Below are 114,520 nucleotides of genomic sequence, written 5' to 3'. Positions count from 1 at the left end.
ATATTTTTAAAATAGACCCGACTCTGCATGTCGTGGGCCTGAAGGGCGATAGTGCCCCCGTTGAGCTCCTCATCGCTCAACTCATATTTATTGACCACTTCATCATTGATTTTGATGGTTACCGTATTGTCTTTTACGATTATGTGCTGGGTAAACCATTGCATATCCTTTACAAAAGTGTTTCTGGTTTTGTCCTCATGGCTTTTGCCATTGGCACGGTTGATACACTTGGAGGCCTCATTGACATGGATCTCATAGCCTTTTTCAGGATAGCCTTTATCCGTATATTCAGTGTGGATGAAAATTCCCGAACTGGCTTTTGGAAAAGTCATAATATCAGCCTTAAGTTCAAAATCCTTCAAATCCTGCCCAATCTCATTTCCATCATAAAACAGGTGTGCTCGCGGTCCGTGGGAAACCAACATTCCCCCAAAAATCTGAAAAGCCCTTGGGTTTTCATTCACCGTCCATCCCTCTAGGCTAGTTCCATCAAACAGGCTGATCCAGCCCTCTTCATCCTCGTTGTTGAATCCAAATCCACTTAAGGAGACCCAAATCACTCCGACTAAACCTAAAATTCTCAGTATCTTCATTTTGCTAAAAGTTAGTGTTAAAGTCAGGTAGTTTGCAATAACCTTTCCAAAAATCCTGGACACTGGGCGGAATGTGCTCAAAAAAATAAATTTAACTTAGAAGTTAGTAAAAAGCTGCTTAATCAGCTATAAACTGGCGATATCCTTCTTCTTTTTTATATCTCTAATAATGGATTCCGCATGGGCAATCGAGTTTTCTATAAAAAATTCCCTGGTATTCAGCCCTCCGCATACTACGCCTGCCAAATACACTCCCGGAATGTTAGACTCTTGGTTGGTCTCATCATAGCAGGGCTGCCGGTGTTCATCCAAATTTAGACTCACTCCAATTTGTTCGAGAAGCTCAAAATTTGGCTTATAGCCAGTCATCGCCAGCACAAAGTCATTTTCCAAAATCACATCGCCCTCCGGGGTATTAAGCACGGCCGTAGATGGAGTGATTTCCTGGATCGTGGAATTAAAATAGGCTTTGATACTTCCTTCCTTGATTCTGTTTTCGATATCAGGCAGCACCCAATACTTTACGTTTCTATCTACTGTGTTTTCTTTCAACACCATCGTGACTTCCGCTCCTTTCCTCCAGGTTTCCAAAGCCACATCCACGGCCGAGTTCCCCCCTCCTACTACGATTACCTTTTGGCCAATGTAAGGCCAAGGCTCTTTATAATAGTGGCTGACTTTGGGAAGATCCTCTCCCGGCACATCCATGAGATTGGGAAGGTCATAAAATCCAGTGGAAATAATAATATGACGGGCATGGTAAACAGCCTTGGAGGATTTGACTTCAAAGCCGTCTTCCACCTTGCTAATCTTTTCTGCTTTTTCGTAAAGTTTAACCTTTAGGTTGTAATGTTTTTGAACCCTCCTGTAATACTCTAATGCCTCCGTCCGGGTAGGTTTATTGGCCAATGACATGAACGGGACACCCCCCATCTCCAGTTTTTCGGAGGTTGAGAAAAAAGTCATGTTGACCGGATAGTTGAATAAAGAATTGGTGAGTGTTCCTTTTTCAAGGATTACATAGGTGAGGTTGGCTTTAGTCGCTTCGATCCCGCAGGCCAAGCCTATGGGGCCACCCCCGATTATCAAGACATCAATAGTGTTCATCTAAAAAGGTGATTTAATTCTTTTCAGTAGACAAACCCATTTTCAGATAGAGAGTTCAAATAAATTCGAATCATTTGGTTCGGAAAGTGATGGTGTTGTTTTCCGCTTCTTCCTTTCCTACATAAAACTTTTCAGAAATCAACCCACTCCCATCGTGCCCCCAAAGAATGGCAGTCGTGTTAACTGTACCATAATAATCTTCGAGACGAACAAATTGGGCGGACAGGGCGCGCTCCTGAATGAGGGTGACGCCGGTATCTGGCAGCTTTTCATCGGGAATGATCTCCTCGCTTTTGAGGATATCCAGCATCTCGGTCGGATGAAGCTTGTCCAGTAGGATGAGTTCCTGCAAATCTTCTTGAGCCAACTGTTCTTTCGGCCAGTCAGAATTGAGCAATTCGTTGCTAAGAGTGTGAAGTCCCGGCTCAATCTCAATGATATCTTCCCCATAATTGCTCAGGTAATACATCTTCTCGGTATCTGCTACGAGCAAATTAAAACCATCGTATTTATCCATCTTGGTGGAAATTTCCGTCAGGTAGTCAAATGGGGACATGCTGCCCTCCAAAAAGTTTTTGACCAAAAACCCGCGGCTTACAGGGTTTTCTTTGAGGTTGTAAAAATCCCTGTAGTTGGTAATAGCGGCAAACCTTCCCTCAGGGGATATCCCCATCCAGGCTCCTCCACTCTTCAGATCCTTGCCGCCAAAGAAACCGGAATCCCACTGGTGGATGGGTTTGGAAGGCCTATCGAAGACCTCATCTCTATTTCCTACTAATATCAATCTGTACTCAGGGTGAGCAAGCCAATTAAACGTCAGTAAACACATAAACTCTACGCTTTAAAAAGCCAAATATATTATATCTTACCTATATCCAGCCGATAAGTAAAGGGAATTACTAAAAAAATAATTCCCAACTCCAGGTTTATTTCAACTTTTCGAACTTAATCAAACCAAGGGCCAAATTGATTTTTAGAGTTTTTAACACAAATCCCAAACGTGACTCTTGTATCTACGACAAAAATCGTATAACTTTGATACGATAAATATCGTACCAATAAAAATGAACCTAAAACCCACAGAATCAGAAATTGAAATCCTAGGCCTATTATGGGAAACGGGCGAAGCTAGCGTGCGCGAAGTCCATGAAAAGCTTAGTGTGAGCAAAGATACCGGTTACACCACTACGCTGAAACAGATGCAGGTAATGCACGCCAAAGGTCTGCTCGACAGATATGGGGAGGGTCGGGGTCACATCTATAAACCCGCCATCAGCCAAAAGGAAACCCAGACTTCCCTAGTCAAGAATTTCATGTCTTTGGCCTTTGGGGGATCGGCCAAAAAGCTGGTGATGCAGGCTCTAGGCCAAAGTGAACCCTCCAAAGAGGAAATTGCCGAGATAAGAGCATTTTTGAACAAGTTGGAAAATGACAAATAATGGAAACGCTTGATTTTATACTTCCAGAAACCTTCAGAATAGCACTGGGTTGGACCCTGATGCATTCCTTATGGCAGATTTTGATCATTACGCTGGCCTATTACGGCCTGACAAAGATCTGGCACGCCAAATCAGCTGCATTCAAATATAATGCAGGGCTAATAGCACTGGGGGCAATGTTGGTGGCCTCAGGTGCCACAATGGGCTATTATTACCTTCAGGTAGCCCAAACTGAGCACATGGTAATGATCCTTTCGGAAAATGGCTGGCAATATGCATCTCCAACCGGAAATACCGACATTATACTTTCCCTAAAGTCATTGATTGCATCCAACCTCCCTTATATAGTTAACATTTGGCTGTTGGGTGCTGCAATGTTTTCTATTCGGCTTTTGGGAAACCTAGCAGCCTTACAAAATCTTAAGAAGGAAATACAATATACCTTGTCTGATAAATGGATTGATTTTGCCAAAAGACAGACCAGCCAAATGGGCATTCAGCAAAGCGTTCGCTTTGGGATCTCCAAAAAAGGCTCTTCCCCCATTACTTTCGGCTTTCTAAAACCAATTGTGGTCATCCCTGCAAGTTTGCTTTTACAACTTCAACCTGCTCAGTTGGAGGCCATTATCACACATGAATTGGCCCATATCAAAAGGAATGACTACTTCTTCAATGTTTGCCAATCCATCTTGGAAGTCATCTTTTTCTACCACCCTTGCTTCTGGTGGGTCAATGCCGAAATAAGAGAACATCGCGAGAAAGCAGCCGACCAACTGGCAATCTCCAGCGGAGTGGCCCCGGAAGATTTGGCCTATGCCCTGGCAGAAGTTCTCAACCATAGCGTGGAAAACAACCCAGAAGTGGCATTGGCAGCAGGTAAAAACAAAAACACAACCCTGGAAAGGATTAAACTTATCCTGGGATATTCAGATACAAAACCCAAATTTCCATCCATAATTTCATACACTATGATTACTACATTGATTCTAAGTGCGACTCTGGCACTCGCCTCCAGCACAAATTCACAAAACGATCTACTGACTAAGGTTTCTGACAACATCACTCTTGACCTACCCAAATATGAAAAGGTCCTTGATACCATCCCCGAAAAGAAAAAAGTGATGGAATTTGAAGTTATAGAAGAAGTGAATGGTGATAAAGAGAAAGGAGAGGATGAAAAAGTCATCAAGAGAATGGTCATTATCAATGGAGACACCCAAATCACAAAATCTCCCAAAATAGTAATGCGCAAGCATATGCTGGACAGTCTTCCGCACAAACTCGACACATCAGTTTCTAAAAAGAAGGATTGGGAAAGAATTGAGAAGCTATTGGAAGAAAATGCCCATAAAATGGAAATCGCAGGTGAGGACTTGCAAAAGCGCATAATGATCTGGACTCAGGAGAATGGACCTCGTCTCGAGGAGTTACAAAACAAGCTCAAAGATAAAGAAGTAGTGATAGTGGAGAGAAACAAGCAGATCACTGCTGAACTAGAGCCAAAACTGAAGGAACTTGAAGCCAAAATGGAAGAATGGCAAAAGGAATTTGCTCCAAAAATGGAAGAGTTTCAGCAAAAAATGGAAGAGTGGCAGAAGAAAAACGACCACCACTTTAAAGAACTGGAAAAGTTGCTTAAAGACGCTTTCAAAGAAGAAAAGCCGGTTAACAAAGAGTCTTAATCGTCATTTTCTTTTTGTTTACCAAAACTTCATCCCCCGTGGTTTTCCCTAATAAAGATTGGGCCACGGGGCTTTTTATGGACACGGCAAACACCTGTTCTCCCTCCAGGTCGAGCTTTCCAAAAGGAACACTTATAATAAGTGTCATCCCATCGAGCTCCACAAGCACACCCAGTTCCACTTTTTCTTTTTGCGATTCCAGTGAAATACTGTTTACCACCTGAAGTTGAGAAGTCAAATCCTGCAACACTTGGGAAAACTTGGTCCTTTCCTGATTGATCATCTCCCTGGAAGTTTCATACTTGTCACCTGCGCTACTTTTAGTCTCCCCTTCCCCCGAGTCATCCAAGGCCTGTAGAGATGATTTGACTTCACTGACTTTCGATTCCAAAGTCGATTTCAGGGCTGCTAATATTGCCTGTTTCTTGTTTTGCATGGTTTGGTGATTAAATGGCGCCTATTTGACACTTTTTAAAAATGTATTTTAAAATATCTCCGCAAAATAGCCTTTGTATCCCTTCATAAAAACTTTGGGGCCTTTGTGGCCAATTACTTTCTTTATAGGGAGGGGGCAAAAATTAAAGGAAAAGAGACTTCTATTGAAGCCTCTTTATTACTTTTGCAGCATGTCAATCAAAACCGGTTTTATTGCGGGAATTGTTGTATTTCTCGCTTTCATATTGTTCAAAAACACAATTCAGGATGATACTGGCCAGATGGTGTTTGCCATTGCCTTTGTTTTAGCCGAACTCCTTATCATAGGGTTGGTTTACCGCAACTACCGCTGATTAACGACAGCCTACTTTTCTTCGGGTGTCCATCACATAAGTGATTTTCCAATCTCCATTCTCTTTGATCAACTGAAATGAATTCACCCCACAGTGGGAAAAGGAATCATTGACATAAAACTCATAGGGAGTCCAGGCAGAAGCCATCTCACCATCCACTCGAATGTGGTACTCCAGAATCCGCTCATCCAATCGCGTCTCGGCCGGAGTAACGGCAATCCTGTTGACAAAATCACGTACAGAATTTTCGCCCAAAGCAGCCTGCTCGCCGTTTTCGGTCACGGTGTGCATGATAGCTTTTTCATGAAAGACAGCCTCAAGCGCTGCCTGATCCTTATCTCTCATGCCGTCAAAAAGTTTGGCGATCGTATTCTCGACCGCCTTTTCTGAATTTTCCTGGCCAATTGACAATCCGCTGATCATCATCATGGCAATTACCAAAACTGTCCTGATCATTTCTTTTGGCTAAATGACCCCGCTGTATTTTCTTTCACTTCCAACTGCCTGGGATCACCATGGTAAATGATCTTTGCCCCAGTCGCAGCGCTACCTTTTAAAGATTCTTTGACCACAAACTCAGCTTTTCCAGCTGTATTGGCAAAAACCTCCGCATGCTGCACTTCCAAGTCCTTGGCATTGATATCACCGCTTGTCACCGAACGAAGATCCAGATTCTCAGCTGTTCCTCTTACGTAAATCTTCGCATTCGAAGCAGCATCCAATTTCAAGTACTGGGCATTTACCCGTGCTTCTACATAGCTACTGGTGGCTGCCGTGATCCGGATATTTTTGGCATCCATGGGATCTTTTACAAATACTCTTGAACTGGAACTAGCTTCCACCTGGTCAAGGTCCGTGTAAGTGATCTTCACTTTTACAGAAGTGGATCTAAAATTTCCTCTTCCTAGCTTAACTTCCAAGGTCCGGTCAGAAACATTAGTTTCCACCTTATCCAAATCCACTCCACTGGCTAGGATGTGGATTTCGTTTCGATCGCCTTTTTCGAGTTCAGCCTCAATGGCGTTGGAAATTTTCACACTGTTAAATCCCTGCAACTTGCGGGTGTCCTCACTGGTTTGTGCCATCGCCTGCACGGAGGCCAGGATTGCACAAAAGAGCAATAAAGTGATTTTTTTCATAGATAGTAGGTATTAATTAAACTCCTCCATAGAGTTTGAAGGTCATATTTCTCAAAGCCTTATTAGTAGCCGCATAATGCATCGCTTCGGCAATGTCATAAGCGCTCACCCATTCCTCAAAATCCCCATCGGGCATCGCCTCACGGTTTTGGGGAGTGTCGATGATACTTGGCACAAACACGTGAGACCTTACTTTTAGGTCACGGCATTCTTGGGCTACCAAGTCGGCCAGCTGAATCACCAACCCTTTACTCAAAGCATATGCCACCACATCCTTTCCATCTTCAGGCTGAAGGGCCGGCCTTGCTCCAACGAAAAGGAAGTTGCCTTGGTTGGCTTTTTTCATGCTTGGGAGAAAATATTTAACCATATTAAAGGCACTGAAAAAATTCAGCTTGATCATGCTTTCCACATCTGCCTGGGAGGTGCTTTCAAAACCGCCAAAAGCAAAACCACCCACCAGCATGGCGATGGTGTTGATTTCTCCATATTGAAGGCTAATTTCCTTTGAAAAATCCAGCATTGCAGACTCGTCTGTCACGTCCACTTCATAAATATCATCCACTACCTCCTCCAGCTCATGCTCGCTGTCAGGCTCCACTACTGCGATTACCTTAAAGCCCTCTCTCTTGAATTTTTCAACTACTGATTTGCCCAAATTGCCCGCTGCTCCGGAAATGATAATATTTCTGTCCATCTTTTATTTGTATGATTTAAAAATCTGCCGTAAAGTTTTGAAACAGCAGTATCCATTATTCAAATTTACAAAACTTACCGACAATTGAACCACAATACCCGCAAAGTTCAATTTCCAATTATTAAAGATCATCCTTTATCTTTGTGCCAAATACAACCTATCTAAACTGAATGGAGAATCAGAAGTCCCAAATCCAAGTACGGGAAAAACATAAGCGCAGGGTATTTTTGGTCAAAGTACTAATATATGTGCTTTTATTTGTGTACGGGGAGTTTTTTGCACGCATTATCAATTTCCCCACTGAGGAAATCAAAGGGACTGTTCACAGAATATATGAGGCTGCCACCTTCTTTTTGGCCAGTAACATCCTGATTTCACTGGGCCGGATGGTTTTGGTGCGCTTCTACCTGAGAAAACACCACCTCCAAAGCCTCCACACCAACTTTGTACTTGGAGTCAACCGAATAGCCAGCATTCTCAATGGGATCATTTTCCTGATATCGCTGATGCTGCTTTTCGGGATCAACCCTTTTACCTTCTTCACCAGCATCACCATTGTGGCGGCGGCGATCGCCCTTCTTTCCAAAGATTACATCACCAACATGATCAACGGTCTGATCATCATGTTTTCTGACCAATTGACTCTTGGGGATAACGTGAAGATCGGCGACCAAAAGGGCAAAATCCTCGACGTCACCCTTATCAACCTGGTATTGCTCAACGAGGATGATGACGTGGTAATGATCCCAAACAATACGGTACTGACCAGCCAGGTGATCAACCATAGCAGACAGTATATCAAAAAATTGAGCTTTGAATTTGAGGTAAAGCCGGGGAAACTGAATCTGGATCACTTTGAGCAGGAGCTGCGCGAAACCCTGAATCAATTTGAAGAGGAGGTTACGGCAAATTCTTTTAGCATGAAAACTGTACATATCCAAAAAGACGCAGTAAAGCTCAAATGCCAGTTTTTGCTCAACAACAACGAAAAGCAGACCGAGCGGATCATAAAGAGGAAGGTCAACCAAAAGATAATCGAGCTAAGCAATGAAATCCAATAAGGAAAACCTTTACGCCAATATCTATGAACTGGTCCGGCTGATTCCGGAAGGCCGGGTGACCACTTACGGATCCATAGCCAAAGCACTCGGGCTGGGGAGCGGAGCAAGAGTAGTGGGCTACGCCATGAATGCCTCCCACACGGAAAACGTGCCCGCCCATCGGGTAGTCAACAGAAATGGGCAACTAACAGGAAAGCATCATTTTCCCACCCCAACTGCTATGGAAACATTACTGAAAGCAGAGGGTGTAAATGTGGAAAATGATCAAATTGTAGACTTTGAGAAACATTTTTGGGACCCCGCTTCTCTAGAGGGCGAAATATGATCCAGAGACAAGTCTTGAGGCCGTATTTAAAGTAGAATTATGAAAGTTTATTTTACATTTACCTATAAAAACTCTGCAAATACAAAAATTTAGTAAAAATTTCTTCATATCATAGCTTTTTAAGTATGGTTTTTGTTTATGTGTCTAATAAGTCAAAATCTATAGAAAACATGGAAAAAGAACTTAAGAGCCATATAGCAGAGAACCTACGAAAACACAGAGTTTTAAGAGGTTACACCCAGGAATACATCGCGGAATTTTTGGGCAAGAAGGATTATACTGCCTATTCTAGGTACGAACAGGGTCGTTCCAACCTCAAAATGGAAGACGCCATCAAGCTAGCAGAACTTTATCAAGTAGATGTGCAAGACCTCATCTCCGTATCCCCCACAATTGCGGGCAATGTGGAAGGCGGCAGCTCCAACGGACACCACATTTCGGTACTTGTCGAACTTGACGGCAGCAATGAAAAGCTGGAAAATAATATCAAAAGACTCAAAAAGATCAACGAATTGATGAGTAAGGAGGAGCTTTAAACCTTTACCTTTTTACTCTTCTTTCTTGCCGCCATCAGGCCGGCAAACATCAGCAATCCGTTAAGGATTAATATTTCAAATCCGAACTTGTAACCTGCAAGCCAAGCTTCGGAGTTCATACTGATAATAAAGGCTAGGGATGGGGCTGCCACTGCAAGGTATGGCACCATCTTATCATTGACCTGCCATTTGGTAAACAAACCAAATGCATACAGTCCCAACAACGGCCCATAGGTATAGCCAGCGATGGTAAATACTGCATTGATTACGCTTTGATCATTGATCCATCTGAAGATCAAAATCACCAAAAACATCAGGCCCGTAAAGGCAAGATGGACCTTCTTTCTGATAGTGTATTGCTTTTCCTTTTCATAGTTCTTCTCTATTTCTAAAAAGTCATAGCAGAAGGAAGTAGTAAGGGCCGTCAGTGTGGAATCAGCACTGGAATAGGCGGCTGCCGTGATACCCAGCACGAAGATAATCCCTGCAAAAGCAGTGAAATGCTGGGTGGCAAGGAATGGATAGAGATCATCTGACCTCAATGGCATCTCTATGCCGTTCGTTTCTGTGTAAAGGTAAAGCAATACGCCCAGAACCAAAATCATCAAATTGACAAAAACCAGGATAATGGTAAACCAGAACATGTTCTTCTGGGCATCCCCGAGGTTTCGGCAGGTGAGGTTTTTCTGCATCATGTCCTGATCCAGGCCCGTCATCACGATGGTGATAAATGCACCCGCCAAAAACTGCTTGAAAAAATTAGTGCCGGCCTGCCAGTCCCAATTGAAAATCTCAGAACGCCGGTCGGTCCCCACCCTATCCACCAGGTCGCCTAAACCAGAAATATTTAGATCCTTTGCTACCAGGTAAATACTCACCCCAATAGCTGCCAGCATAAAAAAGGTCTGTAACGTATCAGTCCACACCACTGTTTTGATCCCCCCTTTGTGGGTATAAAGCCAAATCAAGCCAACCGTAATCAATACCGAAACCCAAAACGGTATCCCCCAGTTGTCAAACAAGATTAATTGCAAAACTCCTGCAACCAAAAACACCCTAATGGAGGAGCCCAAAGTCCTGGACAGTATGAAGAAAAACGCCCCAGTTTTATAAGACCAAAAGCCGAACCTTTGCTCCAAATAGGCATAAATAGAAACCAGATTGAGCTTATAATACAAGGGCAGCAAAACAAGGGCAATCACTGCATAGCCCAGTGTATAACCCAAAACTACTTGAAAATAGTAGAAGTTGGTATTCCCCACCTCTCCTGGAACAGAAATAAAAGTCACCCCGGACAAGGAAGCGCCAATCATCCCAAAAGCCACCAAAAACCACGGAGACTGCCTGTCCCCAGTAAAAAAGGTATCGGCGGTGACCTTTCTGCTGGTAAACCAGGAGATAAGGAACAAGAGGAAAAAATATGCGGTTATGACTATTAGAACTGAAGTGGAATCCATACTGTAATATTATAAACAGCGTTAAAATTGTCTATAATTATTAACTTTGCAAAACTCAATAGTGATCAATGGGAAATGATTAATCCTAAAGCCCACAAAATCACTGAAAATGGGGAGAACTGCCCGATTTTTGCAACGTAAATATGGAGCACCAGAAAAACCCTAACAATTGATATGAAACCTTTAGAACATACCTTAGAAGAAGAAGTAGAAGTCTTGATAGAAGACTTAGTGGACAAAGAGGAGTATGACCTTGTGGTATTCAATGATGACGTGAACACCTTTGAGCATGTTTCGAAGGTTTTGATCAAAGTCTGCAAGCATTCACAAGAGCAAGCAGAGCAATGTACCCTAATCATTCATTACAAAGGGCAATGCGCCGTGAAGAAAGGCAGCCGTTCCAAATTGAAGCCCATGTGCGAATCAATCCTGGATGCCGGCATTCAGGCGGCCATAGTATAACATCAACCGAGTGAACTTCCCGTCCAAACTTATCGAAGATGCAGTCAGCGAAATAAGCCGCCTACCTGGCATCGGCAAAAAGACAGCCCTTCGCCTGACTTTGCATATTCTCAAACAACCCGAATCCTTTTCTCAATCCCTGACTGCAGCCATTTCAAAGCTTCGCACAGAGATCGATTATTGTAAAAAGTGCCACAACATAGCGGATCAGGAAATCTGCTCCATTTGCTTGGGCACCCGAAGGGATAGATCAACGATTTGCGTGGTGGAAGATATCCCGGATGTCTTAGCCATTGAAAACACCTCCCAATACAACGGGCTATACCATGTCCTTGGAGGAGTGATAAGTCCAATTCAAGGAATCGGACCAGAGGAGTTGAAAATAGATTCATTATTAAATAGGATCGATGAGCAACTTGGCTCAGAACCGGTTCAGGAAGTGATCTTGGCCCTAAGTGCTACGATGGAAGGTGACACCACTTCCTTTTTCATCACCAGGAAGTTAAAAGAGAAAGGCATCAAGGTCAGCACCATAGCCCGAGGCATCCCTATTGGAGGCGAACTCGAATACACGGACGAAGTAACCTTGGGGCGGAGTATTCTCACGAGAGTGAATTACAATCTTGAATAATTTCTAAAAAACTTAGCCCAATTCCTTTGTGGAATTGATCACAGTCTCTATATTTGCACTCACAAAACGGGGGATTAGCTCAGTTGGCTAGAGCGCTACACTGGCAGTGTAGAGGCCATCGGTTCGAATCCGTTATCCTCCACTTCAATAGCTTGTCATTTGACAAGCTATTTTTTTTCGTCTACCCCAAAAACCTATCCACTTATTTACCAAATACTTACACTCATATTTGGAAATAGTAAAAAAATCAAACTATTTTGCACGCTATGTATGTTAAGGGGGTGACCAGCTTCCACCAAACCACTATCTAATGAATATCAGAGCCATCTGCACAGATATCGACGGCACTTTATTGAATAAAGACAGAGAAATTTCCCAACGAACAATCCAGGCCATCCAAAGCCTTCCGAAAGATTTCCCAATCATATTAGCATCCTCACGCATGCCCTCGGCCATGATCCACCTTCAAAAGGTACTGGACAGAATCGAGAACCCACTCATTTGTTACAATGGTGGATATGTGGTACATTACCTTTCTGCTGACAGGCAGATATTGGGGGATGTCTGCATCCCATTGGACATCTGCGAAAAAATCCAAAACCTTTCAAAAGGCACTGCCATCCATGTCAGTCTGTATGGCCGAGATGACTGGTTTGCCCCAAGAATGGATTTTTGGACTAAAAGGGAAATCCGAAACACAAAAGTTTCTCCTTCCATCCAACCATTTACTTCCGTTATTGACCATTGGAATGACAAAGGATGTGGCGCCCACAAAGTCATGTGCATGGGGCCAGCGGAAGAGATCCAGGCCCTATTTGACCAACTTACCGACACCATTAGCCAAGAGGTGCATCTTTATAGATCCAAGGATACCTATATAGAGATTGCTCCCAAGAAAATATCCAAAGCTTCTGCGCTTAAAGATGTTTTAAGCTTCAATTACGACATAGATATGTCAGAAGTCATGGCTTTTGGAGACAATTATAACGATATGGATTTGCTTCAGGCTGTCGGCCATGGCGTGGCAGTTGGCAACGCCAGACCCGAAGTGAAGGCCGTCGCAAATGAAATCACAACTCCCAGCATTGAAGATGGTGTGGCGGAAATGATTGAAAAATACTGTCTTAGCTAAAGCAAAAGCCCATCCCCACTTTCCGCATCATCTGTGGCCCTATATAGAAAATCCATATAGGGCTGCATTTTGGTGAAAGTATCCAAGGCAATTTTCACCGTAGTGCCTTTTTCGATTTCCTGATCAGGAATCCGTGTGATCACCTCAAAGCTTTTATACCTTAAAAGGTCAATATGCTGATGATCCTGATCATAATCTCTTGGAGAGGTCTTTAGCTTTTCGCCATATAAGCCGCCAAATGTTTTTTTAAATTCAGGTTCATCCATGATTGCCTTTAGTTCATTGCCTGAATAATCTATCTCCTGCCTCACCTGTTTCAGCAATGGGGCCGGCGGGTGATACAGCCCTCCCCCGACAAAACTCCCTTCCGGCTCAAGGTGTAAATAATATCCTGGCCCTACCGACTTTTTTCCCCCTCGGGAAAAATAGGCTGCCATGTTAATCTTGTAAGGCATTTTATTAGGACTGAATCGTATATCCCTATTTTGCCGAAACACGCAGTCCTTTGGGTTAAGACTTTCCAAACCCGGATCGAGTCTTTTCAGACCTGTTAGCAAATCCCCAACTTTCTCCAAAAACTCTTCTTTCACCTCTAAGAACCAGTCCCGATTTTCATCCATCCAGCCCTTTTCATTATTTTGGGCAAGGGTATTCAAAAACTTCAGCGTGTTTGCAGTCATAGCTAAATAAAATCCACCAGGGTTTCCATTTTCATCCCACGGCTTCCTTTGATCAAAATAAGGTAATCCTCCAAAGCCATGTCCTTCAGCCAGTTTCTCAAAGAGAAAGGGTCAGGGAAATACAAGGCATCCGGCGCCTGCTTAAGTGCTGCTTTTGTCAACTCTCCGGCAAAGCACACTTTATCAAAATGGTATTCCTTGACTAGCTGGCCCAATTTTTCATGCTCCTCTTCGCTTTGCTCACCAAGTTCATACATATCGCCGAGAATTACCATCTTATGCTTTTTGCCAGTCATCGCCCCGAAGGTTTTGATGGCACCTTCCATACTAGTTGGATTGGCATTGTAAGCATCCAGCACGATGAGATTGCTTCTTTTCTCCACGAGTTGGGACCGCATATTTGAAGGGGTGTAATTGCATACTGCCTCCACGGCCCTCTCTTCCTCTACCCCGAAAAAATTACCTACCGCCAATGCTGTGGCTATATTTTCAAAGTTATAGCCTCCCAGCATTTTAGTCTCACACACATTGCCATTTGAGGTCTTGAACTTCACAAAGGGATCGGCACTTACAAAATATGTATGATAGTTGTCAAGGGATTGAGGATAGAGAAAAGGGTCCTTCATTCTTTTGACCATATTCATCAAGATGGGATTGGTACTGTTGACGAAAATCTTGCCGTTGTTTTCAATGAGGTAGTGGTACATCTCCGTCTTGGCCCTGAGCACGCCATCAAACCCTCCAAAACCCTCCAAGTGGGCTTTACCAATATTGGTAATCAAGCCATGGGTAGGCTCGGCGATCGCGCAAAGCTCTGCAATATCACCCACTTTGTTGGCACCCATTTCCACAATGCCCAGTTCAACCTTTTTGCCCATTGCCAATAGGGTCAGAGGTACTCCAATGTGATTATTCAGGTTGCCTTTTGTAGCATAGGTTTTAAATTTTGTGCTCAAAACAGCGTTGAGCAACTCCTTTGTAGTTGTCTTACCGTTGGTGCCGGTGATTGCCAGAATTGGGATATTGAGCTGCTTCCTATGATGATTAGCCAGCCGCTGAAGTGCAGTAAGGGCATCATCCACCAAAATGTAGCTGTCATCCTTTTTATTCGGAAGGTATTCTTCATCATCAATTACCGCCACTGAAGCGCCGTTTTTCAAAGCTGTGGCAGCAAATTCATTGGCATTGAAACTTGGGCCTTTCAGGGCAAAAAACATATTTCCCGGCTGTATATTGCGGGTATCGGTGCTGATGCCCGAAGCATCTTTGTAGGCTAGGTAAAGCTTCTGGAGGTTCATGATTTACAAAAGTTGCGTTTCACTCCCAAAATAAATCAATGCTGGACATCTTCGCATCAATTCTTCCGTTTATTTTAAGTAATTTTAGTATCTATTCTTGCTAAACCGATGAAGTACCCGCTTGTTTTCATTTTTCTCCTACTGAGCCTACCTGCTTTTTCCCAAAGGGTTTTTGAATACAATACTTCCAAAAATTTCGAGATTGACGGCACACCACTCCTGAATCCCTTTGCCGGAGGAATCAACGCCGCCCAATTCCAGACCCTGGATGTGACGGGGGATGGAAATGAGGAATTGATAGTTTGGGATAGGAATACAAGAAACCTGCTGGTGTTTGAAAATAGGAATGGACAGCATGTTCACCGCCCTGACCTTGCCTATACATTTCCTCCCGACATTAGCGGATACCTTATATTAGCAGATTTTGACGGCAACGGCCGGAAAGATTTATTTACCAGTAGTCCATTTGGGATAAAAGCCTATAAAAACACAAGTACCCCGGGGTCAGCTCCATCGTGGGAGGTGGCCATGGAGTTTTTGCGGCTAGAGAACAATTCCAACCTCCAAGCCAACAACTTGGACATCCCAGTTATCATCGATTTGGATGGAGATGGAGACTTGGATATTCTCACATTTAATTTTGCCTCTGGCGACTACTTAGAATACTTTAAAAATACCAGCATGGAAAGGACTGGTCAGCCCGGCATTGACGGCTTTGTGCGGGAAAAAATCCGCTGGGGAAATTTTGAATTTTGCGGCTGCGAGCATTTTGCGTTTGGGTTTACCTGCGGGGGAAATCCCATCCAGGATGTCCAAACGGGAGAAAACCTTCGGACCGAGCATATTGGGGGACACAGTTTGCTTTTGCACGATTTCACGGGAAATGGCGTTTTGGACATGCTTTTGGGACAGGACCAGTGCAATACGCTATATTTTCTTCCAAACACCGGCACCAACACCGAGCCCATATTCACCTCATTTTCCACCGCTCTAACCAACATGGGTGAATTGCCGGAATTCCCCATTTTCCATGTGGCTAGTCTCTACAGAAACGATATGTTGATTTCCACCAATGCCTCCAGCCAGGCACAGGAGTATGGGATTGACTTCTCGACCAGCATCAAGCGGTTTATTGGGGACAGCAATGGCTGGAGTTCACAAGGCCAACCCTTTCTGCAGCAGGACATGGTCGACTTAGGAGAAAATGCCAGACCCTTTTTCCAAGGCAATCAACAGGATGGTGAACTACTGGTAAGCAGCAACCAAATCGTGCAAGGTGAAGTAGTCGGTTCGATTACAAAATTTTCGCTTGACCAAAATGGGTTTTCACTTTTGGAAAGAGACTACCTTAATTTCTCCCAATTGGGATTTACTGACCTGCAATTGCTGGAGGTTGATGGATACCATTTTTTTGCAGGGGTACAAATAATCAATTTCAATCCAGTGAGAAAACTTTTCTGGTCCCGAAACGGCTTCCAGCATGTTGCCCAAAATGAAATCAGCCTTCCGGAAATCACCCTGAGAGGCAATGACCATCTTGAGCTTTTCAAAGAAGGGTCGGACATCTTCTTGCTGGTTGCCAGACAGACCGGTGAATTGATTTTGTATCAAGCTAACCTTAATGACAGCCCATCCTTTACACTTCTGGAGAGAAATTACCTGGGATTTGGGGACAATCCAGTTAACCGCAACCGAGCTGTGAAGGTTGTAGGCGGCGATTTGTATATGATTGATCAAAGGGGGATTTTGGGTCACTATCCGGATTTCAGGCAAGGATCAAATGGCCAGGATAACCTTTTGGAGATTAACGGAACGACCACCACCACGCGCTTGGGAAGAAATAGCTGGATTAGCTCCATACCTTCAGCATTGGGCGGAAATGATGATTTGTTGCTGGGCACAGGAGCTGGTGGGTTGATTTACCTTACTTCCAAAGATGTGGCGACTGATGGGCAATCTTCCAACCTGCAACTGAAAATCTACCCCAACCCCACAAATGATGTAGCTCAGGTGATCACCAACTTCACCGGTGAGCTGCAATTAATCAACCCATTGGGCCAGGTTTTGCAGGAGGGGGTGGCCATCCAAAGTCAATCTTTGACACAAATTGACCTGAGAAACTTTCCTAAAGGGGTTTATATAATTAGAGTGTTGGGAACTGACGGGGGAAGGATCAGCAAAAAGATAATCAAACTTTAACATCAAACTTGTCGGCATCTTCCAAAGCAGGAAACTTTTTACGGAAGGCCAGGAGTGGTTCTTTTTCCAAAGTAATGATGGAAATTTCTTCCCTGTCATCCAAAAAGCAAATCGGCTCACCTTTGAAGGTATATGCGCCGGTATGGCCAACATAAGGCACATCGTTGCCATCTATGCCGATCCGATTGACACCAAAGGAATAGCAGACATTTTCCATTGCCCTTGCCTGTAGGAGCACATCCCAGGCATTCACCCGCGGCGCTGGCCATGAGGCAATGAAAAAGATCACGTCAAAGGCGGGCTTCCCACCAACAAGGTAATTGCGGTTCCAAACGGGGAATCGTAAATCATAACAGATTTGCGGCAAGAATTTCCAGCCTTTGAGCTCCACTATGATGTTTTCCTTTCCCGCACTGAAATGCTCGTCCTCCCCTGCCATTCCAAAGAGGTGTCTCTTATCGTATTGACTAATTACTCCTTCCGGCGTCACCCAAAGCAACCTATTATAATAGTTACCATTGTCTTTGATGATCACACTTCCAGTGATTACTGCTTTGGTTTGGGCGGCCATCTGTTTCATCCATTTGGTGGCCTGCAGATTCATCGGTTCGCCAAGCTCCACTGCATCCATGGAAAAACCTGTGGTAAACATTTCCGGCAAAACTATGAGATCCACATCCTCCTGAATTGACCAAATTTTTTCTTCAAACATGGCCATGTTGGCGGCTTTGTTTTTCCAATATAAGTCAGATTGAATAAGGGCAATTTTCAGGTTGTCGTTCATAGTTAATTATAAAGAGATAACCGCGGAGGCACAGAGCGCACAAAGGAAATATTTCTCTGCGACCTTTGCGTCTCTGCGGTTAGATTATCGTGATTCTTATCTTAATGGGTAAACCATACGGTAATCGGTGGCAACTTTACCTTTGCTCACGTCGATCAGTTTGCTTTTGATCAGTCTTTTCTTCAAGCCCTTGACATAATCGACAAAAAGAATCCCTTCCAAGTGATCATATTCATGCTGGATCACGCGGGCGGTCATTCCGGAAAATTCCTCCTCCTGAAGATTCCAGTTTTCGTCGAAATATTCAATGGTCAGTTTTTCGGGGCGGATGATTTCAGCCCTCACATCGGGGATACTCAGGCAACCTTCCTCAAACCCGAAATGGTCACCGTATTCGTCCAAAATGATCGGGTTGATAAACGCACGGCGTATGCCTTTCTCTTCTTCCTCCTCATCCAGCATCAAGGAACTGTCAATTACGAAAAGGCGGATCCCTTTGTTGATTTGGGGGGCAGCAAGACCAACGCCAGAGGCATGGCCCATGGTATCAAACATATCGGAGATCAATCCGGAGACATCATCTCCCTCCTTGATTTCTTCAGCTTCTTTTTTAAGTATAGGGTTTCCGTAAGCAACGATCGGATAAATCATAATTGATCTAGGTAGGTTTGTAATATGATGGCAGCGCTGACTTTGTCCAGGTTGCCGGCTTTTTCTTTTCTGTCTTTTTTCTTGCTTCCCATGGCGATCATGGATTGCATGGCCATTTTGGAAGTAAATCTTTCGTCTACTAACACGACCTTTTTATCGGGGTATTTGTTTGCCAGCCTGCCTTTAAGATTGATGGCTGGCTGGGTCATCTGGGTATCGGTACCGTCCAGTGACTTGGGATGGCCCACTACAATGGTGTCCACATCCTCTTTGGAAATATAGGCCTCCAGATAGGGAAGCAGGTTTTTGGTTTCTATGGTCTCCAAGGGATTTGCTGTAATCTTCAGCATATCGGTAACGGCCAAGCCGGTCCTTTTTGTTCCCAGATCTATGGCTATAACTCTACCCATCAGTTGGATTGGATTTTAATTTGCACTTTTCTTCTCACTTCCTTTTCCAGCTCCAAAGCTTTGGGAAACAACAGGTCGTTTTCAATTTTGGCATGAACGGCCAGCTCGGCTTCAAAGTTCTGCAGGTGATAATACAGCACTTTCAGTTCCATCGGCGCATTGGCCTCCAGTTGGTAATCATTGGTCAGCTTGCGGATCCCTTCCATTTCATCATCATGCACCTCGTGGGCATGCGCCAAATGGGTTATGCTTTTGGCCTCCAAAAACCTCAAGGCATCAACCAGGTTATAATCCCCTTCCTCCAGATGGTGCAACAAAGCGATTCTTTTGAACAGGGTATCCTCCTCCTCGTGAATGTGGTGCACGAAATCATCCACAAACAAGGGAAACATCAGCCCCATATCAGCAAGCAACTCCTTGTACTTTCCCTCCACACGAATTCCCGCGATCATGTTGGAAAGGAATGGAAGCTGCTGGCATACAAAGTCGTAATGCTTTTTCCGGAGGTATTCCACCAACACTTCGATGGGGTGAAGATAGAGTTCTTCGGATGAGGGTTCTTTCTGACCAGCCCATTTTTCAAGCTCGGCCATCACTTGGGCGGCTTTTACGCGGAATTTGCGGCAGACATCCTCGAGAGATTTTTCCTTATATTGGAAAAAGCTGATACCGAAATAATGCAGAACCGCCGCAAAGACGTAATTATCTTTGACAAGATCTGCAATGGAGGGATTAGAACTGTCTTTAGCATTCGGCATACAATTACAAAAGTAAAATTTTTTGATGTAAAAAGAGGTTAAAATGGTCACCGAAATTGATTTTCTTACGTTTATAAAAACGAAATAGGGTAAAACCTTGTTAAGTTGTATATTTGGAAATATGCTTATTCCATCCTTTTTTAATTTATTAGCCTAAAGATACTGTGAGCGAAGAAAGAAATAAAACCAACCACGAAGACGTGAATCAAAAGAAAAACACCTCAGCTCAAATCCGTTTGCCGATTATTTTGGCCTTGGCCATTTCTGCTGGTATTTGGATCGGAGCGACATTTGCCGAACCGAAATCAGACCGTAATGATCTGAAAGCGGCCCTTTATAAAATCCAAGAAATCATCACTTATATCAACAGGGATTATGTGGACAGTGTCAACACTAATGAACTTGTCGAGCATGGTATAGAAAAGATGTTGGAAAAACTGGATCCGCACTCCGCTTATATTCCAGCCAAAGATGCCCAGCTTGCCAAATCCCAATTGGACGGTGAGTTTGACGGTATCGGTATCGAGTTTGGTGTATTGAGGGACACGATTTATGTGGTGGCCCCACTTACCGGTGGACCATCCGAGAAAGTAGGCCTGCAGTCCGGTGACCAGATCATCAAGGTTGACGGGGAAACAGTGGCGGGCACTGGGGTGACCAATAGAGATGTGTTTGACCTACTGAGAGGACCAAAAGGCAGCAAGGTAGAGCTTACCGTTAAGAGAAAAAACAACAGGGACCTTCTGGATTACTCTATCACCAGAGATAAAATCCCTCAATACAGTGTCAATGCCACCTACATGGTAAACAATGACATTGGTTACATTAAAGTAACCAGATTTGCCGCCACTACTTATGATGAATTTAAGGCTGCGGTGGAAGAATTGAAGGAAAAAGGCATGAGCAAGCTTATCCTCGATCTGCAAGGCAACCCTGGAGGCTATATGGGAGCAGCTATCAATATGGCTGATGAGATTTTGGGTGAAAACGCCATGATCGTATCCCAACAAGGCAAATTGAACAGATACAACCAGAAAGCCTTTGCTGTGAAGCCTGGCATATTTGAAGACGGCTCCGTGATTGTTTTGATCAACGAAGGCAGTGCTTCTGCCTCTGAAATTGTGGCAGGTGCCATTCAGGACAATGACCGTGGGCTGATTGTGGGTAGAAGGTCATTCGGGAAAGGGCTTGTTCAAATGCCAATTGACCTTTCTGATGGTGCAGAGCTAAGATTGACTATTGCCAGATACTATACACCTTCCGGTAGGTCTATCCAGAAGCCATATGGTGAGGGTGAAGATTATAGTAAAGACTGGATAAACCGCTTAGAGCATGGTGAATTTTTCTCTGCTGACAGCATCAAATTTGACGACAGCTTGAGATACGAGACCAAGGGAGGAAGAGCCGTATATGGCGGTGGTGGCATCATGCCGGATTACTTTGTCCCGTGGGACACCACTATGAACAGTCCATATGTTGGCAAACTTTTCAGCACTGATTCGGCAAGGGAATTCATTCTAGGTTACGTTGACAAGAACAAAGGCAAATTTGACAACATGTCCTTTGAGGAATATTACAACAACTTTGAGGTGTCTGAATCCATGCTACAGGAGTTGATCAAAATTGGTGAAGAAAACAAAGTCAAGTTTGACGAGAAGGATTACAAGAAATCTAAAGACTATTTGAAGATTCTTGTCAAAGCGCATATGAGTAGAAATATTTATGATGATAATGCCTTCTATAAGATTGTCAACGACATCAACGAAGTTTATCAGCAGGCCTTGAATCTATTTGATGAAGCCGCTAAACTGGCTTTTCAAGACAACAGATAAATATTGATATGAAAAACAAAGCGGGTAGATTATTCTATCCGCTTTTTTATTGCCCAATCTTTTAACCTACAAAAATGAAAAAGTTAATTTTCAGCTTTTGCTTCTTTACAACTTTAATTATGAACGCAACCGCCCAAGATCTCCAGGTTAGGCTTAACCACATTGCCCTTCAGGTAAAGGAACTAGAGACCAGCCGAGACTTTTACAAAAATGTAATAGGCCTGCCTCAAATCCAAGATCCATTCAATGATGATATCCACGCATGGCTCGACATGGGAGGCAGCCAGCTCCACCTCATCGAAGGAGGCATTGATGAGGGCGAGAAGGACAAAAACAACCACTTGTGCTTCAGTGTAAATGACATGGAAGCTTTTATTCAACAATTAAAAAAACATAACGTCACCTTTTCCGATTGGCCTGGCGAAGAAGGTGCCATCACCGTCCGCCCCGACGGGATCAGGCAGATATACTTCAAAGATCCCGATGGCCATTGGATTGAAGTGAATGATGATCACGGTTCTAATAAATAAATCCGAACAAGAAACCGATGGATACTATCAATTCTATCAGGTAATTTGGAGAAAGAAAGCTATTGGTAAATAATAACTTCTTGAATTATTTTAATAGAAAATCTTTAACGATTAAATAGCCGTTATTACTTGGAGAACAAACTGAAATAACCATGGGAATCAAAGAGAAAATAATCGAAAAAGTCCAAAACATAGAGGATGAAGACACATTAGAACATCTACTGGAAATCATAAATGCTGAACTAGGTTTAGAGGAGGAAGTGTATCAACTCAGCCAGGAAGAGAGAGCTTCAATCTTAGAAGGAGAGCAAGATATAAAAGAAGGAAGAACGCATACCCAGGAAGAAGTCCGCAAAATTACCGACGAATGGTTCAAAAAGAGGTAATATGGTCTTCTAAGGCCGTTTTGGACAAAATTAAAATCCAGAACAGATCTTCCAAAAGTCAGAGTTAAAATTGTCAATCACTACCTGATGTTCTATAAAATAGAAACTCAATTCATCGAATTATTGCGAATCAGGGATTCAAGAAGAAAACCAATAGGGTAAAGCTAGCACTAAAGAAAAACAAAATCCCCGTGCAAAGTAATGGGGCTAATCGTAAGATAGGATAAATTAATCATTATGCTAGCCCACTCATAAACAAAGGCTACCCAATCAAGGGTAGCCTTTTATCATTCTATCATATACTATTAAGCTGCAACTATGGTCAATTTAATAGCAATCCAAATCCGCTCCACTATCCCAATACCCCTAGTGGACCCGACGAGGACCCGACGAGGAGGCGAAGAGGAGGCGAAGAGGAGGCGACTTGGAAGTAAGTTTCCCTTCAGATTACGGTAAACTTACTCATTGCATTAACTTAGTCTTCGTTATTGTATAAATCGCTAGGCCATCTATCATTGCTACTGTTGATATCTGGCAGCACGCGGTCAGGATCGATCTGAATAGAGGTGATTTTCTTGTCGGTTTGGATCATGTGGTTCCAACTGTCCCCTCTTTGCCAAATTTCCACTGGAAGCGTTTTTCGCTCTTTGGAGCCATCATCAAAAGTGATCTCCATCAACACCGGCATGGGAATGTCTCCACGGTTTGAGATGGCCACCACATAATTTCCAGGGCCATAAGGGTAAACACCGTCAATGGCCAAATCAATGTTTTCAGTCCCATAGAACCAACCATTCCAGAACCAAGACAGGTTTTCACCGGCAACGTTCTCCATGTGGTTGAAGAAGTCATTTGGTTGTGGATGCTTGAATGCCCAAGTTTTGATATACGACTTAAAGGCATTGTCGAAGCGCTCCTCTCCCAGGATGTATTCTCTCAACATGATCAAGCCCATGGCCGGCTTCATGTAGGCGATCATTCCCAGGTTACGGGTATTGGCCACGTCAGGATACGTATCTATGCCTTCTCTGTCTTTGCTGGTCAGCCAGTTGGTGAACCTTCTCGTCTGGTTCAAGGTAGAGCTGTATTCTCCTTCATTAAAATCAAGGGTGCTGTAGTGATTGATGAATGTATTGAAACCTTCATCCATCCAGGCATATCTTCTTTCGTTGGTACCCACAATCATTGGGAACCAGTTGTGTCCAAACTCGTGGTCGGTCACTCCCCAAAGCGATTCGCCGGTAGACTCATAGCCGCAGAAGTTCAAACCAGGATACTCCATCCCTCCTATATCAGCCGCCACGTTTACGGCAGCAGGGTAAGGATATTCATACCATTTTTCCGAATAATGCTCAATCGAGGCTTTGCTATACTCGGTGGACCTGCTCCAGGCATCTTCCCCATCGCTCTCCTTAGGGTAGGCTGACTGGGCGATTATCTTTTTGCCGCTAGGCAAATTGATTTTGGCGGCATCCCAAATAAAGGCCTTGGATGATGCAAAAGCAACATCTCTGGAATTGTTGATCTTGAAATGCCAAGTTACCTTGCCATCCTGACGGGGACGGGTAAGGCTTGTATTCCCCACCTCATCTGGACTGATGATATAAACGGTGGAATCACTATCGGCAGCTCTGCTTAACCTGTTTTGCAGCTCTCTCGGCACTACCTGATTGGTATTTTGAAGAGCACCTGACCCTACCACAATATGGTCATAAGGCACCGTCACTTTGTAATCAAAATCCCCATAACCTAGATAAAACTCTCCTGCGCCAAGATATGGCTCTACGTTCCAACCTGTCACATCATCAAATACAGCTACTTTGGGATACCATTGGGCCAAAGCGTAGATCACACCATCTTCAACTTCCAATCTTCCCATTCGGTCCATTCCCTGAACAGGGATTTTGAATTTGAAATCCATGGAGATGGTAGCCTGTCCACCATTGGCAGAAATTGGCTCTTCCAAGAAAACCTGCATTCTGGTGTCATCGATTAAATAACGATTGGAGGCGGCTCCTCTCCTTCCCACTCTTGCACTTACATTTTGGATTTCAAACCCACCATCAGTATCGCCAGAGTAGCGGTTGCCTTGAATGGGGGTTGTTAATGTCCCCCTGCTGTCTTCTTTGAATCTGTTTTGCTCCAAATGAAGCCAAACGAAATCCAGGTCCATGGGACTATTGTTGTGATAGGTGATCGTCACCGTCCCGGCCAAGGTATGCTCATCCTCATCCAGTTCTACCTCCATGGCGTAATCAGCGCCATTTTGCCAGTATTGAGGCCCCGGTGTACCCATTGCCGTACGGTATGGGGATCCTTGTCTATAGGTAAATTCATTGAATTTCTCCTGCTGGGTGGTGTTGGCTTGCTGCGCATCCACTGCGGTCAACATCCCCACAAGAGAACAGGAAAGAAAAATTTTCCGCCAAACGTTCTTCATGATGTATATGGAATTTTTGTTATCCTGCTAAAATAGGAAAAATTTATCAGGCTACAGGCCATATAGCCCCTCAACTGAAGAAAATGCAAAAAAATTGCATTTAGCATTTTGACATTTCCCTACCTTTGTAGGCTTAACCAACCCTTATTATCTCAATATGCGCAAAGTTTTACTTAGCATGATTTCACTGAGCATGGCTTTCGGAGCTAAGGCCCAGCAAGATACCACTACGGTTGAGTTATCGGAAGTGGTGATCAAGGAAAACAGGATGGAGATCCCTTTTAACAAAACCTCCCGAAACGTCAGCATCATAGCGCGGAAGGCTATTGAAACCACCCCCGCCAGAAGCTTGCAGGAAGTGCTTTCTTTCACCCCTGGGGTGGATGTGCGGCAGCGAGGCATCAGCGGGGTACAGGCCAGTGTGGGTATCCGCGGCGGTAGTTTTGAGCAAACGCTCATGCTGCTCAATGGAATCAAGCTTACCGACCCACAGACCAACAACCATATGATGAACATTCCCCTACCCCTTCAGGGAATCGATCGGGTGGAAGTATTAAAAGGTCCCGGCTCAAGGATATATGGGCAAAATGCCTTTGCGGGGGCGATCAATGTCGTGACTACTTTACCTGAAACAAAAAGCCTAAACTTCCAAGCCTATGGAGGCGGATTCGGATCAAGGGGCGCAAGTTTGGTTACCGCATTGCCATTGGCGGGTGGAAAATATAAGCAAACCTTGAGCTTCAGCCACGACGCATCGGATGGTCACTGGCACAATTCAGACTTTAAGGTCAGCAACCTATTTTACGAAGGAGGCCTAGACCTAAACCAAAACAACGAACTGAAGGTAATGGCAGCCATCAGTGACCGTACCTTTGGCGCCAATGGATTTTATACAGACGCCTTCCCGGACCAATGGGAAAGCTTGCAGACCGGTTTGGCTGCGCTAAGTCATACCTATCAAAAAGATGCCGTATGGGTACAAACAAGAGCATACTGGAGGAGAAACTACGATGAATTTAGACTCAGAAGGTTTGAACCGGATTTTTTCACAAACAACCATGTATCGGATGTATTTGCCCTGGAAGCCAATGGCCGCTACGAGCATAGCCTAGGCACCACCGGTTTCGGTGTGGAAGGGCGGAAAGAAATGATCGACAGCAACAATCTTGGGCAAAGGGAACGGGATTTCCTGGGCGTGTTTGCTGAGCATAGAATAGAGTTTCTTGAAAAATTTGATTTTAGGGCAGGCCTTTACTCCAATTACTTCGACGAGTATGGATGGAAGCATTTCCCCGGTGCGGAATTGGGCTTTCAGCTAAGCAACAGTTCAAGGTTTTACACCAACTATGGCATCAGCTTTAGAATCCCCTCCTTTACCGAGTTGTATTATGAGGACCCAAGCAACCTGAGTAATCCAGACCTGCAACCTGAGCAGGCCAGAAGTTTTGAAATAGGCTATATTTTCACCAAAGAAGGCTTCAGGTTTGAAACCGTTTATTTTAACCGATTTTCCGACAACTTAATTGACTGGAACAGGGCTCCAAGCGATGAGGCCGTAAATCCGAACCGCTGGACACCTAGAAACATCAGCGAGGTGAAATTTAACGGTTTTGAATCATCCATAGCCTATGCCCCCAATTGGGGTGGCACCAATGCCATGCTAAAGGAAGTTTCATTGTCTTATAACTTTATTGATGCCACATTGAGCCAGGCCGAGGGGGTAGAAAGCCGCTATGCGTTGAATGCCTTGAGAAACCAGTTTATTGCTGGTCTACAGGCACAATTCACCGAGAGGGTTGAACTTACCCTGAAAGGCCGATACATTGAAAGAATGGCGCTTGACCCCTATTTTGTAATGGATGCAAGAATGGATTTTAACCGTATGAGGACCTTTGGTTTTTTTGCGGAGGTATCCAACATCACGGACACGGAATACATCGAGGCGGGATTCGTACAAATGCCGGGCCGTTGGGGCCGGGCAGGAATTACGGTAAACCTCTATTAAATTAAAAGCTCCCATCTGGCCAGATGGGAGCTTTTTTTACCTTGGGTATTGGGCAAAAGTTCTGGGGTTAGAAATTAAGCCTTTCGCATGAAGGTCTTTTCCCAAATTACTGGCAAATCTATCCATGACATTCATACTGCTGTGAATGGGAGCTCCATGGGCCCCTATTTGGGCTAGATAGACGTTTGACAGGTTATTTTTATCAATCAGGAAGCATTGAAATTCCATATTGGATCTAAATACAGAGTCCCCGTCGATGAACACCTCATCCTGATAAATTGCCCGGGCATTTACCACCAAGATACCGTCTACATCAATTTCGCTCAGCTTATTCATGAAATCCTGATAGCTCACAGGCCTGTGAATGGCAAAAAACTGGTCAGCACTGAATATCCTTGTGCCTGCTAGGTTTCGGGAAATGGACTGTCCCAGATCTCTTCTGAATTTTTCCTGTGCCAGGCTGTTAAATTTGCCATATAGCACATAGTTGTAATTCTCCTCATCCCAATCATAGAACATCTCCTCAGAGTCAGAGTAGAGCAACAATATTCTTTGATACTTCATCCCCTGGCTGTCTGGGTCTAGTAAATGGCTGTTAAGGTTGACGGTGGCGCAACTGGCAAATATTAATGAAATCAAAGATAATAAGAGAGCTTTAACCATAAAAAAAGAATTAGTTTCCAATTAGTTAAACTCCCTAAAACCAACGTAGGTTACGTCCTTATCAATATTTACTGGTAAAAAACCATAAATACATATTGAAAAAATAATAAAAAAAGCCTCTAAAAGAGGCTTAAATGTGGGAGTTGAGGGATTCGAACCCCCGACTCTCCCGCCCCGTAGGGTCGGGATGCTCTGAATCAACTGAGTTAGGTTTTTGTGTGAATTAGCTTATTAATTCTATCCTTGCTTTTCCATTTTTTTATTTCTAATTCCCGCTGGTAGGCTAGAGACTTCTCTGAAAAAAATTCTACGTGCACAACTTCCCAATCTTTTGCTTTTGAGGTAAACCCTGAATGCCCCGCTAAGTGTTTGCGTAATCTTTCCTCTAAAAGTTCAGTGGTATGTCCAATATAAAATTTAGAAAGTTTTTTGGAAAAAAGTATGTATAGCGTAGCATCCATAAAAAAAATTAAAAACCAAAAAAGCCCCATAAAATGAGGCTAAAATGTGGGAGTTGAGGGATTCGAACCCCCGACCCTCTGCTTGTAAGGCAGATGCTCTGAACCAACTGAGCTAAACTCCCAAAATGTTTCTGCTTAACAATTCTACCTGAAATTTGAGTTGAGGGATACGAACTCCCGACTCTCCCGCCCCGTAGGGTCGGGATGCTCTGAACCAACTGAGCTAAACTCCCAAGAAATGTAATTTTATTTTAAAATCTCACCATCTGTAAGATTCAATGGTGGGAGTTGAGGGATTCGAACCCCCGACCCTCTGCTTGTAAGGCAGATGCTCTGAACCAACTGAGCTAAACTCCCAATAAATCTAATTTTATTTTAAAATCTCACCATCAGTAAGATTCAATGGTGGGAGGTGAGGGATTCGAACCCCCGACCCACTGCTTGTAAGGCAGATGCTCTGAACCAACTGAGCTAAACTCCCGTTTTTTTTGCTTCATTACCGTTGTAATGGGATTGCAAAGGTAGCTGTAAATTTGATTGCTGCAAATTTATAAAGCTAAAATCTCAAGGTTTGTTTTTAAGTTATTGATAATGAACTGAAAAATTTACCAACAAATCCTAACTATTCCCAGCTGTTATAAATAGGGTCAGTATTGTGATAGAGCGTATACCCTTTTAAGCTTGACAAGGTGTACTGGGAATTAGCCCAATTCCCTTGGTGGGTTTTTCTCAAGACCATACTTCTATGATGTCCGGGAAAGAAGATTTCCGCTTTTGTATTATCCGTATTGAAAATCAGGTAGGCAGGCTCTTGACCTTGCTTGTTTATGGGCCTTAATTTAGTCTCAACTTGCTCAGGTGTGTATAGCGCTAAATTAACTTGAGAGTACAGTTCATTGGATTCACCAGTACCGGTCATAACTGGAGAAAAACAATCCGTTTTCTTTAATGTAGGTGAGGAGGAATAATCCAGTTGATTTACATTTCTAAATGTTTTTCCATCAGAACTCAAGATTCCAAACCCTTCCTTTAACTCACCCTGCTCATATCGAAAGGCAACCTGTCGTACCCTCTCTTTCCCTTCCACACGAAAGGTATAAGTCCCTATTAGCATATCACCTTCAATATGGCCTTCAAAATATCCCGTATTCCGACCTTTACCTACTCTGTCATAGCTCAGGCTACCTTCCACTCTTGAATAGTTCTTCTTTACTTCAAAAGCGATCGTGCTGCCATCACCACTAAAACTGTAACAGCCAGGTGTAAACTCCGAATTCCATAAACTCAACTTCTCTTGGCTGCCTGGTTGACAAGATGCAATTGTCAATAAGCAAGCTAACATCATCACGTATTTCATCAAGGGCTTGTTTATTCTATAGTCTGAAAAACGTGAAAAAAAAGAAAGAAGCCAAGACATTGATCTTAAAATATCTAAAACAAGCAAAAATTATATTTATCTAAAAATAATACATGAAAATATGAGTAAAAAATATAATTATACAACGCTTTCTAGAAGACGTCAGCATATTCATATTATCAATATCTCCATCTTCACATCACATCTCTCATACTTTCCACATTCCTTTTCCACCTCTACAAAACCGGCCTTTTTATATAATCTCAAAGCCGACTGAAGCTTGGAACTGCTATAAAGGATTACTTTCCTTGCACCTTTTTCTTTAGCCTTTTGAATGATAGCTTCCAAAAGTGCCAAACCCACACCTTTGCCTTGGCTGGCAGGAAGTACCCCCATTTTGATAATCTCATACACCCTATCTTCATCCGTTTTTACCAGAGCGACAGTGCCTACCACTTTATTACTTACTTCGGCAAACAGCACCTCCCCACCCCTATCGATTATATATCCCTGAGGATCCTCAAGCTGGGCGATATCAAAAGGCTCGAGGGAAAAATACTGCTCTACCCATTCTTTGTTGATGCTTGTAAAATAAGAGGCTAGCTGGGGCCTGAAAGTGATGATTTCTACTCCTTTCATACATTCAAAATAGTTTGCAAATTTGAAGATCGAATTTCTTATCTCAAATTTAACCATAAAAAAGCTCCCAATTCACATTGAAATGGGAGCTTTTGTTAAGTTACAAGTTTGGAATGTTGACTAGATATCAAATTTGATCCCCTGGGCCAATGGCAGCTCAGTGGTGTAATTGATCGTATTGGTCTGTCTTCTCATGTAGGCTTTCCAGGCATCGGAGCCGGATTCCCTGCCTCCACCAGTTTCTTTCTCACCTCCAAAGGCACCACCGATTTCGGCTCCTGAGGTCCCGATATTGACATTGGCTATACCACAGTCAGAACCGGCCACAGAGAGGAACAATTCAGCTTCACGCATATTGGTAGTCATGATGGCAGAGGACAAGCCCTGAGGCACACCATTGTGCTTTTGGATGGCTTCTTCCAATTGCGAGTATTTCATGATGTAAAGGATAGGCGCAAACGTCTCATGCTGCACGATCTGGAAATGGTTTTCCGCTTCATATATGCATGGCTTGACATAGCAACCCGACTCGTAGCCTTCTCCTTCCAGTACACCTCCTGCGACCACCTCTTTGCCACCTTCGGCTTTTACTTTTTCGATTGCCCCAAGATAACCCTCCACAGCATCCTTGTCGATCAATGGACCCACATGGTTCTTTTCGTCAAGCGGGTTACCTATTACCAACTTGGTATAGGCAGAAGCCAATCGGTTTTTTACCTCATCATACACACTTTCATGGATAATCAATCGACGGGTAGATGTACAACGCTGCCCGCAAGTCCCCACAGCGCCAAATAAGGCCCCACGGATGGCAATATCCAAATCTGCATTTTCAGTTATGATAATAGCATTGTTTCCTCCTAACTCCAGTAGAGACCTACCCAATCTTGCACCAACGGCCTCGCCAACTAATTTACCCATACGGGTAGAACCTGTAGCCGAAACCAAAGGCACTCTTGGGTCATGGGAAAGATATTCGCCAACTTTGTAATCCCCTATAATCAAAGAAGAAATCCCTTCCGGCAGATCATTGGCTTTGAAAACAGAGGCAGCAATATGCTGGCAGGCAAGGGCGGAAATCGGCGCTTTCTCTGATGGTTTCCAAACGCAAACATCACCACAAACCCAAGCTAACATGGTGTTCCAAGACCACACCGCCACCGGAAAATTGAAAGCGGAGATAATCCCTACAATCCCCAAAGCATGCCACTGCTCGTACATTCTATGGCCAGGACGCTCTGAATGCATGGTAAGTCCATAAAGCTGTCTGGAAAGACCTACCGCAAAGTCACAGATATCGATCATCTCCTGCACTTCGCCCAGCCCTTCTTGATAGGATTTGCCCATTTCGTAAGAAACCAGCTTTCCAAGATCCTCTTTTCTTTCTCTTAAAGCATTTCCGATTTGTCTTACTATTTCACCACGCTGAGGAGCTGGCATCTTTCTCCATACCTTGAACGCATCTTCAGCTTTGGAAATGGTTTGCTCATAAGCTTCCCTGCTGGAAACTTGCACTTTTGCAATCACCGCTCCGTCTGCAGGAGACGATGACGTAATGTATTCCCCATTGGTATCAATCCAATCGTTGCCGGTGGAAGTACCCAAGTTTTCATCTTTGATCTGAAGCCTCTGCAAGGCTTCCTTTATTCCAAAATTGTCTGCCATGAATTTAAGATTACATGTTTATCAAATAGTACTATTTCAAATCTACTACATTACGTCTCGAAGCCCAAGCAAACCTCCGCAAAAAACAACCGATTGAAATGACATATTTGAAAACCCTTTGCCCAAAACATAAAAAAGGCCGCCCAAAATGGACGGCCCTTTCATCTAACATAAACCAACTAAACACTACCAATAATATTATTTATCCAACTCGACTTCGAAGTATGCCTGCTGTCCACTAGAGTAGACCCCAAGGATCATGACTTCTTCACCTTTGTTCTTTTTCAATACTTCGACCAGGTGCTCGGCATTCTTGATTTTGGTTCTGCCAATTTGTGTGATGACAAATCCTTCTCTTACACCGGTCTCTTTCCACTTCTCATTATTTAGAGATGTAATCACGGCGCCGCCCTCAATGTTTAGACGATCTTTGATATTTCCCCGCACATCTTCGAAGCCCACGCTTTCAAACTCAGAAGTTTTAGGCATTTCACGTTTCACAATCTTGGTATCGCCGCTGAAGTTTTTCAAGGTCGCCATGGTGGTTTCCTCTTTTCCATCTCGGATATATTTGAGCTCTACTTTATCACCAGGTCTTTTCCGAGCTACCATCTCCTGGAGCTTGGAGGTGGTATAAGTAGTCACGCCGTCCACTCCGATGATTACATCACCTGATTTCAACCCAGCTTCAGCTCCACCGCTACCTTCATTCACTTCAATTACATAAACACCGCGGTTTTCCTTAATCTCTTTGCCCAAGTATTCGGCAAGTTCCGGACTAACATCATTAATCTGTACACCTAGAAGGCCTCTTTGAACAGTACCATACTCAAGCAAGTCGTCCATTACTTTTTGGACAATTGAACTTGGAACTGCGAAGGAATATCCGCTAAATCCACCGGTACGGGAAGCAATGGCAGTGTTGATCCCGATAATTTCACCGGCAAGGTTTACAAGTGGACCTCCAGAATTACCTGGATTCACCGCTGCATCTGTTTGAATAAATGCTTCTACTTGCAAATTGTTTTCGTCACGAAGAATTCTGATGTTTCTGGCCTTGGCACTGATAATGCCAGCAGTTACGGTGGAAGTTAGGTCCATTGGGTTACCAACGGCTAGTACCCACTCACCAACTTTTGCAGCATCGGAGTTACCAAACCTGATAAATGGTAGGCCTGTATCTTCAATTTTTAGCAAAGCTAGGTCTGTAGTTGGGTCTGTCCCGATTACCTTGGCGGTATATCTTCTGTTGTCCTCCAGGGTCACTTCTACCCGGTTGGCATTTTCGATCACGTGATTATTGGTCACAATATAGCCATCTTGGGAAATGATGGCGCCAGAACCGGAGCTTCTTGCCTCCCTACTGGGACCCTCACGGGGCTCAGGGGATTTGAATCCAAAGAACTCTTCAAAAGGGCTAAACCCTCTTCCCTGCTGTCCCACCGTAACGGTGCTTCTCACGTGCACCACAGCCGGGGTCACCATTTCTGCGGACGCCACGAAATTGATCCCATCCGGAACGTTAAATCGCTCATCGCTTAGCCAATTGACCAAGCTGGTATTGTTGTCGTTGCCGAAATTTGTGGTGGCTGGCTGCTGGTTAGCAAAATAGCTGGCCCCGGCCAAAGCCACTATACCACCTATCAAGGATGCCAACACTATTCCTAGAAAAAACTGGCCTCTATTCATATTTTTTAATTTTTGCTTTATTCTACTTCAATACACGAAATTTACAGGATTGGGTTCCTATTGGTCAAGCACTATAACTAGTATTTAACACCATTTAACCCCTATTTGAGTTTGTTAGCATTCTTGTTATATACTTAACCAAAAAACAATAAGTGGGTTTTGCCCACTTACTGTTTATTTTACCTCAATTTTATATTTTTTAGTTGCATGTTCCAATTTGGGAAGGCTAAGCTTCAATAGCCCGTCTTCATAAACCGCCGAAACCTTTTCCTGATCCACATCATCGGGTAAGAAAAAAGACCTGGAAAAACTTCCGTATTGGGTTTCAATAGTGTGAAAATTCTTGCCTTCTTTTTTATCTTCCATTTTTCTCTCTCCGGAGATGGTCAATTTGCCATCTATTAGGTCAATATGAAAGTCATTTTTCTTCAAGCCGGGTACGGCCACCTGAATTTGATATTTATCCGCTTCTTCCGAAACGTCCACGGCTGGAGAAAACTGTTTCAGCGTGGTCCCCACATTTTCATTAAAGAATTTATCCAAAAGTCCGCTAAACGTGCTTGGATAATTCTGCTCCAATTGATTGTATTTCATCAGTGTCATAACGGTTAATATTTTGGTTAATGATTATTGCATCCATTCACCAGTTATCTACACAATTCTATACCAATACTAAATACTGCAAATATTAATGTCATTTTGACTATTTTTACCATACATTGTTCCTTATTAAAGTAATAATGTCAGCCAAAATTCAAAATACTGACAATTTATCGGAATACTAATTGCTGCAAATCCAAAAAAGGGCTTTCCCGCAATTGGTTGCCCTACCGAACTCGCTTACTGAACTATGAAAAGGTTTTTGCTAACAGCGCTATTTCTAACCGCATTCCTTCAGCCTTTCCTGAGTCATTCGCAGGAACCCGTTATATCGGACACCTTTTTGACTCCAACAGATACAGCTCAAGCTGTTGAGAAAAAGTCCATTTCCCTGGAGGAATTGATCAGGAAAAACGAGACCTACACAATCGCCTTAAACCATATCAATGCTGGCCTGGCCCGCAAAATCGACACCCTGGCGCTATATGAGGAGCTGCCTCGGATCGAGCAGGTAATCGAAACTGTAGGCGAAAGACTGCAATACAGAGAATCCAGCCTCAACCTCCGTTACCTTGGTGCTCTAGAAAACCTGGTGGTCAATTTTAAGACACAAGTAGACGCCTGGCAGCAAACAATCACAGAAAGAAACAAATCACTCAATTCCATAGGGGCAGAAATCTCTGCCATCAAAGATGATGAAGACCTCAGGTTTGCGCTTAGGGACACCACCCTGCTGCCGGAATACCAAAAACAGGCCGAACTGCTCCGCAACAGATTAAACAAGGTAGACAGCTCATATCATGCCCAAAGGCTGAAATTGGCCCGAGCCCAGAGCCGCGTCTCCTCCACTATCATCACGCTGAATGATTTTGAAGAGGAAATTGACGAAAGGCAGAGACAGCTTGAGAGAAGGCTTTTTGCAAAGGAAAACAATTTTATTTGGGAAAGCCCGGATTACCTGGAACAGAAGCGGGTGCGCTACCTGATGAAGGAATCCATCGCGCTCAACGAACTAATATTGTCAAAATATCTTCGTGACAACGCCTATAGACACTTCATCATAAGCATATTTGCCTTAGGATTTTTTATTTGGTTCACCGTGCTTCTCAACAGGATCAAAAAAGAAAAGGATTTTGCTGCCATTATTTTGGAGCGGGTTTCTTTCATCCCCACCAGCCCCATCCTGAGCACCCTGCTCGCGATTCTTCCGCTGGCCCCGTTCTTCTACCTCAATCCCCCCACAGTATTTGTCCAGCTAATCCTGACAGCCACAGCCGGTGTGGCCTCTTTATTGATCTTCAAATCACTTGACAGAAAAGCCCTTTATTTTTGGATTGGGTTACTGGGCATTTTCCTATGTTATTCCTTTAGCAACCTATATGTGGAAATTGCCTTTAAGGAACGGTGGTTTTTGCTTTTCCTGAACCTGGCGGGCATATCACTGGCATATTTGGCAATACGGGTGCTTGAATCCAAGCCCGAAAAGTACCCCAAATACATCAACTTCTTCATCTACCTGTATTTCAGCATGCAAGTAATCTCCTTTTTGGCAAACATTCTCGGGAGATACAGCTTATCCAAGATGTTGGGGGTGGCATCTACCAACAGCCTAGTGCAGGCAATCACCTTGTATGCGTTTGTGACCATCATATTGGAAGCAATCTACCTGCAATTGGAACTTGGGAAAAACAACCAGAAGGAGTTTGCATCTTATTTCGACTTCAAAAGCATCCGGAAAAGGCTGAAAAACTTCCTGGTAGGCATTTCGTCCATCATCTGGGTGTACTATTTCACCAGTAACCTCAACATATACGAATACCTATCCCTCCAGATTGGGGAAGTCCTGACTACAGAAAGGCACTTGGGTTCATTCAGCTTTACCCTGGGAAGTATTCTAGTGTTTATCGTCCTAATATGGGCATCCTCACTACTGGCCCGAAATATTGCCTATTTTGCCGAAATGAAGGATGAAGCCAAGGCAAGTTCACGCACCCAGAGGTTGGGGTCCTCCATTCTCTTGATCCGTCTGGCGGTATTGACAGCCGGCTTTCTTCTTGCCATCACGGCTTCGGGTATTTCACTGGAAAAGGCAGCCATAGTCTTGGGAGCGCTCAGTGTGGGGATTGGTTTCGGGTTGCAGACCATCGTCAACAACCTGGTGAGTGGAGTGATATTGGCTTTTGAAAGACCCATTCAGATTGGAGACATGATTGAAATAGGAAATCGAGGTGGCACTGTAAAAGAGATTGGAATCCGGGCCAGTAAAATCAAGGCCTATGACGGCTCGGAGGTAATCATCCCCAATGGTGACCTTCTTTCAGAACACCTGATCAACTGGACTCTTTCTGACAAAACCCGCCGGGTAGAACTGTTTATAGGGGTAGCCTACGGGTCGGACTCCGACAAAGTGACGGATATACTGGAAAAAGTAATGGAACATGAAGGAATTCTCACCGTGCCCAAACCTGCTGTTTACCTGCAGACCTTTGCCGATAGCGCAGTGGAATTCAGGATGCTTTTTTGGGTGGGGGACATCAGCACCTGGATTGCCATTCGAAGTCAGATCATGACCGCTATTTACAAAGCGTTTGCGGAGCACAAAATTGAAATTCCGTTCCCCCAGAGGGACTTGCACATCAAGTCATACCCCAAAGAGGATTTTTTGCGTAAAGAATTAATAAGAGGAAAGCCAACTGAAGGAAAAGACGATGGTTGAAAATTATTTTATTATTGGTGACGTCCACGGTTGCTTCTTTACTTTTGAGGAACTGATCTCCCACTGGGACAGAGAAAAGGAAATCCTCATCCAAGTCGGAGACCTCATCGACCGTGGAGCCCACTCTCCCAAAGTCGTATCCTATTGCCGGCAGCTTGACAAAACTTTTCCCGACAAAGTCCATTTCCTTAAAGGAAACCATGAGCAGATGATGCTCAATTACTTCAATGAAAAAAGCAGCAACTGGCTTTACAATGGCGGAATGGATACCTTTCAGCAATTTGAATCCCAGCAGCATGATTTGGTGTCTGTATTGTCATGGATGGAGGACCTGCCTTTGTTTTTCGAAACCGATAAATTAATGGTTTCCCATGCAGGGATTACCGATCATGCCGAATATTTGAACCCAGATCACCCTTCCGGTATTCTATGGAACAGAGGCCGTCTGAAGCCTTTGGGAAAAATCCAAGTCATAGGCCACACCCCCCTATCAACCGGCAGACCTGCCTACAACCCATATTCACAGGCTTGGAACATTGACACTGGCGCTTATAAGGGAATTTGCCTGACCGGAATTAAGCTGGATAGGAACGGGACCTTTTTGCAAAAAATCAGTATACCTACTAGAGAGGAAGATTTAAACGACCTGAACTATTAAATCAAAAGCTGGGCTTCCGACCTTCAATAAAATTCATTGCGGCCTCAAAGCTCAGGTCAACCACGCGAAGCCCGGGGGCATCATCAATGATCAAATCAAGATCAAGGCAATTTTCAAGCGGTTCAATGGACAAAATAAAATCATCGTTAACATATGAATATTCCTCGCCTTTATAAAACACGATAAAATTACTCATATCACACAGTAACAGTTGGAGAAAATGGGCAGCGCAAACCGTATCCGGCAACTCCGGACTAATCATGATCTTCCCACCGGACCTATTTTGCAACGTAATAAAACAAGGAGAACTCATAAACACATTAAAGACTAAACAAAAGCAGGAGGCAATTACCCTGTCACCTATCTGAGAAACGCCGTCTCTATCGGCTTATTTTGGCAGGAATACTTTTTTAAAAAAATTAGTTTATTGTGAAAAGTAAAGAAAATATTTTCAACCTCTTGGGTTCGATAACAAGTCTCGGGCAAATGCGAACCAAGGACCCTTCCCGCTTAAGGCGGGATCAGATGCTCTAACCAGCTGAGCTACTCTAAAACGCAAAAAAGCCCTGCATCTCTGCAAGGCTTTTGCTCCTCCTCTTGGGCTCGAACCAAGGACCCTTCCCGCTTAAGGCGGGATCAGATGCTCTAACCAGCTGAGCTACTCTAAAACGCAAAAAAGCCCTGCATCTCTGCAAGGCTTGTGCTCCTCCTCTTGGGCTCGAACCAAGGACCCTCTGATTAACAGTCATGAAGAGGGTTTTTTAATCTTTTCCCATACCTTTCAAAATATAGCTAAACAAGCGGTTTTAAGCATTTTAAGTAGTATTTACTTTTTTATATTTTTCAGAATATGTGGGGTTTCGTATGCAAATTTTATGCAAATCCATATATTTGCATAAACCCCTTAGCAAAATGAGAGATTCCAAATCCAGTTCAGTTACGGCGAAAGCAGAGGTATCTACCTACCTTGACACTCGGAGAGCGAAAAAGGACGGTAAATTTCCATTAAAAATCAGAATTTACGACCCTCTAACAAAGAAAACCAGGCTGTACAAAACATCCCATTCATTCACTCCGGGAGAATACCAGAGAATTTCTCACAAAGCAGAAAATATACGGTTGAACAAGTTTGAAAGGGAGATAAAAGGGGCAATAGAGGCTCTTCAGCAACTATACAAGGTAAAAGCTGAAAGCCTGCCGATCTTCACCTTTGATTCACTTGAGGCGTCCTTACTTATTACCAAGGGGGATAACCTCAATTTATTTTTTCATTTTGAGCAAGAGATCCAGTCTTTAAAACAAGAACGCAGAATCTCAACAGCATCCAGCCATAGCCTTACCGTGAAATCCCTTAAAACCTTTATGGAATCAGAAGGGCGTAAGAACGTGTCAAAACTCCTCTTTCAAGAGGTCGACAAAGATTTTTTATCAAGATATGAAGACTGGATGATTAGAGTAAAAGAGAAATCCTCCACAACAGTAGGGATTTACACCAGAAACATCCGTACTATTTTCAACAAGGCCATTCACGAAAAAACCATCCCCGGAGATATTTACCCTTTTGGTCAGAAAAAATACATAATACCCTCTTCAAAAAAGGTGAACAAGGCCTTGAATAAAGAGGAGCTAACAACCTTATTTAAAGCCATTCCCCAGAACCCAGAACAGGAGAAGGCTAAAGACTTCTGGTTTTTTTCTTATGCGTGTAACGGAATGAACATGAAAGACATCCTGTATTTGAAATGGAAAAACGTAGAAGAAAACCAAATCAAGTTTGTTCGGGAAAAAACAAAGCGCACCAATAAAAGCAACCAGAAGTTCGTACAGGTTCCATTGACAGCCTTAGCCAAGAAAATAATAGAGAAATACGGATCAACAGACCGTACTAAAACCAATTATGTTTTTGATGTTCTTTCCGACAACATGAATGAGGAGGAGAAGCATTCTAAGAAACAGAACTTCACAAGATTAGTCAACCAACATTTAAAAGCATTAGCAAAAGCCAATGGGCTAACCGAAGAGGTTTCAACTTATTGGGCCAGGCATTCATTCGCTACCGCTGCTCTACGTAATAAAGCAGGAATTGAGTTTGTGAGCGAGGCATTAGGTCATTCCGACACTAAAACCACCCTTAACTATTTTGCTGGATTTGAAGGCGAGGACAAGAAAGCAATTATGGAAAGTTTACAGGACTTCACCTAACACGTAAACAAGACTACTCATAACATTTATAACCTATAACTTACAAGAAAATGACCGATTCACGACTTACCATCCAATTTACCACAGACCAGGAATGGATGAATTTTGCCGGAAACATTGCAAATGCTCAATTATGCGTGCTGGAATACATGCAGGCCAACGGAAGCGACAAGGCCTCAGAACAAGCATACAACACATTGCGGAGAATGCTACACATCGAAAAACCTGCAGCCGACAGCGTTGGCCCGGCGGTGAAGGTGGATTTTTTGGACGCTGACGATATTAAAGATTACATCCAAGACATTGTACAGGCGCAACATATAATCTACGAAACAGAACAGGAGACAGGAACGACGGCAAGCCTCCTGTATACTAAAGCAATCCTTTCATGGCTAATTGGACAAGTTGCCGAAAATCAATTAAACCAATAATACCCTGTTTACCCATGGGAAAAGAATATAATTGCCCCTTCCATTACGATTTAGATAAAATCGGGCGGATGGTGGATTTTCACCTTTCAAAAGGAAAATACGATAAGGCCTTAGACTTATTAGAGGAAATTGAAGAAAGGTACAGAATGGATTATGATGGAATTGAGTGGTATAATCAAGAGTTTCCGCATTTACAACGATACCACCGCCTAACATTGGAAATGGTTTTATTCCCAGACAACAGCGGGTATTCGGATTATGTGGACATGGAATTGAATAGATTAATCCAAGAGGTAAATGCTGTAAGAGAAGCTAATTTAATTCTGAACCTTCCCAACCAGAACAAAGGTCAACATACTCAAAACACACCTATTAGCCAGGATCTCCACTTGAAAGATTTGTTTGCAGATGTTTCCAAATACCATTTCATTTTAAGCCTCCTGGTTGAAAAACAAGTAATTCATTTAGGAACTAACCTGGCTAAAGATATGAGGGGAGGCTATAAGAGTCTTTTTGGGGCGATTATTAAAGACCTTTCCGTAAAAGGTTATTACAGCGAAATAACCAGACCATCATATGAGAAAATAGTTGTGGTATGTGAAAACACCTTTGGAGTTGTCATGAGTCAAGAAACAGCGAAAAAAGCGAAACCCGATCAATTCGACCTGGATTACATCCCTCTTGCCTCTACAATCTAACCTAAACCTTACTTACCTTACCCAATTTACCCCAGGGTATTTTGGGTAAGGTTTTTATTTAAATCCTTATTTTTTGTGCTATTTATTTGTAGTCGAACTTAAAACTATTCGACTATGAATGATGTATTATTTACCCCCCTCCGGCTCAACGAACTTGAGCTGTTAATTCAAAAATCTGTAGCTAAAGCCCTCCGGTCTCAAAGTGTAGGAGAATTGGGCGCAGATGACGACAGACCATTATCCATCTCGGAAACATCAGACTTCCTCCACATCCAAAAGCAAACCTTATATGGCTATGTACATAAGGGGATTATCCCTTACTCCAAGAGAGCAGGCAAGTTGTACTTCTGTAAAAAAGACTTGATTGAATGGATTAAAGAGGGAAACAAAAGGCCATTTGATGTAGAAGAGGAGGCAAAGAAGCTAATAGAATCCCGGAAAAAGAAAGGAGGTGCAAAATGAAATTCACACCTCCCAAGAACAATAACTGCAACAAGACGGCCGGACCAGGGCCAGGATTAACCAAAGATACTAAATTTTACCTACCCCTCACCTATTCCCTATCACATATGGGATGGTATCGGAAAGAAACCGATATGGTACCAGCCGAAGCGGAGCACCTACAAGCCATACCTGCGGAACTTCATTTACAGCACACGTTCAAACGAGGCATTAAGTCCACCTTAGTACTTACGGGCCGACAAGGTATGTTCACAGGATTGCGCCGTACGGATTTTGACGGTTGGTTATACGGTGATGTGGTAACGAACGATAACGGCAGAATAAGGAAAAGCCTAATCATTTTGGATTTTTTTGCACCTGACCAATTCCGGCTGTTTTTCCTGCAAAACCTTTATCCACGGATAAGAACAAGACAGGCTACCACAAAGGATATTATTACCGGGATTAAGCACAACAGGAAGCAAACACCCTCCACGGCCACAGAAGCAAGCCAAATTCAAGCGAATACAAATTATCCATCCACTAACACCATCCAATAGAGAAATGACACCACAGCCAAATAAAACAATCAAAGAATGGAATTTTTCAGCAATGGAATTAAGCCAACTAAAGCAGCTCAACCAATGGGTAAGAGAAAAGCCAGCACACGAATACATTGTACCCAAATCCAGCCTACCGAAAGTGGAGGTATATTCTGATGTTGATGCAAACGAACTGACAAAATCAATTGAAACCTTTTTCAAGGTGGTTGGAGGGTTTGGAAACAGGATTAACACCACGGGCAGAATGATAAAACAGCCTAAAACAGGAAAATGGATAACCGTGCCAGGTCATACAATCAAAGGTACAGCGGATTTGGTCGGCGGACTGTATGGCCTTACATTCCATGTCGAGGTAAAACACAAGGACGACAGGCAAAGCCCAGAACAGGTCGAATTTCAAAACATGGTGATTGCAGCTGGGCACAGCTATATCATAGCAAGAAACTTTGACGGGTTTATTTTCAACATCCATAGGGAATTAAAAAAGAGAACGAACTTATGGAAGTGAACGAAAGATATTGCAATGTACCCATTGTATTGCTAGGTGGATTTGTAGAATATCCACCAACCAGCATAACCAATATTTTGATGTACTGGCTATACGAATCAATACATATCCTAGAGAAATACAGTTCTGTGGAGGAAGCAGGGATGGAGCATGAAACGGATTTTATCTCTTTTGACCTGTGCGACAGGTCGGTAAAAGAAATTGGAGGGGAATTGTACGATAGTTTAGCGGGACAGGAAAAGCCTTATGTTGGGTTTAGGCTCGAAAGCCTTTTAAAATTCTACTTTGAGGAGGTAGACATACAGCAAATTGACCTTGTAGGATATGCAGCATTTATTGCGCTCAAATCCATCATACAAAAAAAACCAATTTGCAAGACGAGTAAAGAGTTCTTGTTTTCAAGAATGGCGGGAAAGCCTAAAAAAGCACCTATTGAATCATTACCTGAATGGTGCAGGAAGTGGTATGATGGCAGAAGGTTTCGCAAATTGTCCGAATACCTAGAGGTACATTATAACCTATACAGGCCTATCAGAAATAGTAGAGGAATTCTATTCACATTCCCTTTCCAAAAATTGTCTGATGGTTCTTTAATGACACGACAAAAATTTGAATTGATTATCCAGAAGTCTAAAGAGAAAAAGAATACTAAGGCGACAATGGACCTAATCAAGGCCGAGAAATTAAAAGCATTCAACGCAGTTCATCAAAAAGGATAGCGGAATTTTCGTGCATTTTACCCGGCATTTTATGTAGATCTATAACTAGTATATTTCAACTAGTATGTACAACTAGGATATTTAACTAAGATGATAAACTAGGATAGAAAACTACACCAAAACCAATAACACCCCTGTCCTCAATGGCAGACCTATAAACGGTACACCTATAAGGGGAGGTCTTACAGTTAACCTTTAAGGGGGTATTCTATAACCAAGTTCAATTAAATGCAAGCCTTTTCTAAACAGGCATCAACAACTAAACAATTAGACGAGCAATGAGCAACAAGAAAGCAATTCAAATCGGAGAGGAAACCATAACTTTAACAGACAAGGAAATCAAGTTTGTGGAGGCCTACTTATCAGACGGAACAAGGAACGCCACAGCATCAGCAATAAAGGCAGGTTATTCCGAGAATTCAGCCGGGCAAATCGGCCATTCCACATTGAAAAAACATGAAATTCAAAAATACATCCAGTTCCTAAGTGCGCCGCTCCTGGAACAGGCAGGAGTTACCCAAGAGCGACTTGTACAAGAATTAGCTAGGGTTGGTTTTGCCAACGTTGTAGACATCATGCAAGGGGATTGGCAGTTGAAGCCATTGGACGAACTGACGAAGAACCAGACTGCAGCAATCAGCGCAATCAGCGTACAGGAAATAACACACCAGGACGAGGAGGGTAGACAGGTTACAACAAGAAAGGTTCAGGTAAAACATCATGACAAACTGAAAAGCCTTGTGGTGTTGGCGGAGATGGCAGGCCTTACCAAGAAACAGGAGGAACCACCATCCGCACAAAACAACTTCTTCAACGAAATCAACAATTACTATAATCAAGCATAGTTCGTGCTACGCAAGACTAAGGAAGGTAACGTTTTACAGGAGGTCAAAAGGCCTCCTTTGTTATTTAGTTACTTTTCCTTAACATTATAGGCAAATCATTTCAGTTTAGTTTTTCACAATAACCCATTCATTATGAAGGTTTTTTTTAAAAAAGCAGGATATTTTATATTTTTTATTGCCGCATTGATAATTTGGATGGCAATTAAAAGCCAGAAAACGCAAACCAGAAAAGACTTTATAACTAATATTGTTTCAAAAGAACAAATAAAATGGTTTGACAATGAGTTAGAAGGGCTAAATTTTAAAACTCCATCCGCATCAATGAAGCCCCTTCACATTAACCATGCGAGCCAATCGAATGCCTTCATATTGGAAGATGCAACATATGGTATGCACACTAAGGATATCATCGTACAACTTTTCCATTTTAAAACAGCCTTTGAGGGGTTTGATACTGAAGAAGGTTTAAAGGAGGCTGTTTCAAATATATCTGACGCAATGAGTGCATCTGATTTTGAAATTCACACAGAGGAAAGCCCAATAGGTTTAAACGGTCATATTGTGGAAGCAAGGTTTAACCTTGACGGGGCCAAGTTTGTTGTAATGGGTTTTAATAGTTGGATAAATTACAATAGTTCGCTAACAACGTTCCTCATTATTCGACCAGACACAGATTTTGGTGCAGAAATTTCCGAGGCAATCTATAACAGCATTGACTTTGAAAAATATAAGCAATTCAGGAACCCATTCTTAAAAAACCTAACCCCTTAAATTAATAATAAGGGTTCCTAGGTAACTTCCTTTGAGCAATTAAACTATGGTTTTTAATCCTATTTGGGTTAAATTGTGGTAGAAAGGGCGGCAGGTTGCAGCCTGTATTAACACCTTAACCACAGACGATGGGACCATTACTAGGATTAGCATTGAACGCAGCACCGGGCATCATTAGCGGTGTGGCAAACCTTTTTAACCAAGGCAGGAGACAAAGCCAGGAAGACCATGCAGCGCAGGGAATCCGCCAGTTGTCAGACGTGTTCGGTCAGCAGCTACAAGGTAACTACATGGATACCGCAGAGGCGCAGGGAGCCGTGACACAGATCGAAGACAACCAGCAGCAGAACAACCGTGCTATACAGTCACAGTCTGCAACCATGGGTATGACGGACGAGGCACGTATAGCCATGATGGGACAGAACAACCAGGCAAGCAGCGGGGCATTCTCCAATCTGGCACAGTCAGCCGACTTGTGGCGTTCCAGGCTGCTCAATCAAAAGCAGGGCGCATTGGGCAACCTCTACCAGATAGGCCAGCAGAACAGACAGAATTTCAACCAATCATTGCACAATGTTTTGAATCCTTTGCAGGGCGCAATTGATGGCGCAATGAATGCAGGCGTATTTGACAACAAACAGGCACCGGTAAAGGATATGTCACAGCAGGTAAACAGCATCTACAACGCAGGCAAAACGGCCAGCATTACGGGCATGGGCGACATGGTTACCGCTGGATGGTCCAAGGCGTTGAAAGGGTGAAAACAGATTGCTCCCTAATTTAAACATAGACCGTTAAACCCGCCTCCCTTTTTTTACACCTGGCATTGGGCATTCCTGCAGAAATTGCCGCAGAGCAGACAGCGGCCGCATACTCCATGACCATAGGGGAAAAGCTGCACCTAAAATCAACCCTGCATGATGAAGGGTATAAGGTGAAAACAATAGACCTCACTTCCTGGGCTGGGAACCCCTATTTTATGGTAGTGGTCAAAAGGTGGATGAAAACCATTTTACTAAGACTAAAAAGCTCCTAAGCTAAATCTAGAGTGCAAATTTTGTGCAAATAAAAAAAGCCACTCACGAATTTTCATCGTAAGTAGCTGACCATTAAGCTCCTCCTCTTGGGCTCGAACCAAGGACCCTCTGATTAACAGTCAGATGCTCTAACCGACTGAGCTAAGGAGGAATTTATTTCTTTTCGCTAACCCGTTTGTTTAACGTGATGCAAACATAACAGGTTGTTTGATTTTATCCAAGCAACACCGCTAAAAAAACTTACATTTTTTCGCCTAAAAAGGCTTTCCCACTCGGTTACAGCAACTTATTTTTTATGATATTAATCCATAAAATCGAGGACATCCAGGTGCTTCTTGAGCTGGGGACCGGGCAGAAACCGGTAAACGAAATTCAGTCGGTAATTTCCCGTCATTACTGCCTGAGAAAAGTCCTGATTATCGATCAGCCGCACCCGGTTGTGAACATAGTTAGCGTTAATGGACCATTTTTCGGAATTGTACCCGGCAAAGCCTCTGAGGAACAAATTCGGGTTGATTCCCCATTGGGTGTTGCGATCGGGATGGCTTTCCTGTTGGGAGTAGCCAAAGCCCAAATTTGCCGAGGCAGCACCGGTGATGAACCAATGCTTTTTGATCACCAAGGTATAGGCATACCCCACGTTGGGACCAAATTCGAAAAACCTGAGTGTTCTGAAGTTTCTTTCGGGATTCAATATAAGCGTTTCCGGCAACAATAAGCTATCAGCCATCACCCGGCCACCATACATCTCAAAACCAGCCATAAGGCTGCCTGCCGACCTTTTCTGCCATTCATTGTTGAGAAAGGATGCTCTGAAGGAAAATTTATCAGGATTGAAAAGGTATTGCCAGAAGATCCCAACCTTGGTCAATCGCAGGTTTGGATCATTATAATATCGCTCATCGGGTGGTGCCCCACGTTCTTTTTCCGAAAGGTGAAACCCCCTATAAAACTGGCCAAAAAAATCCAACACAAAGTTTTTGGGATAAGCATGAGCCTGAAGATCCAAATATTGGGTATCCCCTCTTCCCCTATCCGGGTTTAACGCTTCAAAACCATATGCTAAATTAAGGGTAGCCCATTTGTAGGTAGCCCCGAGACCATGATTTAGGGTGGAGTTGGGGGCAAAGAGGTAGGATTGCCCCTCCACATTGTCCCTAAGCCACAAGGAAGTGTATTTCCTGCTCAGGTACAGCCTTCCCATGATATGATCAGGAAATGTCTGGTAAAAAGTATTTTCCTCGTCATCGGCCATTTGAGCCTTTAAATCGGTCGATACCCCAAGTATCATAAGGATGAATATTACTAAAAATGATCTCATAAAGTCTCTATCCGCAAAAAACCGCTATCCTGCTAGTTTCGGCATTACAACGACAAACAATCCAGGTATGTTTAGGATATGAAAAAGTACACCACAGTGGCCGTGAGGAGCATTGCTATGAGAGATGAAATCAAATAAATCCTTGAAAAAAAAGATCTATAGATATCCCGGCCTTCTGAAGCAGATTTGAATTTAAACTTAAGCCTATCGTAGCTTTCCCTAGGAAAAAATGAAAGGGCGCCCAATAGATATACGGCAAAAATCAATAGCACTGAACAAACTAACGACAACATACTCGGTTAAATTTACTTCCCCTATCCGTCCTGTCTTACTTGTATTCAAAAACTCCTCCAAAAGGGCAGGCTTGAACAAAAAAAAATCCGGACAAACGCCCGGATCTTAATTTAAAATAAACCAAACAAACAAGACCTGGTGACAGAAAAAATGATTCTCACGATATCATCCAGATCAAACTCATTAATTAAAAAATCAAAAGCGAAAAAAGTTGCTTAATCACCCATTACAAAGGTACAAAACAGCTGCAGTACGAAACAATACCGTGATCACGGTATTTTTTGATATTTTAGCAAAAAAATTACACCGTACATTTTTTGATTATATGAAGATGGATTGCATTATAACAACCGTCTACACAAATTTAGTATCCCACTGATTTTCAAGGACCTTATTCCATCTAAAAAACAGGCCATTCCTTTTAAATAATCACATTTTCCATCCTTAAACGCTTTAAGTCGCAATTTAACCCTCAAGGGTAATTTGCCTAAACCTAAGAAGACACCCAAATCATAAAAATTAATTTTTTATTGGAATATTCTTATTTTTACAGAATACACAAAGACTAGTGAGAAAAATCTGAAAGAATTACTTTTGAGATGATGTAAAAAAAAAATCCAGCAAAAAAGGCCGGATTTTATTTCACTCGAATTTGAATTTTTTGAAGTAAACTACATTGAGCTCTTTAATCTTTAGATCTTTTTTAATGAACCAGATGTTCAATAACCTCTCGGCGATAAACCCTAAAATTCTTTCTTGATATCCTTTATAATCTTTGAGGTTTACTCTTTTCTCAAATTCAAACATCATTTCAAACCACCACGCCATAAACTCATCATAGTAAGGCTGCTTGAGGATGAACATGTTATTCGCATGCAGGGTGTTTCTGTTCTTCAAAACCTCATAGGCGGGCAGGTATTCGGGACATTTGTCGTTTAGGATCTGCTCAACTACCAGCAAGTCATTTGGATTGTGGTGACGGCTGTATTGCCTATCAGTGGTTCTGGAAAACACCCTGGCCCTGGGAAGCACTCCATCGTAATCCGCAAGGATCTCCGAGAGCTGCTGCTCATTCAAAAGCTTGTCCTCCCAATACGTGTGATCATTGCTATAAATCAATCCTTTTTTGAACCTGAACTTGCCAGAAATAAACTTTGCCAAATTCAGCAATGGGTTGGATGAGTATTTTTCCGTCAGCGTATAAAATCTCCTGTAATGACAGGCCCCAACCACTTCAAGGTGCGTGTTTTTCCACATCCAATAGATTCCAGTCAACTCGCTGAAATAAGCATTCTTCTCTGAAATATGGTCACCTGTATCATCTCCGATCATCCCGGCGCTGCCATTTTCGAATCTGTAATTCCCACACATCAAGGGCTCATAAAGATCATCCAGGACCAGTTCTGTGTTCTTTTTATAAAACAACACATATAGCTTTACTTTATCGCTAAACTTCAAAATTGATAGATTTTATCTGTAACTAGATTTTATCCTTCCCGCCCCAGAACTTCTTCCAGTAATATTTGATGGGGTTGGAGTATTTGAGCATTTTCCAGGGACGGCTGCCATGTGGCTTATGAAGGACGGGAGTTTCCATGAGAATAAAATTATCAAATCCCAATTCCACCGACTTATAGGACATAAAAGTATCATACCAGTCTTTGGAATTATCCAGATTCTTGAAATCATATTTACCCATGAATTCAGGCGTAAAAAGCGTACAGCAGAAACTGAGGCTTCTTGTGGTCTTCACCACAGGCTCTTTCACATCTTTGAATTTCAAATAAGGAAAATTCACTTCCCCATCGAAATTAACGGTAATTGCGCCAATCAAGCCTGAATTTTTGTGCAGCTTGCTGAAATCAAGCATCTGCTTGAGAGTATGCTGCTTCACCTCCACGTCAGATTCCACCACAACAAGGGGCAAACCTCTCTTCAAGGCCTCTTTTTGGGCCATTTGCAACACTACCTTATAATTAGGTGAAGGTGTGTCTACCACATCCTCCAAATTGACCAACCTGTAGCCCAAATCCCCGGAATTTTCCTCCAGTGCCCGCCTTGTTTCCTGTGAGCTGAAATCATTATAGATCACGTGCTCCAACTCCAGCGAGGAGGCTGATATGGCCTTGGCTGTCTGGAGTGTGTTTTCAAGCGCATCTTTTACCGGAGTGATTACGAGAATTTGAGCCATGGTGGTCGGATGCTTATTTTAATTTCGCTAGGGCTTCCTTGATTCTTTTAAGGGCCTCCTTCAGCTCATCTTCGGATGCCGCATAGGATAACCTCACGCACTGTGGAGCGCCAAATGCCGCTCCTGTTACAAGAGACACATTAGCTTCCTCCAGCAGATAGATACAAAGGTCGTCCGCATTATTTACGGTATGCTTGCCGGCAGATTTTCCGAAGAAAGAGGTTACTTTTGGAAAAAAGTAAAACGCACCCTCTGGTATGTGTGTTTCAATTCCTGGGATTTCCTTCAAGTAGCCTAGCACAAGCTCTCTTCTTTTAAAATAAGCCTCGGCCATTTTCTCAGATGGAGCATGATCGCCATTTATAGCAGCCAATGCCGCTCTTTGGGCAATGGTATTTCCACCGGAAGTGAATTGACCCTGCATTTTCTCACAGGCCTTGGCAATCTCCAGCGGGGCACAGATATACCCAACTCTCCAACCTGTCATGGCATAGCCCTTAGAAAAACCATTTACTGTAATGGTTCTTTCAAACATTCCTTCAAAGCTGCCAATGCTGGCGTGTGCACCAGAAAAGTTGATCAATTCATAAATCTCATCGGCTATCACCACTACATTATCTCTTTTCTTCACCACCTCTGCAATAGCCTGAAGCTCTTCCTTGCTAAACACCGAACCAGTTGGATTACATGGTGAGGAATAGATCACGGCTTTGGTTTTATCGGTCATCGCATCTTCAAGCTGCTGGGCCGTGGCCTTGAAGTTGTTTTCAAGGTTTCCTTCAATCAACACCGGTACCCCTCCGGCCAGCTTGATGATTTCGGCATAACTCACCCAATAAGGGCTGAATATGACCACCTCGTCTCCCTCATTCAACAAACACATAAAAATATTGGCAATGGAGTGTTTTGCCCCGGTGCTCAAAACTATGTTTTCAGCTTTTGCTTCAGCAATATGGTTTTTGTCCCTAAGCTTTTTGGCAATAGCTTCTCTTAAGTCAGAGTAGCCTGCTACCGGAGGGTAGGCAAACCATTTCCCCTCGTCAATGGCATCTTTAGCGGCCTGCTGAATGTGTTCCGGGGTTTTGAAATCCGGCTCACCCAAACTCAGGCTGATGATGTCAACGCCTTGAGACTTAAGTTCTCTTGCTTTTTTGGCCATGGCTAATGTGGCCGATTCTTCCATATTGTTGATGCGGTCTGATAAAATCGAGTTCATAAATGAGGTATTTTTTATAATTTGCCAAAATTAAGTATTATGCTTGGATAATCTAAGCCTTTGTAGAAATAGAAACCCTTTGGCTTTTTTACAAAAAATAAACCAGCATTCCATCCGTTGTTTCATTGATGAGGAAGATTTTTGTTTTTATGATTCTGATAGCGCCTTTAAATGCGCTTTTCGCCCAGGAATCTGAGTCCGATTCCTCTGGGATTGTCAGCAACAGGCTGCTGCCTACCTCTGCCCCTACCCTTTTGTTCAATGAAGCCGACGAGCGGCAAAAGGAAGACAAGAAAAAAAAGAAGAAAAAGAAAAAGAATGTATACTTTAATGTAAAGACAAAGAAGTCTTACACCAAGCAGACATTTCGCAACCAGACCATTCATGAATTCTTCCACTACAGCTATGAAACCCGTAAGGTAGATCCATATATTCGGGACATTTACTGGATTGACAAAAAGGACAATGTCATCCGCACCAAAAACTTTGACTCTAGCAGAGGTTATCTCCTCCATGGCCCCTATGAAAAGAAAAACGGTGACATTGTAGTGGAATCAGGTATGTTTTACTTTGGCACCAAGCATGGCCGATGGATGAAATATGACAACAAGAATATCCTATTGGATAAGGCTCATTTTGCAGAAGGCTGGCCAAAAGCAAGTCGCGTTACCTATTATAATAGAACCGATAGAAAAATAGAAAAAGTCACCCCTATTGAATATGAGCTGAAAGAGGGCAATTTCTTTCATTTCTATGAAGACGGCCAAGTAGCGGTCACAGGAGAATACCAGTACGGCGAAAAGGTGGGAATTTGGACTGAATACTGGCACATGAGTGGTAAAGACAAGACCATAAAAAAACGTGAAATCCAGTATCAAGAAGCTCCTTATACGAAGAATTTCACGCCTTATATCAAAGCTGAGTGGGACAAAGAAGGGAATATAGTTTACAGAAAAGACACTTAATCCTTACGCCATTTTCACCACTTCCTTATTTAAAACCGCCTCAGGTCTCCACAATGAAGGATGTTCATTGTCAAATATCCTGTCAAAGTATGCCAGAGCATCCTCTTTTGAGTAATTGCCATTTCGTACATTTGGCCAGAAATCCACATCTTCCCTTTTTATGATCACAGTTGACAGCTTTACTGGGATTTTAGAATAACCTAAGGCCTGCAACACGGCCACTCTATGTTTGCCGGCACTGATGGCAACCCGATAATCTTTACCATCACGAACATAAAGCCTTCCATTGATATGCCCACTTCCAAGTTTTTCAGGTTGGTAGCCGTTATGCCTGATGGAATTGTATATTTTTATGAATCTCTGGAAAGTGATTTTTCCAAAACCCAGCGAAACCGGACCTTTTTTTAGGTGCCCTTTTATTTCACCTACTTCCCCCAGCTCCGATTGGGCCTTAACAAAGTCATTGCGCTTAAGCCGGGCATCCGATAGATTTTTACTGCTTTTGTAACCCTGATCCCAGGGCGGGGCCAGCTCTTTGCCGTTTTTATAAAAGCCGTCGGCCTTTCCCGGCTGCCACTTCTCATAAAAATCCTCCATTGGAGAACCAACATAATCGGCACATTGGCCCTCACCGTATTTCTTCAACGTCTCTACGAACGGATTGTACTCTGCAGAACCGGGAAACTCAATAGAAAAACACCTTTTGATTTTCACATTCATCACAAAAGGAGCCCCACAAGTCCAGTAATACCCCTCTAATGGATTCTTTACTTCTGTTCTTAAATCGACAGTTTTGCGGTTGTTTTCAATTTTTTCAAGGGAAAATCCCAAGGGCTTCAATAAATCATTAACCACATTTTTAATAGCTTCTTTCATTCAACTCCACATTATATTAAATAAATAATTTCCTTGCATTTACATAAAATAGGTAGCATCCTATTTCACCCTAAAAAGTCATCGCTAAAAATTATACAACGCCAAAAAAACTGCAGGAGTACAATTGCGTCTTTTTAAATATAACTTATCCGTTTTTAAATAACAAGAAATGCATTACAATTATGACGAAAACATGATGGTTGCCAAGTGTTTAGCAACCTTCACCCATTACTCCAAAAAGTTTAAAAAAAATATAATGTGACTATTAAAAGGATCAAATGCAATTAACCAATTGCCAACCCTCTTTTCCTGCTGTTCAAACCAAGACAGCTCAAACACCTGAAAACCACAACATTATTAGGCTTTTTTAACAGCCAAAAATGAATTATTATTGTAAAATATTCTTTTGATTAATAGATAATTTATCATATTTGATATTAATGATAGGATTATTGTCATTTTGAAGCATTGCTAGGAGGTAATTCCGCCTAAAACTCGAAATAAATTGCCAACTTTGCCCAACTTAACCGTGACTAAATCTTCACATAACTTACTTCCAGGATGGATGGTTCTCGCTTTGGATTTCCTTGTTTTTTTCCACGCAAGTATTCTTAGCTATTTCATCATCTCGAGTTTAAATTTCAGCATTTTAGTATCTTCTGGCTTTTTGCAGGGCAGCGTTTTATTTGCTGCTATTGCCACATTTTCCTGTTATATGTTGAAAAACCACCACCTTGCCGCCGAAGACAACCTGGTGCAAGAAGTCCTTTCTATCCTCAGGACACTGATCCTAAGTACGGTAATTATTGCTATTTTCACCTTGACGGACCGCTATATTTTCGGATTATATCTTCTGCCAAGCAGCAAAGCAATTTCTATCAGCATGGGACTTTCTCTATTTGGCCTTACCTTTACCAGAATGGCGCTTAGACAAGGGATAGATTATCTGTCCCAAACCCATCAGGTGCAAAAAAACATTCTTATCATTGCCAGCCACGCCTCTCAAGCCATGTCTAGAAGGGTTTTGAAAAATGCAGGCTTCCCACTTCACTTCATTCAGGCCTATGTTTCCGAAAACTTCACCGAATCTGGAAGAAAAATATTGGGAGCACCGGTTTATGAAAACCTTTCCGAATTGCATAAAGTAATTGCCAGACATAAAATCACCGAAATCTTCATCAGTGAAGAGGGATTGAGCATTGAAGAAAAGAGAAACTACATCAATGCCTGCCTTCAAAACGGTGTGCAACCGAGCATGTTGACCCCTTCCGATGAGTGGGACATCAACGACGGGGAGTATGTGCTAAAAAAAACTTCAATTGAAGATTACCTAGGTCAAGAGGCTGTAGTAGAAAATACATCTAGCAGCAAAAAACACTTCTTTTCCAACAAGACCGTCATGATCACCACAGCCGGCAGCAAGCTAGGCACGGAACTTTGCCGCCAGCTCATCTACCAAAATCCGGCTCACATCATCATCGTGGACAGGTCGGAGGCAGCAATTGCCGATTTGAGTTTTAGAGTAAAACAGTTGAAGCTAAAAAGCCATGTAACCACAGCCGTGGTGGATATCCGAAACAAAGGCAGAATGAGGGCATTATTTGAAGCCCATAAACCTGAACTTGTTTACCATACAGCCCTATACCACGAGCCGTCCATGATGGAGGTATACTCAGAGGAAGCCGTAAGGGCAAATGTTTTGACCACCAAAAGTCTTTCTGAATTATCTCTGGAGCATGATGTAGAGAAATTTATCCTAATTTCCTCCCACCAAGCAGTAAATTCAACAGAAATCATTGGGGCTTCAAAGAAGTTGGCCGAAATGTATGTCAAATACAAAAACGACCTGCCGAGCTTTGGTCCAAAAACGCAGTTTTTGACCATCAGACACGGTGAGGTATTGGGCGTAAACGACCATAGCCTTCAAAAAATCAAAGCCGAAGTCAGAGGCGGCCAAGCGGTCAATATTCATCACCCTGACACTAGCCACCAGTATTTCACCATTTCCCAAACCTGCAAATTCATTCTCACTGCCAGTCAAATTGGCAAAGGGGGTGAGGTATATGCCATGGAAAAGACCAGCCCGATTAAATTGGTCGAGTTGGTCAAAAAGACCGTCCAATTGTATGAAGGAAGAATTTCTTCTGAGCTAAAAGTCCATTATAACAAGCACCTGCAGCCAATGGAGGCTAACCCTCTTTTTGATGCCAAAGCAGAAAAGGTCAAAAGAACTCACGTTCCAAACCTGACTAGGCTGCAGCCCTTATTGGAAACCACATTTGATGTTTCAGAAAAAATCGAGGAGCTGGAGGAGATTTTGAAAAACCAGGATACCCTCACCTTGCATAGATTTTTCAAAAGCATCATCCCAGCATTCATAAGCGACAACAACTTTGTGGAATTATCTAACAGGCTTAATTGATGTAATTTTTACCTTTGCCGCATGAAGATTACAATCGTGGCTGGGGCAAGGCCGAATTTTATGAAAATAGCCCCCATCATCAAGGCTATTAATACTGAGTATTCCGACAAGATCCAATTCCGTCTGGTCCATACAGGTCAGCATTATGACCGGAAGATGTCTGGCGATTTTTTTGAAGAATTGGGCATCCCAATGCCGGACTCTAACCTAGGAGCCGGAGGAGGCACACAGGCTGAGCAAACTGCCTCGATCATGGTAGGCTTTGAAAAGGAACTGCTGGCCAACCCAACATCTGTAGTATTGGTCGTAGGCGACGTCACCTCCACCATGGCCTGCTCCATCACTGCCAAAAAACTCAACATCCCTGTAGTGCATGTGGAAGGCGGTATCCGCTCTGGGGATATGAGCATGCCTGAGGAAATCAACCGTATCGTCACCGACAGTATTTCTGACCATTTCTTCACCACCAGCGAGCTGGCCAATCAAAATCTCCAAGCTTCAGGAATAAGTGCGGACAGGATACATTTTGTGGGCAATACGATGATTGACACCCTTTTAGCTAACTTGGAAAGATTGCAAGATCCAAATATCCTGCATGAAGGAAAAGAACTGAAACCCCATAAATACATCGTGCTCACCCTTCACCGCCCTGCAAATGTGGACGAGGAAGAAAAGCTAAAACTTATGATGGACACCATTGTCAATGGCTGCAGCCCATTCCCCGTGGTGTTTCCTGTCCATCCCCGGACGGCGCAAATACTAGATCAATTGGGAATAAACTATGAAAACCTGGTCACCGTGGAACCGCTCTCCTATCTTAAGTTTAATTTCTTGGTCAAAAATGCATTGGGGGTGATTACCGACTCCGGAGGGATTACCGAAGAAACCACCATCCTAAAAGTACCGTGCATTACGCTCAGGGATAACACCGAAAGACCCGAAACAGTAGAGTTGGGCACCAATGAACTGGTAGGGACAGACCCTGCCAAGCTTCCACCATTTTTGGAAAAGATGAAGTCTGGAAACTGGAAACACGGCGATACGCCTCCGCTTTGGGACGGCAAAGCAGCCCAAAGGATTGTCAAAAAACTGCTGGAGATCTACGGTTAATCAATAGAAAGCATCCTCAAAATGATAATACGTAAAATTCCCATCCGGATCTTTTGATACCGACACGATGTCAAACCGGATATCCCAATGCCAGTCTTTGAGATGGATAAAATGATCGGCAGCACGGATGATCAGCTGCTTTTTGCGATAATCTACGAATTCTTCCGGGTGACCAAAATTGAGCCCACTGCGGAATTTGACCTCTACAAAAACCAAAATGCCATTATGGGTCAAAATAAGATCAATTTCGGCGTGGCGATACCGAAAATTGGAGGCGATAAGGCAATACCCTTTTGAAATAAGCCAATCGCCAGCGAGCCTTTCGGCCTCAAACCCTTTTTGAAGATGCTGTGCCATGTGAAAAATTATTTGTGTAATTTTGAAAAAATAAGCCAGTAGAAGCTAATCAAAATCCAAAGAAGCAACTGTGAATCAAGTTATAAATAAAAAGGTAAAGTTTGTCGATTTAGGGCTAAAAGATTATCAGGAAACTTGGGACTTGCAGGAAAAGGTGTTTGCCAAAACCGTGGAGGCAAAAATTGCCAATCGGAAAGCAACTCCCGATGAACAGCAACCTACCGATAACTACCTATTATTTGTGGAGCATCCTCATGTGTACACACTAGGAAAAAGCGGTGATCCCTCCCATTTGTTGCTGGACGAACAAGGCCTAAATGAAAAAGAGGCCAAGTTTTATAAAATCAACCGTGGCGGGGACATCACCTATCATGGTCCTGGCCAGCTGGTCGGCTATCCCTTGCTTGATTTGGAAAACTTTTTCACCGACATCCACAAATACCTTCGCCTGTTGGAGGAGGCCATTATCCTCACACTGAAGGATTATGGCATAGAGGCAGGCAGGATTGATGGCTTGACCGGGGTATGGCTAGATCACATCAAGCAGCAAAATCCAAGAAAAATATGTGCCATGGGCGTCAAATCCAGCCGCTGGGTGACCATGCACGGCTTTGCCTTCAACGTAAATGCAGATGTGGCTTATTTTGGCAACATAGTCCCATGTGGAATAGCCGACAAGGCCGTCACCTCCTTACATCTGGAGCTTGGAAAAAAAATGGATGAAAAAGAGGTGAAAGAAACTGTAAAAAAACACATAATTGAACTTTTTGGCATAGAAGAGGCGGTAACTATTTCTGCCGAAGAGTTGACAAATATTTAAGCTTATTAATGAAAAAAGACATAGATTTCCACCCAGTAACGGGGGTAAAACTTGCTATTGCCAAAGAAGAAAACAACGGCCAAGTGGAATGGGGCGTGTATATCATCAACCTCAACCTAATTGAGTTGAAAACAGTCATGGTCACCTCAAAAGGGTATGGCTTAATTGACGGTGAGGAAAAGAAAACCTCCACTTTGAGGCATTTAATCGAGGAGTTGGGGTCCCAGAGCATTGCCAAAATTGAACCGATTGATCCCGCCCTTTTCAAATTAAACAATGAATTCTGGGTAAGTTATTATATATTGGATCAAATCTTTGACAAGAAATTTATATTTGTGGAAGGCAGCATGAATGAGGAGAACATCAAACTCATTCCCGAGCTGGGCCTCCAAGGAGTACTTCACTCATAACCTTACTTTATGGCGGATTTTTTTAACCAACTTAAAAACATACTTTTTCTGGATATTGAAACGGCCACCTCGACCGAAGAATTTGCACAACTTGACCCAAGACTTCAGGCGGAATGGATGCTAAAACACCGGCGAAATGGAGATGACTCCATCAGTCCTGAGGCTTATTATTCCGACAAAGGAGCGATCTTCGCAGAGTTTGGCCAGGTGATCTGCATTGGGGTCGGATACATGGTTTATAATCCGGAAACGGAAAAATTCCAGTTCCGCACCAAAAGCTTTGCAGCTGACACTGAAAACGAGACACTTTTGGAATTTAGGGAGCTGCTGGAAAAGAGAAGGTGGACCCTTTGCGCCCACAACGGCAAAGAGTTTGACTTTCCCTATCTATGTAGAAGGATGCTGATCAACAAGATCCCCTTGCCAGACGCGTTGCAAATGGCGGGCAAAAAACCTTGGGAAATCAACCACCTGGATACCCTCGAACTTTGGAAGTTTGGAGATTACAAACATTACACAAGACTGGACCTTCTTACGGCCCTTTTTGGCATACCCAGCCCGAAAGATGAAATAGACGGAAGCAAGGTCAATGAAACTTATTATAAGCAAAAGGGTTTAAATATAATCAGAAGCTATTGTTTGAAAGATGTGGAGGCAACAGCAAGAGTTTATTTGGCCTATCAAGGCCTGCCTTCAGACCTGGAAATGGAAATCATCAATCTGGACACCCCACCTGTTGAGAACTGACCACCAGTTTATTTTAGCTTAATTATTACTAACAATTAATTTTTATGGGAAGAAAATCAAATAAACAATCACCAAAAAGTAAAAAAGGAATGGACTCTGCCCAATTGGCCAAAACAGTTCTGAACTTTTTAGACAGAAATTTCGGAGAGGAATTTTCCTCCAAACAACTTATAAAAAAATTAGAATTAAGGGATGCCAAGACAAAAGCGATGCTGGATTCAACCTTGCACAAGCTGGTCGAAAGCGGCTCCCTGAGCAAAAACCCGAGAAATGCCTATTCCTCTACCAAGGAACCGGATTTCATTACCGGCACGGTGGACTATGTCAATCCCCGCTTTGCTTTCATCATCCCGGATGACCGGGAGCAGTTCCCCAAAGACATTCAGGTAAAGGATTCCGATCTCAAAAATGCCTTAGATGGGGATAAGGTCAGAATCATGATCAACCCTAACCCCAACCGCTCAGGCAGATTGGATGGAAAAGTACTGGAAATCATTTCCAGAAACAGGGATGAGTTTGTGGGAAGAATTGAAATCTCGCCAAGGTTTGCGTTTGTGGTGGCTGATTTCAAGAAAATGCACCACGATATTTTCATCAAAAAGGGTGACCTTATGGACGCCCAGCACAACCAAAAAGTGGTGGTCAAAATCACCGAATGGCGGGATGAAGACAAAAACCCAACAGGAAAAGTGTTACGTGTACTCGGTGAGGCGGGAGACCATGAGGTGGAAATCCACTCCATCATGGCTGAATTTGGCTTACCTTTCGAATACCCAGAAGAGGTAGAAAGGGAAGCGGAAGAAATCAGAGAGGAAGTTCCACAGGAAGAAATTGCCAAAAGAAAGGACTTCCGCGACGTGACCACTTTCACCATTGACCCAGCAGATGCCAAGGATTTTGATGATGCCATATCATACAGAAAACTTGAAAACGGCAACTTGGAAGTCGGTGTCCATATCGCCGATGTGACTCACTATGTAAAGCCTAACACCTTACTAGAAAAAGAGGCCTACGACCGGGCTACCTCTGTGTACTTGGTCGATAGAACCATCCCTATGTTGCCCGAGAGATTGAGTAACGGGCTTTGCTCATTGAGACCTGAGGAAGAGAAACTCACTTTTTCATGTGTTTTCGAAATGAACGAAAACGCCGAAGTGGTGAAGCAGTGGATAGGAAGGACAATTATTTATTCAGATCGAAGGTTTGCCTACGAAGAGGCTCAGGAAAATATTGACAACCAATCCGGTGACTATTTCCAGGAGCTCACCCACCTGAATGATTTGGCCAAAAAAATACGTAAAACGAGATTCCAAAAAGGCGCCATCAATTTCGAAACCGTTGAGGTCAAATTCAAACTTGATGAGAAAGGCACCCCTCTCGGCCTGATGGTCAAAGAAAGGAAGGATATTCACAAAATGATTGAGGAATTTATGCTTCTGGCCAACCGGACCGTGGCGGAATTCATTTATAATAAGAACAAGGGCAAGGACACCTTTGTGTACCGGACCCATGACTACCCAGACTCAGAAAGGCTGGTCACATTTTCCAACTTTGCCAAAAGATTTGGCCATGAGGTGGACCTGGAAAAGCAAGGAAATATCTCCTACTCTCTCAACAAGCTCATGGATGAAATCCAGGGAAAACCGGAGCAGAATGTCTTGGAACAACTGGCTATCAGAAGTATGGCTAAGGCCAAATATACCACTGAGCCGAAAGGCCACTTTGGGTTGGCTTTCAAACATTATACCCACTTTACCTCCCCTATCAGAAGATATCCTGACATGATGGTGCACCGGTTATTGCAGCATTATCTGGATGGCAGCAAATCACCTGATGCTGAGACGTGGGAAGACAAGTGTGTTCATTCATCGGATCGCGAAAAGAGGGCCTCTGACGCTGAAAGGGCTTCCATCAAATACAAGCAAGTGGAATACATGGCCCTTGCCGAGGAAAAAGTTTACGAAGGAATCGTTTCCGGTGTGACAGAATGGGGTATTTTTGTGGAGATTACCGAAACCAAATGCGAAGGCATGGTTCGTCTTCAGACCATGGACGATGATTACTATGAGTTTGATGAGAAAAACATGCGCGTGATCGGTGCCAAAAACAAGAAAATGATAACCCTTGGTGACAAGGTGCATGTGCAGGTGGTTGCCACCGACATCGACCGAAGGACCATAGATTTGGAATTTGCAGATAATGACTGAAAGTAAAGAGATAAATGTTCCGGAACTGTTGAAGGAACTGGAAGGACACCTTACCAGCCTCAAGTATGGCCAAGAGCCGACCGAACTTTATCAACCTATAGATTACATCATGCAGTTGGGCGGAAAGAGAATCCGTCCACTGCTTGCCCTACTGGCTTACAGCCTTTACAAGGATGACTATCAAAGCATCCTCAACCCAGCATCGGCGATTGAGGTTTTCCACAATTTCACCTTGATGCATGACGATATCATGGATGAAGCGCCCTTGCGGCGAGGTAATCCTACCGTGCATGAAAAGTGGAACGCCAATACAGCCATCCTTTCAGGGGATGTGATGCTGGTCAAAGCTTATGACATGCTTCTGGAAATTGACCCGGCTCTTCTTTCCAAGGTTTTAAGGCTTTTCAACAAAACTGCAGCTGAAGTCTGTGAAGGACAGCAAATGGACATGAATTTTGAAACCCGGGATCACGTCAATGAGGAGGAATACATCAGCATGATCCGCCTGAAAACGGCCGTTTTGCTCGGCTTCTCCCTTCAAATGGGGGCGACTTTGGCCGGCGCTGGTGAGGAGGATGCCCAAGCCTTGTATGACTTTGGGGTCAATGTGGGTATTGGATTCCAACTCAAGGACGACCTGTTGGATGTCTATGCAGACAAGGCCAAATTTGGCAAACAGGTAGGAGGAGACATCATCGCCAACAAAAAGACATTCCTACTTATCAAAGCTAAAGAGTCAGCTTCAGACGAGCAACTCGTAGAGCTTAACAAATGGCTGGAAGTTTCCTCCACTGAATCCAATGAGCAAAAAGTCAAAGCCGTAACTTCCATTTTTACCAAAAACGGTATAAATACCCTGACGGAGAACAAAATGACCAGTTATTTTGAAATGGGTTTTTACCAATTGAAAAAACTGAAAGTCAACAATCCACAAGCTTTAAAAACTCTAAAGGTTTTAACGGAAGATTTGATAAATAGAGAAAGTTAAATGGAGATTTCGGCTACATTAGTAATAATCGCCCTTACCGCCCTCACTTCATTTCAAGGCTTTAAAAATCCAGGTTTGATAAACCGATGGATGTTTACGCCTTATTTGATCAAAGAATATCATCAATGGGACCGGTTTGCCTTGAGCGGCTTTATCCACAAAGACCTGACCCACCTTCTATTCAACATGTTCACCTTCTTCTTTTTCGGAAGAATTGTCGAGCAGTTTCTGGAATATTACTTCAATGGGGTGATAGGCACGGTGGCTTATGTGATCTTTTATCTGGCAGCGATCATCATTTCGGATATCCCTACTTACTTGAAGCAAAAAGGAAATCCTCGCTACCATGCCTTGGGAGCCTCTGGAGGAGTTTCGGCAGCTGTTTTTGCCAGCATCATGCTTATGCCGCTGGCTGACATTTGTCTATTTGGATTGATCTGTCTTCCAGGTTTTATTTTGGGTGTACTCTTTCTGATCTATTCGGTGGTGAAAGGCATGCAGGATAAAGACGGTATCAACCACGATGCACATTTGTTCGGCGCTATTTTTGGCATTTTCTTCATCTTGATACTGAACCCACAAAGCGCCATCAGCTTTTTTGATCAAATAAAAAACTACAGGCCATTTTGACCTGTAGTTTTTTCATTTCAAATCCAATCCACTTTCTTATTTGATTTCCTTTAGCGTATTATCAATTAATACCTTAAGGTGATCCTTATGCGCTTTGGTAGCCAAATCACCAGCACCATTACTTACCCTGCCTTTGATATAGTTCAGGTTGTAAAGTGCAGCGGATTTCGCCATGTTATTGTACTTCCCATTGCTGTCGCTTGATACCATCGACTTGAGTGAATTTACATACTCTAGCTGTAGGTTTTGGCGGAAAGTATTCACGTTCTTATTTATGTCCGCATCAAAAACGGATTTGGTCAGATCGTTCATGAAGCTTGCCAATTTGTAATCATTCCCATAAAGCTCGGAATCAGTAATCCTCTGTAAAGTATTTGGGTGCAACAGGTGGTTGAGCACGTTTTTCTGATAATTCAGCACCTGCTTGTGGATCTTGGGATCCTCCGGACCACTGAAGAAATTAAAGCCTCTTCTTTGTTGTGCCAAGTAATTGTACAGATCATTTGAAACATTAAAAGCATCCGGTGCAAAAACATATTTACCCAGAGCATCCATGGCTCTTTTCTGATCTTTGATACTAACTGGCGTGAATGGCTGATTGGCACCTTCCTGCCCCGCCATCGAGCGGTCCACATACACACCTCCGATAAACCTGGAAACCACACCAGCTGCAGTTGCATATTGCCCCATCAGAACATTATAGGCCTGGTTAAGCTCATGATAGGATTGGCCTTCTTTGGTATATTTAGACTTCACGTCCTTCATGATGTCCTTCACCAGGTCCATTCTATCAATCGAATATTGAATCTGGTCATTGGAAAGGTCACCAATCATCACCCTTGGATCGATGCCTTTACCAGGAGATCTCATATCGTCGGCGTCATTTCCGAAAATATGCTCCGGCTTTGTGGACTCTGCAAGGATTTTATTCAGTCCATCCTCATCCACATCGGCATAGCCAAACTGAATTGCCCATTTATCATATGGCCCCACGGTGGTGGAGAAAAAGTGACCTTGTTTCTCCTTGTCCTTATTGACGTTGATTGCCAAATAGTCCATCACGGAACCGGATAGAGCTTTCCCTTTGGTAAAATTGCCATCCTTAAGTTCCTCTGGTGAGTAAAGCTGACTGGCTTTCATGTTATGGTTAAGCCCCAAAGTATGACCTACCTCGTGCATTAGCAATTCCGCCATGGCTTCCTTGCGCATGCCCACCATCTCCATGTCAGAAGCTCCAGAGGCCATCAAAACCGCCTGGCCAAACATCATGTTATGCTGCATCTGGTGGCCAGCCACGCAATAAAGGTGGGGGTCATTGCCTTGCATCTGATCATTTTCAAACACTGTCAGGTCATTGAAAATTTTATCCATCACTACCCTATTGGTATGGTACACGAACTCAAGCATAATATCGGATCCTAAAATCTGCCCGGTTCTTGGGTTGACAAAGCTCGGGCCATAACCGCCAAATGGAGGATTTGGCGAACTTGTCCAGCGGAGCACATTGTATCTGATATCTCCGGCATCCCAATCGGCATCGTTAGGCTGTACTTTCACTTCTATAGCATTTTTGAAACCTGCCTGCTCAAAGGCTTTATTCCATTCCAAAACAGCCTCTGCAATGGTTTCCCTCCACTCATGGGGAGTTGAATTTTCTATCCACCACACAATTGGCTCTACCGGTTCAGAAAGCTGGGCGTTTGGATCTTTTTTCCTCAAGTCCCAACGGTGAATCAAATCGCGATAAGGGGTAGCAGAACTGGAAGTCATATCGGTCACTTCGGTCGTAAAGTAACCCACACGCGGATCATCATATCTTGGCTGATATCCGTTATCTGGCATTTCAATCAAACTGTGGTACACTTTGATACTCACATTGCGTCCATCGGTAACGGCACTGGACCCGCCATTTATCACGCCTTGGTTTGTGAATACATACTCAACAGCCAAGTCAGAATTCAGATCATAGTTTCTTACTGCCAAGACTTTGGTCTTATCCCCATCGAGATTCCCTAATTTGAAGGCCAAAGGAGATTGGCCTGGGTAAGATGGGGGCTTGATATCAGAGAAAGTTTCTTTTAGGAAAAGGTTGTCCGCTTTGATGAGGTAGAGACCTTTTTCATCATCACTTCCCTCAATTTTCATGGAGGCCATCACCCCATGGCTGATATTGGCATCAGCAGATCTGCTCAAGGGGTTTTCTGGGTCAAAATAATGCGAGGTGTTTTGGGATACAAATTCAAGCTTGTTGAAATATTTCTCCACCTTGAAGATTTTGGAGTCCTTATAGGCACCACGGAATGCAGCGGCCTCGGTGACACCATCGGCAATCTGGCTAAAGTAAATAAACTCCTTGCCAAGTTGCTCCTTGGTGACCAACATTTTCAATTCACCACTGGTGGTGTCTTGGTAAAAAGTGAAAAGTCCCTCGATCTTTTTATGGCCTTTGACCAACTCGTCAATGGATTTTTTGTCACTTTTCTTCTCGGGAGTTGCTGCTACCGGGGTGGTAGTCTCAGCCTTCTTTTTCTTCAACCACTGCGCTTGGGTATCCTGGGGCGCGAACATAAGTCCAGCTGCTACCAGCACAGCGAAGGAAGTGCTTTTGAATAGATTCATAAAATATTGGATAAAATTCTGGGATTTATTTTATCCAATATAAGCAATGAATTGCTAAATCAAAATAGGCCATTTCTTATCAAAAGTTAAAAAACACAAAAGGAGGGCGATTAACCCTCCTTATTATATTACAATTTAAGAAACTGGCAGCCAATTATTTATTTTTCTGCAATTGCCTAACCAACTTGTCTGTTACATTTTTCAACATGGGTACGTAATGCTCTCCATCCTCTTCGGCAAACACATCCGGCCCCGGGATGCCCACTTTCATACCCACCTTGTGGTCTTGTCCATTTGATCCTTCAGTTTTAAAATAAACATCAACCCAATTAATCTCTTGGGTAAACCTCAAAAGCTTGTCTATAGAAGCCCTGACTTCCTGTTGCACCGCGTCGCCAATTTCCAAATTAACCGCTTGGACGTCTATTTTAATGCCTTTGTAATTCTCAGTGTAGTTCATAAATGTTATTATTTTGATTAAAAGTGCTGTTTTTTAAAAACCTTTATAGGCAGGGTTTTTGTTTAAATTTAAATAATTCAATTGAATCTTTTTAGATCACTTTAACCAAGTAAACCTAAAATTTTCCAACCTTATGAAAATATTCCACAACAACCATTTCGAAAATCTTGCCAAAACCAGCGGGGAATGCGTGGTTTCCATTTATATTCCGACCAGCCAAAAAAGCACAGATAGCTATCAGGCCGACAAAACGCATTTCAAAAACCAACTCGCCGCCACCGAAAATGACTTAAAGAACATTTGCAAGATGGAGGAAGAAGATATCGAGAAGTTTCTCAAACCTGGCTATGAACTGTTGGAAGATTATGATTTCTGGAAATACAACTCGGACATGCTTGCCTATTACATCATAGATGGTAAGGCTGAATTTTATCGCCTTCCAATCAATTTGGACAAGGGAATGCACTTTGTCGGTAAAAGGCCATTCCTCTTGCCGCTAATTCCAGAACTAACCGGCGATGGCCGTTTTTACGTACTGCTTCTCAACTTGGATAGAATCAGACTGTTTGAGGCAACACGAAACACGATGAATGAAATCGAGCTTGATCCAGAGGAAGTGGCCGTTTCTTTTACCGCTGAGGAAGAGGAGGACGAAAATCAGGAAAGCCTGCAGGGACAGGGGGGCGTAGGAAAGGCCGGAGCAATGTTCCATGGGCATGCCAAGGGCTCCGATGAGGAAAAAAAGGTCACCATCCTCAACTATTTCCACCGCATGACCAATATGCTCGAGCCGATCTTGAACCAGCATCCGCTACCACTATACCTTGCTGGTGTGGATTACCTGATTCCACTTTTCCGTCAGGCCTCCAAATACCACCACTTGATGGAAGGACACGTATCAGGCGCCCAATTCAATGTTAAAAACGCTGATCACCGGGAGCTTCACCAGAAAGCCTGGGCCATTGCCGAGCCTCACTTTGAAAAGGAAAAAAAGGACCGCAAAGAGGATTTTGGCTTCAAGGCTTCAAAAAACCTCGCCGTTTCTAATGATTATGCAAAATTGATCAAGGCCTCCATCACAGGTGGAGTGGATACGCTTTTGGTAAGCCAGAAGCATAAGCACCTTTGGGGTACCTATGATGAGAATAATTACAAACTCAGCTTTGACGATGACCCTGACGGAAACAACCACTGCCTAATAGACCTGGCAGCTGTTAAGGTGAAAGAAAACGGCGGAAAGGTTTACCTGGTAGACCCTGAGCATATGCCGGATTCGGCTTTAATTGCAGGGACATTGAGATACGAATTATAAATTATTAAGCGGGGAAATTTCCCCGCTTTTTTTTCGCCCAACGCCATGTTAACCTTCTGATTTTCATAGCTATATCGGATTTTTTTATTGAAATTTGTACCATGTACACTTTTAAACCCTTATACCTATGAACAAGATATTAAAAATCTTTGCTTTTGTGATTTCTGGGTTGTTTGTAATTCTGATAGCAGTGGTTGCCTATATTTCCATAGCTTTACCCAGAGTTGATGCCGCTCCCGAACTGACCGTAGATCTCAATGCGGAACAGGTCGAAAAAGGCAGGTATTTGGCTACCCACGTAATGATGTGCGTGGACTGTCATAGCCAAAGAGATTTCAGTATTTTCGCTGCACCCCCACACCCGGGCACCGAATTGGCCGGAGGGGAGATTTTCGATCAAACCTTGGGTTTACCCGGAGTATTCATTTCCCCCAACATTACCCCTGCCGGAATAGGTGATTGGACGGACGGGGAGCTATTTAGACTGATCACCACTGGGGTCAAAAAGGATGGAAACCCCATTTTCCCCATCATGCCTTATCACAATTTCGGCAAAATGGATGAGGAGGATATCAAGGCTGTGATCGCCTACATTCGCTCCGTCCCCCCTATTGAGACCAACCACCCCAAATCAAAAGCTGATTTTCCCATGAACCTGATCATGCGGACTATTCCCAAAAATGCCGCTTTTGAGAAAAAACCCCAACCTGACGATGTGATTGAATATGGGCGCTACATGGTCAATGCCGCCGCTTGTAATGAGTGCCATACGGACTTTCGAGACGGAAAATTTGTAGGTGAATACTTGGCCGGAGGGAGGGAAATGATGTTCCCAGATGGTGCGGTGGTGAGGTCGGCAAACCTAACCCCGGATGAGACGGGTTTGAAAAGTTGGACCAAAGAGGATTTTATCCAAAAATTCAAGAGCTTTTCCTCGACTACTGTAACTTTAGCAAAAGTACAACCCGGAGAATTCCAAACCATTATGCCTTGGTTAATGTACGCAGATATGACAGAAGAAGATCTAGGAGCAATATACACTTACCTACAGTCTTTAAAGCCGGTAAAAAACAAAGTGGAACGCTACACTCCTGCACCATAAAAATTAAGGCAGTCTCAACTTGTGAGACTGCCTTAATTCTATTCTGCCATTTCATATAGCTTTTGTGAGTGGGGAACTCCTGACTCCATCCAAGTAGGAGCCTCTTTGTCCATGAGATAATGGTCAAAATATTCCTTCATCCTAACCTGGAAATCTTTCTGATTGGCCTCGTTGGTTAAATGATGCCCCTCATTGGGGTAAGAAAGGAAAATCACTTCTTTGCCCATTCTTCTTGCCGCATTGTAAAGCTCCAGTCCCTGAGCCCAATCCACTGCACCATCCTTGGTGCCATGCAAAATCAGAAAAGGAGTGTTTATGTTTTGAATGTGGAACATGGGATTTTCACGCTGATAATCCTCCCGGTGGGTCCAAGGGGTTACCCCCCTCCCCATCCTTACCTGGCCGATTTCCATGATCCCGTGGTGCACAGTCCCGGAACTTCCATATATGTTGTTATAAAAACTCTCAAGGTTGGTAGGCGGAGCCCCAGTTACAATGCATTTAAACATATCTGTTTTGGTGAGAATAAAAGAGGTCTGATAACCGCTCCAGCTGTGTCCCTGAAGGCCAATCCTATCTGCGTCAGCATAGCCAAGCTCAATGAGCTTATTGGCCGCTGAGGTAATACCGTCGAGTGCACTGGTACCGGGGCGGCCTTCTTCATAGACATTATCAGGCATGAAGACCATGTAACCATTACTGGCGTAGGTGGACATGTGGGGCCTATCATCATATACTGGCATAGAATACTGGTGATGCCTGTCCGACATTTTCTCATAGAAATAGATGATGGTAGGATAGCTTTTCCCCTCTTCATAATTGGCTGGTAAGGTAAGCGTTCCCTGTAACTTGTCTCCCCTGCCATTTTCAAAATCAACCAATTTCCTTTTTCCCCAAGCGTATTCGGCATGCTGGGGGTTTGCGTTTGTCAACTTTTTAGGCTTTCCAAATCGCATATCAGCAAGGTGATAATCAGGGAATTCCGTAAAAGTCTGCCGGGTAAATACCACCTTTTCAGTATTCCTAGCTTTTTGTGCCGAGCCGAACATGGCATCATCATAAACCAATTCACTTGGTTCTTTGCCCTTTTCCAAAGCGTAAAACCCACTTTTTTTGGTCCATTCGCCGTACGCCGTCAAAATGATAGTCTTGTCCAAATCCACCCATTTTTCCTCCCTTTCGAGATTGGCAAGTCTGAATCTTATTTCCTTATCCGTTCCAATTTTTGTAAGGTTCTCTGCGGAAGAACCATCAAGTGCTAAAAGCCAAAGGTCAAATTCATGGTTTACGATCACATGATTTTCATCCTTAGTCCATCCGGCTACGCCGTAAGGTGGGTTTTCGTGCGGGTAAGGGTGATCCATATTCATAAAACTCACATCTGCTTTTTCAGAAACATTCACCTTTCTGTCATTTTCCAAATCATACACAATTAGAGCAGAATCCTTTTGGTAAATGTAAAACCTGCCATTTGGCGAAACCTCCAATGGCCGGTTGATTTCCTCTTCAATCATTTTCTCATCACCAGAAGAAACATCGACCCTGTAGAGATCCGCAGGAGACACGCCCCAGTTGATATCACTCACATAAGGCTTTTCATCTCTTTTGATCAGGTATCTGTTATGGTTGCTCATCACGAGAGACTGATCGGGGTGATCAGTAAGCTGGGTTAGAGTCCCTTTTTCAAAATCAAACAGGCCTGTGTCTGTATTTCTGCGGTTGCGCTCAGCTCTCACCATTTGTACAGATTGGATTCGATCGTCCTTATGGTGCCACACATCCACATTGGGAATAGTGTCCTTGCTCATTTTCACTTTGGCCTCCTGCTGTTTCAAGCCTACCCAAACTCCCTTACCATTTTCCTGAAAGTAGACTCTGGAAAGGTCGCTTATCACCAAGTCAGCCAATGCAGTATTGTCTTTTTCAAGCTGGTGTTTATTGGGAGAGTTATCCAAGTTGGCAAATACAAGCAAATCATAGGCGGTATGGATTAAAGAATCATCGGCTACTCCTTTCAAAAATGCCAGAGTTTTGCCCTTAGAACCCCATTCCTTCCTATCGGCCCTATGGTCATCCCATACAAGGTGTTTATAATCGCTCTTTTCGGCATCCAATACCTGAGTGGATCGGTTGTGAAGGTCAAGCAAAAAGACACCATTCCCGATTTTATCCTCAGCAGAAACAGTATAGGCCAACTTATCTGAGCGCTTGTTGAACGAAAACTCCTCCACATTTCCCAGGGTCATGACATTACCCGATTCCAAGTCATGGATTACTAAGTCGGAACCCTTATGGGAGTTTTTTTTCCCCTCAGGTTTAGTTCTATGCACAGCCCAGAATTTCCCATCTTCGGAAAACTCCATCTTATCGGCACGGCTAACTTCAAAAGTTTTCCCATTTCCAAGGGATTTAAGAAAAGCCGTTTTGGTAACGGGCTTCTTTTCTTTCTTCAACTCTTCAGACTTTTTCTTTCCGGGTTGGGTAAAAAAGGCAAAATGCTGCACATCGGAAGAAAAAATCGGGTTGGATCCATTTTCGAATCTTTCGATATTATCTGTAGCAATGTTTTTCAGGTGCAAGGTATCATCCCCACCATTTGGGCGAAGCGAGTAGGCAAACCAGCTGCCGTCATCTGCCAAAACCGGTTGCACGATTCTCGACCAGCGCTTGTAGTCCTCCAGCTGCAGGGTTTTCTGTTGGGAAAACCCCTGGAAGGACATGAGGGCAATCAAAAGAAATAAACAAATCTTTTTCATGGGAACAATTATATTAGTCTATCCCTCAAGCTGCCCAAAGTTTCGATCCCAAAAAATCTTTTTTACATCTGTGGTTTTATTCTTTTTTCAAGACCTTATCCGAGCACGTACTTCATTCTAATTTCTGAACCATGGATCATAAAAAAGCCTTCTCCCAAAAGGAAGAAGGCTTCTTAAAATAAAATCTTTGTGTGCATTAAGCCTCAGCAGGCACAACACTTACATAAGATTTACCGTCAAATTTCTTTCTGAATTGTACTTTGCCATCAACAGTTGCGAAAAGCGTATGATCTTTTCCAAGACCAACGTTCTCACCTGGATGATGCTTAGTACCTCTTTGTCTTACGATGATGTTTCCAGCAATAACTGCCTCGCCGCCAAATTTCTTAACGCCAAGCCTCTTACTGTGGGATTCTCTACCGTTTTTCGAACTACCGACACCTTTCTTGTGAGCCATAACTTTTAATGTTTTGGATTATAACTACGCTATAATCTTATAGTGAAATATTTTCAATAAGTATTTTGGTGTAATCTTGTCTGTGACCGTTTTTCTTCTTGTAACCTTTTCTTCTCTTCTTTTTGAAGACGATTACTTTGTCACCCTTCACATGTCCAAGAATTTTTCCTGATACCTTGGCGCCTCCTAGTAGTGGAGCGCCGATTGATACAGTGCCATTGTCGTCTGCCAACAAGACCTGATCAAATTCAACGGAAGCGTCAACATCACCCTGCATTTTTGGTGCGTAGATGTATTGATCTTTAGTTACTTTGAACTGCTTTCCTGCTATGTTAACTATTGCGTACATAATGTTGATATAAAAGACTTTTTATCAAATTGAGGTGCAAATATAAGGAAGAAATACTTTTAATAAAAATACCACTCTATATTTTATCACTCAGGACCAGAACAATATCTGCCTCCTCACTATCCGCAAATGACCTATTATAATTATCCTAATATTTAATTGGTAAATTTCAAATAAAATAAGGTAAAAATCACAAGATTATTGAAAACTGATATTTCCAAAATTGAACGCCTCAAAATTATCAATTAAATACTCCACTTAACTTGATTAAATCATCCACCTGATTTTCAGTTGTTTTACTTAAAGTTTCCGTTTAACATTCTAATTTTCAGTCTATAACGCATGACAATCTTAGTATTAAGTTTTCTTGACTTAAGGTCAATAATTGGTTCAAAAAACCAGTTGAAAACTTTTTTCGAATTTTTTAAAAAATCTTCACAGTGCTCAAATTGGCCCAAAACATAAAAGTTAACATTGAAGTATAGCGTTTTAATCCTATTGACTTACTGTATCTTACGTGCATTTTGACCGCCAGTCAATAAAGAAGCATCTCTACTTTTTGTCCTTTTTAATTTCAAAATATGTTTTTCATATTTGCTTAACACAGTTCAGGAAGGCTCTCCAGTAATAGAACACATGGAAGAAAAATTTTCACCAACAAAATGTTGGTTTCCTGTCCGAAGCTCAAACGAAAATCTAATAAAAAATGCTAAGACCAGAACCCATACTAGAACAAGGCGACAGCAGCAGATTTGTCCTTTTCCCAATTCAACACGATGACATTTGGGATTACTATAAAAAGGCAGAAGCTAGTTTCTGGACCGCTGAGGAGATTGATTTAGGCCAAGATGTAAAGGATTGGAAAAACTTGTCTGATGGCGAAAGGCACTTTATCTCTCACGTTCTGGCGTTTTTCGCCGCTAGTGATGGTATCGTTAATGAAAATCTTGCCGAGCATTTTGTGGCTGAAGTGCAATATACCGAAGCCAAATTTTTCTATGGTTTCCAGATCGCCATGGAAAACATACATTCTGAAACCTACAGCTTGTTAATTGACACTTATATCAAAGATGGCAAAGAGCGCGACAGGTTGCTTAATGCCATCGAGCATATCGACTGTGTGAAGAAAAAAGCCGACTGGGCTCTCAGATGGATTGACAACGGAAGCTTCCAAGAAAGGCTAATAGCCTTTGCGGCCGTGGAGGGGATTTTCTTCTCCGGCTCATTCTGTTCCATCTTCTGGCTAAAGAAAAGAGGCCTGATGCCAGGACTGACCTTCTCCAATGAGCTTATCTCCAGAGACGAAGGCCTGCACTGTGATTTCGCCTGCCACCTATACACCAACCACGTGGTAAACCAGCTTCCAAAAGATACGGTGACCAAAATCATCCAGGATGCGGTGGAAATTGAGAAAGAGTTTGTGACTGACGCATTGCCGGTAAGGTTGATCGGAATGAACTCCGATCTCATGTGTCAATATATTGAGTTCGTGGCCGACAGACTTTTGGTAGAACTTGGTTGCAGCAAGGTATGGAACAGCACCAATCCTTTTGACTTCATGGACATGATCAGCCTACAGGGTAAGACCAATTTCTTTGAGAAAAGAGTGGGGGATTACCAAAAGGCAGGTGTGATGAAATCAAAAGAAAGCCCAGAGTCAAGCAGCAAATTCTCCATTGAAGAAGATTTTTAAGCATATTTTTTCCCAACCATTAAAGTAAAGTAAGCGCATGTTAGTAATAAAAAGAGACGGAAGAAGAGAATCGGTAAGATTCGACAAAATCACCACAAGGATTGAAAACCTATGCTATGAATTGGATAGCAGATATATCCAGCCGATCGAGGTGGCTAAAAAGGTGATTGATGGATTGTACGATGGTGTGACCACCAGCGAGCTTGACAACCTAGCTGCTGAGGTTTGCGCGTCTTTGACGGTTAAGCATCCCGACTATGCCATCCTGGCCGCCAGGATTGCAATCTCAAACCTGCACAAAACCACCAGCCAGTCTTTTTCAAACACCATGAAAAGACTGTACACCTATATCAATCCTAAAACTGGTGAGAATGCCGCTCTAATTGCCCCAGATGTATATGGTGTGATTAAAAAACATGCTGCCCGACTGGACGAAGCCATCGAATACAAGAGAGACTTCGACTATGACTTTTTTGGTTACAAAACTTTGGAAAAAAGCTACTTGATCAAACTTGACGGTAAAGTGGTGGAAAGACCTCAGCACATGCTAATGAGAGTAGCAGTGGGTATCCACAAAGAAGATGTGGATGCCGCAATAGAAACTTACCACTTGCTTTCTCAAAAATGGTTTACACACGCCACTCCTACCCTATTCAACGCAGGAACGCCAAAGCCACAGCTATCCAGCTGTTTCTTGCTCACCATGCAGGATGACAGTATCGATGGCATCTACGATACCTTAAAGCAGTGTGCGAAAATTTCCCAATCAGCTGGTGGGATCGGCCTTTCCATCCATAACATCCGTGCAAAAGGAAGCTACATCAGAGGCACTAATGGCGTTTCTAACGGAATTGTACCTATGCTGAGAAACTTTGACATGACCGCAAGATATGTGGATCAGGGCGGAGGAAAGCGTAAGGGCAGCTTTGCCATCTATTTGGAACCTTGGCACGCTGACATCAAAGACTTCCTTGAGTTGAAGAAAAACCATGGTAAGGAAGAAATGCGTGCCCGAGACCTTTTCTATGCCCTATGGATTTCTGATTTGTTCATGAAAAGAGTGGAAGCCAACGAGGATTGGTCACTTTTCTGTCCTCATGAGGCACCGGGCTTATCTGATTGCTACGGTGAAGAGTTTGAGAAGCTTTACACCAAATACGAGCGTGAGGGAAGGGCTAGAGAGGTCATCAAAGCACAGGATCTGTGGTTTGAAGTATTGGAATCTCAAATCGAGACCGGAACTCCTTACATGCTATATAAGGATGCTGCCAACAGCAAATCCAACCAGAAAAACCTGGGTACTATAAAATCCTCCAATCTTTGTACTGAAATCATGGAATACACTGCACCGGATGAGGTGGCAGTTTGTAACCTAGCTTCAATTGCCCTACCTAAATTCATCAAGGAAGACAGCAACGGCAAGCGCTACTTTGACCATGACAAGCTATACCGCATAACTAAAGTAGCCACCAAAAACCTTAACAAAGTGATTGATGTGAACTACTACCCAGTGAAAGAGGCTGAAAAGTCCAATTTCCGTCATAGACCGATCGGTTTGGGCGTACAGGGATTAGCGGATGCATTTATCATGTTGAGAATGCCATTTGACTCAGAGGAAGCTCAAGGGCTGAATGAAGACATTTTCGAGACCATTTACTTTGCCGCTATGGAAACTTCCATGGAGCTGGCCAAGGTAGAAGGCACCTACGAAACCTATGCAGGTTCTCCTGTGTCGAGAGGCGAATTTCAGTTTGACCTTTGGGGAGTTACTCCAAAATCAGGCAGATGGAACTGGCATGGATTGAAGGAACAAGTTAAAAAGTATGGGGTCAGAAACTCTCTTCTTGTAGCTCCTATGCCTACCGCTTCCACTTCGCAAATTCTTGGAAACAACGAGTGTTTTGAGCCTTATACCTCAAATATTTACACCCGTAGAACACTATCCGGAGAATTCATCGTTGTTAATAAGCATTTGATGAAAGACTTGATCAGACTGGGACTGTGGAATGAAAACATGAAAAACAGACTCATTGCCGCCAACGGATCTGTACAGGCTATACCGGAAGTACCGCAAAACATAAAGGATATCTACAAAACGGTGTGGGAAATCTCCCAAAAGGTGATCATCAATATGGCAGCCGATAGAGGCGCATATATCTGCCAGTCTCAAAGTATGAATGTGTTCCTACAAGAGCCGAACTTCGGTAAATTGACCTCCATGCACTTTTATGCTTGGAAAAAAGGTCTTAAAACCGGCATGTATTATCTGAGATCTAAAGCTGCTGCTTCAGCCATCCAGTTTACGGTGGACAAGTCACAACTTGACAGCACGCCAGGTGCCGAGGCAGACAGCACCAAAAATACAAAGCAAGACGCCATCGCCTGCTCATTGGACAATCCAGATGACTGCGAAATGTGCGGCAGCTAAATATTGAAAATAAGTGTAGTGGTTAAATGTGGAAAAGAGCGCCGGTCAGTATCGGCGCTTTTTTTTTGCAATTTTAAAACTGAGAAAAATAAACCTTTCATTACTTAAATCAATTGTGTAAATAACAGCATAAATGTTTTCAACAATGAGAGTAGCCTGGACCCTTTTCCTTTTAATTATTAGTACAAGTATTGTCAATGCCCAGGCGTTCAATCAGGAACAACGAATTTTTCACCCCTTCAAAGTGGATGTCGGGATAAACTTGACCTTCCCAACCGATCCAAACCTTACTATCGGAGGTGGAGCCTTTGCAGAAGCCCGCTATGGTATCGATGACCAATGGCATGTGGGGTTAAACTTGGGAAGCAACATACTCGGGGAGGGCCAATTTATCCTCAATAACCGAGACGCGACCATTACCGCACAAGCTATCGGCAACATCTCCCTGACGAGCGAATACCACTTCAACACCACCAATACCCGCCCCTTCGTGGGGATAGCAGGGGGCATGTACCGCAGGAGTGATTTTGAAATCACCGACCCGGACAATGGCAACACCATCACCAATCAGGGATCGATTGTCAATTTTGGCTTTGCCCCAAGAGCAGGGCTGATGGCGGGCAAATTCAGAATGATGGTCGCCTACAACTTTACTGGCAGGGAAATAACTAACTTTATTAGCTTGGGCTTAGGCATGCAAATTGGTGGAAACCCCTATATAACTAGATAAATTACATGGATAAACAATTATTCCAAAAGCTTAAACTCTTACAAGCTGACCAAAAGCCCTCATTTGGCATCATGACTCCACAGCATATGGTGGAGCATTTAATTTTAACACTTAAACTCTCCCAGGGAAAAATCCAGGTACCAACGATCAAACCTACCCCGGAGGCCTTGGCGATTAAACATAATATTATAGTGGAGAAAGAAAACATCCCTAGAGGCATTCAGGCCCCAGGGACAAACAGTACACTGTTGCCCTTAAGGTATAACAGCTTGGAAGAAGCAAAAGCTGAACTTTTAAAGGCTTGGCAACAATTTGAGCTTTATTATTTTCAACATACGGACGCCACAAATGTGCACCCTTTCTTTGGTGAGTTAAATTACTCTGAGTGGAAAAGCTTTCATTCCAAGCATTTCCAGCACCACTTCTCCCAATTTGACATAGATTTCAAGCACTAATTACTCCTCAACAGCCTCGTTGGATTGGGTTTGTTTTTCATAAAGGTCCGCATAGACACCTTTTCTAGCCAAAAGCTCCTCATGGGTACCTTTTTCAACGATCACCCCTTCATCCAATACAATTATTTTATCGGCTAATTTGGCTGAGGAAACCCGATGTGAAATGATAATGGAGGTCCTGTCCTCCATTATTTTTTTGAGGGCGTTCAGTATCGCATTTTCGGTTTTGGTATCCACAGCCGAAAGGCAATCATCAAGCAACAAAATCTTGGGCTCCTTGGCAATTGCCCGTGCAATAGAAACCCGCTGTTTTTGACCGCCAGAGAGTGTAATTCCACGCTCTCCAAGCCTAGTCCCAAATCCATTAGGGAAATCCACGATATTATCATAGACATCGGCATCTTTAGCTGCTTTATGGATTTTCTCGTCTGCCAACCCGTCAGTTCCGAAACCTATATTATTATAGATGGTATCGCTAAAGAGGAAAACATCCTGCGGCACAAACCCGATCTGTTTTCTCAGCGATTCAATTTTATAACTTTTGATATCTCTTCCATCAACAAATATTGCCCCCTCCGTAGGATCATACATTCTCATCAGGATGTTGGCTATCGTGGACTTTCCTGAACCGGTAGTCCCAATGATTGCCAATGACTCACCACTCTTTACCTCAAAACTTAAATTATGTAAAGCTCGAATTCCAGAGTCAGGATAGACGAAAGAAACATCTTGAACTGATATCTCTCCACGAATCTCCTCATCCAACTCTTCTGAACTGGTGATATCATTTTGCTCATCCAAAAACTCATTGATGCGGGTTTGCGAAGCGGCAGCCCTTTGGACAATACTGGTCACCCAACCCAAGGATGTTACGGGCCAAGTCAGCATATTCACATATAAAATAAACTCGGCAATCACCCCATACCCAATGGCCCCATTAATCACCTCAATCCCACCAACATAAACGGTGATGATGGTACTGATTCCAATTAGGGCCAAAATCAATGGATAAAAAAGCGCCTGTACCAAGGTAAGTCTGATGGACTTTTCCTTATAGTTCTCACTGGCTTTTTCAAAATCATTGGCACTATCCGCTTCCCGTACGAAAGCTTTGATCACCCTAATACCTGAAAAAGCCTCTTGCACAAAGGTACTGAGGTTGGAAAGGCTTCTCTGGATCTTCTCCGACCTTTCATTGATCAGGTTGTTTACAAAATAAATGCTGAGTGAAAGTACCGGTAAAGGCAAAAGTGAAAAAAGGGTCAATCTCACATTGACGGAAAGCATATACCCAATCACCAGGGGAAACAATACCAACAGGTTTATGCCATACATTATCGCAGGCCCCACATACATCCTCACTCGGCTTACATCCTCGGTGATTCTGGCCATAAGATCCCCCGTGCTGTTTCGCCTGTAGAAGCTCAGGGGGAGGCTTTGGTAATGCTGGAATATTTCATTCTTAAGGTCAAATTCTATATACCTGGACATGGCTATAATTGTCTGGCGTACAAGGAATAGGAATAGCCCCCGAAGAAGCGCCATCACCAAGATTAAAAATCCGAAAATGAAAATAAATTTTAGAAACCCGCTCCTTGCAACCGACTCAATTTCAGCCCCATCATAGAACTGATAAAAACTGAAGCTTTCCACCACATAATCAATAGCAACCCTAACCAATTGAGCGGGAATGATAACAAAAATATTGGATATAATGGTAAACACGATACCCAGGATAAGGTATCCTTTGTACTTAAATAGGTATTTATTTAATCTCCAGAGGGGCTTCACAAAATAAAAACTTTTTATTGACTTGATTTCTTCTAGAATACTCTTTTAATTGCGCTAGCAAAGCCGAACAAAAATATTTAATTTTGTGGAGCAAAGTCACGCATTAAACCCAAATATAACACAATCTAAACTTCAAAGTTCAAATGGTAGATACTAAAACTCAGGAAACAGTAAGGGAGGGAGCTATTTACGGGCAAATCACCGCTTTAGGTCACGAGCAGTTGGTGATCTGTTACGATGAGCCTACCGGCTTAAAAGCAATCATTGGTATTCACAACACGGTATTGGGCCCAGCTTTGGGCGGTACAAGGATGTGGAATTACACATCGGAAGAAGAAGCCATCACAGATGTATTAAGACTTTCAAGAGGCATGACCTTCAAGGCGGCCATCTCAGGTCTTAATCTTGGCGGCGGTAAAGCAGTCATCATTGGCGACCCTAAGTTGAAGTCTGAGGCCTTCTTGAGAAGGTTCGGTAGATTTGTGCAAAGCCTGGGCGGTAAGTACATTACTGCTGAAGATGTAAACATGGGTACTCAAGACATGGAATTCATCGCCATGGAGACCAAGCATGTAACCGGATTACCCGATGTGAAAGGTGGCGGAGGAGATCCTTCCCCAGTTACCGCTTACGGTACTTACCTAGGCATGAAGGCTGCAGCCAAAAAAGCTTACGGAACTGACTCTTTACAGGGCAAAAAAGTTGCTGTTCAGGGTATCGGACAGGTAGGCAAATATTTGGTTAACCACTTGATCAAAGAAGGAGCTGAAGTATTTATCACGGATATTTTTGAGGACAAACTTCAGAAGATCGCCAAAGAAACCGGCGCAACCGTAGTTGATCCTAAATTCATCTATGACATAGACATGGACATCTATGCGCCTTGTGCCTTGGGAGCCACTGTAAACGACGAAACTATTGACAGACTGAAATGCCAAGTAATTGCAGGTGCTGCCAACAACCAATTGAAGGATGAGGAGAAGCATGGCAAGTTGCTTTTGGACAAAGGCATCATCTACGCCCCTGATTTCCTAATCAACGCCGGTGGTCTTATCAATGTGTATGCTGAATACCTGGGCGGATACAACAGAGACTTGGCATATCAGCAGGCGGACAAGATTTATGACACATGTGTTTCTATCTTGGACAAATCAGAAAAAGAAAACATCCCTGCACAGCAGGCGGCTATCGAAACGGCTTGGAACAGAATCCAGGCTATGGGCAAAGTTAAATTATCACACTAATATATATCAGGCGGGAACAATTTCGTTTCCGATTTGATTAAGCTTTGGAGGAGGAAATCTGAATGGATTTCCTCCTTTATTTACTATTCTTTTACAAACACATTATATTTACGTTCTTTAATTCAGGGCAATGCTAAACAGGAGAATTTTACGGGTAAAGGCCTTTCAAAACCTCTACTCTTACGAACAGTGTAGGACTTCAAACTTGAATCTGGCAAAGGATTTTATCCAAAATGCTTTCCAGCCGGATCTCAACAGCATGGAAGTACAGGACAGGGCCCAGCTCAAGAAGGATGCTGCCATTACCATAGAACTTTTTCTGAAAAACCTGAACAGCCATAAGCTAATATCGGCCACGGAACACAACGCCAAAATCAAATCCACCGCCATCCAAGCGATCAACCAATTTCATAAAGCCAATTCCAAAGATTTGGAGTTTATGGAGAAAAACATGATTGCCTCTGCGGAAAATATCCCCCAACTTTACCTTTACGCCATTGAGATGCTTATTGCATTTGGCGACCATGTTCGGAATGAATATGCCCGAAAGAGAAAGCTTTCTGGGGAAGCCATATCCGCTCATGCCGGTGAATTGAACCTTGCCAGCAACAAAATCCTCAAATTCTTAAAATCTGCCCCTCAATATCAAAACGAATTGACCAGGCAAGACGTAAACATTGAGGATCTGGAGCAGGAGATCAAGGAATGGTTCCGAGAATACGTAAAACCCTCCCCGGAGTATCAGGCCTACATGGGCATACTGGAGCCTACCACCAAGGAAGACACCGAAATCTTGAGCCATATCCTTAAAAAGATCATATTTAAGAATGAGGCAATCCTGAACTTTTTCTCAGAAAAGGATCTTAATTGGTCAGAGAACAAGGCGGTAGTAAAAAGTTTGGCGGCTAAAGTGCTTAAAAACCTGGAAGAAGCGCCTGAAACGGAAAATTACGAATTGCCAGAACTGGCCATAAATTGGGAAGAGGACAAGGAATTTTTCCAAAATATATTTAATTTGACTATCGAAAATGACGAGGACAACCGCGAGTTGATCTCCGAGAAAACGAAGAACTGGGACATTGAGCGGGTGGCTGCTACGGACAAGATTATCCTGTCTATGGCCCTGACGGAAATGATGAATTTTCCGAGTATTCCTGTAAAAGTGACCATTAATGAGTATATTGACATTTCCAAAACATACAGTACCCCAAAAAGCAAGCAGTTTGTGAACGGACTTTTGGATGTACTGTCCAAGGAACTAACAGATGCTGGCAGAATCCGCAAAAGCGGTAGGGGCCTTTTAGACAACAAATAAACATTTAACCATGAGCAAAAACAGCAGTTCTCTTTTAGCTTTCGTTTTGGGTACCGGAGTAGGTGCCGCATTGGGTGTTTTGTTTGCACCAGATTCAGGTGGCAACACCCGTGACAAGCTTACTTATCAGTTGAGCCACTACAAGGACGAGTTGGAAGAACTTGTGAAAGATTTGATGGATGGCAAAAACATGCCGCACAACGAAGCAAAAACCGAAGGAAATAAAGTGATTTCAGAAGCTAAAACAAAAGCCGAGAATTTACTTAACGATGTCAATAAATTAATCGAACAGATTAATAAAGGCGAACATTAATAAATAATCAATCTATGAAGTACTTAAGTCTTCCTGCATTATTGATCGCAGGATCCGTTTTGACTTTTGGCTGCGACACAGGAGGCAGTGAAAAGGATGAGAGAATCCAAGCATTAGAGCAGCGTATTGCCCAAATGGAGCAAGGCCAAACTAATGTCCCTGGCAATGTACAATCTGTACAGGCAGCAGACCCATCTACCTTGGGTTCCTTCCAGTTTTCTGAAATCGAGCACGATTTCGGGACTATTGAAGAAGGCAAGGTGATCGAACACAACTTTACCTTTACCAATACAGGTGAGGCGCCCTTGGTAATTTCCAACATTCAGGCATCTTGTGGCTGTACTAGCCCTGACTGGACCAAAACTCCAATCAAGCCAGGAGAAGAAGGGTTTGTCAAAGTGGTATTCGACTCTAAAGCCAAATCAGGTGTGCAGAGCCCAACCGTATCCATCACTGCCAACACTCAGCCAGCAGTAACCAGACTTAGACTTAAAGGAAACGTAAACAGCAAAAATTCAGCTTCAGCTGCACCGGCAATGGGTCCGGTTAGAAAATAATCATGATAAATTCCATTTTATTGCAGGCCGGGGGTGGTGGTTTCGGTGTTGAAAACATCATCTTCTTGGCGCTTATTGGTTTGATTTTCTACTTCTTCATGATCAGGCCTCAGCAGAAAAAGGCAAAAGACGCCAAAACTTTCATGGAGTCTATCAAAAAAGGTGATGAAGTGGTGACCATCGGTGGCATCCATGGAAGAGTTCATGCTGTAGAAGCAGACACTTTCACCTTGGAAGTGGATCGAGGGATGAAACTAAAAGTTGAGAAGTCAGCTATTTCCCATGACTTTACCAAAAAAACTGACGTTAAAAAGTAAGAAGATTGGACTTTAAGAAGTATTTCAAAAAGTTAAAAGAACAAAAAACTTCTAACCTAAAAGTGGTGGCCCTATGTGTATTGACGGCCACCACTTTTTGGGTTTTAAACGCTATGAATAAGGATAGTTACTACACCATTGTAGACTATCCCATAGAGTTCTTTTACGACCGCCAAGAGTATATGGCAGTCGACGAACTGCCTTCCAATGTCAGAGTGGAAATCCATGGCAATGGCTGGGATCTTTTGCGTAAATATTTCCGCGTCAATGTCCCCCCTTTCATCATCGAACTCAAAGACCCTTCAAGGCAGGATGTAATTCTCACTAGAAACATTCAGCGAGAGCTCTCTGACAAGCTTCTTCCAAGCCAGTTGACCTCTATCCTTACCGATTCATTAAAACTCAATATTGACAACCTAGTCACAAGAAAAATCAAAGTACAAGTGGACACCACCCCTTCTACTTTGGGCAAAAATATCCGGCTGGCTTCCTCCATTAAGGTAGACCCGGAATACGTGACTGTAAAAGGTCCTACTTCTGTGCTTCAGAGGCTGGGAGGCAGTTTTTCCGTAAGGCTGGAAGATGAAAAAATCAATAAAAACTACTCCAAGCTTTTGCCGATAAAGGCCCCTAAAGAACTTTCTGACTTCCTGACTCTACAGGAGGACAATGTATTGGTGGAATTTGAGGTGGTGGAGTTTTTAGAGGGAAACAAAAGGTTAAGACTGAAAAAAGTCAACTTCCCCGATCGTGTGGATATTGATCCGGATATTTCTTCTGTAATCATGACCTATCTGGTGGACGAAAGGCATGTAAATGACTTGAAAGAAGCCGAACTTGAAGGCATCCTCAACTATGTTAACCGCAATCGCCAGGACAGCACCGTAAATGTACAGTTGAACAGAAGACCACCCTATTTGGAAAATATCACCTTTGAGCCCAATAGCCTTCAATTAAAATATAGTGAGCGTGAATAGACCACTTCTAGTGGGATTAACCGGAGGAATAGGCTCCGGAAAATCCATTGTAGCCAAATTTTTTAACGTGCTAGGCATCCCGGTGTATTATGCCGATGACAGGGCCAAGTGGCTAATGAGCAATGATCCTGAGCTAAAAAACAACATCATCACCACTTTTGGAGCTGATAGTTTTACAGCTGATGGCCAATTGAACAGAACCTACCTGGCAGAAAAAGTATTTGGAGACCCAGAAGCAACCAAGAAAATCAACTCACTAGTACATCCAGCGGTGAAAACCGATTTTGAAAACTGGGCAAAACATCAAAACACACCTTATGTAATCAAAGAGGCGGCCTTGCTTTTTGAAACTGGTTCTTACAAAGAACTGGATAAAATAATCAATGTGAGCTCCCCGCTCAAACTCAGGGTAAGCAGAATCCTCCTGCGGGACCAAAGATCAGAAGCACAAATTAACGAAATCATCAACCGCCAACTTCCCGATGAGGAAAAAAACAAATTAGCTGATTTTGTGATCAAAAATTCAGAAAACAAGATGGTCATTCCACAGGTGCTTGAAATCCATCAAAAACTTTTAGGCTAAATTGAATCCAGTTGGATCTGATCCAAGTAGAACTTCATACGTGTATGGGAGCGGTTTAAATATTCGATCCTTTCTATTCGGTCGAGTTTGTGATTATAGAAAACCTCGATATAATCGTCGCCGAGCAGGTATAGATTGACCTTATACCCATAATAGCGGATGGAAACTACAAATAGTCCATCCGCATACAAGGTCTGTATCTTTTTCTGCAACGGCAACGCCTTAAAGTCTTCTCTACTCATTTTTCAATTTTGCTAATTCCATTTCCGAGGCTATATACCCAAAAGCTGACCAGTAGTTGGTTTTCATTACTCTCATAAAGGTCTCTGTGGCCTCCTGGATCTTTCCCTGTCTTAAATAGTGGTTTCCTAATCCATAACCTTGAGTGACGTATTGAAGTTTCCCTTGGTCAGAATTAAGATCCCCATTTATCAGATCATCCTCATCCACTTCCCCCTTGTACGTCATTAGGCGCTTGTGGTAAGCATCGTTTTCAATGATCTCCATATCAGCGTGCACTTTGTCCAAAAGCTCCCTAGCTTCAGCCTCTCTATCCATTTTAATCAGGGTCATATAATACCAATCCAAAGTAGCGACTACCAAATCATCATTATCGCTAACCTCAAGACACTTTTCGTAGGCTTTCAACGCATTTTCATAATCATTTAATAAATAATGCGCCAGGCCTAAATGGTACCACACATTGAACTGCACCGTAGAGAGAGGTTGATTCAGTTTGTTTGGGATTCCATCTTCCTCTATCTGGATTTCCTTTCCTTCCATCAGTTGAGCGGCTTTTGAAAAGTCCGAGACAGCTTTTTCAAACTCCCTGATGGATATATAACGATGGCCACGGTGCCTCAATGCCTCATAGCTATCGGGATATTTTTCAATGGCCTGGGTAAAGGTCTTGATAGCCAAATCATGCCTACCCAAATAGGCCTCTCTACGGCCAACCCATATGAGATTATACAACGATTCTTCTTCCTGATATTGTCTTTGGGCATCCGAAAGGTCATTCAGCTGCTTTTCCATTGCTGCCGAATCCACGCTGGTAAACAGGGAATCACCCAAAAGGCTCATGCCTTGAAAAACTTTGTGATCCTCCTGCAAATTGCTTTGATACGATGAACCTTCAGACTGAAAGGCCACCAAAAGGCCAAATGAAAGGCTAACAAACACGTTTATGAACATAAATAGGTCGTTTTAAGGGTTTTTATAAAAAGTCATTAGGCAATTTCCAGACCTAATTTAAACATAATCATTAGCCCAACCTAAGTTTACATATCTCAACATATTATTTAAAGTAGCTTGAATCTTGCTACTAGTTTTTTTACTTGTTATAATTGAAAAAATAACCTGATTTGAGTAAGAGTATGAGAACCATTATTTCAAGCACGTCTAAATTTCAGCTGCTATTTTTAGTTTTTATTGTTTTATTGTCAAGTTCATGCTCCTCCAGCCGCAAGGTCCGCAAGAAAAACATCGACCAGGTGGTGAGCACGGCCAAGTCCTTTCACGGCACACCTTACAGGTTTGGCGGCACCACTAGAGCGGGCATGGATTGCTCGGCCCTGCTGCTTCACTCCTTTTCCAGCGTTGGGGTGACCTTGCCTAGAACTTCCGAGGCCCAGAGTAAAATCGGCAGAAGAGTAACCGTACAAAGCCTGAAGAAAGGTGATGTTGTATTTTTTGCCACGGGGAGAAAAAGACGCCAAGTTACCCATGCCGGCATCGTGACTTCCAATAATCGGGGCAATATCCAGTTCATTCACGCCTCCACCTCCTTAGGAGTGACCGAAGATGCCATCAATTCGGATTATTGGTCCAAGAAATTTGTGGTAGGTAGGCGTGTTTTTTAGCAGTAAAAGCTAAAATAAATGCAATTTATGCAAGCCAAAAGGCCCAAACAGGCCAGTAAAGATAAAAATTCAAATCGATGTGTATTTAAATTCAAAACATCCTTTGGTATTAAGGTTTATTAATTAATTTTGCACTCGAATAAAAAAGCATATTTCCCTTTCACATTAAGATATACAAATGGCGAATATTGGTAAGATAACCCAGGTAATCGGTCCCGTAGTGGACGTTTCCTTCGAAGGAGGGAAATTACCTAACATCCTGGATGCATTGGAAATCACCAAGGAGAACGGACAAAAAGTAGTATTGGAAGTTCAGCAGCACCTTGGTGAAGACAGAGTTAGGACTATTGCAATGGACTCTTCCGAAGGTATGGTAAGAGGCATGGTGGTGACTGATTTGGGCGCCCCGATTTCTGTCCCTACCGGAGAAGGAATCAAAGGAAGACTTTTCAACGTGATCGGTGAAGCCATCGATGGTCTTCCACAGCCAGAGTCCTCTAAAAGACTTCCAATCCACAGAAGTGCCCCTAAATTTGAAGACCTTTCCACTTCTTCTGAAGTGTTGTTTACAGGTATCAAAGTTATCGACTTGATCGAGCCATATGCAAAAGGTGGTAAGATCGGTCTTTTTGGTGGTGCAGGTGTAGGTAAAACTGTATTGATCCAGGAGTTGATCAACAACATCGCCAAAGCTTATTCAGGTCTTTCTGTATTTGCAGGTGTAGGTGAAAGAACCCGTGAGGGTAATGACCTTTTGAGAGAGATGATCGAGTCAGGTATCGTAACTTACGGTGACGACTTCGTGCATTCATTGGAAAATGAAGGCGGATGGGATCTTTCAAAAGTAGATCTTAAGAAACTTGAAGATTCCAAAGCAACCTTCGTCTTTGGTCAGATGAACGAGCCTCCAGGGGCACGTGCTCGTGTGGCCTTGACAGGTTTGACTTTGGCTGAATATTATAGAGATGGTGAAGGTGACGGTGCAGGTAAGGATATCCTTTTCTTTATCGACAACATCTTCCGATTCACTCAGGCAGGTTCTGAGGTATCCGCCCTTCTTGGTCGTATGCCATCAGCGGTAGGTTACCAGCCGACGCTAGCCACTGAGATGGGTGCCATGCAGGAGAGAATTACCTCTACCAAAAACGGCTCCATTACTTCTGTACAGGCGGTTTACGTACCTGCTGATGATTTGACTGACCCTGCTCCAGCTACTACTTTCGCCCACTTGGATGCTACTACCGTACTTTCAAGAAAAATTGCAGAACTTGGTATCTATCCAGCTGTGGATCCATTGGATTCTACTTCAAGAATCCTTTCTCCAGAAGTATTGGGTAGCGAGCACTACGACTGTGCACAGAGGGTAAAAGAGATCCTTCAGCGTTATAAAGAGCTTCAGGATATCATTGCCATCCTAGGTATGGAAGAACTTTCTGAAGAAGATAAGCTTGTGGTACACAGAGCTAGAAGGGTACAAAGATTCCTTTCCCAGCCATTCCACGTTGCCGAGCAGTTTACAGGCTTGAAAGGTGTGCTTGTAGATATCAAAGACACCATCAAAGGCTTTAACATGATCATGGACGGTGAACTTGACCACCTTCCTGAGGCAGCCTTCAACTTGGTAGGTAGCATCGAAGACGCTATCGCTAAGGGTGAGAAAATGCTTGCTGAAGTAAATAACTAATTTTAATGCAAAGGCTTCGGCCTTTGCATTTCTAATTATACCAATATGCGTTTAGAAATCATTACACCGGATAAGAAAGTATTTCAGGGTGAAGTCACAGAAGCAAGCTTCCCAGGAGCTAATGGCGCGTTTCAGGTTTTGAAAAACCACGCCCCTCTCGTTTCTGCCCTTTCCAAAGGCATAGTGGCTTTCACTACCGCGGAAGGGAGGCAGACCTTAGAAGTTGACGGTGGAGTTGTGGAAGTAAAAGAAAACAACATTATCCTTTTGGCCGAAAAAGTAATCGGATAATAATTCTTAAATAGATATTAAAAGCGGAAAGGCAACTTTCCGCTTTTTTTTTATTCCTCACTCTCCTAAGTCACATGCTAAAAAAAATTACTCCGCGAAGAAGCTCTGTGCAACTCCTTTTTAACTCTGCGAAACTCCGTGTCCCGTTTCTTTCCGTTAAGGAGCCTCGATTTTCCGTCTTTCCCTACTCTGTAAGCCCCACCAACAATAAATAAAGCCCCGCTGCCAATGCCGCCCCAGTCAAAGGCCCAAATATTGGCACCCAGCTGTATGCCCAGTCACTCTTCCCTTTACCTTTTATTGGCAGTATTTCATGTACAATCCTGGGTCCCAAGTCACGGGCTGGATTAATGGCATAACCCGTAGTCCCGCCTAATCCCAATCCGATAACCCAAACCAAAAATGCTACGGGAAGAGCCCCAATGGAACCCAGCCCAATTGGCGTATCGCTACCATCACCAATCATTGGGTGAGTGATATGTAGAATCACAATAATCAAAACAAACGTACCTGTAACCTCCGACAAAAAATTGGAAGAGTAATTTCGGATGGCAGGCACTGTCCCAAATGGCGCAAATTTAAGGCCTGCATCCTCCGTTCGGTCAAAATGATCCTTGTATACCAGCCAAGCTACAAATGATCCCACAGCCGCTCCAAACAGCTGGCTGAGCATATATCCGGGAACCAAGCTCCAATCAAAATCTCCAGTAATGGCAAGAGCTAGTGAAACCGCTGGATTAAGGTGCGCACCACTATATGGCCCGGCCACTACCACCCCTATGAATACGCCCAGTGCCCAAGCCGTGGTGATCACCATCCAGCCACTCTGATAGCCCTTGGTATCCTTCAAAACCACGTTGGCAACAACCCCCGACCCCACGGTAATCAGAAGGGCAGTACCTATAAATTCAGCAAAGTAAATGTTCATACCTAATCCTCGATCCAGTGGGAAGCTCTTTTTACGGCCTTTTGCCAGTATTTCAGCAGGGCATCGGCTTTTTCTTTATCCATTTTGGGTTCAAATTTGGAATCACTTTTCCAAAGACTTTCCAATTCATCAGTATTTTTCCAAAACCCTACTGCCAATCCAGCCAAATAAGCTGCCCCCAAAGCTGTTGTCTCCAAGATAGCCGGCCGCAAAATAGCACATCTGACCAAGTCAGCCTGGAACTGCATCAAAAGATCATTGGCAGTGGCTCCCCCATCCACCCGCATTTCCTGCGTTTCCTCCCCCCTGTCCTTTTCCATGGACGCCAAAACATCCTTGACCTGATAAGCAATAGACTCGAGCGCTGCACGGGCAAAGTGGGCCTTGCCCGTCCCCCTGGTGATTCCAAAGAATGCTCCCCTTGCATTGGCATCCCAATGTGGGGCTCCCAAACCGGTAAGGGCCGGAACAAAATACACACCTTCGTTATCCTCTAATTGGGCCGCAAGATCTTCGCTTTCTTCTGCATTCTTAAACAGCTCCAGCTGATCTCTTAGCCATTGGATAGCGGCTCCGCCAATGAATACACTGCCTTCCAAGGCATAGGTGGTTTTCCCAGCTATCTCCCATGCCACGGTAGTCAATAATTTATTGGATGAAAACACAGGTTGCTCCCCCGTATTCATTACCAAAAAACACCCTGTTCCATAGGTGGTTTTCGCCATACCATCCTTGAGGCACAACTGTCCAAAGAGTGCAGCCTGCTGATCACCAGCTATTCCTGCTATTGGAATCTTGGCCGAAAAAACATCCCCAGCCGTCGTGCAATAAACTTCACTGGAACTCTTCACCTCCGGCATCATGGACATTGGAATCCCAAACAGATCCAACAGTTCCTCATCCCATTTCTTCTCCACAATGTTGAAAAGCATGGTTCGGCTCGCGTTGCTGATGTCTGTCAGGTGATGCTTCCCACTGGTCAGATTGTAAACAAGCCAGCTGTCTATAGTCCCAAAACACAATTCCCCAGCATCAGCCTTTTCCCTTGCTCCGTCCACATTTTCCAGGATCCAGCGAACCTTCGTAGCCGAAAAGTAGGAATCGATGATCAACCCAGTCTTTTTATTTATCAGCTCACCTTTTCCCTCTTTCAAAAGTTGATTACAATAATCGGCCGTTCGTCTGTCCTGCCATACGATGGCTTTATGTAGAGGCCGACCGCTCGATCTATCCCATACCACGGTGGTTTCCCGCTGATTGGTGATACCTATACCCGCTATTTGCGAAGGAGTGATTCCCGTCTGGGTCAAAACTTCCATTGCCACGGTAGCTTGGCTGGTCCAAATTTCCTTGGCATCATGCTCTACCCAGCCGGGCTTGGGAAAATATTGCTTAAATTCCCGTTGCGCCACCGCTACAATTTCCCCGGCTTTGTCAAAAAGAATCGCTCTGGAGCTGGTAGTCCCTTGGTCCAAAGCAAGAATGTAGGTTTCTTTACCTTCCATAAGTCTCAGTTCAAGATATATTTCTTCGCAAGCTTTTGAAAGCTTTTCACTTCCTTTTCAATCCAATCTTCATTTTTGCCCAGTTCCTTGGCCATGACTTCGGCCACCTTTGGAGCCATCTCCACGGCCGATTTTGCGTCCATAACTAAAATCCGGATCCTTCGAGACAGAAAATCCTCCACATGGTGGGCCATCTCCATCCTCACCGCCCACACCACCTGGGCCAGGCAAAAAGGATAATCCGGATGCAACTTTTCCTTTAATCCAGCATCCTCTTCAATCAATTTCCAGACTTCGGGCTCATCACTGCCATAAAATGAAAAAGGGGAATTAGGAATAGGATTAACGTACCCCTTAAGTTTAATACCTGCCGATTTGGAGGGGCTTTTTAGATTTAGAAGCTTATGTATCTTATTGACAGTATCCTCACCCATTTTCCTGAAAGTAGTCCATTTCCCACCCACTAAAGTGACCAGGCCACTTTCGGAAACTGAGATTTTATGACTTCTGGATATTTCTTTGGTTTTGGCATCGCCATTTTGAGGTGCCGCCAAGGGACGAAGACCAGCAAATACCGATAAAACATCCTGCAAAGTTGCCTTTTGGGTTAAATATTTATTGGCGTTTTTGAGTACAAATTGGATTTCCCTTTTCAGAGCCACCGGCTCAGATTTGACCCGCTTTCTCAACGTATCCGTTGTTCCCAACATAATCTTACCGTTCCAAGGTACGATAAAAAGCACCCGACCATCTGTGGTTTGAGGTATCATCAGGGCACTTTCCCCTTCAAAAAATTTCTTGTCCAAAACCAAATGAATTCCCTGGCTTGGCCTGATGGATTTTTTCATTTCCGGTGAATCCAGTCTCAAAATTTTATCGGCAAATACCCCAGTTGCATTCACAACCACCTTTCCCTTGATTTTGAAATGCTCTCCGGAAAGCTCATCCATACATCCTACGCCCGAAACTTTTCCCTGGGAGTTCTTTAGCAGTTTATCCACTTTGACATAATTGGCCAGGCAGCCTCCCAATTCATCACAGGTCCTCACAAGCGCGATTGCCAACCTGGCATCGTCAAATTGCCCGTCAAAATACTCAATCCCTGCTAGCAGGTCCCTCTTTTTAAGTTGGGGAAGCTTTTTACCAACTTCCTCCTTGGTCAAAAGAGTGGATGAGCCTATATTTTTGCCACCCGCCAAAAGGTCATAAATTTTCAATCCCAGCCAATATTTGAGCTGATGCCAAATGGAGTAAATCGGAATGATGAAGGATTGTGATTTTACTAGGTGTGGGGCCTGTTTGATCAAATAACCACGCTCTAAAAGTGCCTCTCTCACAAGACCCAAATTACCTTGGGCCAGGTATCGGACCCCGCCATGAATTAGCTTGGTACTTCTACTTGAGGTGCCTTTGGCAAAATCAGACTTTTCAACCAAAGCCACCTTCATCCCTCTGCTCAAGGCATCCAAAGCCACACCAAGTCCAGAGGCTCCTCCACCAATGATTATCAAGTCCCACTTTTCTGAAATTAAACGCTGAATATTATTTACTCTATGCATAAAAAATTTGGTGATCCAATTCTAATTTGAACAAAAAAGCTGGTTTTTCCAACAGCAAAAAAAGCCGAGACCCATAGGCCTCGGCTTTTTTCTTTTTAAATACTATCTACAATAGACTATTAACCTTCAAAGTCACTGAATTTCTTGGAATCCAGCCTGGTGGCACCCTCATCTGAAATATAAACCACAAAAATATTTTCATAATCCGACTCATCCAATTCTTCCATCATCTCCTTTCCTACAAGTAAATTCACCAAATGATGAATGGTATTTGAATGACCGATCACCACGACATTATCGGTTTCTTCCTGCAGTTTGGCCACCAGTTCCCCGTGCTTTTTGGTATCGTAAAGCTGTATACCCAAACCCTTATCATCGGCAAAAGGCATAATGGTGCTTCGGGTTCTTTTGGTATCGGAACTGTAAACCTTTCTAATATCTTTATCCTGAAGAAGAGCTTTTACTCTTTCGGCCCGTTGCTCGCCCTCCGGGGAAAGCGCAGGATCATCTTTGTCTGCAAGCTTTTCTCCATGACGGATGATATAAATGGCCCTTTCATTATCCTGCGCTTGACCAAAGGCTGGAAGCCAGGCAAATAATCCAAATACTACTAAAAGCGTTAAAACCTTTCTCAACATTATTCCTCAATTACGGTAACGGTGTAACCTTCATTTCTCAACAAATTAATCAATCCTAGCTCTCCGCCCAAATGCCCTGCCCCTACGGCGAAAAACATCTGACCTTCCTGCATAAAGCCTTTCATAGGCTCAATCCAGTTTCTGTTCCTGTTGTGAAGCATTACATCTTGGTAGTTTTTATATTCAGGGCTTTCACCCACTATTTCTACCATCCTGTCTACATCCTTGGTTTTATAAGTATCAATAAGCTTTCTGAACTCCCTTCTTCCTTTTTCAAAATCAGAAACATAATCATATAGGTTCTTATACTGTTCTTCCAATGGGATGTGTTCAAAAACTGATAGCTGATCCTGTATGGTCTCTAGCCCCTCCACTGTTCTCTCATTCTCCTTGGCTATCTGCATCAGCTCGATTTCATAAGCCTTGGTCTCACACTCCAACATCTTGGGGTAAAGCATGGAAAGCACCATAAATGGCCTCATGGATTTCATCATGGAAATGTCCACCGCCGCATTTTCCAGCAAAAAGTCCCTCGTTGCTTCAAATTCCTCTTCATCTAAGAAATCGGTGATCTTCTCCCCTTCAGGATTGTTGATGTTGGCAAAAACAATCTGCATCATGGCAGGATCATCCAAATCGATTTCCAGCACCAGGCTTTTCGACTCGGCTACTTTTTGGGCAACCTGTTCACTTAGCTCAAAATCCTCTTCACAGATGATGTGAATAGTACCAAACAGGTAGCTGGACTTTTCCAGCCCGTTGCCACTGATTTCATAGAGCAGGCCTATATCCTGCGCAATGCTGCTGAAAGAAATCGCAAAAGCGGCAAGAATACTAAGTAAAGTTTTTCTCATTGTCGAAAAGTTATAGGGCGAATAATTTATCCACTGTAGGTATTGTCCAAGTGTTGATCCTTGGCTTTAACGTCTTCAAACTCCAGAAATTGCTCCCAAAATGGCTCGGCAGGCAGACCAGCCCTAAGGAAAAGCTTTTCTTTTTTGATTGGATGTACAAAAACCAAGTGAAAAGCATGCAGGTTAATGCTTGCATCTGCGTTCGGTTTTGCAAAACCATATTTGATGTCTCCCCGGATGGGACAGCCCATCGAGGCCAATTGCACCCGGATCTGATGGGGCCTGCCCGTTATGGGCCTAACCTCAAGCAGCCAGTGATCATTCAACTTACCCAGCCGCTTGTAGTTCAATTCGGCTTTCTGGCTACCAGGCACTTCACGCTCATGAGCTGTTACCGTGTTTCGTTGCTCATCTTTGACCAGGTAGTGTGTCAATTTGCCCGATTCCTCTTTAGGCTTACGTTTTACAATAGCCCAATAGACTTTGTGTATATCACGCTTCCTGAAAAGCTCCATCATTCTTTCCAGCCCCTTGCTCGTGCGGGCAAACACCACCAAACCGCTCACTGGCCTGTCCAATCGGTGAACAGGATGGAGAAACACCTCTCCTGGCTTTTCATATTTGTATTTGATATATTCTTTGCAGTAATCAGTTAACGTTTTATCGCCGGTGCGGTCACCTTGCACCAAAATCCCCGCTGACTTGTTTACCACCAACAGATGGTTATCCTCATATACTACCGTAAAAGGCTGTTTTCTCATTTTATCCACATTTATTCTACGCAAAGGTAGCCAAAAAAGTAAATCAAATAGGGTGACTAGGTATCGGGTTATTCAAAGTTAGTCAAATCACCCATAAAAGCTAAGTTTTTATTAAAATTTTTATATAAATAACAATTCATAATCCTTTAAGTTTTATGTAAACCAAATTCAAATAAACTACTTTGTATGCCCAACAAAACCAAAGCTGTAGCAATAGATACCTGGCAGATTTTAAAAAAAGCGGTCAAGTATTTACAGGATGATGAGCCCATAGTCTATTGTGCGGCAATTGCATTTTTTACGATTTTTTCCCTTCCCGCCATTTTGATTGTAATCCTATTGGTAGGCATTTTATTCTTTGATGAAGATACTATCAAAAACGAGATCCTCAATCAGGCAGATGAGTTCATAGGCCGGGAAGCTGCAGACCAGGTGGAGGAGGTTTTGATGAACGTAATGGAAACTCCTAGCGGATTTTGGTACATCCTGATAGGGGTGTTGGTCGTGATCAAAAGTGCCACTATGATCTTTTTCATCATTCAAAAAGCCCTAAACTCAATTTGGAGAGTCACCCTCAAAAAAAATGTTAATTACCTACGCTTCATGAAATATAGATCTGTCACTTTACTGATTGTAATCGGGCTGGGCTTGGTGTTAGTCTTGAGTCTGATGATGGATACCGTAATATCTGTTCTGGGATCGGAACTGAACAATATTATCCCCGGGGACTCTCATCATACCATTACTGCTATAAACCTGCTTTTCAATTTCTTGGTTATTCTGCTATTTTTCACGACGATTCATAAAGCCTTGCCTGATGCAGAAATACCCTGGCAGGATGCCTTTGCAGGGGGAATAATTACCTCAATCCTATTCATGATAGGCAAGCAGGTGATAAACTTAATCTTGGCTGAAATAGAGGTGGCCGATTACTATGCTGCAGCGGGTTCCTTGGTGATTATACTGCTTTGGATTTTCTATAGCAGCATCATTTTATTTTTGGGAGGAGAAATCACTAAGGCCTACACCAACCACCGTGGTGTGGAAGTAAACCCAAAGCCTATTGCGGTAAAATATGAGAAAAACGTCCGCTATGGGGATGACGAAGAAGCCGAAGATGAGAATTAAAATTCATCTTCGGCTTCCGGCTATTCTAAAATTCTGAGGTAAAGTGGAATTCGATATCAGGATAATTGTCCTGCACCATTTGTAACCAAGATTTCGACTCGGCCATAAATACCAGTTTGCCTTCCTTGTCTCTGGCAATGTGGCGGTTCTTTGACCTTACAAATTCATCAAGGGCTTTTTTATCCTTACTGCTGATCCAGCAGGCCTTGTAAAGGTTCATGGGTGAAAACTCCACCGTGGCATTGTATTCATTTTTCAACCTGAATTGGATTACCTCAAACTGCAGCTGTCCTACGGTACCTACCACCTTCCTGGAACCCATCTCAAAAGTAAACAATTGTGCAACCCCCTCTTCCATCAACTGCTTGAGTCCTTTTTCCAATTGCTTGGTTTTCATGGCATCCTTGTTGATCACTTCCCGAAAAATCTCCGGAGAAAAGCTCGGGATACCTTTAAAGGTCATGTTTTCTCCGTCAGTCAGCGTATCACCAATTTTGAGGTTACCCGTATCGTAAAGCCCCACGATATCCCCTGGGAAGGCCTCATCCACAATTTCCTTATCCTGGGCCATAAAGGAGGTCACATTGGAAAACCTCAAGGGTTTGGTACCTCTTACGTGGTTATACGGTTTATTTCTCTCAAACCTGCCTGAGCAAATCCTCAAGAAAGCAATACGGTTCCTATGGTTGGGATCCATGTTGGCGTGGATCTTAAATACAAAACCAGAGAAATTTTTCTCCTCGGGTACTACCTCCCTGTCTTCGGTATTTCTGCTTTTGGGTCCTGGGGCAATCTGGATAAAAGTGTCCAGCATCTCATTTACCCCAAAATTATTGACAGCAGACCCGAAAAATACCGGCGCTACTTTTCCTTCAAGGTATTCTTGTGGGTCAAAATCCGGATATACCCCTTCAATAAGCTCTACATCCTCACGAAGCTGTTCAGCATAATTGGGACCGATTTTATCCACCAATTTGCTGTCTTCCAAATCTTCAATCGTCAAGCGGTCGTCACTCAATTGACGTTGACTTGGTGTATAGAGGTTTAATTTTTTGTCATATAGATTGTATACCCCCTTAAAGCTTTTCCCCATCCCAATAGGCCAGGAAAGCGGGCGCACTTTGATATTCAGCTTTTCCTCCACCTCATCCAACAAATCGTACGGATCCCTACCCTCTCTATCCAGCTTGTTGATAAAACATATTACCGAAGTATTTCGCATCCTACATACCTCCATGAGCTTTTCAGTCTGGATCTCCACCCCCTTCACACAGTCGATCACCATGATTACCGAATCGACGGCCGTCAAGGTTCTGTACGTATCTTCAGCAAAATCCTGGTGACCTGGAGTATCGAGCAGGTTGATCTTGATATCTTTATATTCAAAACCCATCACGGAGGTGGCCACAGAGATTCCCCTTTGCTTTTCAATTTCCATCCAGTCAGATTTGGTCGCCGTGTCAATTTTGTTAGACTTCACCGCACCGGCTGTCTTGATGGCTCCTCCAAATAGTAAAAGCTTCTCGGTAAGAGTGGTTTTACCGGCATCGGGGTGGGCAATAATGGCGAAAGTTCTTCTTTTTTGGATCTCTGTTGTCAGACTCATTTGTGGTAGGATTCTATTAATCAGGGGGCAAAGGTAAGGTTATTATCCTAAATTCGGAAACAAACTTAATGGCCCTTATCAGCTTGTGCCGCATGCAAAACAATTCTGAAAGTGGTTCCCTTCCCCACTTCGGAATTTTTAACAAAAATCTTCCCTTTATGGTAACCTTCCATAATCCGCTTAGCCAAAGTCAATCCCAATCCCCAACCTCTTTGGCGGGTGGTAAATCCAGGATTGAAGACCTTTTTATACATGCTTTTTTCCATTCCCTTGCCGGAATCCGTGATGTCCACGATGATGTATTTATCAGCATCTTTTATCAATTGAATGGTAATCCCTCCCCTGCCTTTCATAGCATCCACCGCATTTTTGCAGATATTTTCAACCACCCATTCAAATAGCGGTTTATTCACCATGGCTATCATGTCATGATCGGGAGACTGTAGGTTGATATCCACTTTGCTGGAAAGTCTAGGCCGGAGATAGTTGACGGTGTCTTCTATTGCGTGAAAAACATTTTCAGGCTGGATAACTGGCGTGCTGCCGATATTGCTGAATCTTTCGGTCACCATCCGCAGTTTTATCACATCCTTGTCCATTTCCTGGATCACCTCTTTATTCTCCTCCCACACCGGAGAGTTTTTCAGGTATTCGATCCAAGCCATCAAAGATGCCAACGGGGTGCCCAACTGGTGGGCCGTTTCCTTTGTCAAACCAGCCCATACTCGGTTTTGCTCAGCTATTTTTGATTGATTGAATACGGTATAGGCCAAAAGCCCAAAAACCAATATCACGGAAAGTTGGACATAGGGATAAAATTGCAGCCTTCTGAGCAATTCAGAATTGCGGTAATAGATAAAAACATCCTCTGTGGCCATAATTGGCTCATATTCCGCCTTCATCCTGAGTAATTCGACCCGAAGCTGCTCCTGGATTTCATTTTCATTGCTTTTAGGCCGGAGTTTGATATTCTTGTGCTCATAGGGATTCCCCAAGGCATCGGCGATAATTACGGGTATACTAGTATTTTCTACTATGATCTCTTGGTATATCCACGTGAGGTTGTCATCCCCGCTGGCAGCATATTCTATTGCACTTGCGTAGAGGTCTACTTGCCGTTTTTCCCTGTCCTTAAGTTCCACGACTAGCAGATCGGTATAATATATCGAACCTATACTTATGATAATGGATACTATAAAAATGACCCATTTGACTTTGCCACGGTTGTGATAAAGATCGATGGATTTAAGATCCTGAAACCTATTCTTCATAAAGGGGAATTACACTTCATATGTAAGAAACTGGTTTAATAACTCTACTTTTTGATAGTTATTATCTATTTGAGTTAGAAATAAACAGTTTGACCTATTTTTGGTGATTTTGTAACTTGTGGTAAATTAAGAAAAACCAAAACAAACACCATATGAAAACCAACGATATTGGACTACAGGTAAAAGAAAGTCAGGTTTTGACCGAGAAACTTAACACGCTGTTGGCAAATTATGAGATATATTATCAAAACCTCCGCAATTTCCACTGGAATGTGAGTGGCCCAAATTTCTTTGAACTCCACAACAAGTTTGAGGAGCTATACAATTCTGCCATTGGAGCTATTGATGAGACTGCTGAAAGGATTCTGACTCTTGGGGAAAGACCTTTATCCTCATTTTCTGAGTACATCCAACATGCGGAAATTAAGGAAGCTATGGAAGTTTCTGACCCCAAGAAAATGGTGGAAATCGTCAGAGACAATCTTAACACGCTACTTAAAATAGAAAGACAAGTCCTAACAGCCGCAGGAGAAAATGGTGACGAAGGTACTGTGGCTCTTATGAGCGAATACATCACATCCAAAGAGAAAGTAGTTTGGATGCTTTCAGCTTACCTTAAATAAGCAACATAAAGGCAGCCTATAAAATTGGCTGCCTTTTTTTATGCTGTTTTCACCCATCTCCAGAGGGTTCGGTAGTTTACCTTGGTGCCATGAACCAAAATCCCAATTCTGTAAATCTTGCCAGCCAGCCAAGTGGTAAACAAAAACCCGATGATCAGAAAACCCATGGATAATGCCAAATCGAAAAAAGGCACTCCATAACTCGCCCTCCCCATCATTGCAATAGGAGAAGTAAAAGGAATAATGGAGAGCCAGAAAGAAATATTACTATTAGGATCATCCAACACAAAGATGAACAACCCGAAATATGCCACTAGCAAGGGAATCGTCACCGGAAACATAAACTGTTGGGCGTCCGAAGGTGTATCCACCGCGGCCCCGATGGCCGCAAAGAAAGCCCCATATAACAAGTAGCCTCCTATGAAATAAAATATGAAAGTCAGAACCAACTTTACAAAATTGATATCCTGAATCACCTGCATGTATTGCCCCATATCGCCAGTGGAACCTTCAATCATTTTCCCAGCTTCGGGATTGGCAAGTTCAAGTGCCTGCTGCTGCGGCATCTGCATGCCGAAATAACCCATGACTAAGGAGGAAATGGCAGAAATCAAGATGATCCAAATCAGGAATTGGGTTAGCCCCACAGCGCCTATGCCTATGATTTTGCCCGTCATCAGCTGGAAGGGCCTAAGTGAGCTAACCAAAATCTCGATGATCCGGCTGGATTTCTCCTCAATCACCCCCTGCATGATCTGGTTGCCGTAAATAAATATGAACATGTAGATTAAAATCCCGGTAATGAAACCCAACCCATAATTGACCATGGCATTGGTCATCTTTTCTTCACCGGCATTGTCGAGAGTTATCGCCCGGATATTCACATTGGTGCGGAGTCCAGCAATCACCTCGGGGTCGATCCCGGAATTGTAGAGCCTTATTTCTTCAATCTTGCGTTTTAGAGTAGTTTCCAGATTCCCAATAAGGGTCATGCTGGGATTTTTCTCCGAATAGTATACTATTCCCAAAGGCTTCTCCAAATCAATTGGAGGAATATAAAGGGCTCCATAGCGTTCACCACTTTTCACCATTTCCTTGGCTTCCTCCCTATCCCTGTCGGAAAAGGAAAAGGCATATTGCCCGGAACTCTCTAGTCTGAACTGGTTTGACTCATCTATTACTTCAATAATCCTCAAGGATTCTGACTCCCTCTCCGACATGGCAATCCAAAGGAATAGACCCAAAATGGTAGGAAAAACCAATGGAGTAAGTAAAGTAGCCAGCAAAAAAGATTTCTTTTTTACCCTCGCCAGGTACTCCCTTTTGATCACCAAAAATATCTTATTCATGATCTGTGTCTTTTACACGTTGGATAAAAATTTCACCTATGCTGGGAATGACCTCCTCAAAACCTAGGATATCACCAAACTGTATGGCCTCCTCCAACACCTGGTTGGTACTATGCCCATTCAGCTGGATCAAAAACTTTTCGTAGCCGAAGTTCCCCTCAACTCTTTGCCAGTTAGACGGATGGTCGGCGAGATGGCCCCGCAATTTAAGATGATATTGGTTAGTTTTGGATTGCTGACGGATATCGGCTATACTACCATCGAGAACCTTTCGACTTTTGTTGATCATGGCGATGTGGTCGCAGAGCAGCTCCACGGATTCCATCCGGTGAGTGGATAAAATCACCGACACGCCTTTGTCTTTCAGTTCCAAAATCTCATTTTTGATCAGCTCGGCATTCACCGGGTCAAAACCAGAGAATGGCTCATCTAAGATCAACAAATTGGGTTGATGGATCACCGTGGCAATAAACTGGATCTTTTGTGCCATCCCTTTGGACAGGTCCTCAATCCTTTTTTCCCGCCATTCCCAAATTTCCATCTTGTCCATCCAGGACCTGACTTTCTTTTTGGCGTCAGCATAACTCAGCCCTTTTAGCTGTGCAAAATATAGGAGCTGCTCACCTACTTTCATCTTTTTATACAGTCCTCTTTCTTCAGGAAGGTAGCCGATCAACTTGATATGAGAAGGTTTTAGCTTTTCGCCATTGACCAAGATGGTGCCCGAGTCGGCATCGATGATTTGGTTGATGATCCTGATTAAGGTGGTTTTACCGGCTCCATTGGGACCAAGCAAGCCAAAAACTTGGCCTTTTGGGACATCCAGCGAGACATCATTCAGTGCTGCTTTGTCACCGTAATACTTAGATAAGGATTGGACCTCTAGGATATTAGACATATTCAGATTTATTCATTCGCCATTAAATCGGCCCTATCTAGTTCAACCATATTCAAAAGTGTTGGTTTGGTTGGGCTATTCATTTTGACCCCTAAAAAAAAATAAATATTATTTTAAAGCAACAGAACCCACAGACACATCGATTTCAATGAGCAGCAGGTTTTTGGCATTCTCCGAAAACCCCTTGCTTACATAGGTTTTGCTGCCTACCTCCCTCAAATAGGAAGGAATGGATGTACGGCACATGGCCGTGCTTTTTACTTTTATCTTATAGGGAAGTGATTGATCGGGAAGTTCAATATTTACACTTCCAGCACCTACTGAGGCCTTCAAATGGCTCGCCTGGGGCATTTCGCCGTTGAAGGACAAATTCACTTTGCCATAATTCACATCAAAAATCATATGGCGGGCATTGGAGAAGTTCAGGTTTTGGACATCCACATTGCCCATATTGATTATCACGGCCATGGTGTCCATACTAATGGGGTTCGGGGCACGACGCCCATATTTAAGAGAAACATCAGCGGTAGCGGTTTTCACTTTACAATTGGCCACGTTGATGTTGGAAAGGTCGAGAATGGCCTTGCCTATCCCAAAATAAAGATCAAGATCATACATGAAATTGGAATTGAGCCCCACTAGCCATTCGTGGTCAAAATCATCGTTGGTGTTAGAAAAAAGTCGCGAAGAAAGGCTTTTACCCAGATTTTCGGATTCTACGTTGGAGTGGTCAAGGGAAGCAAACAGGATGTTCTCCTCTATGGAATGGGTAAAAGTGGGTAGTATGTTTACCTTGGCAAGATTGGCCTGGATGCTGAGAGGGTGACCGGAATGATCACGCTGGATCCTGGATATGCCTTTATAGGAGGCAAAATCCAATTTGACTAAGTTGAAACCACTCCTCTCCTCTACTATGAAATCTTTTGAAATCTGGGCACTTGATTCTCCACTGAAAGCCCAAATCGACCAAACTAACAAACATACTTTTCTCAACATACGGATAAATTACGGGACGAAGGGGAAAAGGTTTGTTTTAAACGAAAAAAAGCCGGACAAATGCCCGGCTTCTATTTTTTCTAAAAGAATTCCTTCATTTTGTCAAAGAAGTTCTTCTCAGTTTTCCCTGGATCTGGGATGAAATTCTGTGATGCCCTCAAGTTTTCCAAGGCTGTTCTCTCTTCCCTGGTCAACTGGGTAGGTGTCCATACATTTACATAGATAAGTTGGTCACCTTTGGCGTATCCATTAAGGTCTTTGATCCCTTTTCCTTTTAGCCTCAACACTTTTCCACTCTGAGTCCCCGGTTCAAGCTTGATTTTCACCTTGCCGTCTATAGTAGGGACCTCAATCTGTGCGCCAAGGGCTGCGTCGATAAAACTCACGTACAGGTTAAACACCACGTTGTTTCCATCACGCTGAAGTACCTCGTCTTCAATTTCCTCGATCACGATCAACAAATCACCTGGAATTCCGCCCGGAGTTTCATTACCCTTGCCGGACATGCTTAGCTGCATGCCATCTGCCACACCACCTGGGATGTTGATCGGGATGATTTCCTCTTTTATCACCAAACCTTTTGCATCTGCATTGGCCGGCTTCTTATCGACTATCTGCCCATTGCCACCACAGCTAGGACAGGTACTGGCGGAGACCATCTGGCCAAGCATGGTATTAACCACCTTTTTGATCTGACCTGAACCCTGACAGGTGCTACAGGTTTTGAATGTCACTCCGTCAGCCAAAACATGACGCTTGACTTTGATTTTTTTCTCAACGCCGTTGGCTACCTCTTTTAATGTCAGTTTAAGCTTTACCCGAAGATTGGTGCCTTTTTTGGCCCTTCTTCCGCCTCGGCCACCGCCTCCGCCAAAGAAGGATTCAAAACCTCCACCTCCGAAGATGTCCCCAAACTGAGAGAAGATGTCGTCCATGTTCATGCCGCCACCGCCAAAGCCACCGTTGCCGCTGACTCCCTGGTGACCAAACTGGTCGTAACGCTGCCTTTTTTCCTGGTTGCTAAGCACCTCATAGGCTTCGGCAGCCTCTTTAAACATCTCTTCTGCCTCTGGGTTGTCCGGATTCTTGTCAGGGTGATACTTGATGGCCATTTTTCTGTAGGCCTTCTTTATCTCATCCTGACTGGCGGTCTTGCTAACCCCTAATACTTCGTAATAATCTCTTTTAGTCATAATGTTATGATCCAATTACCACCTTGGCATATCTGACAACTTTGTCACCAAGGGTATATCCTTTTTCAATTACATCAATCACTTTCCCTTTCATCTCTTCAGATGGAGCAGGTACTTGTGTGATGGCTTCCTGCTGGTCGGCATCAAAAGCCTTCCCGACCACATCCTCCATCGGCTTTAGTCCTTTGGATTCCAAAATCTTCAACAGCTTGTTATAAATAAGAAGATTCCCTTCCATAACCGTTTCCACAGACTCTTCTTTCTCAGAAGCCTTGATGGCTCTTTCAAAATCATCCACAACAGGAATAATATCCTTCAAAACATCCTCTGAAGCTGTCTTGATCAAATCAAGCCTCTCCTTGCTGGTTCTTCTTCTGTAATTTTCAAACTCCGAATAAAGGCGTAAATGCTTGTCCTTCAATTCAGCCAGTTCGATTTTCAATTTTTCTTCTTGGCTCAGTTCTTCCTTTACTTCTTCTTGCTTTTCAGCATTTGCCTGTGCCTCGGTATCTTGTGTTTCCTCAATTTGCTCCTCAGAGCTCTCTTGGGTCTTAGTCATTTCGTCCTTCTCTAAATTTTCTTTTTCAGCCATAATAGTATTGGTATTCAAAAGCTTTCTGATAAAACTCAATATGTTTGCCATTCCCTTAAAACTGACAAACTGGCATTACGAATTAATTTCTTGCCAGATCATGTCTTTCAATTTGTCCAAATTGTATTGGGAAACCGATGAAATGAAAAGGGTTGGCACATTTTCCGGCAATTCCTTTTTCATCTCCGTCATCAATTCTTCGTCAAGCATGTCAGCCTTGGATATAGCCAAAAGCCTGTTTTTATCCAGCAGCTCCGGATTGTATTTCTTGAGCTCGTTCAAGAGTATCTCATACTCCTTTTTAATATTGTCAGCATCAGCAGGCACCATAAACAAAAGAATGGAGTTTCTTTCAATATGGCGCAGGAATCTAATACCCAAACCACGTCCTTCGGCAGCACCTTCGATAATCCCCGGAATGTCCGCCATCACAAATGACTTGTCATCCCTATATCCCACCACACCAAGATTTGGCACAAGGGTAGTGAAGGGATAATCTCCAATTTCAGGCTTGGCTGCCGAGATACTGGATAGCAAAGTGGATTTTCCGGCGTTTGGAAATCCAACCAACCCAACATCAGCCAGCAGTTTTAGTTCCAAAATGATCCATTCTTCAATCCCTTCCTCTCCCGGCTGTGCATAATGCGGGGCTTGGTTGGTTGCAGATTTAAAGTGGTCATTTCCTAGCCCTCCTCTGCCACCTCGGGTCAGGACAACTTCTTGCCCGTCTTCGGTGATTTCACATCGGACTTCCATGGTTTCGGCATCTTTGGCCACAGTACCCAGTGGCACCTCCAGTATAATATCCTTTCCGTCGGCACCCTTTCTTCTGCCACCCTCACCGCCTTTTCCTGCTTCGGCGATCACGTGCTTTTTATATTTAAGATGGAGCAACGTCCAGTGCTGGGCATTGCCTCTTAATATAATGTTTCCACCACGGCCACCATCACCACCATCAGGACCGCCCTTGGGCACGTGCTTCTCTCTTCTGAAATGAACAGAGCCTGAACCTCCTGCTCCCGACCTGGAACAAAACTTCACATAATCTATAAAATTGGAATCCGCCACAGTTTCTATGATTTTTATAAAACAAAATTGGCCAAGCAATACAGCTTAGCCAATTGGGTTACAAAGTTATGAAAATTTCGTCGATTAATAAGAATCAATAACTTCACAGATGTTGGCAAAGATCTCATCTATCGCTCCCACCCCGTGGATCTTGGTGAGTTTCTCCTGACCCTTGTAATAGGTGGCAACGGGAATGGTCTCATCCAAATATACCTGAATCCGCGTTTTGATCTTTTCCTCATCCTGATCATCCACTCTTCCTGAGGTTTTGCCTCTTTCACGGATTCTTTCCTTGAGCACCTCTTCAGGCACATCCAATGCAATCATTCCCGAGATAGACATGTTTTTTTCCTCCAACAAAAGGTCCAGAGCCCTTGCCTGAGCTACTGTACGCGGAAAACCGTCGAAAATAAAGCCATTGCTGTCTTGGGTGTTTTTGATCTTATCATCCACCATCCCGATGACCACTTCATCAGGCACCAGACGGCCTTCATCCATATATTTTCTGGCCAACTGGCCAAGATCGGTACCCTGACCGAGGTGTGCCCTAAAAAGATCCCCGGTGGAAAGGTGGGTCAATTTGTACTTGGCAATCAATTTTTCACTTTGAGTACCTTTTCCTGCACCTGGAGGGCCGAATAAGACTATGTTTAGCATAACAACAAAATTATGTAGCGATCAATATTTTTATTTAATAATTATTCCTTCAATTGGTAAATCTCCTTCAGGTTCCTGCCCAGCCCATCATAATCAAGGCCGTACCCGACCACAAATTTATTGGGGATTTCAAACCCCACATAATCTATGTCCAAGGGTTCTATCAAGGCCTCAGGCTTCAGCAACAGGGTGGCAATGGCTATTTTTCCCGGATTGTGCTCAGCAACAAGACCCAAAATATGCTTCATGCTCAAACCCGTATCGACAATATCCTCCACCACAATCACGTCTCTGCCTTCCAAATCAACATTTAGGCCAATCAGGTTTTTCACCTGCCCGGTGGATGCGGTGGCCTCATAGGAAGCCACCTTAATAAACTGTATTTCTACAGGTATGTCGATGGCTTTCGCCAAATCGGAAAGAAACATAAAGGCTCCATTGAGTATCCCCAGCAAAACCGGCTCTTTTCCCTGAAAATCATTATTTATTTTTGCACCCAGAGTGGCAATCCGTTGCGACAGTTCAGCTTCGGATAGGTAGGGAACAAACTGCTTATCTTTAACTTCTACCATATCTTAATTAAAAATGCCCTAGGACAGGGCGACACAAATATATAAAAAAATGCTACCCCCCCGACATAAAATTTGCTAAACCAGCATACATTTAAAGGTGCTTCATCAAATACTGGTACATCTTAAGCATGCAGTCCAGGTCATGGAGGGAGACTTTTTCATCTGGCGAGTGCACATTGTCTTCTGGAGCTCCAATAAAACACCAATCCATCGCATAGGGACTCATCTGCACCTCCCGGCCATCACTGCTGCCCATTCCCTCTACTTCCAACTGGAATGGTATACCACTTTCAGAGGCCAAAGCCACAATCCTATCCACATAGGCCTTTCGGGGAATATTACGGTCCCTCAAAGATATGGCTACCCCCTCATGGTGGCGCACTCCCTCGGTCACCCAAGTAATATCGGAAATCAACGATTGTCGGATCTGCCACTTCTCATATATAAAGCGTAGGAGAAAAGGCATACTGCCGCCGTGGTGTTCCTCATAAGTGGAGAAGACCACCACCCCATCTTCCAGGGTTTCGCAAAGTTTCATGGCATTATACACTCCCAGCCTATTATCGAGATAGGCGGCTTGGATAAATTTTTCATCTATCCGGACATTTTGCTTGAAAGAGAGGCTTGTTCCCCTTTGGATACCTCTGGGGAAGTCATAAAATAGCTGCCCATTATTTTTTTTTATTTTGCACTCAATGGGACCAAAAATATCTTCCCCCACAAGTTCAAACCCGTCTTCAGCCTCTGGCCCACCGACAGTAACTAATTGATTTTCATATCTAACCGTAAACCCAATAGTGTCCATATGGGCAAATACGGCGGTGCGGGGTTTTCCAAATTTCAGGACAATACAGTCCTGCAATTCGTCCCCATAGTATATTTCTGGTGAAACCTTCCAGTTTCCTTTTCGTTGAGATACCCAACTTAAAATGAACTTAGAAATGGTAGATTCTTCCCCTGAAACCCCTTGAATTTGGAGCAAATCCCTTAAAATTCCCATATTGGCATTATTTATGACCAAATCATTTTCAAAAACTTATCACAAACCTACGTAAAAAACATTTCCTAGAAAGTTTTACGTTCTAAATAAAAAATTTACATTTGCATACAGTTACAAGTAAACAAGTTTGGAATTAAATCAATTAAACACTTAATTTTGGAAAAAAATTTTTTATCATGAAAAAGTTATTACTATCTACATTAATGGCTGGTGCCTTAGCAGTTGGAGCTAATGCCCAGGACGACTTCAACAAGTGGTCGATCGATGTGAACGGTGGGTTCAATAAAGCTATGACGCCAATGACGCCAGGCTTCTATTCTCCTATCGTTAATCTTGGACATGGTGACGTAGGCGTCAGATACATGTTCAATGAGAAATTTGGTGCGAAACTGGATTACGGTTTCGGAAGATTCGCTGAAGCAAGCCAGGACAACAACCCTGAGTTTGAAACGAATTACTACAGATTGAACCTTCAAGGTGTGGTAAACCTAGGTAGAATGATGAACTGGGAGACTTTCTCCAGAAGATTCAACCTATTGGGTCACGCCGGTGCTGGTATCGGTAGAATTACTCCTCAGCAAAACCTACACGCTGACTTCCAGGACAACGTTTACAACTTGATGGCAGGTATCACCGGTCAAATCAGATTGAGCGACAGAATTGCCCTTAACGGTGACATCACTGCTATCGCAAACGGTCGTCAAGATGTGGCTTTCGATGGTGCTTCTGCAATCACTCCTGAGCACTTCAGCTATTACGGACCAAAAGCTACTTGGTGGACTGGTACCTTGGGTCTTTCTTTCTACCTAGGTGGAAACTCTACACATGCTGACTGGTATGTAGCTGAGGACAAGTATGCTACTAAGGAAGAATTGGCTACTCAAATCGGTGAAATCAGAGACATGTTGAAAGACTCTGACGGCGACGGTATCCCTGACTACCTAGACAAGGAGCCTAACACTCCAGCTGGTGCTAGAGTAGATGCTTTCGGTAGAACTTTGGATTCTGACGGTGACGGTATTCCTGATCACTTGGATGAGTGTCCATTTGTACCTGGTCCTGCTTCTAACCAAGGATGTCCAGTTGAAGATGACGAAGACAGAGAAACTGACTTCTTCAAGCAAGCTATCAACGACGGTTATGTGAACGTATACTTTGCATTTGACAGCGCTAAGCCACTAGGATACTCTTCTTCTGCTGCTAACTATGTAGCTAACTTCATGAAGAGAAACCCAGGTGTTAACGTTGAGTTGAAAGGTTATGCTGACGAATTAGGTCCAGAAAACTACAACCAGAGACTATCTGAAAGAAGAGCTAAAGCTGTATACGACCTATTGGTTGCTTCAGGTGTTGATTCTTCAAGATTGACTTACAAAGGCTATGGCGAAGACACAAGCGTAGACAAGAGATCTGCTGATGCTCGTCAATTGGCAAGAAGAGTAAGCTTCGAAGTTCAATAAGCTATTGAAATAAGAAAATTAAACCCGATCTTTGCAGATCGGGTTTTTTTTGCTCAAAACTTTAGTAATCCATGTTTATATTAAACCAGACCACCTCTATCGCCAACCAGTTTTTGGCGGATCTCCGAAATATTGACAGACAGCAGGACAGGATGCGCTTTCGACGTAACTTGGAGCGCTTGGGGGAAATCATGGCTTATGAGGTATCCAAAAGCCTCACTTTTGAATCACACACCATCACCACTCCCCTTGCACAAACGGAAGTGAAAAGACTAACGGATAACCCTGTAGTGATTTCGGTCATGAGGGCAGCCATTCCTTTCTACCAGGGGTTTATCAACTACTTCGATGATGCCGATAGCGGCTTCATAGGAGCCTACCGTAGGGAAGCGGAAGGTCAAGACCTGGAAATTGACCTTGATTATCTTGCAGCACCCTCGATCGAAGGCAAAGAGGTACTCATTGTAGACCCCATGCTGGCAACAGGCGGTTCCCTTCTTACCAGTATCAAACATCTATTGGTAAACGGCACCCCAAAAAAACTTCACATCATCTCTGCTATCGCAGCTCCAGAGGGCATTGAGCATGTCAAAAACAACTTGGACTTACCCCATGAGTTCTGGCTTTGCGCCTTGGATGAAAGGTTGAATGAAAAATCCTACATCGTGCCCGGACTGGGAGATGCAGGTGACTTAGCCTTTGGACAAAAACTTTAAGCATGGTTTATCTATTTTTACTGGTCGGACTTCTCATTCTGTTAATGGGAGGCAAATACTTGGTGGATGGCGCTTCTGCCATTGCCGGTAAGCTCGGCCTCAGCCCCGGGCTGATCGGTTTGACGGTAGTGTCTTTTGGCACGTCCGCACCTGAACTTCTGGTAAGCGTATCCGCGGCCCTTAAGGGAAACAGCGATATAGCCCTAGGAAACGTAATTGGTTCCAACATTTCCAACATATCCCTAGTCCTAGGAGTCAGTGCCGTTATTTTCCCCATTTCCCTTCCTAAGTCGGTAATCAAGCTGGATTATGTCTTCACCTTGGTGGTAAGCATTCTCTTTTACCTTTTGGCCATCAATGGTGTCATTTCATTAATGGAGGGAATTATACTGGTGACACTGCTGATACTGATCAACTTTTACTTTTTCAAAAAAATAGAAAGAATCCCAGATGATCCTGAAGATTTGGACATGGTCAAAATCAAGAAAACACCTATTTGGAAATCTATCGCTTTAATAATACTTGGTATTGCCGGCCTCTATTGGGGTTCAGATTTGTTTATTGAAAACAGCATTGTGATTGCCCAAACCTTTGGGATCAGCGATCGGGTAATAGGTGTGACCATCATCGCCATGGGCACCAGCCTTCCAGAATTGGTGACTTCCGTGATGGCCGCCCTGAAAAAGCATACCGATATTGCCTTGGGCAACATCTTGGGTAGCAACCTAATGAATATCCTGGCTATTGTGGGTATCACAGCCATAGTCAGCCCTATTCAGGTATCCCAAATATTCCTTCAGAATGACTTCATCTGGATGCTTGGGTTTACGATTATCTTATTGCCCATTATTTTGACAAAACTCAGGATTTCCCGTTGGGAAGGAGGCCTATTGGCCGGTGGGTATGGCCTATACATTTATCTATTGTTATGATTGAGTACATCCTGACTTTTTTAACTATCTACTCTTTCTGCCTTTTCAAATTTATCGCAGGGCCTATTTTAGGCACCGCAGCGGGTTTTTCTATAGTTGAAATAGTATTTGTTACCGTATTGGGCATGATGAGCAGTGTGATCGGATTTACCTACATTGGGCAAAGATTACGCATCAGGTATCAGCAGGTATTCAAGCCCAAACGAAAAATCTTCACCAAAAACAGCAGAAGGGTAGTCAAGGTATGGCGGAATTTTGGTGCCATTGGGGTAGCTGCCATCACCCCCCTGGTGCTCACTCCCATCGGCGGAACCATCATCATGAATTCCTTTGGAGTCAAAAAAGAAAAAATCTTCACCTATATGTTGGTTAGCAGCATTTTTTGGGCCTTGATGTTTTCTTCATGTATAGACCTGCTTTTAAAAATCCCGGTGTTACAGCCTTTTCTTACTCAGGCAGTTCTTCATCAGGAAGAATTTCAATATCTTGAATCAACACTCGCTTGGCAATCTGCTGCCCTGTAAGAGTTGCTGCTAGGCCGCCTAGCGCGGTTTCCTTATACTTATTCTCCATACTGGCCCCGATTTCCCCCATGGCCTCTACACATTCATCCACAGGGATCACGGCATCCACATCAGCCAATGCAATCTGAGCAGAACTGTTGGCAATGGCCGCGGCACTGGCATTTCTCACCACACAGGGGATCTCTACCAATCCAGCCACAGGGTCACACACCAAACCAAGCATACACTGAATGGTGATGCCAACGGCATTGAAAACCTGCTCAATGCTGCCGCCCAGGCAATACACCATCGCTCCGGAGGCCATTGCCGCTGCAGAACCGGTCTCGGCCTGACAGCCTCCCACGGCCCCAGCCAAACTCGCATTCTGCTCGATGATCAAGGCAATCCCAGCACCAACCAAAAGCCCCTCCACGATGGATTCATCCGGTAAATCATGGATTTCCTGAAGGGTGTAAAGCGTTCCAGGCAGAATCCCGGATGCCCCTGCAGTAGGCGCGGCCACAACTCTACCCATGCAGCTATTGACCTCCTTAGCGGCCAAGGCACGGGAAATTAACTTTTGAAACTCCGGCGAAAGAACACTCAACTTATGGTTATAGACCTTTTTAGCCCCATTGTTGATCATTCCAGACCTACTGGTCATATCCTCTTTGAGTCCCGTTTCTACGGCTTCCCGCATCACTCGATAAGCCCTCAGGATTCCTTCCCGGATCGCCCCTTCTTCTTTGCCCTTTTGGTCTACCTCATACTCCAGCACAGGTTGATATAAAGGAACATCCTTTTCCTCACAATAGGCCTTCCAGCCCTTGAATGTTTCAAATAGGTAACTCATGTTAATTCGGGTTTATATTTCTAATCTGGCACAAAATACCACGTGATTTTTCTCCGCACAGGCCAACCCTTATAATCGGATTAACCTCTATACAAACTTAATTAAAAATTAGCCTGTTTCAGCATGCTTGGCATAAAACAAAAAATCCCCGATCTATAATGACCGGGGATCTTGACAGGGTTGGCAAAAATCAATTTCTTTCCACCTTTTTGATTATAGTATTAAATCGGATGGGCTCAAAAGGCCTTACTCTATCCATTATCAATTCCCTTTTGAATAGGTCCTCTCTTATAACTTGCGGGATTACTTGGGTGCTTGCACCATAGGCCAAGTGAGACGGGGCTATGATTTCAACATGGGAATTTGTGGTAAAGCCCAAAACGCTCTGGTCCAAAAACTTCAGGTTGTCCGGCACCCCGACACGGTAGCCAAAGCTGCCATTCTCCGCTTCACCTTTGCCAAACGGCTCCTTCTCACTCAATTCATAAATCTTGTAATTGACCACCACCCGGTCACCTGACTTCACCCTAAGGCTGTCAGCATCCCCTTCTTCGTAAACCTTGATATAGGCACCATTCTCCTGCCGCTCAAATCCTTCAATGGAATTGGACGCAAGGTAATCCTGAATACGCTGGTCCTCAATTTCAGCAAGCTCTTCCTTAGTATACACTTTTGCATACTCCACACGGATATCCAAGTTGCTGCTGGCCAAAATCAATTGCTGATATTGATACTCCCCATACCCCAACTGGGAGGGAGCGTAAATATTCAGGACCTCACCCTCACTCGCCAAACCTGAGGCAAAGTTAATAACGCGTGGCACCATGCCCGCCTCGCCATGCAGGAAGATGAGTGGATCACCATCCTCTGCAGTATGCGAATCAATAACCTTCCCGTCAATGGTCTTAATTCGATAATAAATCCCCACGATAGAGTTGTTAGTTATTTGGGGTGCATTGTCGTTCTCTATTTCTTTGGAGTAATAATACCCTACCTGTGTTTTGGTGGCTTCAATATTGTTTGATTCCATGTACGCTTTAAGCAAAGTGTCATCTCTCTCCCACACCTTGTCCATCTCATTTTCCATCGGACTAAGACAGGCGCTCATACCCAGGGCAACCACCGCGGCGGTCGCCGTTCTCAAAATCATATTCATATGTAGTAAAATTTATTTATTTTCTGAATTGGAAATTCATTCTCAAGTTGACGCCTCCGATAGAAAACTGCTGATCGATGAAGGTCATGTTTCCAAGAGGCATTTTATAGAAGGGCTCGATGGACAAAAAGGTCCCATTAGTCAAGCTATGTTCGTAGCCAAAAGATAAATTGAGCATCCTGCCAAGGTCCACTCCGCCTTCCCCACCCTCGGGGGTCAGTTCATTGGATATCACCGCGTCTGCGGCTGAACCCTGTGGACCGAAACCAAAACTTGGCTGCGTATAACTTTCAACTGTAGTCTGGTTAAGATAAACCATGCTGGAAAGCCCACTGATCACATAAAGGCCTGCCTGCGGTTTGTCCATCACTTTATATTTCAAGTTGATCGGAATATCCAAGTTGGCTATGTTCAATTCATAATTCCTTGGGCTAGGAGTAGCGGTGCTGGCGGCCGAAAACGCCATGGTTTGCATTGAATTCCGATTTAGACCATCATTGCCTGAATGGGCGGCACTGACCATCATGAGTTGCTGGTTTTGCTGCGGAATCATGCTCTGTCGGGCATATGTCACCCCCACGTCCACTTTTAGCCTCTTACTCAAAGGGATTTCAGACACCACTCCTGCCCCAAGATTCAACCCCATGGAAGTGTTTGAGTTGGATTGCGGAGCCACCAATACCCCCAACCTCATGGGGTTAGTATCTTTTTTCTTTTCGATTTCAGCGGCATCAGCCATTGACCAATCCTGAAGCTTTCGCTTGGCATCCTCCTCAGTCATTATTGGATTAATTTTCTTTTCCTCTACTTCTGTGGCCACGATCAGGTTTGTGGCTAGATTGTCCTCCATCCCACCAAAATTTCTTTCGGTTACCTTTCCAAAGGCCAATGTTCTGGATGGCAATTCAAAACCGCCAAGCTCGGGAAGTCCTTCAGGTACAAGCGCAATTGTGCTAGGAGTAAATATTTGTTCACTCGAGGTTGATACCTCCGCCTGAGCCACCATGGCCTGCGGGATGACAATTTTAGGCTGAGGTTCTTCTGTAATAACTGAAGATTCTTTCGTGCGAGCTTCTTGCAAATTCTCCACTTTTGGTGAAGCTATTGTATTTGATTGGCCGACATTTTCTTCAGCCCCTGTTTCTTTTTGTTCAATGGCTGACTCTTCCGTGATTTTAGGAGGCTTACTGGATGGGTTAGTCCATTCGGCTACCAGGGGGCCAGCCTCATTTCCATACAATAGGGGATAAAGGATAACCCCAAGGGCCAGGCATGCGGCCGCCATACCGGCCACTAGCCAAGGCCAAAGTAAAAACCGCTTTGGTTTTTCACTTGCGAAAAAGGCATCAGAAAACTTCTCCCATTCCCTGGGATCCACCTCCTCGTGATAGTCATCGAAGGAGGATTTTATTTTCTCCGCCAGTCTTTTATCGAACTGATCCTTCATCCCTTATTTCATTTAACACTATAAACTTCTCCCTCAATTTCTGCTTGGCTCTCGCCAGATAGGTTCTTGAAGAGCTGCTCGGAAACCCAAGTTCCTCCCCAATTTCCTTATGTGAAAAGCCTTCTATCTCATACATATTAAAGACAATCCTTAAAATATCGGGAAGCTCCCTAAGCATCCCCAAAATTTCCTCTTTGGTCAAATCATCCACGGCATCAGAATCGTACGACTCCGCAGCGGCTTTGTCAATTTCCAGCACGGCATAGTGCTTTTGGTTTTTCCGGTAATTGTCGATGGATGTGTTGATAATAATTCTTCGAAACCAGCCCTTAAAGCTGCTGCCGGTAGAATATTGGTCAAGTTTGCTGAAAGCCTTGAGGTAACTATCATTGACCACCTCGCAAGCTTCATCACGGGTGTTGGTATATCGAAGGGCAACGCTCATAGCATAGCCATAGAAGTGCCTGTAAAGCTTTTCTATCGCTGCTGCATTTCCGCTCTTTGCTTCCTTGATTAAATGTTGCTCCAAACTGCCGTAATTTTCCAACTTCTACTTAGACGAGGTCCTGGGGGAGAGTGCTACAATATTATTAAAAAAAGAAAGGATTGCTTCACAATCCTCACTAATTTCTTCTTTAAAAGTTGAATTTTATGTTCTGCTTAATGGCAGGATCAATGCTCAAGGCCACCGGGCAGGTTTTGGCCGCGTTTTTTATTTTTT

At 43.4% G+C, this 114,520-nt stretch carries 117 protein-coding genes and 5 tRNA genes (2 of these 122 only partly in view); 59 read left to right on the top strand and 63 right to left on the bottom strand.

Going from position 1 to position 114,520, the window contains the following annotated elements; genetic code table 11:
* The 3 genes from KIH41_RS07385 to KIH41_RS07375 form a co-directional block, all read right to left on the bottom strand.
* On the bottom strand, positions 1–593 hold the 5' portion of the coding sequence (locus KIH41_RS07385; RefSeq protein WP_213943465.1) for a 3-keto-disaccharide hydrolase. It extends 19 nt beyond the left edge of the window; 593 of the gene's 612 nt are visible here — the first part of the coding sequence; its start codon is at positions 591–593; its stop codon lies off the left edge, out of view.
* Between the two features lie 126 nt (positions 594–719).
* The gene (locus tag KIH41_RS07380; RefSeq protein ID WP_214162021.1) at positions 720–1,700 is read right to left on the bottom strand and encodes a YpdA family putative bacillithiol disulfide reductase; all 981 of its coding nucleotides are present in this window, start codon (positions 1,698–1,700) and stop codon (positions 720–722) included.
* A 70-nt stretch (positions 1,701–1,770) separates the two neighbouring features.
* Positions 1,771–2,529 carry an NRDE family protein gene (locus KIH41_RS07375; RefSeq protein WP_213943463.1) on the bottom strand — a complete coding sequence of 253 codons (759 nt, stop codon included), beginning with the start codon at positions 2,527–2,529 and terminating at the stop codon, positions 1,771–1,773.
* Between the two features lie 235 nt (positions 2,530–2,764).
* On the opposite strand from KIH41_RS07375, the gene KIH41_RS07370 reads away from it, so the two are divergent.
* Both KIH41_RS07370 and KIH41_RS07365 read left to right on the top strand, forming a co-directional pair.
* Positions 2,765–3,139, top strand: coding sequence for a BlaI/MecI/CopY family transcriptional regulator (locus tag KIH41_RS07370; protein WP_214162020.1), 375 nt, complete (start codon positions 2,765–2,767; stop codon positions 3,137–3,139).
* Entirely contained in the window at positions 3,139–4,821 is a 1,683-nt protein-coding gene (locus KIH41_RS07365; RefSeq protein ID WP_214162019.1) for a M56 family metallopeptidase, read from the top strand. The genes KIH41_RS07370 and KIH41_RS07365 overlap by 1 nt, the downstream gene beginning before the upstream one ends.
* Here the strand turns inward: KIH41_RS07365 and KIH41_RS07360 are convergent.
* Complete coding sequence (locus tag KIH41_RS07360; protein ID WP_214162018.1) at positions 4,805–5,257, bottom strand: GreA/GreB family elongation factor; 453 nt, start codon at positions 5,255–5,257, stop codon at positions 4,805–4,807. The two genes, KIH41_RS07365 and KIH41_RS07360, sit on opposite strands and share 17 nt — an antisense overlap.
* A gap of 190 nt (positions 5,258–5,447) precedes the next feature.
* Between KIH41_RS07360 and KIH41_RS07355 the strand changes: the two genes are divergently transcribed.
* Positions 5,448–5,609 (top strand): hypothetical protein, encoded by a 162-nt coding sequence (locus tag KIH41_RS07355; protein ID WP_214162017.1) that lies wholly within the window; start codon positions 5,448–5,450, stop codon positions 5,607–5,609.
* On the opposite strand, the gene KIH41_RS07350 is transcribed toward KIH41_RS07355, so the two are convergent.
* Genes KIH41_RS07350 through KIH41_RS07340 form a run of 3 tightly spaced genes read right to left on the bottom strand, consistent with a single transcriptional unit; the run spans position 5,610 to position 7,445 of the window.
* A complete protein-coding gene (locus KIH41_RS07350; RefSeq protein WP_246539010.1) occupies positions 5,610–6,065 on the bottom strand; it encodes a nuclear transport factor 2 family protein in 456 nt (151 codons plus the stop codon).
* Positions 6,062–6,748, bottom strand: a complete 687-nt coding sequence (locus KIH41_RS07345) for a head GIN domain-containing protein (protein WP_214162016.1) — start codon at positions 6,746–6,748, stop codon at positions 6,062–6,064. Before KIH41_RS07345 ends, KIH41_RS07350 begins: the two co-directional genes overlap by 4 nt.
* Before the next feature lie 16 nt (positions 6,749–6,764).
* The gene (locus KIH41_RS07340; RefSeq protein WP_214162015.1) at positions 6,765–7,445 is read right to left on the bottom strand and encodes an SDR family NAD(P)-dependent oxidoreductase; all 681 of its coding nucleotides are present in this window, start codon (positions 7,443–7,445) and stop codon (positions 6,765–6,767) included.
* Between the two features lie 170 nt (positions 7,446–7,615).
* Between KIH41_RS07340 and KIH41_RS07335 the strand changes: the two genes are divergently transcribed.
* The 3 genes from KIH41_RS07335 to KIH41_RS07325 all read left to right on the top strand — a co-directional run bounded on the left by KIH41_RS07335 (position 7,616) and on the right by KIH41_RS07325 (position 9,367).
* Complete coding sequence (locus tag KIH41_RS07335) at positions 7,616–8,506, top strand: mechanosensitive ion channel family protein (protein ID WP_213943456.1); 891 nt, start codon at positions 7,616–7,618, stop codon at positions 8,504–8,506.
* Complete coding sequence (locus tag KIH41_RS07330) at positions 8,493–8,831, top strand: MGMT family protein (RefSeq protein ID WP_214162014.1); 339 nt, start codon at positions 8,493–8,495, stop codon at positions 8,829–8,831. The genes KIH41_RS07335 and KIH41_RS07330 overlap by 14 nt, the downstream gene beginning before the upstream one ends.
* A 170-nt stretch (positions 8,832–9,001) precedes the next feature.
* Complete coding sequence (locus tag KIH41_RS07325; protein WP_213943454.1) at positions 9,002–9,367, top strand: helix-turn-helix domain-containing protein; 366 nt, start codon at positions 9,002–9,004, stop codon at positions 9,365–9,367.
* Here KIH41_RS07325 and KIH41_RS07320 read toward each other — a convergent pair.
* Positions 9,364–10,824: a sodium:solute symporter gene (locus KIH41_RS07320; RefSeq protein ID WP_213943453.1), complete on the bottom strand. Its 1,461-nt coding sequence runs from the start codon at positions 10,822–10,824 to the stop codon at positions 9,364–9,366. The two genes, KIH41_RS07325 and KIH41_RS07320, sit on opposite strands and share 4 nt — an antisense overlap.
* A 174-nt stretch (positions 10,825–10,998) precedes the next feature.
* Here KIH41_RS07320 and KIH41_RS07315 point away from each other — a divergent pair, with 174 nt between their 5' ends.
* The 4 genes from KIH41_RS07315 (at position 10,999) to KIH41_RS07300 (ending at position 13,049) form a co-directional block, all read left to right on the top strand.
* Positions 10,999–11,286, top strand: a complete 288-nt coding sequence (locus KIH41_RS07315; protein WP_213943452.1) for an ATP-dependent Clp protease adaptor ClpS — start codon at positions 10,999–11,001, stop codon at positions 11,284–11,286.
* Positions 11,287–11,296: 10 nt separating this feature from the next.
* A complete protein-coding gene (gene recR, locus KIH41_RS07310; protein ID WP_214162013.1) occupies positions 11,297–11,917 on the top strand; it encodes a recombination mediator RecR in 621 nt (206 codons plus the stop codon).
* Between the two features lie 68 nt (positions 11,918–11,985).
* A tRNA-Ala gene (locus KIH41_RS07305) sits at positions 11,986–12,059 on the top strand.
* A 168-nt stretch (positions 12,060–12,227) separates the two neighbouring features.
* Positions 12,228–13,049 carry a Cof-type HAD-IIB family hydrolase gene (locus tag KIH41_RS07300; RefSeq protein WP_213943450.1) on the top strand — a complete coding sequence of 274 codons (822 nt, stop codon included), beginning with the start codon at positions 12,228–12,230 and terminating at the stop codon, positions 13,047–13,049.
* Here KIH41_RS07300 and KIH41_RS07295 read toward each other — a convergent pair.
* Together KIH41_RS07295 and KIH41_RS07290 are read right to left on the bottom strand one after the other, a co-directional pair.
* Positions 13,046–13,729 carry a DUF2461 domain-containing protein gene (locus KIH41_RS07295; RefSeq protein WP_214162012.1) on the bottom strand — a complete coding sequence of 228 codons (684 nt, stop codon included), beginning with the start codon at positions 13,727–13,729 and terminating at the stop codon, positions 13,046–13,048. The genes KIH41_RS07300 and KIH41_RS07295 overlap by 4 nt on opposite strands.
* A 2-nt stretch (positions 13,730–13,731) precedes the next feature.
* Positions 13,732–15,027: a UDP-N-acetylmuramoyl-tripeptide--D-alanyl-D-alanine ligase gene (locus KIH41_RS07290; protein WP_214162011.1), complete on the bottom strand. Its 1,296-nt coding sequence runs from the start codon at positions 15,025–15,027 to the stop codon at positions 13,732–13,734.
* 108 nt (positions 15,028–15,135) lie between these two features.
* Between KIH41_RS07290 and KIH41_RS07285 the strand changes: the two genes are divergently transcribed.
* A complete protein-coding gene (locus KIH41_RS07285; RefSeq protein WP_214162010.1) occupies positions 15,136–17,226 on the top strand; it encodes a T9SS type A sorting domain-containing protein in 2,091 nt (696 codons plus the stop codon).
* Here KIH41_RS07285 and KIH41_RS07280 read toward each other — a convergent pair.
* The 4 genes from KIH41_RS07280 to KIH41_RS07265 form a co-directional block, all read right to left on the bottom strand.
* Positions 17,216–18,010, bottom strand: coding sequence for an amidohydrolase (locus KIH41_RS07280; RefSeq protein WP_214162009.1), 795 nt, complete (start codon positions 18,008–18,010; stop codon positions 17,216–17,218). The two genes, KIH41_RS07285 and KIH41_RS07280, sit on opposite strands and share 11 nt — an antisense overlap.
* A gap of 96 nt (positions 18,011–18,106) precedes the next feature.
* Positions 18,107–18,661 carry a peptide deformylase gene (gene def / locus KIH41_RS07275; protein ID WP_213943445.1) on the bottom strand — a complete coding sequence of 185 codons (555 nt, stop codon included), beginning with the start codon at positions 18,659–18,661 and terminating at the stop codon, positions 18,107–18,109.
* Entirely contained in the window at positions 18,658–19,071 is a 414-nt protein-coding gene (gene ruvX / locus KIH41_RS07270) for a Holliday junction resolvase RuvX (RefSeq protein WP_213943444.1), read from the bottom strand. Before ruvX ends, def begins: the two co-directional genes overlap by 4 nt.
* A complete protein-coding gene (locus KIH41_RS07265) occupies positions 19,071–19,829 on the bottom strand; it encodes a hemerythrin HHE cation-binding protein (RefSeq protein WP_214162008.1) in 759 nt (252 codons plus the stop codon). The genes ruvX and KIH41_RS07265 overlap by 1 nt, the downstream gene beginning before the upstream one ends.
* A gap of 200 nt (positions 19,830–20,029) precedes the next feature.
* Here KIH41_RS07265 and KIH41_RS07260 point away from each other — a divergent pair, with 200 nt between their 5' ends.
* The 3 genes from KIH41_RS07260 (at position 20,030) to KIH41_RS07250 (ending at position 22,577) form a co-directional block, all read left to right on the top strand.
* A complete protein-coding gene (locus KIH41_RS07260) occupies positions 20,030–21,661 on the top strand; it encodes a S41 family peptidase (RefSeq protein ID WP_214162132.1) in 1,632 nt (543 codons plus the stop codon).
* Between the two features lie 74 nt (positions 21,662–21,735).
* Complete coding sequence (locus KIH41_RS07255) at positions 21,736–22,191, top strand: VOC family protein (protein ID WP_246539009.1); 456 nt, start codon at positions 21,736–21,738, stop codon at positions 22,189–22,191.
* Between the two features lie 152 nt (positions 22,192–22,343).
* A complete protein-coding gene (locus tag KIH41_RS07250) occupies positions 22,344–22,577 on the top strand; it encodes a hypothetical protein (protein WP_214162007.1) in 234 nt (77 codons plus the stop codon).
* Positions 22,578–23,052: 475 nt separating this feature from the next.
* Here KIH41_RS07250 and KIH41_RS07245 read toward each other — a convergent pair whose 3' ends face one another.
* Positions 23,053–25,017 (bottom strand): M1 family metallopeptidase, encoded by a 1,965-nt coding sequence (locus KIH41_RS07245; protein ID WP_214162006.1) that lies wholly within the window; start codon positions 25,015–25,017, stop codon positions 23,053–23,055.
* A gap of 157 nt (positions 25,018–25,174) precedes the next feature.
* Here KIH41_RS07245 and KIH41_RS07240 point away from each other — a divergent pair, with 157 nt between their 5' ends.
* On the top strand, positions 25,175–27,022 hold the full coding sequence (locus tag KIH41_RS07240; RefSeq protein WP_214162005.1) for a TonB-dependent receptor plug domain-containing protein: 1,848 nt from the start codon (positions 25,175–25,177) through the stop codon (positions 27,020–27,022).
* A 36-nt stretch (positions 27,023–27,058) separates the two neighbouring features.
* Here the strand turns inward: KIH41_RS07240 and KIH41_RS07235 are convergent, their stop codons facing one another.
* The 10 genes from KIH41_RS07235 to KIH41_RS07190 all read right to left on the bottom strand — a co-directional run bounded on the left by KIH41_RS07235 (position 27,059) and on the right by KIH41_RS07190 (position 34,090).
* Complete coding sequence (locus KIH41_RS07235; RefSeq protein WP_214162004.1) at positions 27,059–27,661, bottom strand: hypothetical protein; 603 nt, start codon at positions 27,659–27,661, stop codon at positions 27,059–27,061.
* A gap of 230 nt (positions 27,662–27,891) precedes the next feature.
* A complete protein-coding gene (locus KIH41_RS07230; RefSeq protein ID WP_213943437.1) occupies positions 27,892–28,146 on the bottom strand; it encodes a GIY-YIG nuclease family protein in 255 nt (84 codons plus the stop codon).
* Between the two features lie 47 nt (positions 28,147–28,193).
* Positions 28,194–28,268: transfer RNA gene (locus KIH41_RS07225), tRNA-Val, on the bottom strand.
* 157 nt (positions 28,269–28,425) lie between these two features.
* Positions 28,426–28,503: transfer RNA gene (locus KIH41_RS07220), tRNA-Val, on the bottom strand.
* A gap of 46 nt (positions 28,504–28,549) precedes the next feature.
* Positions 28,550–28,627: transfer RNA gene (locus KIH41_RS07215), tRNA-Val, on the bottom strand.
* A gap of 141 nt (positions 28,628–28,768) precedes the next feature.
* Entirely contained in the window at positions 28,769–29,590 is an 822-nt protein-coding gene (locus KIH41_RS07210) for a hypothetical protein (protein WP_214162003.1), read from the bottom strand.
* Positions 29,591–29,674: 84 nt separating this feature from the next.
* Complete coding sequence (locus tag KIH41_RS07205; RefSeq protein WP_214162002.1) at positions 29,675–30,142, bottom strand: GNAT family N-acetyltransferase; 468 nt, start codon at positions 30,140–30,142, stop codon at positions 29,675–29,677.
* Between the two features lie 120 nt (positions 30,143–30,262).
* The gene (amaB, locus tag KIH41_RS07200; protein ID WP_213943434.1) at positions 30,263–31,807 is read right to left on the bottom strand and encodes an L-piperidine-6-carboxylate dehydrogenase; all 1,545 of its coding nucleotides are present in this window, start codon (positions 31,805–31,807) and stop codon (positions 30,263–30,265) included.
* 198 nt (positions 31,808–32,005) lie between these two features.
* Positions 32,006–33,496 (bottom strand): Do family serine endopeptidase, encoded by a 1,491-nt coding sequence (locus KIH41_RS07195; protein ID WP_213943433.1) that lies wholly within the window; start codon positions 33,494–33,496, stop codon positions 32,006–32,008.
* A 174-nt stretch (positions 33,497–33,670) separates the two neighbouring features.
* Positions 33,671–34,090: an Hsp20/alpha crystallin family protein gene (locus tag KIH41_RS07190; protein ID WP_246539007.1), complete on the bottom strand. Its 420-nt coding sequence runs from the start codon at positions 34,088–34,090 to the stop codon at positions 33,671–33,673.
* A gap of 256 nt (positions 34,091–34,346) precedes the next feature.
* Between KIH41_RS07190 and KIH41_RS07185 the strand changes: the two genes are divergently transcribed.
* Both KIH41_RS07185 and KIH41_RS07180 read left to right on the top strand, forming a co-directional pair.
* The gene (locus tag KIH41_RS07185) at positions 34,347–36,812 is read left to right on the top strand and encodes a mechanosensitive ion channel domain-containing protein (RefSeq protein ID WP_214162000.1); all 2,466 of its coding nucleotides are present in this window, start codon (positions 34,347–34,349) and stop codon (positions 36,810–36,812) included.
* Positions 36,805–37,470: a metallophosphoesterase family protein gene (locus KIH41_RS07180; RefSeq protein ID WP_213943430.1), complete on the top strand. Its 666-nt coding sequence runs from the start codon at positions 36,805–36,807 to the stop codon at positions 37,468–37,470. The genes KIH41_RS07185 and KIH41_RS07180 overlap by 8 nt, the downstream gene beginning before the upstream one ends.
* 1 nt (position 37,471) lies before the next feature.
* On the opposite strand, the gene KIH41_RS07175 is transcribed toward KIH41_RS07180, so the two are convergent.
* Positions 37,472–37,666 (bottom strand): hypothetical protein, encoded by a 195-nt coding sequence (locus KIH41_RS07175; RefSeq protein WP_213943429.1) that lies wholly within the window; start codon positions 37,664–37,666, stop codon positions 37,472–37,474.
* 716 nt (positions 37,667–38,382) lie between these two features.
* Between KIH41_RS07175 and KIH41_RS07170 the strand changes: the two genes are divergently transcribed.
* The 11 genes from KIH41_RS07170 to KIH41_RS07120 all read left to right on the top strand — a co-directional run bounded on the left by KIH41_RS07170 (position 38,383) and on the right by KIH41_RS07120 (position 45,684).
* Positions 38,383–39,672, top strand: a complete 1,290-nt coding sequence (locus KIH41_RS07170; protein WP_214161999.1) for a tyrosine-type recombinase/integrase — start codon at positions 38,383–38,385, stop codon at positions 39,670–39,672.
* Positions 39,673–39,722: 50 nt separating this feature from the next.
* Positions 39,723–40,103, top strand: a complete 381-nt coding sequence (locus tag KIH41_RS07165) for a hypothetical protein (RefSeq protein WP_214161998.1) — start codon at positions 39,723–39,725, stop codon at positions 40,101–40,103.
* A 14-nt stretch (positions 40,104–40,117) separates the two neighbouring features.
* Positions 40,118–40,801, top strand: coding sequence for a hypothetical protein (locus tag KIH41_RS07160; RefSeq protein WP_214161997.1), 684 nt, complete (start codon positions 40,118–40,120; stop codon positions 40,799–40,801).
* A gap of 114 nt (positions 40,802–40,915) precedes the next feature.
* Positions 40,916–41,263, top strand: coding sequence for a helix-turn-helix domain-containing protein (locus KIH41_RS07155; RefSeq protein WP_214161996.1), 348 nt, complete (start codon positions 40,916–40,918; stop codon positions 41,261–41,263).
* Entirely contained in the window at positions 41,260–41,802 is a 543-nt protein-coding gene (locus KIH41_RS07150) for a hypothetical protein (RefSeq protein ID WP_214161995.1), read from the top strand. Before KIH41_RS07155 ends, KIH41_RS07150 begins: the two co-directional genes overlap by 4 nt.
* Positions 41,803–41,854: 52 nt before the next feature.
* Positions 41,855–42,313 (top strand): hypothetical protein, encoded by a 459-nt coding sequence (locus tag KIH41_RS07145; protein WP_214161994.1) that lies wholly within the window; start codon positions 41,855–41,857, stop codon positions 42,311–42,313.
* Complete coding sequence (locus tag KIH41_RS07140; RefSeq protein WP_214161993.1) at positions 42,304–43,032, top strand: hypothetical protein; 729 nt, start codon at positions 42,304–42,306, stop codon at positions 43,030–43,032. The genes KIH41_RS07145 and KIH41_RS07140 overlap by 10 nt, the downstream gene beginning before the upstream one ends.
* Positions 43,033–43,310: 278 nt before the next feature.
* Positions 43,311–43,877 carry a terminase small subunit gene (locus tag KIH41_RS07135; RefSeq protein WP_214161992.1) on the top strand — a complete coding sequence of 189 codons (567 nt, stop codon included), beginning with the start codon at positions 43,311–43,313 and terminating at the stop codon, positions 43,875–43,877.
* Positions 43,878–44,009: 132 nt separating this feature from the next.
* A complete protein-coding gene (locus KIH41_RS07130) occupies positions 44,010–44,648 on the top strand; it encodes a hypothetical protein (RefSeq protein ID WP_214161991.1) in 639 nt (212 codons plus the stop codon).
* Between the two features lie 128 nt (positions 44,649–44,776).
* Positions 44,777–45,409 carry a hypothetical protein gene (locus tag KIH41_RS07125; RefSeq protein WP_214161990.1) on the top strand — a complete coding sequence of 211 codons (633 nt, stop codon included), beginning with the start codon at positions 44,777–44,779 and terminating at the stop codon, positions 45,407–45,409.
* A gap of 65 nt (positions 45,410–45,474) precedes the next feature.
* Positions 45,475–45,684 (top strand): hypothetical protein, encoded by a 210-nt coding sequence (locus KIH41_RS07120; protein WP_214161989.1) that lies wholly within the window; start codon positions 45,475–45,477, stop codon positions 45,682–45,684.
* A gap of 78 nt (positions 45,685–45,762) precedes the next feature.
* Here KIH41_RS07120 and KIH41_RS07115 read toward each other — a convergent pair.
* The 5 genes from KIH41_RS07115 to KIH41_RS07095 form a co-directional block, all read right to left on the bottom strand.
* A tRNA-Asn gene (locus KIH41_RS07115) sits at positions 45,763–45,836 on the bottom strand.
* Between the two features lie 150 nt (positions 45,837–45,986).
* Entirely contained in the window at positions 45,987–47,006 is a 1,020-nt protein-coding gene (locus tag KIH41_RS07110) for a DUF4421 domain-containing protein (protein ID WP_214161988.1), read from the bottom strand.
* Between the two features lie 936 nt (positions 47,007–47,942).
* A complete protein-coding gene (locus KIH41_RS07105; RefSeq protein WP_213943427.1) occupies positions 47,943–48,758 on the bottom strand; it encodes a DUF4422 domain-containing protein in 816 nt (271 codons plus the stop codon).
* A 22-nt stretch (positions 48,759–48,780) separates the two neighbouring features.
* Positions 48,781–49,491, bottom strand: coding sequence for a glycosyltransferase (locus tag KIH41_RS07100; RefSeq protein WP_214161987.1), 711 nt, complete (start codon positions 49,489–49,491; stop codon positions 48,781–48,783).
* A 13-nt stretch (positions 49,492–49,504) separates the two neighbouring features.
* Positions 49,505–50,707, bottom strand: coding sequence for a pyridoxal phosphate-dependent aminotransferase (locus KIH41_RS07095; RefSeq protein ID WP_213943425.1), 1,203 nt, complete (start codon positions 50,705–50,707; stop codon positions 49,505–49,507).
* Positions 50,708–50,856: 149 nt separating this feature from the next.
* Here KIH41_RS07095 and KIH41_RS07090 point away from each other — a divergent pair, with 149 nt between their 5' ends.
* Positions 50,857–51,672 carry a toxin-antitoxin system YwqK family antitoxin gene (locus KIH41_RS07090; protein ID WP_246535240.1) on the top strand — a complete coding sequence of 272 codons (816 nt, stop codon included), beginning with the start codon at positions 50,857–50,859 and terminating at the stop codon, positions 51,670–51,672.
* 3 nt (positions 51,673–51,675) lie between these two features.
* Here KIH41_RS07090 and KIH41_RS07085 read toward each other — a convergent pair whose 3' ends face one another.
* Positions 51,676–52,548 carry a hypothetical protein gene (locus KIH41_RS07085; RefSeq protein WP_213943423.1) on the bottom strand — a complete coding sequence of 291 codons (873 nt, stop codon included), beginning with the start codon at positions 52,546–52,548 and terminating at the stop codon, positions 51,676–51,678.
* Positions 52,549–53,077: 529 nt separating this feature from the next.
* On the opposite strand from KIH41_RS07085, the gene KIH41_RS18270 reads away from it, so the two are divergent.
* Both KIH41_RS18270 and wecB read left to right on the top strand, forming a co-directional pair.
* Positions 53,078–54,970 (top strand): polysaccharide biosynthesis protein, encoded by a 1,893-nt coding sequence (locus tag KIH41_RS18270; RefSeq protein ID WP_214161986.1) that lies wholly within the window; start codon positions 53,078–53,080, stop codon positions 54,968–54,970.
* 21 nt (positions 54,971–54,991) lie between these two features.
* Positions 54,992–56,080, top strand: coding sequence for a non-hydrolyzing UDP-N-acetylglucosamine 2-epimerase (gene wecB, locus KIH41_RS07075; protein ID WP_213943421.1), 1,089 nt, complete (start codon positions 54,992–54,994; stop codon positions 56,078–56,080).
* Here the strand turns inward: wecB and KIH41_RS07070 are convergent, their stop codons facing one another.
* Positions 56,081–56,437: a YraN family protein gene (locus KIH41_RS07070; protein WP_214161985.1), complete on the bottom strand. Its 357-nt coding sequence runs from the start codon at positions 56,435–56,437 to the stop codon at positions 56,081–56,083.
* A 70-nt stretch (positions 56,438–56,507) separates the two neighbouring features.
* Here KIH41_RS07070 and lipB point away from each other — a divergent pair, with 70 nt between their 5' ends.
* Genes lipB through KIH41_RS07040 form a run of 6 tightly spaced genes read left to right on the top strand, consistent with a single transcriptional unit; the run spans position 56,508 to position 62,239 of the window.
* Entirely contained in the window at positions 56,508–57,257 is a 750-nt protein-coding gene (gene lipB / locus KIH41_RS07065; RefSeq protein ID WP_213943419.1) for a lipoyl(octanoyl) transferase LipB, read from the top strand.
* An 8-nt stretch (positions 57,258–57,265) separates the two neighbouring features.
* Positions 57,266–57,667: a hypothetical protein gene (locus KIH41_RS07060; protein ID WP_214161984.1), complete on the top strand. Its 402-nt coding sequence runs from the start codon at positions 57,266–57,268 to the stop codon at positions 57,665–57,667.
* Between the two features lie 9 nt (positions 57,668–57,676).
* Positions 57,677–58,414: a 3'-5' exonuclease gene (locus KIH41_RS07055; RefSeq protein WP_213943417.1), complete on the top strand. Its 738-nt coding sequence runs from the start codon at positions 57,677–57,679 to the stop codon at positions 58,412–58,414.
* A gap of 44 nt (positions 58,415–58,458) precedes the next feature.
* Positions 58,459–60,621 (top strand): ribonuclease R, encoded by a 2,163-nt coding sequence (gene rnr, locus KIH41_RS07050; RefSeq protein WP_214161983.1) that lies wholly within the window; start codon positions 58,459–58,461, stop codon positions 60,619–60,621.
* On the top strand, positions 60,614–61,609 hold the full coding sequence (locus KIH41_RS07045; RefSeq protein WP_214161982.1) for a polyprenyl synthetase family protein: 996 nt from the start codon (positions 60,614–60,616) through the stop codon (positions 61,607–61,609). Before rnr ends, KIH41_RS07045 begins: the two co-directional genes overlap by 8 nt.
* The gene (locus KIH41_RS07040) at positions 61,610–62,239 is read left to right on the top strand and encodes a rhomboid family intramembrane serine protease (RefSeq protein ID WP_214161981.1); all 630 of its coding nucleotides are present in this window, start codon (positions 61,610–61,612) and stop codon (positions 62,237–62,239) included.
* A gap of 36 nt (positions 62,240–62,275) precedes the next feature.
* On the opposite strand, the gene KIH41_RS07035 is transcribed toward KIH41_RS07040, so the two are convergent.
* Together KIH41_RS07035 and hpf are read right to left on the bottom strand one after the other, a co-directional pair.
* On the bottom strand, positions 62,276–64,858 hold the full coding sequence (locus KIH41_RS07035; RefSeq protein ID WP_214161980.1) for a zinc-dependent metalloprotease: 2,583 nt from the start codon (positions 64,856–64,858) through the stop codon (positions 62,276–62,278).
* Between the two features lie 154 nt (positions 64,859–65,012).
* Positions 65,013–65,318, bottom strand: a complete 306-nt coding sequence (gene hpf, locus KIH41_RS07030; protein ID WP_213943412.1) for a ribosome hibernation-promoting factor, HPF/YfiA family — start codon at positions 65,316–65,318, stop codon at positions 65,013–65,015.
* 133 nt (positions 65,319–65,451) lie between these two features.
* Between hpf and KIH41_RS07025 the strand changes: the two genes are divergently transcribed.
* Both KIH41_RS07025 and KIH41_RS07020 read left to right on the top strand, forming a co-directional pair.
* Complete coding sequence (locus KIH41_RS07025) at positions 65,452–66,630, top strand: baeRF7 domain-containing protein (protein WP_213943411.1); 1,179 nt, start codon at positions 65,452–65,454, stop codon at positions 66,628–66,630.
* Between the two features lie 127 nt (positions 66,631–66,757).
* Entirely contained in the window at positions 66,758–67,732 is a 975-nt protein-coding gene (locus KIH41_RS07020; RefSeq protein WP_214161979.1) for a c-type cytochrome, read from the top strand.
* A 38-nt stretch (positions 67,733–67,770) separates the two neighbouring features.
* Here the strand turns inward: KIH41_RS07020 and KIH41_RS07015 are convergent, their stop codons facing one another.
* The 3 genes from KIH41_RS07015 to rplU form a co-directional block, all read right to left on the bottom strand.
* Positions 67,771–70,488, bottom strand: a complete 2,718-nt coding sequence (locus KIH41_RS07015; RefSeq protein WP_214161978.1) for a S9 family peptidase — start codon at positions 70,486–70,488, stop codon at positions 67,771–67,773.
* A gap of 196 nt (positions 70,489–70,684) precedes the next feature.
* The gene (gene rpmA / locus KIH41_RS07010; protein WP_143962381.1) at positions 70,685–70,945 is read right to left on the bottom strand and encodes a 50S ribosomal protein L27; all 261 of its coding nucleotides are present in this window, start codon (positions 70,943–70,945) and stop codon (positions 70,685–70,687) included.
* A 37-nt stretch (positions 70,946–70,982) separates the two neighbouring features.
* Positions 70,983–71,294, bottom strand: coding sequence for a 50S ribosomal protein L21 (gene rplU, locus KIH41_RS07005; RefSeq protein ID WP_143962382.1), 312 nt, complete (start codon positions 71,292–71,294; stop codon positions 70,983–70,985).
* A 706-nt stretch (positions 71,295–72,000) separates the two neighbouring features.
* On the opposite strand from rplU, the gene KIH41_RS07000 reads away from it, so the two are divergent.
* From KIH41_RS07000 to KIH41_RS06985, 4 genes are all read left to right on the top strand, one after another.
* Positions 72,001–72,987, top strand: coding sequence for a ribonucleotide-diphosphate reductase subunit beta (locus tag KIH41_RS07000; protein ID WP_214161977.1), 987 nt, complete (start codon positions 72,001–72,003; stop codon positions 72,985–72,987).
* 37 nt (positions 72,988–73,024) lie between these two features.
* On the top strand, positions 73,025–75,415 hold the full coding sequence (locus KIH41_RS06995; protein ID WP_213943407.1) for a ribonucleoside-diphosphate reductase subunit alpha: 2,391 nt from the start codon (positions 73,025–73,027) through the stop codon (positions 75,413–75,415).
* Between the two features lie 145 nt (positions 75,416–75,560).
* Complete coding sequence (locus tag KIH41_RS06990) at positions 75,561–76,145, top strand: outer membrane beta-barrel protein (RefSeq protein WP_213943406.1); 585 nt, start codon at positions 75,561–75,563, stop codon at positions 76,143–76,145.
* 5 nt (positions 76,146–76,150) lie between these two features.
* Complete coding sequence (locus tag KIH41_RS06985; RefSeq protein ID WP_214161976.1) at positions 76,151–76,600, top strand: DUF1569 domain-containing protein; 450 nt, start codon at positions 76,151–76,153, stop codon at positions 76,598–76,600.
* Here the strand turns inward: KIH41_RS06985 and KIH41_RS06980 are convergent, their stop codons facing one another.
* Positions 76,601–78,391, bottom strand: coding sequence for an ABC transporter ATP-binding protein (locus KIH41_RS06980; RefSeq protein WP_214161975.1), 1,791 nt, complete (start codon positions 78,389–78,391; stop codon positions 76,601–76,603).
* Positions 78,392–78,534: 143 nt separating this feature from the next.
* On the opposite strand from KIH41_RS06980, the gene KIH41_RS06975 reads away from it, so the two are divergent.
* The 7 genes from KIH41_RS06975 (at position 78,535) to coaE (ending at position 83,697) form a co-directional block, all read left to right on the top strand.
* Positions 78,535–79,635 (top strand): Glu/Leu/Phe/Val family dehydrogenase, encoded by a 1,101-nt coding sequence (locus tag KIH41_RS06975; protein ID WP_214161974.1) that lies wholly within the window; start codon positions 78,535–78,537, stop codon positions 79,633–79,635.
* A 130-nt stretch (positions 79,636–79,765) separates the two neighbouring features.
* Positions 79,766–80,950, top strand: a complete 1,185-nt coding sequence (nusB, locus tag KIH41_RS06970; RefSeq protein ID WP_213943402.1) for a transcription antitermination factor NusB — start codon at positions 79,766–79,768, stop codon at positions 80,948–80,950.
* 10 nt (positions 80,951–80,960) lie between these two features.
* On the top strand, positions 80,961–81,263 hold the full coding sequence (locus KIH41_RS06965) for a YtxH domain-containing protein (RefSeq protein WP_213943401.1): 303 nt from the start codon (positions 80,961–80,963) through the stop codon (positions 81,261–81,263).
* 14 nt (positions 81,264–81,277) lie between these two features.
* On the top strand, positions 81,278–81,820 hold the full coding sequence (locus tag KIH41_RS06960; protein WP_213943400.1) for a DUF1573 domain-containing protein: 543 nt from the start codon (positions 81,278–81,280) through the stop codon (positions 81,818–81,820).
* 2 nt (positions 81,821–81,822) lie between these two features.
* The gene (gene yajC / locus KIH41_RS06955; protein WP_213943399.1) at positions 81,823–82,137 is read left to right on the top strand and encodes a preprotein translocase subunit YajC; all 315 of its coding nucleotides are present in this window, start codon (positions 81,823–81,825) and stop codon (positions 82,135–82,137) included.
* 113 nt (positions 82,138–82,250) lie between these two features.
* Positions 82,251–83,114 (top strand): YbbR-like domain-containing protein, encoded by an 864-nt coding sequence (locus KIH41_RS06950; protein ID WP_246535239.1) that lies wholly within the window; start codon positions 82,251–82,253, stop codon positions 83,112–83,114.
* Complete coding sequence (coaE, locus tag KIH41_RS06945; RefSeq protein ID WP_213943397.1) at positions 83,101–83,697, top strand: dephospho-CoA kinase; 597 nt, start codon at positions 83,101–83,103, stop codon at positions 83,695–83,697. Before KIH41_RS06950 ends, coaE begins: the two co-directional genes overlap by 14 nt.
* On the opposite strand, the gene KIH41_RS06940 is transcribed toward coaE, so the two are convergent.
* Together KIH41_RS06940 and KIH41_RS06935 are read right to left on the bottom strand one after the other, a co-directional pair.
* Entirely contained in the window at positions 83,694–83,939 is a 246-nt protein-coding gene (locus KIH41_RS06940; protein WP_213943396.1) for a hypothetical protein, read from the bottom strand. The genes coaE and KIH41_RS06940 overlap by 4 nt on opposite strands.
* On the bottom strand, positions 83,932–84,891 hold the full coding sequence (locus tag KIH41_RS06935) for a tetratricopeptide repeat protein (protein ID WP_214161973.1): 960 nt from the start codon (positions 84,889–84,891) through the stop codon (positions 83,932–83,934). Before KIH41_RS06935 ends, KIH41_RS06940 begins: the two co-directional genes overlap by 8 nt.
* Positions 84,892–85,073: 182 nt before the next feature.
* Here KIH41_RS06935 and KIH41_RS06930 point away from each other — a divergent pair, with 182 nt between their 5' ends.
* The 3 genes from KIH41_RS06930 (at position 85,074) to atpC (ending at position 87,534) form a co-directional block, all read left to right on the top strand.
* Positions 85,074–85,559 carry a C40 family peptidase gene (locus KIH41_RS06930; protein ID WP_213943394.1) on the top strand — a complete coding sequence of 162 codons (486 nt, stop codon included), beginning with the start codon at positions 85,074–85,076 and terminating at the stop codon, positions 85,557–85,559.
* A gap of 178 nt (positions 85,560–85,737) precedes the next feature.
* Positions 85,738–87,243 (top strand): F0F1 ATP synthase subunit beta, encoded by a 1,506-nt coding sequence (gene atpD / locus KIH41_RS06925; RefSeq protein WP_213943393.1) that lies wholly within the window; start codon positions 85,738–85,740, stop codon positions 87,241–87,243.
* Positions 87,244–87,288: 45 nt separating this feature from the next.
* Entirely contained in the window at positions 87,289–87,534 is a 246-nt protein-coding gene (gene atpC / locus KIH41_RS06920; protein ID WP_213943392.1) for an ATP synthase F1 subunit epsilon, read from the top strand.
* A gap of 184 nt (positions 87,535–87,718) precedes the next feature.
* On the opposite strand, the gene KIH41_RS06915 is transcribed toward atpC, so the two are convergent.
* From KIH41_RS06915 to KIH41_RS06890, 6 genes are all read right to left on the bottom strand, one after another.
* Complete coding sequence (locus KIH41_RS06915; protein WP_213943391.1) at positions 87,719–88,462, bottom strand: MIP/aquaporin family protein; 744 nt, start codon at positions 88,460–88,462, stop codon at positions 87,719–87,721.
* A 2-nt stretch (positions 88,463–88,464) separates the two neighbouring features.
* The gene (glpK, locus tag KIH41_RS06910) at positions 88,465–89,967 is read right to left on the bottom strand and encodes a glycerol kinase GlpK (RefSeq protein ID WP_214161972.1); all 1,503 of its coding nucleotides are present in this window, start codon (positions 89,965–89,967) and stop codon (positions 88,465–88,467) included.
* A 5-nt stretch (positions 89,968–89,972) separates the two neighbouring features.
* The gene (locus KIH41_RS06905) at positions 89,973–91,526 is read right to left on the bottom strand and encodes a glycerol-3-phosphate dehydrogenase/oxidase (protein WP_214161971.1); all 1,554 of its coding nucleotides are present in this window, start codon (positions 91,524–91,526) and stop codon (positions 89,973–89,975) included.
* Between the two features lie 119 nt (positions 91,527–91,645).
* Positions 91,646–92,164, bottom strand: a complete 519-nt coding sequence (locus KIH41_RS06900; protein ID WP_213943388.1) for a SixA phosphatase family protein — start codon at positions 92,162–92,164, stop codon at positions 91,646–91,648.
* Positions 92,164–93,018, bottom strand: a complete 855-nt coding sequence (locus KIH41_RS06895) for a TraB/GumN family protein (protein WP_213943387.1) — start codon at positions 93,016–93,018, stop codon at positions 92,164–92,166. Before KIH41_RS06895 ends, KIH41_RS06900 begins: the two co-directional genes overlap by 1 nt.
* 26 nt (positions 93,019–93,044) lie before the next feature.
* Positions 93,045–93,779 (bottom strand): RluA family pseudouridine synthase, encoded by a 735-nt coding sequence (locus tag KIH41_RS06890; protein ID WP_214161970.1) that lies wholly within the window; start codon positions 93,777–93,779, stop codon positions 93,045–93,047.
* A 186-nt stretch (positions 93,780–93,965) separates the two neighbouring features.
* On the opposite strand from KIH41_RS06890, the gene KIH41_RS06885 reads away from it, so the two are divergent.
* Positions 93,966–94,907, top strand: a complete 942-nt coding sequence (locus tag KIH41_RS06885) for a YihY/virulence factor BrkB family protein (protein ID WP_213943385.1) — start codon at positions 93,966–93,968, stop codon at positions 94,905–94,907.
* Between the two features lie 25 nt (positions 94,908–94,932).
* Here the strand turns inward: KIH41_RS06885 and KIH41_RS06880 are convergent, their stop codons facing one another.
* Together KIH41_RS06880 and KIH41_RS06875 are read right to left on the bottom strand one after the other, a co-directional pair.
* Positions 94,933–96,513, bottom strand: coding sequence for a peptide chain release factor 3 (locus tag KIH41_RS06880; protein WP_214161969.1), 1,581 nt, complete (start codon positions 96,511–96,513; stop codon positions 94,933–94,935).
* A gap of 65 nt (positions 96,514–96,578) precedes the next feature.
* Positions 96,579–97,784: a sensor histidine kinase gene (locus tag KIH41_RS06875; RefSeq protein WP_214161968.1), complete on the bottom strand. Its 1,206-nt coding sequence runs from the start codon at positions 97,782–97,784 to the stop codon at positions 96,579–96,581.
* A 152-nt stretch (positions 97,785–97,936) separates the two neighbouring features.
* Here KIH41_RS06875 and KIH41_RS06870 point away from each other — a divergent pair, with 152 nt between their 5' ends.
* Entirely contained in the window at positions 97,937–98,407 is a 471-nt protein-coding gene (locus tag KIH41_RS06870) for a Dps family protein (RefSeq protein WP_213943382.1), read from the top strand.
* 38 nt (positions 98,408–98,445) lie between these two features.
* Here KIH41_RS06870 and KIH41_RS06865 read toward each other — a convergent pair whose 3' ends face one another.
* The 9 genes from KIH41_RS06865 to KIH41_RS06825 all read right to left on the bottom strand — a co-directional run bounded on the left by KIH41_RS06865 (position 98,446) and on the right by KIH41_RS06825 (position 106,732).
* Positions 98,446–99,756, bottom strand: coding sequence for an ABC transporter permease (locus KIH41_RS06865; protein ID WP_214161967.1), 1,311 nt, complete (start codon positions 99,754–99,756; stop codon positions 98,446–98,448).
* Positions 99,749–100,654: an ABC transporter ATP-binding protein gene (locus KIH41_RS06860; protein WP_214161966.1), complete on the bottom strand. Its 906-nt coding sequence runs from the start codon at positions 100,652–100,654 to the stop codon at positions 99,749–99,751. The genes KIH41_RS06865 and KIH41_RS06860 overlap by 8 nt, the downstream gene beginning before the upstream one ends.
* A gap of 108 nt (positions 100,655–100,762) precedes the next feature.
* A complete protein-coding gene (locus KIH41_RS06855; RefSeq protein WP_214161965.1) occupies positions 100,763–101,650 on the bottom strand; it encodes a DUF4097 family beta strand repeat-containing protein in 888 nt (295 codons plus the stop codon).
* An 80-nt stretch (positions 101,651–101,730) separates the two neighbouring features.
* Entirely contained in the window at positions 101,731–102,843 is a 1,113-nt protein-coding gene (dnaJ, locus tag KIH41_RS06850; RefSeq protein ID WP_213943378.1) for a molecular chaperone DnaJ, read from the bottom strand.
* A 4-nt stretch (positions 102,844–102,847) separates the two neighbouring features.
* Positions 102,848–103,435 carry a nucleotide exchange factor GrpE gene (locus KIH41_RS06845; protein ID WP_213944163.1) on the bottom strand — a complete coding sequence of 196 codons (588 nt, stop codon included), beginning with the start codon at positions 103,433–103,435 and terminating at the stop codon, positions 102,848–102,850.
* Positions 103,436–103,510: 75 nt separating this feature from the next.
* Positions 103,511–104,503, bottom strand: coding sequence for a GTPase ObgE (gene obgE / locus KIH41_RS06840; protein WP_213943377.1), 993 nt, complete (start codon positions 104,501–104,503; stop codon positions 103,511–103,513).
* An 84-nt stretch (positions 104,504–104,587) separates the two neighbouring features.
* Positions 104,588–105,160: an adenylate kinase gene (locus tag KIH41_RS06835; protein WP_214161964.1), complete on the bottom strand. Its 573-nt coding sequence runs from the start codon at positions 105,158–105,160 to the stop codon at positions 104,588–104,590.
* 41 nt (positions 105,161–105,201) lie between these two features.
* A complete protein-coding gene (gene hpt, locus KIH41_RS06830; protein ID WP_213943375.1) occupies positions 105,202–105,732 on the bottom strand; it encodes a hypoxanthine phosphoribosyltransferase in 531 nt (176 codons plus the stop codon).
* Positions 105,733–105,823: 91 nt separating this feature from the next.
* A complete protein-coding gene (locus tag KIH41_RS06825; RefSeq protein WP_213943374.1) occupies positions 105,824–106,732 on the bottom strand; it encodes a M20/M25/M40 family metallo-hydrolase in 909 nt (302 codons plus the stop codon).
* A gap of 176 nt (positions 106,733–106,908) precedes the next feature.
* Between KIH41_RS06825 and KIH41_RS06820 the strand changes: the two genes are divergently transcribed.
* From KIH41_RS06820 to KIH41_RS06805, 4 genes are all read left to right on the top strand, one after another.
* Entirely contained in the window at positions 106,909–108,192 is a 1,284-nt protein-coding gene (locus KIH41_RS06820) for an OmpA family protein (protein ID WP_213943373.1), read from the top strand.
* 71 nt (positions 108,193–108,263) lie between these two features.
* Positions 108,264–108,908, top strand: a complete 645-nt coding sequence (upp, locus tag KIH41_RS06815; protein ID WP_213943372.1) for a uracil phosphoribosyltransferase — start codon at positions 108,264–108,266, stop codon at positions 108,906–108,908.
* A gap of 2 nt (positions 108,909–108,910) precedes the next feature.
* Positions 108,911–109,840 carry a calcium/sodium antiporter gene (locus KIH41_RS06810; protein WP_214161963.1) on the top strand — a complete coding sequence of 310 codons (930 nt, stop codon included), beginning with the start codon at positions 108,911–108,913 and terminating at the stop codon, positions 109,838–109,840.
* Complete coding sequence (locus tag KIH41_RS06805) at positions 109,837–110,364, top strand: hypothetical protein (RefSeq protein ID WP_246535237.1); 528 nt, start codon at positions 109,837–109,839, stop codon at positions 110,362–110,364. The genes KIH41_RS06810 and KIH41_RS06805 overlap by 4 nt, the downstream gene beginning before the upstream one ends.
* Here KIH41_RS06805 and sdaAA read toward each other — a convergent pair.
* From sdaAA to KIH41_RS06780, 5 genes are all read right to left on the bottom strand, one after another.
* Positions 110,288–111,196, bottom strand: a complete 909-nt coding sequence (gene sdaAA / locus KIH41_RS06800) for an L-serine ammonia-lyase, iron-sulfur-dependent, subunit alpha (protein ID WP_213943370.1) — start codon at positions 111,194–111,196, stop codon at positions 110,288–110,290. The genes KIH41_RS06805 and sdaAA overlap by 77 nt on opposite strands.
* Before the next feature lie 190 nt (positions 111,197–111,386).
* A complete protein-coding gene (locus KIH41_RS06795; protein ID WP_214161962.1) occupies positions 111,387–112,352 on the bottom strand; it encodes an FKBP-type peptidyl-prolyl cis-trans isomerase in 966 nt (321 codons plus the stop codon).
* 16 nt (positions 112,353–112,368) lie between these two features.
* A complete protein-coding gene (locus tag KIH41_RS06790) occupies positions 112,369–113,799 on the bottom strand; it encodes an outer membrane beta-barrel protein (protein ID WP_214161961.1) in 1,431 nt (476 codons plus the stop codon).
* Positions 113,780–114,328: an RNA polymerase sigma factor gene (locus tag KIH41_RS06785; RefSeq protein WP_213943367.1), complete on the bottom strand. Its 549-nt coding sequence runs from the start codon at positions 114,326–114,328 to the stop codon at positions 113,780–113,782. Before KIH41_RS06785 ends, KIH41_RS06790 begins: the two co-directional genes overlap by 20 nt.
* A gap of 106 nt (positions 114,329–114,434) precedes the next feature.
* Positions 114,435–114,520 carry the 3' end of an OsmC family protein gene (locus KIH41_RS06780; RefSeq protein ID WP_214161960.1) on the bottom strand. It continues 319 nt past the right edge of the window, so 86 of the gene's 405 nt are visible here — the last part of the coding sequence; the start codon falls outside the window, past its right edge — the gene reads right to left on this strand; its stop codon occupies positions 114,435–114,437.

The sequence above is a fragment of the Litoribacter ruber genome (assembly GCF_018500185.1).
Taxonomy (GTDB): domain Bacteria; phylum Bacteroidota; class Bacteroidia; order Cytophagales; family Cyclobacteriaceae; genus Litoribacter; species Litoribacter ruber.
This window is presented reverse-complemented; position numbering and strand designations above follow the sequence as displayed.

Excerpts from the sequence above, each read along its gene's own strand:
- KIH41_RS07350 (WP_246539010.1), bottom strand. The coding sequence starts at position 6,065 with ATGATCAGGACAGTTTTGGTAATTGCCATGATGATGATCAGCGGATTG.
- KIH41_RS06895 (WP_213943387.1), bottom strand. The coding sequence starts at position 93,018 with ATGAGAAAAACTTTACTTAGTATTCTTGCCGCTTTTGCGATTTCTTTC.
- KIH41_RS06820 (WP_213943373.1), top strand. The coding sequence starts at position 106,909 with ATGAAAAAGTTATTACTATCTACATTAATGGCTGGTGCCTTAGCAGTT.
- KIH41_RS07125 (WP_214161990.1), top strand. The coding sequence starts at position 44,777 with ATGGGACCATTACTAGGATTAGCATTGAACGCAGCACCGGGCATCATT.
- KIH41_RS07175 (WP_213943429.1), bottom strand. The coding sequence starts at position 37,666 with ATGAGTAATTTTATCGTGTTTTATAAAGGCGAGGAATATTCATATGTT.
- KIH41_RS06965 (WP_213943401.1), top strand. The coding sequence starts at position 80,961 with ATGAGCAAAAACAGCAGTTCTCTTTTAGCTTTCGTTTTGGGTACCGGA.
- KIH41_RS07170 (WP_214161999.1), top strand. The coding sequence starts at position 38,383 with ATGAGAGATTCCAAATCCAGTTCAGTTACGGCGAAAGCAGAGGTATCT.
- wecB (WP_213943421.1), top strand. The coding sequence starts at position 54,992 with ATGAAGATTACAATCGTGGCTGGGGCAAGGCCGAATTTTATGAAAATA.
- atpC (WP_213943392.1), top strand. The coding sequence starts at position 87,289 with ATGCGTTTAGAAATCATTACACCGGATAAGAAAGTATTTCAGGGTGAA.
- KIH41_RS06880 (WP_214161969.1), bottom strand. The coding sequence starts at position 96,513 with ATGAGTCTGACAACAGAGATCCAAAAAAGAAGAACTTTCGCCATTATT.
- KIH41_RS07280 (WP_214162009.1), bottom strand. The coding sequence starts at position 18,010 with ATGAACGACAACCTGAAAATTGCCCTTATTCAATCTGACTTATATTGG.
- KIH41_RS06875 (WP_214161968.1), bottom strand. The coding sequence starts at position 97,784 with ATGAAGAATAGGTTTCAGGATCTTAAATCCATCGATCTTTATCACAAC.
- KIH41_RS07090 (WP_246535240.1), top strand. The coding sequence starts at position 50,857 with ATGATTCTGATAGCGCCTTTAAATGCGCTTTTCGCCCAGGAATCTGAG.
- KIH41_RS06825 (WP_213943374.1), bottom strand. The coding sequence starts at position 106,732 with ATGGGAATTTTAAGGGATTTGCTCCAAATTCAAGGGGTTTCAGGGGAA.
- KIH41_RS07000 (WP_214161977.1), top strand. The coding sequence starts at position 72,001 with ATGCTAAGACCAGAACCCATACTAGAACAAGGCGACAGCAGCAGATTT.
- KIH41_RS07180 (WP_213943430.1), top strand. The coding sequence starts at position 36,805 with ATGGTTGAAAATTATTTTATTATTGGTGACGTCCACGGTTGCTTCTTT.
- KIH41_RS07340 (WP_214162015.1), bottom strand. The coding sequence starts at position 7,445 with ATGGACAGAAATATTATCATTTCCGGAGCAGCGGGCAATTTGGGCAAA.
- KIH41_RS07265 (WP_214162008.1), bottom strand. The coding sequence starts at position 19,829 with ATGCCGAATGCTAAAGACAGTTCTAATCCCTCCATTGCAGATCTTGTC.
- KIH41_RS07240 (WP_214162005.1), top strand. The coding sequence starts at position 25,175 with ATGCGCAAAGTTTTACTTAGCATGATTTCACTGAGCATGGCTTTCGGA.
- KIH41_RS06795 (WP_214161962.1), bottom strand. The coding sequence starts at position 112,352 with ATGAATATGATTTTGAGAACGGCGACCGCCGCGGTGGTTGCCCTGGGT.
- KIH41_RS07315 (WP_213943452.1), top strand. The coding sequence starts at position 10,999 with ATGAAACCTTTAGAACATACCTTAGAAGAAGAAGTAGAAGTCTTGATA.
- KIH41_RS07300 (WP_213943450.1), top strand. The coding sequence starts at position 12,228 with ATGAATATCAGAGCCATCTGCACAGATATCGACGGCACTTTATTGAAT.
- KIH41_RS07190 (WP_246539007.1), bottom strand. The coding sequence starts at position 34,090 with ATGAAATACAATCAATTGGAGCAGAATTATCCAAGCACGTTTAGCGGA.
- KIH41_RS06935 (WP_214161973.1), bottom strand. The coding sequence starts at position 84,891 with ATGTTCATAAACGTGTTTGTTAGCCTTTCATTTGGCCTTTTGGTGGCC.
- KIH41_RS07245 (WP_214162006.1), bottom strand. The coding sequence starts at position 25,017 with ATGAAGAACGTTTGGCGGAAAATTTTTCTTTCCTGTTCTCTTGTGGGG.
- KIH41_RS07145 (WP_214161994.1), top strand. The coding sequence starts at position 41,855 with ATGGAATTAAGCCAACTAAAGCAGCTCAACCAATGGGTAAGAGAAAAG.
- ruvX (WP_213943444.1), bottom strand. The coding sequence starts at position 19,071 with ATGGGTAGAGTTATAGCCATAGATCTGGGAACAAAAAGGACCGGCTTG.
- KIH41_RS07095 (WP_213943425.1), bottom strand. The coding sequence starts at position 50,707 with ATGAACTCGATTTTATCAGACCGCATCAACAATATGGAAGAATCGGCC.
- KIH41_RS07060 (WP_214161984.1), top strand. The coding sequence starts at position 57,266 with ATGAAAAAAGACATAGATTTCCACCCAGTAACGGGGGTAAAACTTGCT.
- KIH41_RS07035 (WP_214161980.1), bottom strand. The coding sequence starts at position 64,858 with ATGAATCTATTCAAAAGCACTTCCTTCGCTGTGCTGGTAGCAGCTGGA.
- KIH41_RS07330 (WP_214162014.1), top strand. The coding sequence starts at position 8,493 with ATGAAATCCAATAAGGAAAACCTTTACGCCAATATCTATGAACTGGTC.
- KIH41_RS07380 (WP_214162021.1), bottom strand. The coding sequence starts at position 1,700 with ATGAACACTATTGATGTCTTGATAATCGGGGGTGGCCCCATAGGCTTG.
- KIH41_RS07140 (WP_214161993.1), top strand. The coding sequence starts at position 42,304 with ATGGAAGTGAACGAAAGATATTGCAATGTACCCATTGTATTGCTAGGT.
- KIH41_RS07285 (WP_214162010.1), top strand. The coding sequence starts at position 15,136 with ATGAAGTACCCGCTTGTTTTCATTTTTCTCCTACTGAGCCTACCTGCT.
- rnr (WP_214161983.1), top strand. The coding sequence starts at position 58,459 with ATGGGAAGAAAATCAAATAAACAATCACCAAAAAGTAAAAAAGGAATG.
- KIH41_RS07195 (WP_213943433.1), bottom strand. The coding sequence starts at position 33,496 with ATGAATAGAGGCCAGTTTTTTCTAGGAATAGTGTTGGCATCCTTGATA.
- KIH41_RS07290 (WP_214162011.1), bottom strand. The coding sequence starts at position 15,027 with ATGAACCTCCAGAAGCTTTACCTAGCCTACAAAGATGCTTCGGGCATC.
- KIH41_RS07325 (WP_213943454.1), top strand. The coding sequence starts at position 9,002 with ATGGAAAAAGAACTTAAGAGCCATATAGCAGAGAACCTACGAAAACAC.
- KIH41_RS07160 (WP_214161997.1), top strand. The coding sequence starts at position 40,118 with ATGGGAAAAGAATATAATTGCCCCTTCCATTACGATTTAGATAAAATC.
- KIH41_RS07335 (WP_213943456.1), top strand. The coding sequence starts at position 7,616 with ATGGAGAATCAGAAGTCCCAAATCCAAGTACGGGAAAAACATAAGCGC.
- KIH41_RS06985 (WP_214161976.1), top strand. The coding sequence starts at position 76,151 with ATGGATAAACAATTATTCCAAAAGCTTAAACTCTTACAAGCTGACCAA.
- KIH41_RS07185 (WP_214162000.1), top strand. The coding sequence starts at position 34,347 with ATGAAAAGGTTTTTGCTAACAGCGCTATTTCTAACCGCATTCCTTCAG.
- KIH41_RS07255 (WP_246539009.1), top strand. The coding sequence starts at position 21,736 with ATGAAAAAGTTAATTTTCAGCTTTTGCTTCTTTACAACTTTAATTATG.
- KIH41_RS06870 (WP_213943382.1), top strand. The coding sequence starts at position 97,937 with ATGAAAACCAACGATATTGGACTACAGGTAAAAGAAAGTCAGGTTTTG.
- KIH41_RS06855 (WP_214161965.1), bottom strand. The coding sequence starts at position 101,650 with ATGTTGAGAAAAGTATGTTTGTTAGTTTGGTCGATTTGGGCTTTCAGT.
- KIH41_RS06990 (WP_213943406.1), top strand. The coding sequence starts at position 75,561 with ATGAGAGTAGCCTGGACCCTTTTCCTTTTAATTATTAGTACAAGTATT.
- KIH41_RS06805 (WP_246535237.1), top strand. The coding sequence starts at position 109,837 with ATGATTGAGTACATCCTGACTTTTTTAACTATCTACTCTTTCTGCCTT.
- dnaJ (WP_213943378.1), bottom strand. The coding sequence starts at position 102,843 with ATGACTAAAAGAGATTATTACGAAGTATTAGGGGTTAGCAAGACCGCC.
- KIH41_RS06885 (WP_213943385.1), top strand. The coding sequence starts at position 93,966 with ATGCCCAACAAAACCAAAGCTGTAGCAATAGATACCTGGCAGATTTTA.
- sdaAA (WP_213943370.1), bottom strand. The coding sequence starts at position 111,196 with ATGAGTTACCTATTTGAAACATTCAAGGGCTGGAAGGCCTATTGTGAG.
- KIH41_RS07020 (WP_214161979.1), top strand. The coding sequence starts at position 66,758 with ATGAACAAGATATTAAAAATCTTTGCTTTTGTGATTTCTGGGTTGTTT.
- KIH41_RS07110 (WP_214161988.1), bottom strand. The coding sequence starts at position 47,006 with ATGAGATCATTTTTAGTAATATTCATCCTTATGATACTTGGGGTATCG.
- KIH41_RS07345 (WP_214162016.1), bottom strand. The coding sequence starts at position 6,748 with ATGAAAAAAATCACTTTATTGCTCTTTTGTGCAATCCTGGCCTCCGTG.
- KIH41_RS07015 (WP_214161978.1), bottom strand. The coding sequence starts at position 70,488 with ATGAAAAAGATTTGTTTATTTCTTTTGATTGCCCTCATGTCCTTCCAG.
- KIH41_RS07040 (WP_214161981.1), top strand. The coding sequence starts at position 61,610 with ATGGAGATTTCGGCTACATTAGTAATAATCGCCCTTACCGCCCTCACT.
- atpD (WP_213943393.1), top strand. The coding sequence starts at position 85,738 with ATGGCGAATATTGGTAAGATAACCCAGGTAATCGGTCCCGTAGTGGAC.
- KIH41_RS07045 (WP_214161982.1), top strand. The coding sequence starts at position 60,614 with ATGACTGAAAGTAAAGAGATAAATGTTCCGGAACTGTTGAAGGAACTG.
- KIH41_RS06915 (WP_213943391.1), bottom strand. The coding sequence starts at position 88,462 with ATGAACATTTACTTTGCTGAATTTATAGGTACTGCCCTTCTGATTACC.
- hpt (WP_213943375.1), bottom strand. The coding sequence starts at position 105,732 with ATGGTAGAAGTTAAAGATAAGCAGTTTGTTCCCTACCTATCCGAAGCT.
- KIH41_RS07085 (WP_213943423.1), bottom strand. The coding sequence starts at position 52,548 with ATGAAAGAAGCTATTAAAAATGTGGTTAATGATTTATTGAAGCCCTTG.
- KIH41_RS06930 (WP_213943394.1), top strand. The coding sequence starts at position 85,074 with ATGAGAACCATTATTTCAAGCACGTCTAAATTTCAGCTGCTATTTTTA.
- KIH41_RS07375 (WP_213943463.1), bottom strand. The coding sequence starts at position 2,529 with ATGTGTTTACTGACGTTTAATTGGCTTGCTCACCCTGAGTACAGATTG.
- KIH41_RS06950 (WP_246535239.1), top strand. The coding sequence starts at position 82,251 with ATGAATAAGGATAGTTACTACACCATTGTAGACTATCCCATAGAGTTC.
- KIH41_RS06905 (WP_214161971.1), bottom strand. The coding sequence starts at position 91,526 with ATGCATAGAGTAAATAATATTCAGCGTTTAATTTCAGAAAAGTGGGAC.
- glpK (WP_214161972.1), bottom strand. The coding sequence starts at position 89,967 with ATGGAAGGTAAAGAAACCTACATTCTTGCTTTGGACCAAGGGACTACC.
- KIH41_RS07250 (WP_214162007.1), top strand. The coding sequence starts at position 22,344 with ATGGGAATCAAAGAGAAAATAATCGAAAAAGTCCAAAACATAGAGGAT.
- KIH41_RS07360 (WP_214162018.1), bottom strand. The coding sequence starts at position 5,257 with ATGCAAAACAAGAAACAGGCAATATTAGCAGCCCTGAAATCGACTTTG.
- hpf (WP_213943412.1), bottom strand. The coding sequence starts at position 65,318 with ATGAACTACACTGAGAATTACAAAGGCATTAAAATAGACGTCCAAGCG.
- amaB (WP_213943434.1), bottom strand. The coding sequence starts at position 31,807 with ATGGCAGACAATTTTGGAATAAAGGAAGCCTTGCAGAGGCTTCAGATC.
- KIH41_RS07070 (WP_214161985.1), bottom strand. The coding sequence starts at position 56,437 with ATGGCACAGCATCTTCAAAAAGGGTTTGAGGCCGAAAGGCTCGCTGGC.
- KIH41_RS06960 (WP_213943400.1), top strand. The coding sequence starts at position 81,278 with ATGAAGTACTTAAGTCTTCCTGCATTATTGATCGCAGGATCCGTTTTG.
- KIH41_RS06975 (WP_214161974.1), top strand. The coding sequence starts at position 78,535 with ATGGTAGATACTAAAACTCAGGAAACAGTAAGGGAGGGAGCTATTTAC.
- KIH41_RS07370 (WP_214162020.1), top strand. The coding sequence starts at position 2,765 with ATGAACCTAAAACCCACAGAATCAGAAATTGAAATCCTAGGCCTATTA.
- KIH41_RS06835 (WP_214161964.1), bottom strand. The coding sequence starts at position 105,160 with ATGCTAAACATAGTCTTATTCGGCCCTCCAGGTGCAGGAAAAGGTACT.
- rpmA (WP_143962381.1), bottom strand. The coding sequence starts at position 70,945 with ATGGCTCACAAGAAAGGTGTCGGTAGTTCGAAAAACGGTAGAGAATCC.
- KIH41_RS07320 (WP_213943453.1), bottom strand. The coding sequence starts at position 10,824 with ATGGATTCCACTTCAGTTCTAATAGTCATAACCGCATATTTTTTCCTC.
- KIH41_RS06810 (WP_214161963.1), top strand. The coding sequence starts at position 108,911 with ATGGTTTATCTATTTTTACTGGTCGGACTTCTCATTCTGTTAATGGGA.
- def (WP_213943445.1), bottom strand. The coding sequence starts at position 18,661 with ATGATTTATCCGATCGTTGCTTACGGAAACCCTATACTTAAAAAAGAA.
- KIH41_RS07135 (WP_214161992.1), top strand. The coding sequence starts at position 43,311 with ATGAGCAACAAGAAAGCAATTCAAATCGGAGAGGAAACCATAACTTTA.
- KIH41_RS07130 (WP_214161991.1), top strand. The coding sequence starts at position 44,010 with ATGAAGGTTTTTTTTAAAAAAGCAGGATATTTTATATTTTTTATTGCC.
- KIH41_RS07230 (WP_213943437.1), bottom strand. The coding sequence starts at position 28,146 with ATGGATGCTACGCTATACATACTTTTTTCCAAAAAACTTTCTAAATTT.
- KIH41_RS07100 (WP_214161987.1), bottom strand. The coding sequence starts at position 49,491 with ATGGCTCAAATTCTCGTAATCACTCCGGTAAAAGATGCGCTTGAAAAC.
- KIH41_RS06865 (WP_214161967.1), bottom strand. The coding sequence starts at position 99,756 with ATGAATAAGATATTTTTGGTGATCAAAAGGGAGTACCTGGCGAGGGTA.
- KIH41_RS07165 (WP_214161998.1), top strand. The coding sequence starts at position 39,723 with ATGACCGATTCACGACTTACCATCCAATTTACCACAGACCAGGAATGG.
- KIH41_RS06900 (WP_213943388.1), bottom strand. The coding sequence starts at position 92,164 with ATGTTGAGAAAGGTTTTAACGCTTTTAGTAGTATTTGGATTATTTGCC.
- KIH41_RS06790 (WP_214161961.1), bottom strand. The coding sequence starts at position 113,799 with ATGAAGGATCAGTTCGATAAAAGACTGGCGGAGAAAATAAAATCCTCC.
- KIH41_RS07295 (WP_214162012.1), bottom strand. The coding sequence starts at position 13,729 with ATGACTGCAAACACGCTGAAGTTTTTGAATACCCTTGCCCAAAATAAT.
- yajC (WP_213943399.1), top strand. The coding sequence starts at position 81,823 with ATGATAAATTCCATTTTATTGCAGGCCGGGGGTGGTGGTTTCGGTGTT.
- KIH41_RS07365 (WP_214162019.1), top strand. The coding sequence starts at position 3,139 with ATGGAAACGCTTGATTTTATACTTCCAGAAACCTTCAGAATAGCACTG.
- KIH41_RS07155 (WP_214161996.1), top strand. The coding sequence starts at position 40,916 with ATGAATGATGTATTATTTACCCCCCTCCGGCTCAACGAACTTGAGCTG.
- KIH41_RS07025 (WP_213943411.1), top strand. The coding sequence starts at position 65,452 with ATGAAAATATTCCACAACAACCATTTCGAAAATCTTGCCAAAACCAGC.
- KIH41_RS07150 (WP_214161995.1), top strand. The coding sequence starts at position 41,260 with ATGAAATTCACACCTCCCAAGAACAATAACTGCAACAAGACGGCCGGA.
- KIH41_RS06940 (WP_213943396.1), bottom strand. The coding sequence starts at position 83,939 with ATGAGTAGAGAAGACTTTAAGGCGTTGCCGTTGCAGAAAAAGATACAG.
- rplU (WP_143962382.1), bottom strand. The coding sequence starts at position 71,294 with ATGTACGCAATAGTTAACATAGCAGGAAAGCAGTTCAAAGTAACTAAA.
- KIH41_RS06845 (WP_213944163.1), bottom strand. The coding sequence starts at position 103,435 with ATGGCTGAAAAAGAAAATTTAGAGAAGGACGAAATGACTAAGACCCAA.
- KIH41_RS07205 (WP_214162002.1), bottom strand. The coding sequence starts at position 30,142 with ATGAAAGGAGTAGAAATCATCACTTTCAGGCCCCAGCTAGCCTCTTAT.
- KIH41_RS06890 (WP_214161970.1), bottom strand. The coding sequence starts at position 93,779 with ATGAGAAAACAGCCTTTTACGGTAGTATATGAGGATAACCATCTGTTG.
- KIH41_RS07355 (WP_214162017.1), top strand. The coding sequence starts at position 5,448 with ATGTCAATCAAAACCGGTTTTATTGCGGGAATTGTTGTATTTCTCGCT.
- nusB (WP_213943402.1), top strand. The coding sequence starts at position 79,766 with ATGCTAAACAGGAGAATTTTACGGGTAAAGGCCTTTCAAAACCTCTAC.
- KIH41_RS06995 (WP_213943407.1), top strand. The coding sequence starts at position 73,025 with ATGTTAGTAATAAAAAGAGACGGAAGAAGAGAATCGGTAAGATTCGAC.
- KIH41_RS06860 (WP_214161966.1), bottom strand. The coding sequence starts at position 100,654 with ATGTCTAATATCCTAGAGGTCCAATCCTTATCTAAGTATTACGGTGAC.
- KIH41_RS07055 (WP_213943417.1), top strand. The coding sequence starts at position 57,677 with ATGGCGGATTTTTTTAACCAACTTAAAAACATACTTTTTCTGGATATT.
- upp (WP_213943372.1), top strand. The coding sequence starts at position 108,264 with ATGTTTATATTAAACCAGACCACCTCTATCGCCAACCAGTTTTTGGCG.